Source organism: Paraburkholderia sp. BL21I4N1 (genome assembly GCF_002973525.1).
Taxonomy (GTDB): domain Bacteria; phylum Pseudomonadota; class Gammaproteobacteria; order Burkholderiales; family Burkholderiaceae; genus Paraburkholderia.
This window is the reverse complement of the sequence record NZ_PVEN01000008.1, coordinates 1-112605: the sequence shown is the minus strand read 5'-3', so window position 1 is coordinate 112605 and position 112605 is coordinate 1. Positions and strand designations below refer to the sequence as shown.

Sequence of the window (112605 nt, the reverse complement as noted above, 5' to 3'; positions counted from 1 at the left end):
GCGCTTGGACGAGGCGATGCGGCGGCTCGCGGACCCGCGCCACGCCCGGCAAAGAATTGCCGAGATCGCGTTCGCGGTCGGCTTTTCAAGCGAGCCGACATTCAACCGCGCGTTTCGCGAGCGGTTCGGCTGCTCCCCCGGCGAAGCGCGGGCGGATGTTGATGCTCGCAGCGCAAAGCCGGCTGCGGCGCAGCAACCGGCTGGCCAGCCCACGAACGAAATCGCCGCGAAATACCAAGCTGCGATCAGGGGGGTGAGCGGCTAGGCATTTCGATTCGTTCGGGCGTTGAACCGAGGCCGCGCGTGCAACAAGGCGATTTTCCAGGATTGCGGGCGATGAAGCGTCGCCCGCAATCCTTTGCCATTTTCCGCAGAACTCACGCGTCAAGGGTGCGCTTCGCCGAGCGCGTGCGCTCGCCCTTGACTCAGCAAGCGCGATGGAGCGGCGAGGCGAATCAGAGCGGATTTGGCAATGCGTTGGCGGCCGTGAGCTGCGGCGTGTCGAGCAGCGCGGCCTTGGCGGCGAGCAGCCGGTTTTCGTCCGTTTCGAAGCGGCGGAGCCACGCAGCCGTCGACGCCTTCGTGTTGTAGACCGGCGCGTCGCCGTTGACTGTGCCGCGCTGCAAGATCTCCATCTCGCTCGCGCGGATCGGCCGCAGCGCCGCGTCGAGGACGACATACGCAGGCGGCAAGACTGGGGGCTTGTCTTCGCTCTCGGACAGCCCGCCGTCAGGCAGAACGCCAGCCCGTATGACCACGCCAGCCCCGTAGTCGCCGAAGGAGAACCAAGCGGGCGGCAATTCGGAGCGCAGCTTGCTTACGCCGCCAACGCGATCGAGCATGTCCTTGCTGATGGCCGTGAGCCAGTCGACGCTCTTGATCTTGTCTTGCATGTCGCGCTCGGCGTTCGCCGGGGGCGAGCCGACATCGAGGCCGGGCATGAGCTGGCTGACCCAATACTCGGTCGACTCGTTCTCGGTCTGGTCGGTCGGCGAGAGATTGACGGCGAAGCCGGCGTGGCCTCGCACCGCTTTGAGCCGTTGGGCAAAGCGGAAGAACATGCCGGCGAACGCGTCAGGGTCTTCTTGTATCGCGACCATTGGGAATGAGAATTCGAGAACGTCGACGCCCCGAGTTCCCATCTTCTGCTCCCACCCGCGCATTCCGAAGATGTTGAAGCTCCAAAAGCCCGCGTCGCTGGCTCGCTCGCCGCTCACATAGTCGAAATCGAAGCGGTCGTTTTCTCCCAGCTTGGCGGCGAGCTCGCGCATTGGCTTCGCCTTCTTGAAAGCTTGCGCCGCCTTGGCGTTGTGCCAAAGGAAAGTCAGCTTGTCGCCGGCCGCGGCGCAGTAGTCGTCGAAGCACTGCGCGAGCGCCTCGCGGACCTCCGCGTCATAGGCCTTCTCGAAATACAGGCAGCCGCGAATGACGACCGCAGCGCCGATTCCCTCGTGGGAATGGCGCGGCTCCAACACGGCGTTGGGGATGAGGGCCTTCGACTGGTTCTCCCTGGCCCATTGCAAAAAGTTCTTGTCCATCATGTCTCGGTTGGCGGCAAGCGCTCAAAGGCTATCAGGGAATCGGCAGCGGCGGGAGAGGGGCGGGCGCGCCGCCAAACCCCGGCAGGCTGGGCGGCCGCGACGAAAACAGCGCTCGAAGCGAGCGGCCGAGCTGGGACATGGTGTCGGAGACGGCGGATTTCGCCGGATTCTCGTCGCCGTCGTCTTGGGAGCAATCGCAGTCGCCGGGGCCCATGACCGTCGCCTTGTCGGGCGATCCGGCGATGCGGCCGTCGGCGGCTTGCTGCTCCTTGTCGATCGTCTGCGGTGGAAACTTGACCTCCACCACGGAGCGCAGGTTGTCTTGCGTCGGCGGCAGCGCCGGGTTGTTCACGATCACCGCGTCGGGGCGCCGCACGGCGCCCGAACCGGCCGGGTAATCGGCGAGGCCGCCGGGCCAATACTTCTGAATCCATCCCGGCAAATAGCCGTGCGGCTCCAAAGGGCTGGCCGAGCGCATGATCGGCGCCGGCGGATCTTGCGACATGTCATAGTTGACTTCTGCCTTGTAGGGGCTTTGCCAGTTCATCGACTTGTCCAAGTCGCGCAGGTTGCGCGAGACGCACTGTTGCTTCAAGTCTGCGCCGTCCCTGCCCTCGTCCGGTTGGCGATTGCACACGCAGATGGCTTTGCACAGGACCTTCTTGTCCGCAGGGCTGAGGCCGGTCGCGTTCAGGCGGACGGACGTGGTCTGGCCCGAGCCGCCGGCCGTGCCGCCAGACCCTGAGCCGGTGTTGTAGGCGTCGCCGCTCATTCGTCGCCGGCTCCGCCTTTGACTTGGGTCGAGGGGGACGAGAACCGCAGCGAAGCGGGCTCGTCTGCTTCATGCCATTGAGTGTGGCCGGTCGCGTCGGTTGTGCCTGAAATCACGCTTCCGTCGGACGTGTGCAGCGTGTAGGGGTGGTTGGGGATTGGCTGGCCGGTGGACTCGTCGAGGACTTGGAATCGACCCCGGTATGGCCCTGGCGCGTCGCTCGCTGTCTGATGGCTTGCGATTGGCCCCGCCTGTCCGCCCGACCCACTGGTGGGCTGAGCAGTCGCGACCGACTGCGTGGCGATGAGCGTCGCGCCGCAAGCCGTTTTGTCGCCTTCGAAGGCGGGGCATTTCCCGCCCATGCTCATGCCTCGAGGCAGAATCTGGACGATCGGATAGACGCCGCCGCACTTCGGGCAGGACACCATGTCTCCCAGACGGGCAATCGGAACTCCGTCGACCTTGTGTTCGGGCGAACAGGAAAGGACTTTTCCGTTATGGGAGGTTGTGTCGCCTTCTCGAATAAACGCGCTCATGGAATATTCCGAATTCAGAAACGCCGCAACTTTACCTTAATTGTCTGACGAAAAACTAGAATTACAAGGTGCGTGGAAAAATGCCGCGATTTGTGGCGTTGAAATCGATCAAAGAAAATCACTCGCTTTGCAAAAAGCATTGGGTCGAAATATGCGGATTGGGTTGGCGTCGGGTATTATGTTTATGTCAGAAAACGACATGGCCCGAGCGTTCGGTGGCGGAGGTCTAAACCGCCAAGTTTGGCCGAGATCGATGCGTCTCCGATTTGCTTTCGGCCGCTCAACGCGTCTGGTGGGATCGGCTTCTCACTCGCGAAGACGGGGTGTCTCCCTTGACACATCGTTTCGTTCAACATATTGTGGGACTGCGTAAAAACGACCTGCCAGGTGAGGCGCTTGGCAAAAAATTTCCATCTCGGCATAGCGTTTTGTTCGCGTCGTTCATAAGAAGCATTTTGTTTTATTGCTTGGAAAGCGGACTTGCGACCATAACCAAACGTCAAAACAGTTGACGCGATGACGGAGAGAACAATGCATCGATTGCTGAGCATAGCCATTGCGATTTTCGCCATTGGCATGCCTTATTTGGCTGTCGCTGATCAGCCGAACGCCCTAAATCAGAAAAAGGATTTATTCGACTTTCCAGCGCCAGCCTCACAAGGAGAGATCAAACGACTTTATGCGACAAGATATTACGTTCATGCGGTAAAAATCGATAAAGAGCAATCTGCATCCTCCCTATATTCCAAAAGCGGAAAAACGCTTGGAATTTCGATATCTAATGAGGATTTTTGCTTTGGCGCACTCCAAGGCACTATCAGGGTGCAGGTGGATTCTGCAATCGAAATTTACAATGCAGACGGATTGGCGCCCGTTAAGTCGGCCGTGTGCTCTTACAAAAAACTTGGCTCGACTGTCAATGAGCAACTCGGGAGACAGGCCTGGGTAAAAGTTGCGGGCAACGCTGAATTCGGATTGGGCGTGCAAGGAAAACGCCTGATTCCATTTAGAACCATCGCGGTCGATACGAAATACACACCGATAGGAACAGTCTTTTTCATACCGAAATTGCGCGGTTGGCATTTTAACGATTCAGGTGTCGAGCGGGTTCACGATGGGTATGTAATTGCAGGAGATAAAGGTGGCGGAATCGTGGGGAAAACTCATATAGATTTTTTCACGGGAAACTATACTGGCGTGCCGCCAGATTTCGTCACGTCAGACCCAAGCGGATTGTTTGATGCCGAAATCGTCTCCGACAAAAATGTAAAAGATACCCTTCGAAATGACTCTCGGTATATTCCTGACGCCAAAAGTCAGGATGGGCCATAGGTGTCAAGGTTGCGTTGGCCGAGTCGATGAGCCAGCGTTCTAGGCCGTTGATCGCCGCCCGTTGTGGAGCGGGTTGGGGGCGCGACTTTGCCGCCCCCAGCCTTTTCTCATGTTCGGTCTGTCGCGCGTCAAGGATTCGCTCCGCTGGGCTGCGCCCGCCCTTGACCCGGCATGATCCCTCGATATCCGCGACCCCTTGGCGAAGTCAAAATAGGAGCGCGCCATGCATTGGCGCTCATAGAAAACAGGGAAAGCCATGGCGACGGCAAACACGGTTTATCACTATTGCGGGGCAGAGTCTTTTCTCAGCATTCTAAGGACTGGCTGCCTGTGGGTTTCAGACGCGAGAAAAACCAATTGTCGGCGAGAGCTCGAATGGTTCAAGGATCTCGCCCTCAAACACATTGCAAAATCGATGGCAAAAGGCGAGAAGATGATGAGCGACCTCGCCGAACCTACGAAGAGGCATCCAGATCAGCCAAATTGAAACAGGGGTTATCGGGCCAGCGCCAACATCTACGCCAACAGGCTCAATAGCGACCGTTTCAACGAGGAAAGATGCGCAAAATTGTCTACCGCGAGATGCTTGATCGCCGCGCGCAGCATTGTCTGTGGCGATGGGCAACCGGCTAGTTTCGATAGTGAAGCCAAGGCGCGCTTCCCCTCGAAAAGAGTCAATATTCCATCGACGTCGCGGCTGCTAATGGCTGCAACGCACCGCGTCTCCTCCTCAGAGATGATTGTGTCGAGGCCGCCCGCGTTAAACGCAGTGTGCGCCTTGTCGGCTTCGCTGGCCGCAGCGGCGGCTATGCTCGGTCGCAAATCGTCCACGGTCTGGATCGCCGCAAAATCCGTCTTTGCGAGCGACAGTCGCAGGTTGATATAGCTCCGTGCAAAAACTCGCTGTGCGACTACGTAGGGCAACCGGCCCTCGGCTAATCGAACAAGCTCGTCCAGCACTTGGCCCTCGGTGATGTCCGCCACGATGCCAAGCTTTGCCTGCAGAGTCTGCACTAGGGCAGGATGGCATAGCAGCGATTCCGCTTCGTGCGCGGGGAGCACGAGGACTCTATTGTTGTTTGCTGCATTTGTCGGCTTGTAATCGCGGTCGACGATGCCGCAGACGTTTATACCGGCCGAAAGCTGTTGCCAGATGCCCGAACGGGCCGCCGCGCTCATTACCTCGTTCGAGGCGCCGACCGGGATAACCTCCACGTCGTCTCGACCAAGGAGCCAGCGATATAGTGTCGCGTCAAAGGATTGCTCTTCTCCCTCGACAAAGATGCAATGTTTGGCCCTGACGATTCCCGGGATGGAGCCCAGGAAAGGACGTAGATCGACATCAGCGTGGGCCTTTGTCATGTCGATTTGGCCATGGCCGAGCGCAAATACGGCGTCAACGCCACTTCTCATAGCAAATGGCAGGCTATGTGTTGCATAGACGAAGATGTCGTCCGGGAATGCCTCTTCGAGGGAGACCCAAAGGCGCTCGGCCAGTGTAGGGTGAAGATTCAGCTCAGGTTCGTCGACAAAAAACACGGACCGCTCGTTGGTCAGTAGCGCAATTTCAGCCAGCAGGGTGAAAACCTGCCTCTCTCCCTCTGACATCTGCGACACAAGATACTCTGCGTCGCCTTTCTTGACATAGAGGTGGTTGTCGGGCCGGACGGAGATTTTCATCGCAGGGAAAACCTCTTGAAACAGCTCTGCGAGCCGTGTCATTGGAGGGGTCTCGCGACTTGGCGCGTCTCCTAGCCTGTCGGTCGATTGCCATTCGACCACACGGTCGGAGTGGGCCTGTTTCTGCTCCCGCTCGAGCGCTTCGAGCAGCACAAAAGTCCGGTTGATGCGGCTCGCCAACGTTGCGCGCCGCGTGTGGCGATATTGTTGTTGTGCCTGAGAGACGTTGGAATAAACCTGCATAGTGTTGGTGTCTAATCCCACGCTCCCATTGATCTGAACGGCTCGGCCTCCTTCAATGTGAACGGCCGTGCGCTCCGGCCCGAAAATGGCCTCGACGCTTTGGATTATTCGTTGTAGCAAGCGACTCTTTCCCGAACCATTCGCTCCAAGCAAGACGTTCACTCTCCGAAGAGTGCCTGAAAAAGCGGGTGTTCCGTTATTTGGGCTGGCGGCTATGTTGATTTCGTAGGTCAATGGGGGCGGCATTTTTTGGGTTCGCTTAGGTTTGGTTTGTCTGGCCGCGCGTTAATTTTAAAAGGAGAGCGGCAACTGAATGTCGAACAGGTCAATCGTTGCCTTTAATTCCGCAAGCGTCTTGTCATGTTGGTAATTGGTGAAATGCGGGCTGCTGAAATCGACCTTTGCTTGATCGTAATGGCCGACCAACGCCATGAGCATCGCCGGGTGGACATTCCGGGCGCTCATACGCGCGATGAACGTATGGCGGAAACTGTGAAAGACCTTCCTGTCGTCGGTGATGCTAAGGTCGTCAAGGTAGTCGCCGAAGCGCCTGGTGACATTTTTTCCGTAGCCGTTTTTGCCCGGTTTGAGCTCGGGGAACAGTTGCGTCGCCCCGCTGGCTTTAGTCTTTTCGACATATGCGAGGAAGCCGGATTCAACGATCGTTGCGTGAAGAGGAATGCGACGCAGAGAGTTCGAGTTCTTGGCTTTGACGAGTTCGAAAAACCAAATATCGCCGTCCCTTTGGATTTGCCACAAGGCAAGGCTCGCCAATTCTTCAAGCCGCGCGCCCGAATACAAGGCGAGGAATGGAAGCCAGCGGTATCCCGGTTTGTCCATTCGCGCGGGGTAGGTGTCCGGGGAGAAGATGGTTTTGAGGTCTTCGCCAGTAAACGGCTTATACGAGCGCTTCTGCTGTTCCAGCTTCGACTTCGAAGACACCTTGGCGTTTTCAAACGGATTCGGGCCGGGATGCTGGCCGTTTGTCATGGAGTAAGCAAACAGGTCGCGCAGGTAAGACAGCTTCGAATTGATCCGGCTCGCGCTCCCGCCCGCTTCGATAAGACGGTTTTTGTAGGCAACAGCATCGTCTAGCGAATAAGCGTCCATGGCCCGCGCGCCCGCCTTGGCGACAAAGTCGTCAAATGCCCCTTGCTTGGCCGCGATCGTTCTGGCCGTGTTGTCGAGCGCTTTTTCCCGCACGTAAAGCTTCACGACGTCCGCGAACAGTTTGCCGCGCTTCTTCGGCGCCGAATTTGCCTGTTGCGCGGCAATCGCCGCCATCGTTTGGGGAGTCAGTATCGGGAGATCGAGCGGGGCGGCCATCGCGGAGACGAAGCGGTCTCCGAAAAGCTCTTTCGCCCGCCGCACATCGTCGTCGGTGTTGATGTCCTTGACCTGCGTGCCGTCCGGAAAGATGACGTCCAGACGCTTCAACGCCTCGGCGTCGAGGTTGAAGTCTGCGGCTTTCGGCTTGTCGTCCGGCGTCTTCATGGCGAGTTCTAGATTGAACGCGAGCGCAAGAAGTTTAGCGTGCCGGAAGTCTTTCGTGCGGAGCGACCGTTTGACCTCCTGGCCGTTGTGAGCGAGCCGAAGGTAGTAGACACCGAAGCGGTTTTTGGTCAGATGGGGCAACTTGTGCATTGGGCGGATGGCTCACCAAGTGGCTCACCGCGCCGAAAACGAAAAAGCCCGCAACTCGTGAGAGTGCGGGCCTTCGCGTTGCATTTGGTGGCGAATCAGGGACTCGAACCCCGGACCTGCGGATTATGATTCCGTCGCTCTAACCAACTGAGCTAATTCGCCGAAAGAAGCGAGATTATGCTGACCGCGCCGGAGACTGTCAACCCCCGGCGCGCAACTTTTTCAAGTTGGCAGTCCATCACGCGTGTTAGTCCTGCGCGTAGATGTCCGAGTCCTTGGTCTCCTTCACGAACAGCATGCCGATCACGAAGGTGATCAGCGCGATCACGATCGGATACCACAGCCCCGAGTAAATGTTGCCCTTCGCCGCTACGATCGCGAACGCGGTTGCCGGCAGGAAGCCACCGAACCAGCCATTGCCGATGTGATACGGCAGCGACATCGACGTGTAACGGATTCGCGTCGGGAACATCTCCACCAGCATCGCCGCAATCGGCCCGTAGACCATCGTCACGTAGATCATCAGGATTGTCAGGATCACCACGGTCATCGGCCAGTTGATCTGCGATGGATCGGCCTTCGGCGGATAACCCGCGGTCTTCAGCGTGCCGGCGAGCGTTTTGTCGAACGCCTTGCCTTGCTCCTTGGCGTCGACCGCCTTGCCGTCATACGTGTTAACCACCGTATCGCCGACCTTGATCTCGGCCAGCGTGCCCGCCGGCGCCGCCACGTTCTCGTAGTTCAGACCGGCCTTCGACAAAGCGCTCTTGGCGATGTCGCACGAACTCGTGAACTTGGACGTCCCCACCGGATTGAACTGGAACGAGCACTCGTCCGGATTCGCGACCACGACGATCGGCGCGCGTGCGCTCGCGGCTTCGAGCGCCGGGTTGGTGAAGTGCGTCAGCGCCTTGAACAGCGGGAAGTAGGTGAGCGCCGCGATCAGCAGGCCCGCCATGATGATCGGCTTGCGGCCGATGCGGTCCGACAGTGAGCCGAAGAACAGGAAGAACGGCGAGCCGATCAACAGCGCGATCGCGATCATGATGTTGGCGCTGCTGCCGTCCACCTTGACCGTCTGCGTCAGGAAGAACAGCGAGTAGAACTGCCCCGTGTACCAGACCACGGCCTGGCCGGCGGTCAGCCCGACCAGCGCGAGGATCACGATCTTCAGGTTCTTCCACTGGGCGAACGACTCCGTCAGCGGTGCCTTGGAGGTCTTGCCCTCGGCCTTGATGCGCTCGAACACCGGCGATTCGTGCAGTTGCAGACGAATCCACACCGACACGCCCAGCAGGATGATCGACGCGACGAACGGCACGCGCCAGCCCCAGGCGCCGAACGCCTCTTCGCCGATCGCCGTGCGCACACCCAGAATCACGAGCAGCGACAGGAACAGGCCGAGCGTGGCGGTGGCCTGGATCCACGACGTGTAGAAGCCGCGGCGTCCCGGCGGCGCGTGTTCGGCCACGTAGGTGGCCGCGCCGCCGTACTCGCCGCCGAGCGCGAGGCCTTGCAGCATCCGCATCGCGATGAAGATCACCGGCGACGCGAAGCCGATCGACGCGTATCCCGGCAGGAAGCCCACCAGAAAGGTCGAGAAGCCCATGATCAGGATCGTGATCAGGAACGTGTATTTGCGTCCGACCATGTCGCCCAGCCGCCCGAACACGATCGCGCCGAACGGCCGCACCGCGAAACCCGCGGCGAAGCCGAGCAGCGTGAACACGAAGGCGGCGGTCGGATTGACGCCGGAGAAGAAGCTCTTGCTGATAAAGGCCGCGAGCGAGCCGGCCAGGAAGAAGTCGTACCACTCGAAAACCGTGCCTAGCGACGATGCGAAGATCACCCGCTTCTCATCGCGCGTCATCGGCACGTGCGAGATTTGCCCGCCAACGGTAGCCATATGTCGTCTCCAATCTTCAATATTGATATGTACGTGGCGCGTCCGTTACAGGGCGCCCGTGCTGGGATTATTGGAGTGGAAACTTACGGCGTACTGACGTGGAGGGGGTGGATCGCGATTCTCTGGGTGACGCGAAAATTCAGCCAAATACCTGCTATTTTTCAGATATCGTTCGCTAACATCTGTTAATCGCATCTCAATATTGAATGGGGATTTTTGCCTCCCTAAGCTCGGTTAGGGTAAGTCCCGTCCCGCTCATGCACCTGCAAACTGACACGAACGAGGGTGCCGGCCAGTCGGGGCGAGGTCTGATAGACGTTGTCGTCGATCGTCAGCTCGCCGCCATGCATGGTCGCGATCTCGCGGACGATCGCCAGCCCGAGCCCGCTGCCGTCGGCTTCGCGGCCCAGGATCCGGTAGAAGCGCTCGACGACCCGCGAACGTTCGGCGACCGGAATGCCGAGCCCGGTGTCTTCGACCTCCAGATGCACCCGGCGCGCAGCCGCGTCGTGCCTCACCCGGACCGTGATGCGGCCGCCCGGCGGCGTGTAGCGGATTGCGTTGTCGATCAGATTCGACAGCATTTCGCGCAGCATGACCGGATTGCCGTCGACGTCGACGGGTTCGTCCGGCGCTTCGTAGCCGAGGTCCATCTGCTTGGCGAGGGCGGCTTGCACCCAGTCGCGCACCGCGCTGCGGGCGACTTCGGTCACCTCGACCGGCGTGAAAATCTGTCCCGAAAGGCGGTTTTCAGCGCGCGCCAGCGCCAGTAATTGCGTGACGAGCCGCGCAGCCTGCGCCGAACTGGTCGCGATCTGTTCGAGCGAGCGATGCACTTCCGCCGACGCATCCTGGCGCAACGCCAGTTCGGCCTGAGTGCGCAGGCCGGCGAGCGGCGTTTTCATCTGATGCGCGGCGTCGGCGATAAAGCGCTTCTGCAGCTCCATGTTCTGTTCGAGGCGCGTCAGCAGATCGTTGAACGAGGTCACCAGCGGTTCGATTTCCGGCGGCGCGCGGCGGGCTTCCAGCGGCGACAGATCGTCCGGCCGGCGCGCGCGGATATGCGCCTGCAGCGCGTGCAGCGGCGCGAGGCCGCGCGACAGACCGAACCACACCAGCAGGATTGCGAGCGGCAGAATCACGAACTGCGGCAGGATCACGCCTTTAATGATGTCGTTGGCGAGCTGGCTGCGTTTGTCGAGCGTTTCGGCGACCTGCACCAGCACCGGCTGCGCCCCGGGCGTCTGCGGAAATTCGACGGTCGTATAAGCGACGCGGATGTCGTTGCCGCGCAGCATGTCGTCGCGGAACTCGACCAGGCCCGGCTGCGGCCGGTCCTCTTCATGCGGCAGCGGCATGTCGCGTTCGCCGCCCACCAGTTCGCCGCGCGTGCCCAGCACCTGATAGAACACGCGGTCCACATTGTCGGTACGGAGAAAATCGCGCATGGCGTCGGGCAGCGTCAGCTCCGCCACCCCGTTCGCCGGATGAATCTGACGGGCCAGCACATAGGCGTCGGTTTCGAGCGCGCGGTCGAACGGGCCATTCGCGATCGACTTCGCGACCAGATAGGTGACCGCGAGGCTCATCGGCCACAGCAGCAGCAGCGGCGCCAGCATCCAGTCGAGAATCTCGCCGAACAGCGAGCGCGGGCGCGCTTCAGCGGCGGCTTCGGTTTCGTCGGGCGGCGCGAACGGGTTGGCGTAACGGGCGTCGCGCGCCTCGTCGAGGTCCGCGGCGCGCGCCGTGGCGCGATCTGCGCGGGCCGACATGGGCGCTCTCTATTTGAAGTGGTGACTCGCCGGCATCGCGCCGGACGGCGGCGAAGCGGGCGGCTCGGGGTCGGCGGGGCTGTGCGCTCGCACAGGTGCCTGCATTTGCGCTGGTGAGGCAGGCGGATTCGCGTCGACGGGCGAGGCGGCTTTCTCGAGGCAATAGCCCAGGCCCCGCACGGTAATGATGCGCACGCCGCTCGGCTCGATTTTCTTGCGCAGCCGGTGCACGTAGACCTCGATCGCGTTGTTGCTGACTTCCTCGCCCCATTCGCACAGGTGATCGACGAGTTGTTCCTTCGAGACCAGCCGGCCGATCCGCTGCAGCAGTACTTCGAGCAAGCCGAGTTCGCGCGCCGAGAGGTCGAGCACCTGGTCGTTGACGTGGGCGATCCGGCCCACCTGATCGAACGACAGCGAACCATGCTTCACCACGGTCGGGCCGCCGCCCGCGCCGCGCCGGGTCAGCGCCCGCACGCGCGCTTCGAGTTCGGTCAGCACGAAGGGCTTGGCCATGTAGTCGTCGGCGCCGAGATCGAGGCCTTTGACGCGTTCGTCCACGCTGTCCGCGGCGGTCAGGATCAGCACCGGCAGGTTGGAATTGCGCGCGCGCAGGCGGCGCAGCACCTCGAGTCCGGACATGCGCGGCAGGCCCAGATCGAGAATCAGCAGGTCGAAAGTTTGTACCGAAAGCGCGGTATCGGCGTCGACGCCATTCTTCACTAGATCAACGGCATAGGCCGATTGGCGGAGTGATCGAACCAGACCGTCCGCGAGTATGCTGTCGTCTTCGGCAATCAGAATTCGCATGATGCGCCAGCCCACCTTGCCGGCGCCGTGAGGTGTGCCCCGGCGCGCGGCGGTCTCCGAAAATTATTGTGGGTAGTTGGGCGGTGCGACGGTAAAAATGCGTGTTCGCATGAGAATCGCACTTGCCAAAACTACTGTTTTTTTATACAGTGTCTGAGTTTCGTGTGTCGCCATCGCAAAGTGGACTGCACACCTGCCTCAGACGCCGTTCATCATAGCAAAGGACGATTCATGGAAGAAAGCAAGAAAGGCTCGGCTGGACTGACTGCTGAAAAGAGCAAGGCACTCGCTGCCGCACTCGCGCAGATCGAAAAGCAGTTCGGCAAAGGGTCGGTCATGCGGCTCGGCGCAGGTGAGGTAATCGAAGACATCCAGGTGGTTTCGACCGGATCGCTCGGCCTCGACATCGCCTTGGGCGTCGGCGGTTTGCCGCGCGGTCGTGTGGTCGAGATTTATGGCCCGGAATCGTCCGGTAAAACCACGCTGACGCTGCAAGTCATTGCCGAAATGCAAAAGATCGGCGGCACGGCGGCGTTTATCGACGCGGAGCACGCGCTGGACATCCAGTACGCGAGCAAGCTCGGCGTGAACGTGAACGAGTTGCTGGTTTCGCAGCCGGACACCGGCGAGCAGGCGCTCGAAATCGCCGACGCGCTGGTGCGTTCGGGCTCGATCGACATGATCGTGATCGACTCGGTCGCGGCACTGGTGCCGAAGGCTGAAATCGAAGGCGAAATGGGCGACTCGCTGCCGGGTCTGCAAGCGCGTCTGATGTCGCAAGCGCTGCGCAAGCTCACCGGCACGATCAAGCGCACGAATTGCCTCGTGATCTTCATCAACCAGATCCGCATGAAGATCGGCGTGATGTTCGGCAACCCGGAAACCACCACGGGCGGTAACGCGCTGAAGTTCTACGCGTCGGTGCGTCTGGACATTCGCCGTATCGGTTCGATCAAGAAGAACGACGAAGTGATCGGCAATGAAACGCGCGTAAAGGTCGTCAAGAACAAGGTATCGCCACCCTTCCGCGAAGCGATTTTCGACATTCTGTACGGCGAGGGTATTTCGCGTCAGGGTGAAGTCATCGATCTGGGCGTCGCGGCCAAGATCGTCGACAAGGCTGGCGCCTGGTACAGCTACAACGGCGAACGTATCGGTCAGGGCAAGGACAACGCGCGTGAATTCCTGCGCGAAAATCCGGAAATCGCTCGTGAGATCGAAAATCGTATCCGTGAGTCGCTGGGCGTGAATGCCATGGCCGATTCAGTGGCGGGCGCAGGTGCCGGCGCTGAAGTCGCGGACGAAGAAGAGTAACCGTCACGTGATACGCAAGGGCCGGCCGTTGTCTGATGCTGGACGCAGTGCGGACGGCCCGCGTGATGAAGACGATTCGTCGGAACGGTTCGATCCGTTCGAATCGTTCGACGCGCATGATCGCGCCGAGGGCCGGAGCTCGCGGCGCGCACCGCTCAAGTCTTCCCCGTCGGCGGGCTCGGAGCCTTCCGAAACCGCCGAGGTCGCCGAATTCACCGAGGCGACCTACAGCCGCTCGCGTCGCCAGCCAGGCGAAGCGAAGCCGGAGCAGGACGAAGCCAAAAACTCCAAACGCCCAGCCCGTTCGCTAAAAGGACGCGCGCTCGGCTATCTCTCTCGCCGCGAATACAGCCGTACCGAACTCGCGCGCAAACTTAAACCGTTCGTCGAAGAAACCGATTCGCTCGACACGCTGCTCGATCAGTTGGAAGCCGAAAACTGGCTGTCCAATTCGCGTTTTGCCGAAAGTCTGATTCACCGCCGCTCGTCGCGTCTCGGCGCCAGCCGGATTCTCGGTGAATTGAAGCAGCATGCGGTCGATCCAACGCTCGTCGAAGATGCCAAGGCACAACTGCGTGAGACCGAATTCGCGCGCGCCCAGGCGGTTTGGCAGAAAAAATTCGGTGAGCGTCCCGAAACGCCTGCCGAGCGGGCCAAGCAGCAGCGCTTTCTGGCGTCGCGCGGTTTTTCGGGTGCAACCATCGGCAAAATCCTTAGAGGCGTCGACGAGGAGTAGGGCGGCCACCTGCCACCCGCGTCACCCGCCACCCGCTCGCCGAATCACGCCTCAAGAAAGCCTCTTCGAGATAGCGCTCAACCCGCTCAGCCGCACGCCGGGCGGGCCTGCGCATTCCGGCCTGTACCAAATACCCAGTATGCTAAAATTCATGGGTTTTCCAATCCGGCCTTTCCTTCCCGCATGCCGCTCTCTCCGCCAGTGTCCCGTCAGTTGCGCCATCGTCGCGCAATCAGAGCGGAAGCCTATGAGCGAGCCGATGGCCTGTGGGATGTGGAAGCGTGCTTGACCGACGAAAAACCGCGCGACGTGGTGCTTGCGTCGGGCGTCCGGCCCAATGGTCAGCCGATCCATGAACTCTGGCTTCGCATCACCATCGATCGCAAGCTCAATGTCGTCGACGCCGAGGCGTCGTCCGACTGGGTGCCCTATCCAGGGTTATGCCAGGTCAGCAATCCCGCCTACCGTGCCCTCATCGGGCTCAATCTGCGCCACAACTTCCGCCGTGAGGCTGCCCGTTTGCTCGGCGGCACGGAGGGTTGCACCCATCTCACCGAGTTGTGCGCAATCCTGCCGACCGCCGCGATTCAGGCATTCGCGGGCGAAGTGTGGAGCACCGGTGACAGCGCGAAAGGCGCGAAAGCCAGTTCAGGAAACGAATCGCCTGACGGCTCACACGAGCATTCCAACGACAAACCGCCATTCCAGTTGGGACGCTGCCACGCGCTGCGTTTCGACGGCGAGGCGGTGCAACAGTTTTATCCGCGCTGGTATGGCCACGCACCGCGTTCGGCGGAGCGCGTGGCATCGTCAGGCGACGGGGCAGTCCGCCAGACAGGTAAGGGCGGCAACGCGTCCGGCATGAACGACGGCAGCGGAAACGAAGTTCAATCCAACTCTCAGACTGAAGGGAATCACGCATGAAGATTCACGAGTACCAGGGTAAGGAAATCCTGCGGAAATTCGGCGTCGCGGTACCGCGCGGCAAGCCGGTCTTCTCGGTGGATGATGCGGTCAAGGCCGCGGAAGAGCTCGGCGGCCCGGTATGGGTCGTGAAGGCTCAGATCCACGCGGGTGGCCGTGGCAAGGGCGGTGGCGTGAAGGTTGCCAAGTCGCTGGAACAGGTTCGCGAGTATTCGGAACAGATCCTCGGCATGCAGCTCATCACGCACCAGACCGGTCCGGAAGGCCAGAAGGTCAACCGTCTGTTGATCGAAGAAGGCGCTGACATCAAGAAGGAACTGTATGTCGGCCTGGTGATCGATCGCGTGACGCAGAAGATCGTCGTGATGGCATCGAGCGAAGGCGGCATGGACGTCGAAGAAGTCGCCGAAAAGACGCCCGAGCTGATCCACAAGATCGCTGTCGACCCGGCAACCGGTCTGAAAGACGCCGAAGCCGACGAGCTGGCCACGAAGATCGGCGTGCCCGCCGCTTCGCTGCCGCAAGCCCGTTCGATCCTGCAAGGCCTGTACAAGGCATTCTGGGAAACCGACGCGTCGCTGGCCGAAATCAACCCGCTGATCCTGACCGGCGACGGCAAGGTCATCGCGTTGGACGCCAAGTTCAACTTCGATTCGAACGCGCTGTTCCGTCATCCGGAAATCGTCGCGTATCGCGATCTGGACGAAGAAGATCCGGCTGAAGTCGAAGCGTCGAAGTTCGACCTCGCGTACATCTCGCTCGACGGCAACATCGGTTGCCTCGTGAACGGCGCTGGCCTCGCAATGGCAACGATGGACACCATCAAGCTGTTCGGCGGCGAACCGGCGAACTTCCTGGACGTGGGCGGTGGCGCCACGACCGAGAAGGTCACGGAAGCGTTCAAGATCATGCTGAAGAACCCGAACCTGACCGCGATCCTGGTCAACATTTTTGGCGGCATCATGCGCTGCGACGTGATCGCGGAAGGCGTGATCGCGGCGTCGAAGGCCGTGTCGCTGAAGGTGCCGCTCGTGGTCCGCATGAAGGGCACGAACGAAGACCTGGGCAAGAAGATGCTCGCCGAATCCGGTCTGCCGATCATTGCGGCGGACAGCATGGAAGAAGCGGCTCAGAAGGTCGTCGCGGCTGCATCGGGCAAGGCGTAAGCCTCGTCCCACGGCGGCTTTTGCCACGATTAACCAGGGATTACGAATGGCGGCGCGCGAGCGACGCGGGCGGAGAACATCCCGCCGCGCGGCGCAACAGCGCGACGCCAAACGAACAGAGGTCAATACATGTCGATTCTGATTAACAAAGACACCAAGGTCATCACGCAGGGCATTACCGGCAAGACCGGTCAGTTCCATACGCGTGCTTGCCGTGAATATGCAAACGGCCGCGAAGCGTACGTTGCAGGCGTGAACCCGAAGAAGGCCGGCGAAGATTTCGAAGGCATTCCTATCTACGCGAGCGTCGCTGAAGCCAAGGCTGAAACGGGCGCGACCGTGTCGGTGATCTACGTTCCGCCGGCAGGCGCTGCTGCTGCGATCTGGGAAGCGGTCGAAGCCGACCTGGACCTGGCGATCTGTATCACGGAAGGCATTCCCGTCCGTGACATGATCGAGCTCAAGGCACGTATGCGTGCGAAGAACAGCAAGACGCTGCTGCTCGGACCGAACTGCCCGGGCACGATCACGCCGGACGAACTGAAGATCGGCATCATGCCGGGTCACATCCACCGCAAGGGCCGTATCGGCGTCGTGTCGCGTTCGGGCACGCTGACGTACGAAGCAGTCGGTCAATTGACGGCGATCGGCCTCGGCCAGTCGTCGGCAGTCGGTATCGGCGGCGACCCGATCAACGGTCTGAAGCACATCGACGTGATGAAGATGTTCAACGACGATCCGGAAACGGACGCCGTCATCATGATCGGCGAGATCGGCGGTCCGGACGAAGCGAATGCCGCTGAGTGGATCAAGGACAACATGAAGAAGCCGGTGGTTGGCTTCATCGCCGGCGTTACGGCGCCTCCGGGCAAGCGCATGGGCCACGCCGGCGCGCTGATCTCGGGCGGTGCGGACACGGCCGAAGCGAAGCTGGAAATCATGGAAGCCTGCGGTATCACGGTCACGAAGAACCCGTCGGAAATGGCGCGTCTTCTGAAGGCGATGCTGTAATACCAAAATTCGCGCGCAGTAACGGCGCGTTTTTTGATACGCTTACGGGACCCTTTCGTGAGCGTACGGTTTCAAAAAAGCGGGGGAGTCCAGACTCCCCCGCTTTTTTATTGCCTGTGCGCCAGACTTCCTGGCTTTTCGCCCATGCTCGAGTTTTTCGCCACGCTCCATTGGGGCGCCGTCATTCAGATCATCGTCATCGACATCCTGCTGGGTGGCGATAACGCCGTCGTGATTGCATTGGCTTGCCGTAACCTGCCGCCGTCCCAGCGCACCCGAGGCGTGCTGTGGGGGACGGCCGGCGCGATCGTGCTGCGCGTTGCGCTGATCGCGTTCGCGGTCGTGCTGCTCGACGTGCCGCTGCTGAAGTTCGCGGGCGGCCTGCTGCTGTTGTGGATCGGCGTGCGTCTGATGGCGCCCGCGCACGACGCGCACGAGAACGTCAAACCGGCCGACAAGCTGTTGTCGGCGATCAAGACCATCATCATCGCGGACGCGGTGATGAGCCTCGACAACGTGATCGCGATTGCCGGTGCGGCGGAAGCGGCCGATCCGGAGCACCGGCTAGCGCTGGTGATTTTCGGCCTGATCGTGAGCATTCCGCTGATCGTGTGGGGCAGCCAGCTGGTGCTGAAATTGCTCGACCGTTTTCCGATCGTTATCACGCTCGGCGCGGCCTTGCTGGGGTGGATCGCGGGTGGTTTGATCGTCAACGATCCGGCCGGTGACCGGTGGCCGATTCTCGACACGCCTGCGGCCGAATATGGCATGAGCATCGCGGGGGCGTTGTTCGTCGTGATCCTCGGTTATCTGCTCAAGCGGCGTAACGCCAACCGCGCTAGTGCATAGCGCATGAACGCATGACACGTGGCACGTGGCACGTGGCACGTAACGTTAGCCATTCGGCTGACTGTCAGCCGCGGGTCCCTCTCGCTACGATAGAAACGCCTGTCCCCGATCCGTGGGGCAGGCGTTTTTCGTTTCAGGAGTCTGCCCATGAACGTTACCTTGCCGTGTTCCCCTTATTCCCAGTCCTCGCTGCCGCCGCGTTTTACGCTCGAGCGCGCCCGCTGGTCAGCGCGTCTCGCGCGTGCCTGCCGCCGTCTCGGGCTCGGCTTCACGCTGATCGAACTGATGATCGTGCTGGCGATCGTCGGTGTGATCGCCGCGTATGCGATTCCCGCGTATCAGGACTATCTGGCGCGTAGCCGCGTCGGCGAAGGTTTGTCGCTGGCCACGTCCGCGCGTCTCGCCGTCGCCGAAATGCGGCGAGCGGCAGCACGTTCAGCGGCGGGTATGCCTCGCCGCCCGCCACCCGCAACGTCGAATCGGTTCGCGTCGACGACGACACCGGCCAGATCACCGTCGCCTTTACCACGCGCGTGGCGCCGGCGGGATCGAACACGCTGACGCTGGTGCCGTCCGTACCGGACAACGCGGACGCACCGACCGCGCGCATCGCGTTGAGCAAGGGCTCGATGCAGGCCGGCGCGCTCACGTGGGAGTGTTTTGCCGGCGGCAAAACGGCTTCGTCGCTGCCGGCGCCGGGCGCGGGACCGGCTCCGACAGAAGCGTCCACGCTGTCGGCGAATCTGGCACCGCCGGAGTGCCGTTCGTAAGCGACAGCGCGAGTGGTCGGCTGAGTAGCCGATCGCACGTAAAAGGCTGATTTTCGGGATATTTCAGCCCGGCCGGCGCACAGCAGGAGGATTTTTTTGTATAGTGCGCCGGTTGCTGACGCCCACCGGTTACTCGATGCCCACCCCATTCGCGCGCTACCTTTCACTCGTTCTGTTGGCCCTTGCGTTGATGCTGCCTTATGCAGTCGTCAACCATACTTATCCGATTCCGACCTTCTACGCCGAATTCACGGCGCTGGCGTTGCATTTGCTGACCGGTGCGGGCGTCGTGCTGATGGTGGTGAGCGCAAGGCCGCGCGTCACGTTCGCGTCGCCGGTCGTCGCGCTGGTGCCGTTGCTGTTCGGCCTCGTCGTCGTGGCGCAATCGGTGCTGCTGCCGGTCACGCAACCGTCGATGAACTGGCTGGGCGGCGGTTTCCTGCTCGCAGCCTTCATGGCGGTGCACGCGGGTTACGGCTTCGCGCGCGTCAAGCTCGACGAAACCGCGCTGCGCTGGGCGGCGTGCGCGTTGATTCTCGGCGGGTTGTTTGCGGTGTTCTGTCAGGTGATCCAGTTGTTTCACCTCGAGACGCGCGTGTCGCCGTTCGTGGTGGCGTACAACATTACCGTCGAGCGCCGCCCGTTCGGCAATATGGCGCAGGCGAATCACCTCGCCACTTACATTGCGTTCGCGATGGCGGGCGCACTGTTCCTCGTGCAGACGCGACGAATCGCTGTCAGCATCTGGTTCCTCGTCTCGACGATCTTCGCGGTCGGTCTCGCGCTGACCGTGTCGCGTGGACCGTGGCTGCAAATGGGCGTGATCGTGGTCGCCGGCTTCTGGATGGCATTCGCGCAGACGCGCAGCGAGCCGCTGCTTCGCCGCAGCAACCGTCAATGGCTCGTGCCGATCGTGCTGGCGCTGTTGTTCGTCGTGGTCAACGCGCTGATCCGTTGGGCCAATGTGCGCTATCACCTGGAGCTTGGTCAGTCCGCGGCGGAGCGTTTCAAGGACGCCGGTCAGATCGCGCCGCGCCTCGCCCTGTGGAAGTACGGCTGGACGATGTTCAAGACGCATCCGCTGCTGGGTGTCGGCTGGGGTGAATTTCCGAGTTATCAGTTTGCGCTGGCGAAGAATCTCGGCGGCGTTGAGATCGCTAATAATTCGCACGACATCTTCGTCGACCTGCTGGCGAAAACCGGGCTGATCGGCTTCGCGATCGTGCTGTTCGGCCTGATCACGTGGCTGGTGCGTGTGGTGCGTGCGCCGCACAGCGCGGCGCGCGTGTTCGGTATCTCGCTGATCGGTGTGCTGGTGATGCACGCGCTGGTCGAATATCCGCAGCAGTACATGTTCTTCCTGCTGCCGGCCATGTTCGTATTCGGCTTGCTGGAAACGCGGTCGCTGCGGCTCGTGCCCGCGCGCCTGTCGTTCGGTGCGTTTGCCGTGGTGGTGTTCGGTGGGCTGGCGGCGCTGTATCCGGTGTATCGCGACTATGCGCGCGCCGAGGTGCTGTATTACGGCTCGCGTCCTGCCGAGCAGTATCGTGCGGACCCGTCGTTCCTATTTCAGGCGTGGGGCGAATATGGTCTCGCGACGCTGCTGCCGATGAACTCCATGGACCTGCAGCACAAGCTGGCGATGCATCGTCAGGCGCTGGCGTTGCTGCCGGGAGAAACCGTGCTGCGCCGTTATGCGGTGTTGCAGGCGTTGAGCGGCGATACGGCGGGGGCGTTCGATACGGTTGAACGCCTGAAGATTTTCGCGCTGGAGCTGAACGACTGGCCGTCGCAGTTGGCTTACCTGTACGAACTGTGCGACGAGCAGAAGACGTTGGTGGGCTTTAAGGCGGAACTGATGAAGCGCTATGGCGTGCCGCCGGGCAACGTCAATCAGGACGACGATAGCGACGACGATTGAGTCGCCGCGTCAGCTCATCGAATGTGAATAAGGTGGAGTGGGTGGTGACGTGCGCGTTGCAAACCGTCATCAACCCGCCACCCAATCCCCCGACTTCCCACCGTGCTTTTCGAGCACTTTCACATCAGTAATCGTCATCCCCCGATCTACCGCCTTGCACATGTCGTACACCGTCAGCAGTCCCACCTGCACGGCAGTCAGCGCTTCCATTTCCACCCCCGTCCGTCCAAGCGTTTCCACCTGAACCGTGCAATGCACGCCGGGCAGCGCTTCATCGAGCTCGAAATCCACTTTCACGCGCGTTAGCGCGAGCGGATGACATAGCGGGATCAGATCGGCGGTGCGCTTCGCGCCTTGAATCGCGGCGATGCGCGCGATGCCGATCACGTCGCCCTTTTTCGCGTTGCCGTCGCGGATCAGCGCGAACGTGTCCGGCAGCATGCGGATCGAGCCACGCGCCACCGCAATGCGTTTGGTCTCCTGCTTACCGCCGACGTCCACCATATGCGCCTGGCCGGCAGCGTCGAAATGTGTGAGTTCAGGCATGGTTGGGCTCCTTAAGAGGGGGCCTATCATAGCAGCGACGCAGCGGCCGTTCGGAACACGAACGCGCGATTCCGGGCGTCGAATGATTACAATTACCCTGTACCTGCCCGCTATCTTATTCCGTGCAGCGGGCGTCGACTTTCGACTCCGTCCCATCGACCTTGCGATGCGCCCGAAACGGTTTCTCGCTGCGTTGTTATCTGTTGCGCTGATTGCGCCGCCGGGCGCATTCCCGCAATCGCGCGGCAATTCAAGTCTGTTGTCGCTCAACGCGCAGTCCGCTGAACCGCCGTTGGTCAGCGGCCCAACCGACATCTACGCCGATCCGATCGTGCCGCCCGACATCGCGCAGGGTGTATTCGGCGTGTACGGCGGTGCGCAAAGCCGCTTTTCCGGCCAGTCCGGCGCCAACACCAGCTGGCGCGCGCCGCTCGTCACGCAGCAGTTGCCCGATCTGGGCAACGGCGGCGCCGGTTCTCTAACGCCACAAGCCGAGCGCAAACTCGGCGAGCGCGTGATGCGCGAATTGCGCCGCGACCCCGACTATCTCGACGACTGGCTGGTGCGCGACTACCTGAACTCGGTCGCGGCAAAACTCGCTGCGGCGGCCAACGCACTCTACATCGGCGGCTATCGTCCCGACTTCGATCTGTTCGCGGTGCGTGACGCGCAGATCAACGCGTTCTCGCTGCCGGGCGGTTTCATCGGCGTGAACACCGGGCTGATCGTGACGACGCAAACCGAGTCCGAACTCGCCTCCGTGCTCGGCCACGAAATGGGCCACGTCCTGCAGCGCCACATTTCGCGGATGATCACGACCGGCGAGCGCAGCGGCTATGCGGCGCTCGCCGCCGTGTTGTTCGGCGTGCTGGCGGGCGTGCTCGCGCATAGCGGCGACCTCGGCAGCGCGATTGCGATCGGCGGCCAGGCCTATGCGGTCGACAACCAGTTGCGTTTCTCGCGGTCGGCCGAGCACGAAGCTGACCGCGTCGGTTTTCTGCTGCTGGCCGGCGCCGGCTACGATCCCTACGCGATGACCACGTTCTTCGGCCGCCTCGACCGGGCGTCGATGAGCGACGCGGGCGTCCCGGCATACGCGCGCACGCATCCGCTGACCGGCGAACGGATCGCCGACATGGAAGACCGGGCGCGTCGCGCGCCTTACCGGCAACCGCATCAGGCTTCCGAATACGGCTTCGTGCGGGCGCGTTCGCGTCTGTTGCAGGAGCATTCGAGCGGCGAGTACACGGATGAAATTTCGCGCCTGCGCTCCGAAATCGAGGATCGGACCGCGGTCAACGTGGCGGCGAACTGGTACGGCATTGCGTTCGGGCAAATGCTGCTGGAGCGGTACGACGAAGCGGCGGCGTCGCTCGCGCAGTGTCGCGCGGCGTTTGTCACGGGCGAGCAAACGGAGGGCGAGCCGGCACGGAGTTCACCGAGCCTCGATGTGCTGGCGGCCGACATCGCGCGGCGTGCCGGTCGCGACGACGAAGCCGTCCGTCTCGCCGGGTTCGCGCAGCAGCGTTGGCCGCAGTCGAATGCCGCGATCGACATGCATATCCGCACCTTGCTGACGTTGCGGCGTTTTGCCGAGGCACAGGCACTGGCGCAAAAGGAAACCCTCGCGCATCCCGACCAGCCGGCATGGTGGCTGTATCTCGCGCAAGCGAGCGCCGGCAGCGGCGATGCGTTGACGCAGCATAGGGCGATGGCGGAGAAGTTTGCGCTCGAAGGCGCATGGCCTTCGGCGATCCGGCAATTGAAAGACGCGCGGGATATGAAGACGATCGGCTATTACGATCTGGCGACCGTCGACGCGCGACTGCACGAGCTGGAAAGCCGCTATAAGGAAGAGCGGCTGGATGAGAAGAGCTAGACGCTCCTCGAGGAAGTGGGAAGCCTAGACCGTTGTGGCTGCCGGACTGGCCACGAACCCGAACCGTGTGGCCACCTCGGCGCGCCGTACCGCTTGCAGCGGCAACACCACGCCGCCATTCCAGCGGAATTCGCCGCTCATCGCGTCGTCGGCGAGTTCGGCGTGATCGGAGAACACGTCCAGATCATGATCGTGCAGGACCGCGACTCTGGGCGGCGTCGACTGATCGGCAAACAGAATGCCGCCTTCTTCGTCGATCAACACGGCGGCGGGATCGAAGTTGTCGCCGGCCTGGTCCTTGAGCGACAGCGCAGCACGGTCGGCATCGGCATCGGCCGCGAAGCGCACCACCCACGGCGTGTAACCCAGCTCCACATAAACCCGCTGCGGACCGTTCTGGAAAAACCATTGCCCGTGTTCATCGGCGGCGTAGTTGCGGTTGATGAAACCAAGCAACGCCTCATGCCGGATCGGCGTGCCGGGCAAGCCGCTCGCCTGAGCGGCCTCGTCGCGCATACGCCAGTTGCCGCGCCGGTCGAGCATCAGCCAGCCGGTGCAACTCGGCACGTTTGGCCATTTGGCCAAGGCCTGTTTGACGATGTCATCCATGATCGACGTGCCGCTCCAGGTAGCCGAACACGCGCCGCGACAGCCAGTCGATGCGGCCCGGGAACGGTCCGGTCATGAAGCCGGCGTGGCCGCCGTGCTTCGGTTGTTCGAGCTCCACCGCCGCCGACACGTCGTGCCGCGACGGCAATGCCTCCGCCGGCAGGAACGGGTCGTTGCGTGCGTTCAGCACCAGCGTCGGCACCTGAATATGCGGTAGCAGCGGACGGGTGGTCGCCTGGCTCCAGTAGTCTTCGGTATTGCGAAAGCCGTGCAGCGGCGCGGTGACGACGTTGTCGAACTCGTACATGTTGCGGCTCGCGAGCATCGTGTCGCGATCGAACAGGCCGGGATACTGCACGAGTTTCTGCGTGGCCTTCTGCTTGAGCGTCTTCAGGAAGCTGCGGGCGTAGACGAGGCCGAAGCCTTGCGACAACGCGCGGCCGCCGGCGTGGACATCGATCGGTGTCGAAATCGCGGCGGCCGCGCCGATGATGGACGCAGCCTCTTCGCGCCGCTCGCCGAGCCAGCGCAGCAGCACATTGCCGCCGAGCGACACGCCCGCCACCACGATCGGCCCGTTGTGCGCGGCGTGCAGACGGCGCAACACCCAGTCGACTTCGTCGCTGTCGGCGAGGTGATAGAAGCGCGGCAAGCGGTTCAATTCGCCGCCGCAACTGCGAAAGTGCGGCACCACGCCATGCCAGCCGGCTTCGCGCGCGGCGGCCATTAGCGACATCGCGTAGTGCGAGGCGGAACTGCCTTCGAGGCCGTGGAACAGCACGAGGAGCGGTGCGTGGGCGGCGGGAAATTGCGGGGCGCCTGCTGTGGGCGCGGCCGGCGCGTCATGCACCACCCAGTCGAGATCGATGAAATCGCCGTCCGGCGTATCCCAGCGCTCGCGACGCAACGCCACCGAGGGGCGGCGCGCGAACAACGACGGCACGATGGTTTGCGCATGCCGGTTCGGCAGCCAGAGCGGCGCGCGGTACAAAGATTCGACGGCGGCGGCCACGACGCGCGCCGCGCCGGAGGAAGCGGGCGCTGAATTAGCCAGCGCTTTCGCCGGTTCAGGCTCGGAAGAATACTTGCGGGGCATGCTCATGCCGGCTGCGAAGACGAAAGAACGAAGCGAACCAAGCCGAGCCGCACCTCAGTGCAGCGACCCCTGGTGGCCGTGCCGCATCTTGGTAGCGAACTGGCTAGCGGCCTCATTCGGCATGGGGCTCGCGTGAATGTGCGCGATGCGCCACTCGCCGCGTTCGTGAACCATCACGTAGGTCGTGAACACCATGGCGGGCGTGGCCTTCGGATCGGCCGGGCGATGTGCTTCGGCGATGGCGTAGACGACCGTGCCGAGGCTGTCGTAGACGCGAATGTCGAGCGGTTCGATTGTTACGGGCGCGGTTTCGAGCTGGATCTGCAAGCCGGCGCGAATGCTGTCGAGGCCGTGCAGGTGGGAGCCGTCGGCGCAGATGCAACTCACGAACTCCTCATCGATCCACAGGCCCATCAAGCTGTCGATATTGACCTCGGAAACGGCCTGATAGTAGGCGTTGAGGGTATCGGCGGCGGCTTCGAAAATATGGGCAAAACGTGGCATGGCTCGTCAGTCTCTTGTGCGCGGCGCGCGGTTGCAAGGCAGCGGTCAGCGGGACAGTCCGGGGCACCGGACCATCGCACCCGAGCGCCAGATTGCCCGCGCTGCAAGGCGCGAACACGACGCGACGCGCTCAGGGGCGTGCGGTGTTGCGTGCAAGTGTCAATCGGCCTCCGATGGGTCTTCGATCGGCTCAGCGCTGCGTGAGCAGCATGCCGCGCAAATCGCTGAAGACCTGCTCGGCGCTCAACTGCTTCAGGCAGTTCAGATGACCGAGCGGACACTCGCGCTCAAAACAGGGGCTGCATTCGAGATGAAGCCATTGTACCTTCGCGAGCTCGGACAAGGGCGGCGTATGGCGCGGATCGGTCGAACCGTACACGGCCACCAGTGGCCGGCGCAGCGCGGCGGCCACGTGCATCAGGCCGGAATCGTTCGTGACGACCGCGTTGGCCCGCGAGATCAGCGCGCAAGCCTCGCCCAGCGCGGTCTGGCCGCACAGGTTGCGCACGTTCGGCGCGCGTTCGGCGATGGCCTGAGCGAGCGGCGCGTCTTTCGGCGAACCGAGCGCGACGATCTGCGTGTACGGGAACGACTGGCCGACCATTTGCGCGAGCGCGGCGAAATGCTCGGGCGGCCAGCGTTTGGCGGGACCGTACTCGGCGCCCGGGCAGAACACCAGCAGCGGCACCCGCGTGTCCAGATTGAAGCGCGCCGAGACCCGCGACGCTTCGTTCAGGTCGGCGTCGAGGCGCGGCATGGGCAAGTCGTCGGGCACCTTGGCGCCGGGCGCGTAGGCGAGCGCGGCGTACTGGCCGACCATGGGAGGGCGCTCGTCTTTACGCGGATTCGCGTGACGTACGTTGAGCAGGCCGTAGCGGCTTTCGCCGGTGTAACCGATGCGCAGCGGCACGCCGGCCAGCCACGGAATCAGCGCGGATTTGAGCGAATTCGGCAGCACGTAGGCCGCGTCGTAGCCGACGTCGCGCAAATCGCTGGCCAGTTGCCAGCGGCGCAGCATTTGCAGCTTGCCGTGCGCGAGGTCGGTGGCGTAGACGTCGCGGATTTCCGGCATGCGTTCGAGCACGGGCGCAACCCACGAGGGCGCGACCGCATCGATCACGATGCGCGGATGCAATTTCACGAGGCGCGCAAACAGCGGCTGCGCCATCAATGCGTCACCGATCCAGTTCGGTGCGATAACCAACGCGCGACGCATCAGAGTGGGTGTCCGGTGTCGAAACGAATCGCCGCGCGCGGTGTGCGCGTGGCGTTCGGGTGTGTCAAAAGGGAAGGACCGCTCGCCGCATGGCGCGCTGCCGGCATGGCCGGACGCGCCGCGGTGGCGGCCGTGTTGCGGTGTGTCCGCCAGGTCGCTCGCGTAATGGCGGCCCGCTGCCGCGGCTCGTGCGAAATAAACCCGATCAGACCCGGCTCGCAGCGCCGCAAGCGAATCGTGCTCAGCGGAGCGGGATCAATGACCCCGAACCACTTCGCCGTCGCGCAGCTTGTAACGCGTGCTGCAATACGGGCAACGCGCTTCGCCGTGCGTGACGTCGATAAAGACGCGCGGATGCGCGCTCCAGCGCGGCATGGCCGGGTTCGGACAGTACGCCGGCAGGTCTTTAGCCGACAGTTCGACCAGCGGCATTTCCTTGATTTCGCTCATGGGACGTTCTCGTTGTATGCAGGGTTCGTGCGTTGCGCCTCAAGCTGGCGCAGCGCGCGTTAGATTTTGGTGAGCCAGTGCGCGTACTTGTCGCTCTTGCCGTTCACGATATCGAAGAAGCCCGATTGCAGCTTCTCCGTGATCGGGCCACGCGTGCCCGAGCCGATCGTGCGGTTGTCGAGTTCGCGGATCGGCGTGACTTCGGCGGCGGTGCCGGTGAAGAACGCTTCGTCGCAAGTGTAGACCTCGTCGCGCGTAATGCGCTTTTCGATCACCTGAATGCCCGCGTCGCGCGCCAGCGTGATGACGGTGTCGCGCGTGATGCCGTCGAGGCACGACGACAGGTCCGGCGTGTACAGCTTGCCGTTATTGACCAGGAAGAAGTTCTCGCCCGAGCCTTCCGACACGTAGCCGTCCACGTCGAGCAGCAGCGCTTCGTCGTAGCCGTCGGCGATCGCTTCCTGGTTGGCGAGGATCGAGTTCACGTACCAGCCCGACGCCTTGGCGCGGACCATGGACACGTTCACATGATGGCGCGTGAACGACGACGTCTTCACGCGAATGCCCTTCGCCATGCCGTCTTCACCGAGGTACGCGCCCCACGGCCACGCCGCGATCGCCACGTGGATGGTGTTGCCCTTGGCCGAGACGCCGAGTTTTTCCGAACCGACCCAGATGATGGGGCGCAGATAGCAGGATTCGAGCTTGTTTTCGCGGACCACTTCGCATTGCGCGGCGGCGAGCGTTGCGTGGTCGAACGGCACGTCCATCTGGAAAATCTTGGCCGAGTTCAACAGACGCTTGGTGTGTTCCTGCAGGCGGAAAATCGCCGTGCCGCCGTCCGCCGTCTTGTAGGCGCGGACGCCTTCAAAAACGCCCATGCCGTAATGCAGCGTGTGGGTGAGCACGTGGATCTTGGCGTCGCGCCAATCGATGAGCTTGCCATCCATCCAGATCTTGCCGTCGCGGTCGGCCATTGACATACGATTCTCCAGCGGGTGCGTTGTGAGTCCCCAAACCTGCCGCAAGGCGGCTGGCCCACGAGGGCGCAAGACAACCGGCGGTCGGCCCGGCGGTTTGTCGTGGGGTGGGGCGAAGAGCGTCATTTTAGCGTCTTTTGCACACGAAACGGGCATTCGGGCCGATGTCGGACGCTATAATCCAGCGCACGCATAATTCATATCCGGATGCGCCAGCGGGTGCTTGACGACCTGGCGCCGACTTCCCATCGCAGCGGCGTTCCTTGGCGCCCTCGTATCGCCTCATGCTCGCTCGTCTGTCCGATACCGATCGCCGTGCCTTCCGTGAGGGCGCGCGCGACTATTCCCCGACGCTGATGGCGATTTTCTCGTGGGGGCTCGTCACCGGTATCGCCATGAGCAAATCGGTGCTCACGCTGCCGCAGGCGCTCACCATGTCGCTGCTGTGCTACGCCGGTTCGTCGCAACTGGCGGTGCTGCCGCTGCTCGCCGCCAAATTGCCGATCTGGACCGTGCTGCTCACCGCGGCCATGGTCAATACGCGTTTCGTGATCTTCAGCGTCGGCCTTGCGCCGCACTTCTCCTATCTGCCCATGTGGCGGCGCATCGTGCTCGGCTACTTCAACGGCGACGTGATCTATCTGCTGTTCCAGAAAAAGAGCTTCCCCGCCGGCTACCTGCCGGGCAAGGAGGCGTATTACTGGGGCATGGCGCTGTGCAGCTGGCTGTCGTGGCAGGTCTCGTCGATCGCCGGGATTCTGCTGGCGAGCCTGATTCCGGACAACTGGGGACTCGCGCTGGCGGGCACGCTCGCGTTGCTGCCGATCATGGTGTCGGCGATCGCGAGCCGCTCCACGCTGGTGGCGGTCAGCATTGCCGGCGTGGTGTCGCTGCTCGCGTTCGACCTGCCTTACCGGCTCGCGCTGCCGCTCGCCGTGATTGCCGCCATCGTGGCCGGCAGCGCCGCCGACCTGATGGTCGAGCGCGCCGACTTGCGCCGCATTCGCAGCAGCGCCGGAGATTCCCGATGACATCCACGCAGATCTGGCTCGCCATCTTCGGCATGACCTTCGTCACCGCGGTGACACGCGCCATGTTTCTAATCGGCGGCGAACGCACGGTGTTGCCGCCGCGCGTGCAGAAAATGCTGCGCTATGCGCCCGCCGCGGCGTTGGCGGCGGTGGTGTTGCCCGACGTGCTGGCGACGCCCGACGGCCTGTCGTTCGCGCCCTCCAATCACGAGTTCTACGCGACGCTCGCGGGTCTCGGCTGGTTTTTGTGGCGACGCAGCATGCTCGGCACGATTGTCGTCGGCATGCTGGTGTTCACGTTGTTACGCCTCGTGCTGTAACGGTACGGCAAGAAAATGCTGCATTGCCGCATTCAATAGGCATTCAGCGCGCATTCTCCAAATACGGGACATTCGCCCGCTTGCGGGTCAGAAGGCAGTGTGGATCAGTTAAAATGCTTGTTTCCGGGATAAGCGCGCTGGTGCACGGCGCGCGAGCCGCGGCTTTGCCGCCGGCGCCCGATTCTGTGGAGCCGCTGCCGTGCCTTAGCGCTGGAGTTCGCCGCGCTGGGAAACGATAGCGCGCCGTCCGCCACCGCCTTCTTCTCAACTCGCACACAAACGCCCATGAACAAGGTATTGCGTCTCTCTGATCTGATCGCCGAAGGCAAGCTTTCCGGCAAACGCGTGTTCATCCGCGCCGATCTGAACGTGCCGCAGGACGATCAAGGCAACATCACCGAAGACACCCGTATCCGCGCCTCCGTGCCGGCCATCAAGGCCGCGCTCGACGCCGGCGCCGCCGTGATGGTCACGTCGCACCTGGGCCGCCCGACCGAGGGCGCGTTCAAGCCGGAAGACTCGCTCGCGCCGGTCGCGAAGCGTCTGGCCGATCTGCTCGGCCGTGACGTGCCGCTGGTCGCCAACTGGGTCGAAAACGGCGTGAACGTCGCGCCGGGCGCGGTCGTGCTGTTGGAAAATTGCCGCGTCAACACGGGCGAAAAGAAAGATTCCGACGAGCTCGCGCAAAAAATGGCGAAGCTCTGCGACATCTACGTGAACGACGCGTTCGGCACCGCGCACCGCGCCGAAGCGACCACCCACGGGATCGCCAAATACGCGCCCATCGCGTGTGCCGGCCCGCTGCTGGCGGCTGAACTCGAAGCGCTCGGCAAGGCGCTCGGCGCGCCGAAGCGCCCGCTGGTGGCGATCGTCGCCGGTTCGAAGGTGTCGACCAAGCTGACCATTCTGAAATCGCTGGCCGACAAGGTCGATCAGCTGATCGTCGGCGGCGGTATCGCCAATACGTTCATGCTGGCCGCTGGCCTGAAGATCGGCAAGTCGCTCGCCGAAGCCGATCTGGTGGACGAAGCCAAAGTGATTATCGAGGCCGCCAAGGCCCGCGGCGCCTCGGTGCCGATCCCGATGGACGTGGTCACGGCCAAGGAGTTTTCGCCGACCGCCAAGGCTGAAGTGAAAGCCGTCGCCGACGTACAGGACGACGACCTGATCCTCGACATCGGACCGGAAACCGCCAAGGTGCTCGCCTTGCAACTGGAAAAGGCCGGCACGATCGTATGGAACGGCCCGGTCGGCGTGTTCGAATTCGACCAGTTCGGCAACGGCACGAAGACGCTCGCGGACGCCATCGCCAAGTCGTCGGCGTTCTCGATCGCGGGCGGCGGCGACACGCTCGCGGCGATCGCCAAATACGGCATCCACGACAAGATCAGCTATATCTCGACCGGCGGCGGCGCCTTCCTCGAGTTCCTCGAGGGCAAGAAACTGCCCGCTGTCGAAGTTCTGGAATCGCGGGCTTAACGTGACGGCGCGCTCCCCCATGACAAAGTCTGCAAAAACGCGTGGCGCCAAGTCGCCGCGCAACACCGAAGCAGCACAGGCAGGGGAGCGCGCAGCGCGCTCCGCGGCCACCCAGGCTGCGGCGGACCCGACCGCGGCGAACCTCACGGAAACGCCGCAACCCACAGAATCCGGCTCGCCCCTCGCGCCCGCGGAGTTGACCACTACCGGCGAAGCAGCGTACTTGTCCACCGGACAAGCCGCGCAATCGCAGGCAGAACTCCCGGACGACGAGGTCGCGCTCGCCGAACCGCCAGCACGCCCTGTGCTGGTGTCGAACACCGCTTCACCCCATAAAGCGACGCTGGTTTCAACCGGCGCGCAGCCCCCGGCAGCATCTTTCGGTGCGCAGCCTCCGCATCCGACTCGCAGCGCTTTTCCCAGCGATCCTATCCAGACGAGGAGACTCATGCATCGCGCCACCAAGATTGTCGCCACCATCGGACCGGCTTCCAGCACGCCGGAAATCCTGCTCAAAATGATTCAGGCAGGACTCGACGTGGTGCGGCTCAATTTCTCGCACGGCACCGCCGACGACCACCGCCAGCGCGCCGAATTCGTGCGCGAGGCGGCCCGCCAGGCCGGCCGTGAAGTCGCCATCATGGCTGATTTGCAGGGCCCGAAAATTCGGGTCGGTAAGTTTGAAAACGGCAAGATCATGCTGGTCGCCGGCGAGCCGTTCATCCTCGACGCCGAATGCGAACTCGGCAACGAGCAGCGTGCCGGGCTCGACTATAAAGACCTGCCGCGCGACCTGAAACCGGGCGACGTGCTGTTGCTCAACGACGGCCTGATCGTGCTGGACGTCGCGCGCGTGATCGGCAGCGAAATCCATACGATCGTCAAGATTGGCGGCGAGCTGTCGAACAACAAGGGGATCAACCGCCAGGGCGGCGGTCTGTCGGCGCCCGCGCTGACCGCGAAAGACATGGAAGACATCCGCACGGCGATGTCGCTCGGCGTCGACTATGTCGCGGTCTCGTTCCCGAAAAACGCCACCGACATGGAAATGGCTCGCCAACTGGCGAACATCGCCGGTGCGCCGTTCGGCATCAAGCCGAAGATGATCGCCAAGATCGAGCGCGCGGAAGCGATTCCGGCGCTGCAAGGCATTCTCGACGCGTCGGACGGCATCATGGTCGCGCGGGGCGATCTGGCCGTGGAAGTGGGCAATGCCGCAGTCCCGGCGCTGCAAAAGCGCATGATTCGGATGGCGCGTGAATCGAACAAGTTCGTGATCACCGCGACCCAGATGATGGAGTCGATGATCTACGCACCGGTGCCGACCCGCGCTGAAGTATCGGACGTCGCCAACGCGGTGCTGGACGGCACCGACGCGGTGATGCTGTCGGCGGAATCGGCGGCGGGCAAGTACCCGGTGCAGACCATCGAAACGATGGCGGCGATCTGCGTCGAAGCCGAGAAGTCGGAGCAGTCGGAGCTGGACAAGGATTTCCTCGATCGCACGTTCACCCGCATCGACCAGTCGATCGCGATGGGCGCGCTCTTCACCGCCTATCACCTGGGCGCGAAGGCGATCGTGGCGTTGACCGAATCCGGTTCGACCGCGCTGTGGATGTCGCGCCACTGGACCCACGTGCCGATTTTCGCGCTCACGCCGCGGGTTGGCAGCGAACGCGCCATGGCGCTGTACCGCAACGTGACCTCGCTGCATCTGGACACCAACACCGACCGCGACACCGCGTTGCAACAGGCGCTGGAAACCGTGGTGAGCAAGGGTTACGCGTCGCACGGCGACATGGTGGTGCTGACTGTCGGCGAGCCGATGGGTCAGGCCGGCGGCACGAATACGCTGAAAATCGTGCGAGTCGGCGAGCCGTATTGATTTGATTGGCAGCCACTGTCCGGCATGGGACGAGAGCCGACGCCCAAGGCGCCAACTCTCGTCGACAGGAGACAGACTGCCCGATCGGCACGGAGATGATTTAAGCGAAGCAGCTGCATGCCCCGCGAGAGGCGGCGCACTCGCTCCAATCGCGCATGGCGGCGTCCAGGAACGCCCGGCGCTTTAGGGCAGGTGTGGACAGGTGTACAGCGGGTATGCGGTTTGCTTCGCGATAAAATCGCCCAAAAGATGCCGACGGCACAAGAATTCGTTTCAATCTAAGGAGTTAAGCATGCCTCTCGTATCAATGCGTCAACTGCTGGACCATGCCGCCGAAAACGGCTATGGCCTGCCGGCATTCAACGTGAACAATCTGGAGCAGGTGCAGGCGATCATGATGGCGGCCGACAAGGTCAACGCGCCGGTCATCATGCAGGCTTCGGCCGGTGCGCGTAAGTACGCGGGCGAGCCGTTTCTGCGCCATCTGATCGAAGCCGCGGTCGAGTCGTACCCGCATATTCCGGTCGTGATGCACCAGGACCACGGCCAGTCGCCGGCGGTCTGCATGGCGGCGATCCGCAGCGGTTTCACCAGCGTGATGATGGACGGTTCGCTCGAAGCCGACGGCAAGACCGTCGCGTCGTACGAGTACAACGTCGAAGTGTCGCGCCGTGTGGTGGACGCCGCGCACTCGATCGGTATCACGGTGGAAGCGGAACTGGGCGTGCTCGGTTCGCTGGAAACCATGAAGGGCGACAAGGAAGACGGTCACGGTGCCGAAGGCACGATGACCCGCGAACAACTGCTGACCGATCCGGAGCAGGCCGCCGACTTCGTCAAGCTGACGCAATGCGACGCATTGGCGATCGCGATCGGTACGTCGCACGGCGCGTACAAGTTCAGCAAGAAGCCCACGGGCGATATTCTGTCGATCCAGCGCATCAAGGAAATCCACCAGCGCATTCCGAACACCCATCTGGTGATGCACGGTTCGTCGTCGGTGCCGCAGGAACTGCTCGCGGAAATCCGCGAGTTCGGCGGCGACATGAAGGAAACCTACGGCGTGCCGGTCGAGGAAATTCAGGAAGGCATCAAGAACGGCGTGCGCAAGGTCAACATCGACACCGACCTGCGTCTGGCGATCACCGGCGCGATCCGCCGCTACATGGCGACCAATCCAGGCAAGTTCGATCCACGCGATTACCTGAAGCCGGCGCGCGACGCCGCCATGAAGATCTGTATCGAGCGTTACACGCAATTCGGCTGCGAAGGCCAGGCTGGCAAGATCAAGCCGGTTTCGCTTGATAAAATCGCGGAGAAGTACAAATCGGGCGAGCTCGCGCAACTCGTGCGCTAAGCCCCTTTAGTCCGCTAAGCTGATATCTGGCCCGTTGCCCAGGCTGTATGCCTGGCCATCCGGCCAGGTTGTGGTTAGACCGCCGTTCCCGCATCATCCGGGGAACGGCGTTTCCCTTTTGTTCCGGTCACACTTTTTGCCCCACTTTTAGCGAACCACGACGATGTCTACCCTCTACGAATCCACGCTCCGCTCGCTGCCGTTGCTCGGCCGCGGTAAAGTCCGCGACAACTATGCGGTGGGCAACGACCAGTTGCTGATCGTCACGACCGACCGTCTGTCGGCGTTCGACGTCATCATGGGCGAGCCGATTCCGAATAAAGGGCGCGTGCTCAACGAAATGGCGAACTTCTGGTTCGACAAACTCAAGCACGTGGTGCCGAATCACCTGACGGGCGTGGCGCCTGAATCCGTGGTGGCGGCCGACGAAGTCGAGCAGGTCAAGGGCCGCGCCGTGGTGGTGAAGCGCCTCGAGCCGATTCTCGTCGAAGCCGTGGTGCGCGGCTATCTGGCCGGCAGCGGCTGGAAAGACTACCAGGCCACCGGTTCGGTGTGCGGCGTGGAATTGCCGGCGGGTCTGCAAAACGCGCAGAAGCTGCCCGAGCCGATCTTCACGCCGGCCGCCAAGGCCGAAATGGGTCATCACGACGAAAACATCACGTACAACGAGATGGAGCGTCGAATCGGCACCGAACTGTCGGCCACGATCCGCGACATCTCGATCAAGCTGTACAAGGAAGCGGCGGATTACGCGGCGACCCGCGGCATCATCATCGCCGACACCAAGTTCGAATTTGGCCTGGATAACCACGGCAAGCTGTATCTGATGGACGAAGCGTTGACTGCGGATTCGTCGCGCTTCTGGCCGGCGGATCAGTACCAGGTCGGCACCAACCCGCCGTCGTTCGACAAGCAGTTCGTGCGCGACTGGCTCGAAACGCAAACGTGGAAGAAGGAACCGCCGGCGCCGAAGCTGCCGGACGACGTGGTCACGAAGACGGGCGAAAAGTATCAGGAAGCGCTCGAACGCCTGACCGGCCAAAAGCTCGCCTGATGACGGTTTGCACGGATCGAGACACAAGGAAGCCGTAACATGAGTGAAGCTCAAACCGCCCATACGCATGGCGCGCCGGTTGTTGGCGTGCTGATGGGCTCCAGTTCCGACTGGGAAGTGATGAAAAACGCCGTGGCGATTCTGCAGGAATTCGGCGTGCCGTACGAAGCGAAGGTGGTGTCCGCCCACCGCATGCCCGACGAAATGTTCGCCTATGCTGAAAGCGCGCGCGAGCGCGGCATCCGCGCGATCATCGCGGGCGCGGGCGGCGCGGCGCATCTGCCGGGTATGCTGGCCGCCAAGACCACGGTGCCGGTGCTCGGCGTGCCGGTGGCGAGCAAGTACCTGAAGGGCGTCGACTCGCTGCATTCGATCGTGCAGATGCCCAAAGGCGTGCCGGTCGCCACGTTCGCGATCGGCGAGGCGGGCGCGGCGAATGCCGCGCTTTTCGCGGTGTCGATTCTGAGCGGCACGAGCGCCGAGTATGCGGAGAAACTGGCGGCATTTCGCGTGCGCCAGAACGAAGCGGCTCATGCGATGGTATTGCCGGCGCTGTAAGCGTCGGGATTGACCTTATAAAGTCCCCCGTCGATCAGAGTAAGCGCTTTGGCGGCTGCTCCGGTCCTATGCAAGAAGTTTGCTGTCCGACCCCCGGCCGGGTGCCTGCCTGTTTGTCTCAAGGCGAGTCCACCCGGCCGCGACCGACCACTAAGATGAACCCAGACAACACACCGGTTTCACCGATTCTGCCCGGCGCATGGCTTGGCATGGTCGGTGGCGGCCAGCTCGGCCGTATGTTCTGCTTTGCCGCTCAGGCCATGGGCTATCGTGTCGCCGTGCTCGATCCGGACGAAAACAGTCCGGCGGGCGCCGTGGCCGATCGCCATCTGCGCGCGGCGTACGACGACGAAGCGTCGCTGACCGAACTCGCGCGATTGTGCGCGGCGGTGTCGACCGAATTCGAGAACGTGCCGGCGGCAAGCCTCGATTTCCTCGCCAAGACCACCTTCGTCAGCCCGGCCGGCCGTTGTGTCGCCGTGGCGCAAGACCGCATAGCCGAGAAGCGCTTTATCGCGTCGTCCGGCGTGACGGTGGCGCCGCACGTGGTGATCGAGTCATCGGACGCGCTCGCCGCGCTCGACGACGCGGCGCTCGAAGCCGTGCTGCCCGGCATTCTCAAAACCGCCCGCATGGGTTACGACGGCAAAGGCCAGATTCGCGTGCGCAACGCGGAGGAAGTGCGCGAGGCGCATGCGTCGCTCGCCGGCGTGCCGTGCGTGCTCGAAAAGCGTTTGCCGCTGAAGTTCGAAGTCTCCGCGCTGATCGCGCGCGCGGCGGGCGGCGCGTCGGCGGTTTATCCGCTCGCGCAGAACAGCCATCGCGACGGCGTGCTGTCGCACACCATCGTGCCGGCGCCGGACGCGAGCCCGACGCTCGTCGAACAGGCGCAGCAGGCCGCGCTGCAAATCGCCGAGAAGCTCGGCTATGTGGGCGTGCTGTGCGTCGAGTTTTTCATTCTCGAAGACGGCTCGCTGGTGGCCAACGAAATGGCGCCGCGCCCGCACAATTCCGGCCACTACACGGTGGACGCCTGCGCGACCAGCCAGTTCGAACAGCAGGTGCGCGCCATGACCGGCATGCCGCTCGGCGACACGCGTCAGCACTCGCCGGCGGTGATGCTGAACATTCTCGGCGACGTGTGGTTTCCGGACGGCCCGAAGGGTGCGGCGGTCACGCCGCCGTGGCACGAAGTCGCCGCGATGCCGGCGGCGCGTCTGCACTTGTACGGCAAGGAAGAAGCGCGCTGCGGCCGCAAGATGGGCCACGTGAACTTCACCGCGGCGACGCTCGAAGAAGCCCGCACGGCCGGACGCGATTGCGCGCGGCTTTTGCACATCCTCACGAGCTGACGCGCGCATCATGCCGGATCAACCGAAACCCGCTGAAGCCGAAGGCGCCGCGAGCGCCTTGCCCGTAAGCGCCGCGCAGATCGAGCACGCGGCCGCGTTGCTCGACGCGGGCGGGCTGGTCGCGTTTCCCACGGAGACGGTGTATGGCCTCGGCGGCGACGCCGAGAGTCCGGACGCGGTCGGCCGTATTTACGCGGCGAAGGGCAGGCCGGCGAATCATCCGGTGATCGTGCATCTCGCGCCGAATGGCGATCCGAACTACTGGGTCGAGTATTTGCCCGCCGACGCGCAACGTCTGATCGACGCGTTCTGGCCGGGCCCGCTCACGCTGATTTTGAAGCGCGCCGCGCACATCGACGCAGCGGTCAGCGGCGGCCAGGATTCGGTGGGCTTGCGTTGCCCGTCGCATCCCGTGGCGCAAGCGCTGCTGCAAGCGTTCAGCGCATTGCGCGGCGGACATGGCGGCGTGGCCGCGCCGTCGGCGAACCGTTTCGGGCATGTCAGCCCGACCACCGCCCAGCATGTGCGCGACGAGTTCGGCGGTGCGATTCATGTGCTGGACGGCGGCGCGTCGGACGTGGGCATCGAATCGACGATCGTCGATCTGTCGCGCGGGTTTCCCGCGCTGTTGAGGCCGGGTCGCGTCACCCCGCAAGATATCGCCGACGTGCTAGGCGAAGCACCGCGTCTGCCGGATGGATCGGACGCTACCGCGCCGCGCGCTTCGGGCACGTTGAAGGCGCATTACGCGCCGCGCACGCCGCTGGCGTTATTGCCGTTCGGCGCGCTCGAACCCCTGCTGGCTGCGCGCGAAACGGGTGAGCGGGTTGCGCTGGTGGCACGGGCATCGCGAGCGGGCCATTGGGCTGATGCCGAAGGCGTGCATTTCATCGCCGCGCCTGAAGACCCGCATCTCTATGCGCGCGAGTTGTACGGCTTGCTCAGAGCGCTGGATCGCGCGAACGTCACGCGCATTCTGATCGAGAAGTTGCCTGACACGATCGAATGGATCGCGGTCAATGACCGTTTGGGAAGAGCCGCCGCGGCGTTCGAAGCGCAGGGTTAGCCGGCGCCGCGTGGCCCGCACCAACCACTCGCAGCCATCACTGGCACCAACAAAAACGCCCGGCTTGATCACCAAGCCGGGCGTTTTTACATAGGCATCCGTCGCCGCTGCACGGCGACCTTCAACTTACTCGCTTATTTGCCCAGACCCGTCGCCGCGATCTGTTGCGTGACGTACTGCGCGAACAGCGCGTGCAGGTGCGTGCTCGGGTGAACCAGATCCGCGAACATGTACGTCTGGTCTGCACCCGCCACCGTATAGGTCTGCGGCGAGCAGAACAGCGACGAGCCGAACTGCGCGCCATACTGAGCCGGCGTCAGGCCGTTCGTGGCGCTCGGGTTCGCGGTTGCGTACGCGGTTGCATTCGCCACCATCGAGGTCAGATTACACGCCGTGCCCGTGTTGGACACCGTGAAACCCAGCGCCTGGTAGTTCGGCAATTGCTGATCCAGCCACGTGAACGCATCGGCCACGATGACCTTGCCATTACCCACCAGCCCACGCGCCTGCAGGTTCTGCATCAGGATGCCGTTATACGCCGCGGTAATGCCCGTCAGCAGCGCGGCCGCGCCAGGCGAGGCCGCATTGGCCTGCACACCCTGCGGCGTATTGCCGATGTCCGGCACCGTCGACACCACCACGTGCGTCGCGCCCGAGCTGACGATCGTCTGAATCTGCGCGGCGAGCTGCGCGGCCGCCTGAGCGATCTGCGGATTCGGCAACTGTTGCAGGTAGCCTGCGATAAACGTCACCTGGCCCGCCGGCGTGTTCGGCAGTTGGCCGGCCGCGACGAGTTGCGGATATTGCGTGGCCAGCGCGGTGGCGAGCGCCGTCAGATTCGCCGTGGTGCCGGCGAATTGGAAAATGTCGTTCGCGCCGCCGTTGATCAGCACGAGCTGATTCGCGTTGAAGCTCGTGTTCGCGCTCAGGTAGTTGGCCACCTGGGTCACGACCGGCACCGTCGTGGCGGCCATGTTGTTCGGCGCCCAGCCTTCGCCTTGCGGATTGACGACGTCCGAGCCGCCTTGCGCATAGCCGAAGCCACCGGTTGCGACCAGCGGTTGGCCGAAGCCGCCCAGATACGCCGCGCTCAACGTGCCGCCGTAGTATTCCGCGACCTTCTGCGTCCACACTTCGCCCGGGTTGGTCGTGAAGCGGCCGCCGCCGAAGCTCGACTGAATAACCGGTGCGTACGTACCGACGTCCGACAGGCTGTCGCCGAACGACACGACCTGCAGTTTCACGCCGCCCGCCGGGGTGGCACTGGCGTTGTTGTTGTTATCGCTGCCGCCGCCGCAAGCGACGAGCATGGCAAACGCCGTGCTGGCCATGGCGATCTGCGTGACGCGCAACCAGGCTTGTTTTTTCGATGCTGTTTGTTTCATGTTGACTACATCTCCTCGTATGTGTGGCCCTTGCGCCATGTGTTGCAGGCAGCGCCCACCGCGTCGGCGGCGTGACGACAGCTTACAGAATCTTCTATGGCCTGCGCGGCGTTTCAAACGCAGTCATATGGTTTTCCTCTACGTGCGCCGTGCTGCTCGAAGCGGCCGAGCCCGCGGCGCGACGTGCATGATATTCCGCCGCCCACGCGGGCGGCGCAAACAGCGCGCGCCACTTGTTGCGCCAGCCGCGCACGCTCGCGAAGTCGGCGGCCATCGACGTCCATTCGTGAAACGTCGCCGTCAGCGGGTTGTAGGTAGGCAGCGGTTCGACGATGCCGTACACCGGCGCGTCGTGCGGATCTTCTTCCACGTAGCTGCCGAACAGGCGATCCCAGATCACCAGCACGCCGGCATAGTTGCGGTCGATGTAGCGGTCGTTGCGCGCGTGATGCACGCGATGAATCGACGGTGTGTTGAACACGTATTCGAGCCAGCCGAGCTTGCCGATGGCTTGCGTATGCACGAAGAACTGGAAGCCGAGATTGATCAGCACGATGGCGACGATCTGCTTCGGCGGAAAGCCGAGTACGGCGAGCGGTAGCCAGAACAGCCACATGCCGGCGATCGGATACATCAGGCTCTGGCGGAACGCGGTCGAAAAGTTCATCCGCTCCGACGAGTGATGCACGACATGCGCGGCCCACAACCAGCGCACGCGATGGCTGCAACGATGGAACACGTAGTAGAGCAGATCCTGCGCGACGAACAGCACCACGAACGAGACCCAGTTGGCCCGCCACGTGGTGACGCGATAGTGATCGTAGAAGAACGCGTAGACGGGAATGATGGCGAGCCACGCGAGCTTGTCGGCGGCTTGCTGCATCAGCGCGAGCGCGGCGTTGCAGAACGTGTCGCGCCAGCTATAAAGCTGTGCGCCCGGGCGTGTGCGCCGCAGGTGCCACGCCTCCCAGCCGATGCATGCGAGAAAGACCGGCGCCATGGCGAGCAGCAGCAATTCCGCATCGAATTGCATCGTGTCTTCCTCCGTGGTCCCTGGCCGCTGCGCCGTGCGCAGCGGGTCGTGTCGTTATTGTTTGATTAGGCCACGCGACCGCTACGGATGCATGGCTTGCGCGCCACGCGGAGCGTTTCACGCGCACCTCAAACACTGCCCGACAGCGTACACGCTTGGGAGCATTGCGGCGCGCGGCTTCGCTAGAAGAAAACCTCAGTGGGCCGCGCGCTGGTGCGGGTTTTTCCTGGGCTTGCTGCTGCGGTTGCCGCGCGGTTCCGCAACGGGATCGGACACTTTCGTGAACCCCTGGGACGGACCCTGGTAGACCCATTCGAGCAAGGCATCATGCGCCGCGCGCGCGGCTTCCGAATGCGGATCGTTGATCAGGCTGACGACCACGTAAGTATTGCCGTCCGCCGACGCCACGTAGCCTGCGATGGCCCGCACGTCGCGCAAGGTGCCGGTCTTGATGTGCGCATTGCCGCCCGCGCCCTGGTTGGTGAGGCGGTTGCGCATGGTGCCGTCCACGCCCGCGATGGGCAGCGACTCCACGAACACCTGGGCGACCGGACTCGCATTGGCCCGCTGCAACAGATCGGCGAGCGAGAGCGCCGTGACGTGTTCGTCGCGCGACAGGCCCGAGCCGTTGTCGAGCGTCAGGTACTCCATGTCCACAGCGTCGCGGCGCAGAAACGCCTGGATCGCGCGGGCGGATTTGGCGGGTGTTGCAGGCGGCTTTTCTTCGGTGGCGCCGATGGTCAGGAACAGATTGCGCGCCATCGTGTTGTTGCTGAACTTGTTGATGTCGCGAACGATGTCGGCCAGCATCGGCCCTTCGTGCGTGGCGACCAGTTTGGCGCCGACCGGCACCGCGCCTTCGCGGGTCGCGCCGTTGAAGGTGCCGCCGGTTTGCTGCCACAGCGCGAGAAAGCCGCCCGCGAAAAACGCCGAGTGATCGAGCACCGCGACGTTGATCGTGCGCGGACCGCAGCGCACCGAATAGTCGCCGCTGAACGACGCGACGACCGTGCCGTTCGGCTGTGGCGTAACGCTCGGCGAGACCGTCGACGCATCGCCACGGCACGGACCGTTGACCGCGTGCATCTGATTGTCGATCTGCAATTGCGCGAGCGCGGGCAGCACGTCGATCGCGACGCTGCCATCGGGCGACGGCGTCAGCGTGAACGACAGCGACTTGAATGCGTACAGCAGCGGATCGGGGCCGACGTTGTACGGCGCGGTGGCGTCGTCGTCGAACGGCGGCAGGTCGCGCGTGGACGGATCGAAGTAGCGCTTGTCGAGCACCAGCGCGCCGTCGATTCCGGTGATGCCCGCCTTGTGGATCTTCTGCACGAGGTCGATCAATTCTTCCGGCACGAGCTTCGGATCGCCCGTGCCCTGAATGTAAAGATTGCCGTGCAGTACGCCGTTTGCGTCGACGGTGCCGTCCGAATACGCGCTGGTGCGCCAGCGATAGTCGGGGCCGAGAATCGACAGGCCGGAATAGGTGGTGACGAGTTTCATCGTCGAGGCGGGCATCATCGGTTTGCCGGCGTTCAGCGCGACGATCGGCGTGCGGTCGCCGACCTTTTCGATGACCACGCTGATCGACGACAACGGCACGTGCGCGCGTTGCAAGCCGAGCATGACCGATTGCGGCAATACGGTGGTGACGTTGACGCTCGGGTGCGTTGCCTTGACACGCGCCTGCGCGGTGAGTGGCAACGAGGCTGCGGCGCCGCTAGCGAACAGGGCGCAGGCGAGCATCCACCCAGCCGCGGGCCGCTGCGCGACACGGCGCTGCAGGTAGGCTGAAGCGGGAGCGGGAGCGGGAGCGGAAAACCATTGCGAACGCAGCGCGCCACGATGCAGGCGGCGTGCGAGAGAAGACAGAAAAGCGTGCGTCATGGACGGGCGAAAAAGCAAAATGTCAGGGCGTGGGGTACGCGGCAATCCAGGCAGGGAGGCATCGAAGCGCGTCGCATACTCGCGCCGCGCGACGCAAAGCGCCCATTGTAGAGACATGCCGTGAGGCTGCGGTGAAAAAAGCGTCAAGCGGCGTGCATGGCGATGGCGAGCGCTAGAATGCGGCATCGCTTAACGTTTCGGAACGGATAACCATGCGCATCTTGCTAGTCGAAGACGACCGGATGATCGCCGAAGGTGTGCGCAAGGCGCTGCGCGGCGAAGGCTTCGCGGTGGACTGGGTGGAAGACGGCGATGCGGCGCTCAGCGCGGCCGGCTCGCAACCTTACGATCTGGTGCTGCTCGATCTCGGCCTGCCCAAGCGCGACGGTCTCGACGTGCTGCGCACGTTGCGCGCGCGCGGTCACGCGCTGCCGGTGCTGATCGTGACCGCGCGCGACGCGGTGGCCGATCGCGTCAAAGGGCTCGACGCCGGCGCCGACGATTACCTTGTCAAACCTTTCGATCTCGACGAACTCGGCGCCCGCATGCGTGCGTTGATCCGTCGTCAATCGGGCCGCAGCGATTCGACGATTCGCCACGGCAATCTGACGCTCGATCCCGCTTCGCATCAGGTCACGCTCGACGGCTCGCCGGTGGCCTTGTCGGCGCGTGAATTCGCGCTGCTGGAAGCGTTGCTCGCGCGCCCCGGCGCCGTGCTGTCGAAGAGTCAGCTCGAAGAAAAAATGTACGGCTGGGGCGAGGAGATCGGCAGCAATACTGTCGAGGTCTACATTCACGCGCTGCGCAAGAAGCTCGGCGCGGAACTGATTCGCAACGTACGCGGCCTCGGCTACATGATCGCGAAGGACGCCTGAGCCGATGCGTTCGATTCGTCGTCAATTGCTGATCTGGTTGCTGGCGCTGGTATTGCTCGGCGTCGGCATTGCGGGGTGGCTGATTTACCGCCAGGCGCTGGCGGAAGCCAACGAACTGTTCGATTACCAACTGGAGCAGATTGCCGCGGCACTGCCGTCGGAACCGTTCTCGCAGGTGCTCGCTTCGCGCGATACCGGCGACGAAGGCATCGTCCTGCAGATCTGGAATCGCAATGGCGTGCTGATGTACTACTCGCGTCCACGGGCGCCGCTCGCGCCGCGCGCCGAACTGGGTTTTTCGACCGAGCACACCGAGCGCGGCGACTGGCGAGTGTATGGCGCGATCGTCGGCGATAACGTCGTGCAACTGGCGCAGCCGGTGTCGGTGCGCAACCGTCTTGCCGCGAGCGTCGCGCTGCGCACGCTGTGGCCGCTGATCGTGCTGCTGCCGTTGATGGGCGTGGCGGTGTGGGTGATCGTCGGGCGCGGTCTGAAGCCGCTGCGGCGTGTTACCAGCGCGCTCGACACGCGCCATCCCGAAGCGCTCGATCCGTTGCCCGATCAGCGTCTGCCGCTCGAAGTGCAACCGCTCGTGCGGGCGTTGAACGGCCTGCTCGAACGGCTCGCCACCGCGCTCGACATTCAGAAAGCATTCGTTGCCGATGCCGCGCACGAATTGCGCACGCCGCTCGCCGCCGTGCAGATTCAATCGCAACTGGTGGCACGCGCCAAGGACGACGCTTCCCGCAGCGAAGCGCTGGCCGATCTGCAGGCGGGCGTGACGCGCGCCACGCGTCTCGCCGAACAACTGCTGGCGCTCGCGCGTTCCGAGCCGGACGGCCTCGCCGCCACCGACGCGATCGATCTGCGTGCGTTGCTGCAGGACTGCGTGGTGAAGTACTTGCCGCTGGCGCAGAATCGCGGCGTCGATCTTGGCATCGACGCGAGCGAAGCCGCCACGGTGATCGGCGACGCCGACGCCTTGCGCGTGATGTTCAACAACCTCGTGGACAACGCAACCAAATACACACCGCGCGGCGGCCGGGTGGATGTCAGTCTGCACGTCGAGGAAGGGCACCCCACCGTGCGGATCGCCGACAGCGGACCCGGCATCGAGCCGGCCGAACGGGATCGCGTGTTCGACCGTTTTTATCGCGCGGGCGCCAGTGCGAACCGCGTGCGCACCGATGTGGCGGGCAGCGGCCTGGGACTGGCGATCGTGCGCCGGATCGCCACGCAGCACCACGCGGCCGTGTCGCTCGACGAGTCACCGGCGGGCGGCTTGCAGGTCGACGTGCGCTTCTGAGGAAGCGGAGGCTTTCTGTTCGTAAAGTGGCTTAAACCGGGCTTAAACCGGGCTTAAGCGCGGCTTAAAGCGGCCCTAACGATCGGCCGGAAGCGATCTGGCGCTGCTTAAGACTCCTTTAAGCGATGCCCCGTACGCTTCGAGTCATCCAGTAGCCTCTTTCTCCCAGTCAGGAGTACACGATGAACGCGAAAACCTTGTCCCGCAGCGCTGTTGCAGTAGCTGTCGCCGTGGCGCTGTCCGCCGGCTATGTGGCGGGGCATCGCGACGTGCCCGCGCCGCAGGTGATCGCGCCGGCGCAAGCCGCGATGATGCCCGCCGAAGCCGCGGCCAAAACCGGCATTCCCGATTTCTCGGGCCTGGTCGAAACCTACGGCCCGGCCGTCGTCAACATCAGCGCGAAGCACGTGGTCAAGCAGACCGCGCTGCGCAGCCAGGGCAACGGCGGCAATGCCGGCGGCAATCAGTTGCCGATCGATCCGAGCGATCCGTTCTACCAGTTCTACAAGCACTTCTTCGGCGGAATGCCGGGCATGCAAGGCGGCGACGGCGGCGATGCGGCCGATCAGCCGAGCGCGAGCCTGGGCTCGGGCTTTATCGTCAGCAGCGACGGTTATATTCTGACCAACGCGCACGTGGTGGACGGGGCCAACGTCGTCACCGTGAAGCTCACCGACAAGCGCGAATTCAAGGCCAAGGTGATCGGCGCGGACAAGCAGTCCGACGTCGCCGTGCTGAAGATCGACGCGAGCAATCTGCCGACCGTGAAGATCGGCGATCCGCGTCAGAGCAAGGTCGGACAGTGGGTGGTCGCGATTGGCTCGCCTTACGGTTTCGACAACACGGTGACCTCGGGCATCATCAGCGCGAAGTCGCGTTCGCTGCCCAACGAGAACTACACGCCGTTCATCCAGACCGACGTGCCGGTGAATCCGGGTAATTCGGGCGGCCCGCTGTTCAATCTGCAAGGCGAAGTGATCGGCATCAACTCGATGATCTACTCGCAGACCGGCGGCTTCCAGGGGCTGTCGTTCGCGATCCCGATCAATGAAGCGATCAAGGTCAAGGACGACATCGTCAAGACCGGCCACGTCAGCCGCGGTCGCCTCGGCGTCGCGGTGCAGGGCATGAACCAGACGCTGGCCAATTCGTTCGGGCTGCAGAAGCCGCAAGGCGCGCTGGTCAGCTCGGTCGATCCTGGCGGACCGGCGGCGAAGGGCGGCTTGCAGCCGGGTGACGTGATTCTATCGGTGAACGGCGAAACGGTCGGCGATTCGACGGATCTGCCGGCCCAGGTCGCGGGTCTGGCGCCGGGTACCTCGGCCACCGTGCAAGTGTGGCGCGATAAGGCCACCAAGGATCTGAAGGTGACGATCGGCTCGCTGTCGGATGCGAAGGTCGCCTCCGACAAGGTGGATCAGCCGACCCAGTTGCAAGGCCGTCTCGGCGTGGCGGTGCGACCGCTGACGCCGGAAGAGAAGAGCGGCGCCTCGATCTCGCACGGTTTGCTGGTGCAGCAGTCGGGCGGCGCGGCGGAAAGCGCCGGCATTCAGCCGGGCGACGTGATTCTCGCGGTCAATGGCCGGCCGATCACCACCGTCGATCAATTGAAGCAGATGATCGCCAGCGCCGGCAACAGCATCGCGCTGCTGATCCAGCGGGACAACGCGCAGATCTTCGTGCCGGTGGATCTGGGCTGATCGGTCGGCGGGCAGGGCGCGGCCGCGTGGCGTCCTGCCCCCGGCAGCGTGCGGGACCGACCGACTGGCGGGCCGATTGGCCGATCTACCCGGGACTTGATGTAACGCTTGCCGGTCCTTGCACTTACTGCCCGCGGACCGGCATTTTTTTATCCGTTTTTATCGCTGTATACGGCAATCACGCAGTACCGAAATAAGGCGCTGTGCGCCATGCAGTGCGGCGCAACAGCGGTTTCCCAACGACGCGATCTGACCTGTGGCACGCAGGTTGCGTCTGCCTTGATCCGGGCCGTCGCGGGACGGCGCCGGAAGGGATACGACCTCAACAAGGAGCGAACCGATGAAAACCCAACGCAATCAGCGAAGGATCGTAGCCGCCGCGCTGTGCGCAGCGCTCACGCTCGGTCTGGCGGGCGGCGCGTATGCACAGCAGTCGAATGGCACCACCGGCGGCACGACCACCGACGACAGCAGCGCGGGCAATGTCAACGGCGACGGCATGCCGCAAATCCAGCACAAGGGCGACGTCGCGTTCGTGTCGGGCGGCGTGGGCCAGGACGAATCGAAGGCGCTGCAGCATGCGCAAAGCCAGTGGCCGTTGTCGTTACGCTTCACGGGCCCCGGCTCCGACTTTCTCGCGGACGTTCACGTGCGAGTCGTCGATGCGCATGACGGCGAAGTGTTGACGGCCACGTCGCGTGGACCGTACATGCTGGTCAAGCTGCGCCCAGGCCGCTACACGGTGCATGCGCAGTACAAGGACCGCGACCAGAGCAAGGCGGTGACGATCCCGGCCAAGGGCTCCGCGAAGGCGGACTTCTATTGGGCAACGCAGTAACGCGTCTGATCCGGCCGGGCGGCCTTTGTCGCGCGATTCAGGAAGCTCGCGCACTGGCGGGAAGTTTGGCCGATAATGAAGCCACGGGCGCGCCCCGTGGCTTTTCCGTTTGTACGACCCGTTCGCACAACGCACCTCATCACGGAGCCGGGACATGAGCGATGCCTTGACACCTCACGGAAGCCCCGGCGCGGGCGCGGGCGGCCATACCATCTCGATCACCGGCAACAGTCACCGGGTGCGGATGATTCACGGCGGCGTCACCATGGCCGACACCCAGGCCGGGCTCACGCTCTCGGAAACCGGTCTGCCGGACGTGTTCTATTTCCCGCGCGCGGACGTGAACATGGCCCGCCTCGAACGCTCCACGCACACGTCGCACTGCCCGTTCAAGGGCGACGCGTCATACTTCCATCTACGCACCGAAGACGGCCTGATCGAGAACGCCGTCTGGAGCTACGAAACGCCGCTCGATCCGGCGCAACAGATCAAAGGGTATCTGGCGTTTTACGCATCGCGCGTCGATCGCATCGATCAGACTTCCTGATCGGGCCACGCGCGTTTATCGGGGGAGGCTGCAATGGAATTGAACGACGCGTTAAGAATTCCGCTTGGCGCCTCCGACGTCTGGGAAGCGCTGCAAGACCTCGCGCTGTTGCGCGCCAGCCTCGATAACTGTGAGTCGTTCACGCGCCTCGCCCACGGCGAATACGAACTGGTATTGACGGTGCCGCTCGGGCCGTTGCGCGCGCGATATGAAGCGCGCGCCCACGTGGCGGGCCAGGATTCCGGACCGGCCGACGCGCAGCGCCGCACCATCAACTTCAAGGCGCGCGCCGAAGGCATCGGCGCGCTGCGAGGGCAGATCGAAGTGCGTTTGCGCGCGGACGAAAGCACGCTCGGCGCGGGCAAGCAGCGCGGCACACGGATCGATTACACGATCTGGGCGACCTCGTCCGGACCGCTCGCCGAACTGCCCACACGCCAGCTCGAAAACGCGCTGCATCAGCTGGCGGACGATTTCTTCGCCGAATTCGACGCGGTGGTGCGAGCGAAATACGGAGCAGGTCCGAATCGCGCGCGGGGTTCGGCGGCGCGTCGCCAGCATGTGTTTTTGCGGCCGATCAACCTCGGCGGCATCGCGCGGCGCACACGCGCGGATCACAACGCGCTGACCGGGCGGGCGGCGAGCGCATCGCACGGCGCGTCGCATGGCGCGTCGCATGGCGTCTCGCGGCACGAGTCGAGTCCGCATGCGCTGCCTTATTGGGCCTGGGCGGCGATGATTTTTCTGGTCGCGTTGCTGTTGTATGTGGCGCGCTGGATTAGCGAGCGTTGAGGGTTGGTTTGGCGCTTGCGCGATCGTTTGAATGTCGCGTCGATGCGACTACGAAATCCAGGCGACGGACTACGAAACGCCGTTGGTGGCGTGGTCTCCTGAACGCCACGTCACGCAGTCGCTCCCTTCATGCGCGCCTGCTTCGCGACAATCTTCCGGCTTACTAAAACGACGCGAGCCCGTTTTGCGGTCCGCGTGAGCCGCATTCCACCTTCCCCATCCTCACGCGCCGCGAAACTCCCGCCGCCAGGCGGACGGCGACGTCCGAAACGCTTCCGCGAAATGCTGCCGTAATGAAGCGGTCGAACCGAACCCCGCGATCGCCGCGATCGCTTCCACCGATTCGTCGCTGCTCTCCAGCAGCTGCTGCGCGCGTGCGAGCCGTTGCGCCAGCAGCCACGCGCTGACGGTCGCGCCGGTGGCGAGCCGGAAGCGTCGCGTGAAGGTGCGGCGGCTCATCAAGGCGCGCGCGGCCAGCGTGTCCAGCGTGTGAGGGGCGTCCAGATTGCCGCTCACCCAGTCGAGCAGGCCGGACAGCCGGTCGCCGCGCACGTTCGGCGGAATCGGCTGCTGGACGTATTGCGCCTGACCGCCTTGCCGATGCGGCGACACCACCAGCCGGCGCGCTACATAGTTGGCGACTTCCGCGCCGCACATCTTGCGCAGCACGTGCAGACAACAGTCGAGGCCGGCGGCGGTTCCGGCCGAGGTCAACACGTTGCCGTCGTCGACGTAGAGCACGTCGGGGTCGAGCCGCACGCGCGGGAAGCGGCGCGCGAAGTCGTCGGCGCAGGCCCAGTGAGTGGAGGCCGGACGGCCGTCGAGAATGCCGGCGGCGGCCAGCACGAATGCGCCCAGACAGAGTCCGACCAGTTGCACGCCGCGTGCATGCGCCGCGCGCAAGGCGGCGAGTAGCTCGGCGGGCGGCGTCTCGTCCGGATCGCGCCAGCTTGGGACGATGATGGTGTCGGCGTCGGCGAGCGCTTCGAGTCCGTGGGTGACGGCGATCGAGAAACCGGCGGTGGTGGTCAGCGGGCCGGCTTCGGCGGCGCAGACGCGAAAGTCGAAATCGGGCAGGCCGCCGCCGCTGCGGTCTTCGCCGAATACCACGCAGGGTACGGAGAGATGGAACGGGCTGATGCGGTCGAACGCGACGACGGCGACGACGTGGCGGGACGGGGAGGCCGAAGCCGAAGCGGACGCGGGAACAGAAGCCGCCATCGATTACCTCGAAAGAATCAACAATGGCCTGATTCTATCGATTCATGTCATCCGGGTCACTGTCATGAAATTCGCCGCCGGCCAACAATGCAGTCATCGCCGCCGCTCATCAGGCACCGCCCAGCCGGGCAGACGCCGGTGGCGCGAACCCTCGAACCCTCGAATCATTTGCGACAGGAGTCTTGCCATGACCACACCGCGCCGTGCGCTGATCGTTATCGACGTGCAGAACGAATACGTGACCGGCAATCTGCCGATCGAATATCCGGACGTGCAGCACTCGCTCGCCAACATCGGCCGTGCGATCGATGCGGCGCACGCCGCCCAGATCCCGGTCGTGGTGGTCCAGCACCTCTCGGCGGCGACCTCGCCGCTGTTCGCGCGCGGCAGCGCCGGGGCGGAACTGCATCCAGTCGTGACCTCGCGCGCTTACGATCACCTCGTGGAAAAAGCCATGGCGAGCGCGTTCGCCGGGACCGACCTCGCCGACTGGCTGGCCGCGCGGCAGATCGATACGCTGACGATCGTCGGTTACATGACGCACAACTGCGATGCGTCGACGATCAACCATGCGGTCCACGCCGGGCTGGCAGTCGAATTCCTGGCGGACGCAACCGGCTCGGTGCCGTACGAAAACAGCGCGGGTTTCGCCAGCGCGAAGGACATTCACCACGCGTTCAGCGTGGTGTTGCAGTCGACCTTTGCGGCGGTGGCCAGTACGGACGCGTGGCTCGCGGCCGTGAAAAACGGCACGCAGTTGCAGAAAGGCGATATCTATTCGTCGAACCAGAAGGCGCGGGCGCGCCGGAACGCCGCGTAAGCGGGAGGGCGTAAAAAAAGCGGCCGGGGTTGCTCACCCGGCCGCTTTTTTGCGTCACCCATCAGGTCCTTCCTGGTTAGCGAGCCGACTCACCCGCCAACCTTTCGGCTGGGCTCTTCAACAACGCTGGACTCAACCGCAACGCGTCGAACATTCCCTCCACCATGCGCTGCGCGTAAGCGCCGAAATCCGTCGCGTCGGGCAGGAACAGCATGTCGCGCAACGAGCCGCTGACGAATGCATGCACCATCGCCGCCGCCAGCCGCGTATCGAGGTCCGCCGGCATTTGCCCCTTGGAGATCGCGTTACGCAGACCGCCTTCGATTTTCATCAGCCCCTCGCGCATGTTGGTCTGGTAGCGGATCCGCACCGGACCCATTTCCTCGACCAGCTCGCATTTCAGGAACAGGATGTCGAACACGCGGCGACGATGCGGGTCGTTGGCGGTGTCGCGCAGGCAGACCACGCAGATTTCCATCAGACGCCCGAGCGGATCGGGCTCGTTGGGGTCCAACGACGCGGCTTTGAGTTCGTCCAGCGGCAGCAGCACGCGGTCGAACATTTCGGTAAACAGATCGCTCTTATGCGCGAAGTGCCAGTAGATCGCGCCGCGTGTGACGCCCGCCGCCTGCGCGATGTCGGCCAGCGACGTGCGCGATACGCCCTTCTCGAAGAAGACCCGCTCGGCTGCGTCGAGAATGCTGGTGCGCGTCTCAAGCGCTTCTTCTTTGGTTCTTCGGACCATATTCGTGTGACTCGCCGTGATTGTGGGGTTTTCCCGGGCGCTATTCAGTCCACGGGATGACAATCTGTCTGCCGTTAGGCGAATTGCGAAGCGTTCCTGCAGGCCCCCCGCCCACAAGAGAAGTAAACGCACTTATACATGCATTCGTGAATGTATATATAATAGCATCCCACGATCGGATAGCCCAAGCCGTGACGACCGGTTAATATCCGTCACTGTTGCCTTTCAAAACGCTCTTGCGCCGTGCCTGGGCGGGCGGCGCCGTGCGGCATTTCCCAGGTATGGCGCATTTTGCTCAGGGTGCCCAGCAGTTTCGGTTTGCATTCACGGGCTTTCGGTCAAGCGTCGCAAGACGCATGTGTGCGCTGTCGTCCCCGGGGTAGGGATGCGCGCACTTTTTCATTCTCAGTCTTTGACAGAGGTCGCTCCATGCGCGTCGAACGGGTTCCATTCCGCTTAATCAGTGCCGCGACGGCTGCCGTATTGCTGGCAGCGTGCGGACCAAAACAATCTGCCCCGCCGCAACAAACGCCCGAAGTGGGCGTCGTCACCGTTCAACCGACTTCGGTGCCCGTCGTCACCGAATTGCCCGGCCGCACCAGCGCCTTCCTCGTCGCGCAAGTGCGCGCACGGGTCGACGGCATCGTGCTGCGCCGCGAGTTCACGGAAGGCGGCGAGGTCAAGGCGGGTCAGCGTCTGTACAAGATCGATCCGGCGCCGTACATCGCTACGTTGAACAACGCGAAGGCCACGCTGGCCAAGGCGCAAGCCAACCTCGTGTCGACCACCGCGCAAGCTAATCGCTACAAGGTGCTGGTGGCCGCGAACGCAGTCAGCAAGCAGGACTACGACAACGCGGTCGCTTCGGAAGGCCAGGCAGCGGCGGACGTCGCTGCGGGCAAGGCAGCCGTCGACACGGCGCAGATCAATCTCGGCTATACGGACGTGACCTCGCCAGTGACCGGCCAGATCGGTGTGTCGCAAGTCACGCCGGGCGCGTATGTGCAGGCGAGCGCCGCCACGCTGCTGGCGACCGTCCAGCAACTCGATCCGGTCTACGTGGACCTGACGCAATCGAGCCTCGACGGTCTGAAGCTGCGTCGCGAGGTGCAAGAGGGCAGGCTGAAGACGAGCGGTCCGGACGCGGCCAAGGTCTCGCTGATTCTCGAAGACGGCCGTACGTATTCTGAAAAGGGCAAGCTGCAGTTCACCGACGTCACGGTCGACCAGAGCACCGGCTCGGTCACGGTGCGCGCGCTCTTCAAGAACGCGGACAAGGTGTTGCTGCCGGGCATGTTCGTGCGCGCGCGGATCGAAGAGGGCGTCAACGACAACGCGCTGGTGGTGCCGCAAGTCGGCGTCACGCATGACCAGAAGGGTCAGCCGACCGCGCTGGTCGTCGGCGACGACAACAAGGTCGCGTTGCGTCAGCTCGTCACGTCGGGCACGTACGGTTCGAACTGGGTGGTCGAGAGTGGCCTGAAGGCCGGGGACCGCGTGATCGTCGCGGGCACCGAGAAGGCGCGTCCGGGTCAGCAGGTCAAGCCGGTTGCCGCGCAACTTCCCGCCACACCCGCTTCCGACGCATCCGCTCAGGGTGCGCCGGCCGCCAGCGGTGCTGCACAGACGGCTCAACCCGCCTCTGCGGCATCGGGCGCGTAATAACAGGGAGCCCGCCTCATGGCAAAGTTCTTTATTGATCGCCCAATTTTTGCGTGGGTGATCGCCATTATTCTGATGCTCGCGGGTATCGCGTCGGTCTTTACGTTGCCGATCGCTCAATACCCGACGATCGCGCCGCCGGCCGTGCAGATCAGCGCAACGTACCCGGGCGCCTCGGCGAAGACGGTGGAAAACACCGTCACGCAGGTGATCGAGCAGCAGATGAGTGGTCTCGACCACTTGCTGTATCTGTCGTCCACGTCGGACGACTCGGGTACGGCAACCATCACGCTGACGTTCGCGGCCGGCACCAATCCTGACATTGCACAGGTGCAGGTGCAGAACAAGCTGCAATTGGCCACGCCGTTGCTGCCGCAAGCCGTGCAGCAGTTGGGCACCAAGGTCACGAAGTCGAGCAGCAGCTTCCTGATGGTCCTCGCGTTCAACTCCGAAGACGGCAGTATGAACAAGTACGACCTGGCGAACTACGTCGCGTCGAACATCGAAGATCCGCTCAGCCGGATCGACGGCGTGGGTACCGTGACGCTGTTCGGTTCGCAGTACGCCATGCGGATCTGGCTGGACGCGAACAAGCTCACCAACTTCGGCTTGACGCCGGTGGACGTGGAAACCGCGTTGACGGCCCAGAACGTGCAGGTCGCGGGCGGTTCGCTCGGCGGCACGCCGTCGGTGCCGGGTCAGGTGTTGCAGGCCACCATCACGGAAGCCACGCTGCTGAATACGCCTGAACAGTTCGGCAACGTGCTGCTGAAGGTGAACCCGGACGGTTCGCGCGTCCGTATCAAAGACGTGGCCCGCATCGAGCTGGGTGGCGAAAACTACAACTTCGACACCAAGTACAACGGCCAGCCGACGGCAGGCTTCGGTATTCAGCTCGCGACCGGCGCTAACGCACTGGCCACGGCCAAGGCTGTCCGCGCGAAGATCGACGATCTGTCGAAGTACTTCCCGCACGGTCTGGTCGTGAAGTATCCGTACGACACCACGCCGTTCGTGCGCCTGTCGATCGAAGAAGTGGTCAAGACGCTGCTCGAAGGTATCGTGCTGGTGTTCCTGGTCATGTATCTGTTCCTGCAGAACCTGCGCGCCACGCTGATCCCGACGATCGCCGTGCCGGTGGTGCTGCTGGGTACGTTCGCGATCATGGGTCTGGTGGGCTTCTCGATCAACACGCTGTCCATGTTCGGGCTCGTGCTGGCCATCGGCTTGCTGGTGGACGATGCGATCGTGGTGGTGGAAAACGTCGAGCGGGTCATGCAGGAGGAGGGCTTATCGCCTCGAGATGCGACCCGCAAGGCGATGGACCAGATCACTGGCGCGCTGGTCGGCGTGGCGCTCGTGCTGTCGGCGGTGTTCGTGCCGGTGGCGTTCTCGGGCGGCTCGGTCGGCGCGATTTACCGGCAGTTCTCGCTGACCATCGTGGCGGCCATGGTGCTGTCCGTGCTGGTCGCGTTGATTCTGACGCCGGCGCTGTGCGCGACGATTCTCAAGCCGATCGAAAAGGGTCACCAGGAGCGCACCACTGGCTTCTTCGGCTGGTTCAACCGCACCTTCAACAAGAGCCGCGACAAGTATCACTCGGGCGTGCACCACGTGATCAAGCGCTCGGGCCGTTGGCTCATCATCTACATGGTGGTGATCTTCGCGGTCGGCCTGCTGTTCGTGAAACTGCCGAAGTCGTTCCTGCCTGACGAAGACCAGGGCACGATGTTCGTGCTGGTGCAAACCCCGTCGGGCTCGACGCAGGAAACCACGGCGCGCGCGCTGAAGGACGTCTCGGACTACCTGCTGAACGACGAGAAGAGCATCGTCGAATCGACCTTCACGGTGAACGGCTTCAGCTTCGCCGGTCGCGGTCAGAACGCGGGTCTCGTGTTCGTGCGGATGAAGGACTACTCGGTGCGTCAGCATGCGGACCAGAAGGTGCAGTCGCTGGTCGGTCGTCTGTTCATGCATTTCGGCGGCTACAAGAACGCGCTGGTGTATCCGGTGAATCCACCGTCGATTCCTGAACTCGGCACGGCCGCGGGCTTCGACTTCGAACTGCAGGATCGCGCGGGTATCGGCCATGAAAAGCTGATGCAAGCCCGCAACATGCTGTTGGGCATGGCGGCGAAAGATCCGACGCTGGCCCAGGTGCGTCCGAACGGCCTGAACGATACGCCGCAGTTCAAGGTGGATATCGATCACGAGAAGGCTTCGGCGCTCGGCGTGTCGCTGGCCACGATCGATCAGACGTTCTCGATCGCGTGGGCATCGCAGTACGTGAACAACTTCCTCGATACCGATGGCCGGATCAAGAAGGTGTATCTGCAAGGCGACGCTCCGTTCCGGATGAACCCGGAAGACCTGAACGCCTGGTACGTGCGCAATTCGGCGGGCACCATGGTGCCGTTCTCGTCGTTCGCCAGCGGCTCGTGGACCTACGGTTCGCCGAAGCTCGAACGCTACAACGGTATTTCGGCGGTGGAAATCCAGGGCGCGGCGGCACCGGGCAAGTCGACCGGTCAGGCCATGACGGCGATGGAAGCGCTGATCACCAAGCTGCCGGCGGGTATCGGCTACGAATGGACCGGCTTGTCGCTGCAGGAACGCCAGTCCGGTTCGCAGGCGCCGATTCTTTACGGCATCTCGATCCTCGTCGTGTTCCTGTGTCTCGCGGCGCTGTATGAAAGCTGGTCGATCCCGTTCTCGGTGATCATGGTGGTGCCGCTCGGCGTGATCGGCGCACTGCTGGCCGCTACGCTGCGCGGGCTCGAGAACGACGTGTTCTTCCAGGTCGGTCTGTTGACCACGGTGGGGCTGTCGGCGAAGAACGCGATTCTGATCGTGGAATTCGCCCGCGAGTTGCAACAGGGTGAGGGCATGGGGCCGGTCGAAGCGGCGCTGGAAGCAGCGCGTCTGCGGCTGCGTCCGATTCTGATGACATCGCTCGCGTTCATTCTCGGCGTGATGCCGCTCGCGATCAGCAACGGCGCGGGTTCGGCCAGCCAGCACGCAATCGGTACCGGCGTGATCGGCGGGATGTTGACGGCGACCTTCCTCGCGATTTTCATGATCCCGATGTTCTTCGTCGTGATCCGCGCGAAGTTCGGCGGTGAAACGGAAGACCCGGATGCAGCGTTCGAACATTCCAACCAGCTCCATCCGCACGATCCGCAAGGTGGTGCGTCGGGCGGTAACGGCTCGGGCAAGGACGGACATTGAGATGCAAAAACACTCTTTGATTGCAGTGGCGGTCGCGTTGTTCGCCGCGGGTTGCACGATGGCGCCGCATTACCAGCGCCCGGCGGAACCCGTGACGTCGACGTTCCCGACCGGCGGCGTGTACGACACGCAGCCGGGCGCGACCCAGCCGGGGGCCGAAGCGGGCCAGCAAAAGCCCGGCGCGAAAGCTGCCGCGCGTAGCGCGAACGGCGTGGCCGCGGCCGACATCGGCTGGCGCGAATTCTTCGTCGATCCGCGCATGCAGCAGCTGATCGAGATCGCGCTGAAGAACAACCGCGATCTGCGTGTGTCGGTGCTGAACATGCAGGTGTCGCAGGCGCAATACCGGATCGTTCGCGCCGGTCTGTTCCCGACGCTCAACGCCGCGGCTTCGCAGACCAAATCGCGTACGCCGACGGACCTGGCGTTCGGCGGTCAGAACATTTCGAACTCGTACTCGATCGGTCTGAACGCGTCGTGGGAAATCGATTTCTTCGGGCGGATTCAAAGCTTGAAGGATCAGGCGTTGGCGACCTATTTGGGCACGGCGCAGGCACGCAAGGCGGCGGAAATCGCGCTGGTCTCGCAGGTGGCGAATCAGTACCTGACGGTTCTCGAACTGGACGATCTGCTAAAGGTCACCCAGGACACCCTGAAGACCGCGCAGGAATCGTATCGGATCACCAAGCTGCAGTTCGACAACGGCACGGGTTCCGAACTGGACCTGCGCCAGGCGCAAACGGTGGTCGAGACGGCCAACGCCAACCTGCAGGCGCAGGCGCGTTTGCGGGCCCAGGGCGAAAATGCGCTGGTGCTGCTGCTGGGTGAGCCGCTGCCGGCCGATCTGCCGCCGGGCCTGACGCTGGACGACCAGAATCTCCTCACGGATATTCCGGCCGGTCTGCCGTCCGATCTGCTCACGCGTCGTCCTGACATCATGGAGGCCGAGGAGAACCTGCTCGCGGCCAACGCGAATATCGGCGCGGCGCGCGCGGCATTCTTCCCGAAGGTCTCGCTGACCGGCAATTTCGGCACGCTGAGCCCGTCGCTCGGCGGTCTGTTCAAGCCGGGTTCGGCTGCGTGGGGCTTCGGTCCGTCGATCACGGTGCCGATCTTCGAGGGCGGTCAGAACATCGCCAACCTCGACGTCGCCAACCTGCAGAAGAACGTCCAGATCGCGACGTATGAAAAGGCGATCCAGACGGCCTTCCGCGAAGTGGCGGACGGTCTGGCGGCGCGCGGTACATACGACCAGCAGATCCAGGCGCTGGAGCGCAATACGTTTGCGGAACAGCGTCGTCTGGATCTGTCGAACCTGCGTTATACGAACGGTGTCGACAGCTATCTGTCGGTGCTGACCGCGCAGACCGATCTGTACACGTCGCAAACGTCGCTGATTACCGCGCGCATGGAGCGTCTGCAGAATCTGGTGACGTTGTACCAGGCGCTCGGCGGTGGCTGGATCGAGCACAACGGCGATCAGCCGCGTCCGGCCGACGCACCGGTCAACTATGGTGCGGCGAGCGCGCCGGTGGCGGCTTCGGCGGCGACGGCGGGTTAAAAGTCGGCATCGTGTAGCAGCCAACGCGCAGGGCGGCTTTCAGTTTCACGGAAGCCGTTCCACGCAGCGGCAAAACAGCAGCACACAGCTGGAAACAAAAACGCCACGGCATGCCGTGGCGTTTTTGTTTGTCCGCAGAGGACGGTGCAACAACTGCACCACTACGTTTGCTGCCCTTCAATCAGTCAATGCAGATCCAGTCAATGCAGATCCGCGGCACGCAGCATTTCATCGTGCGGCGGCTCATTGCCACCGCGTCCGTCGAAATCGTGGCCGGCCTTGCGAATTTCGCACTGCGCTTTCTTCTCGCTCTTCACACCGTTGAAGATCAGATTCAGCACGACCGCCGACACGGACGCCAGCAGAATCCCGCTATGCAGCAGCGGCGTCAGCGCGGCCGGCAGCTTCGAGAAGAAGTGCGGCGACACGACCGGCACCAGACCCAGACCGACGCTCACCGCGACGATGAACAGGTTGTGCTGGTTCTTCACGAAGTCGACGCGCGACAGCACCTTCATGCCGTTCGCCGCGACCATGCCGAACATCACGATGCCCGCGCCGCCGAGCACGAAGGCCGGCACCGACGCCACCACTTGCGCCATCTTCGGGAACAGGCCCAGCAGCACCAGAATCACGCCGCCCATCGCGCAGACGAAGCGGCTCTTCACACCGGTCACGCCGATCAGGCCGACGTTCTGCGAGAACGACGTATGCGGGAACGAGTTGAAGATACCGCCGATCAGCGTGCCCAAACCGTCCACGCGCAGGCCACGCACCAGCGCTTTCTGATCGACCGGGCGATCCACCATGTCGCCGACCGCGAGGAACATGCCGGTCGATTCGATGAAGGTGACGAACATCACGGTGACCATCGTCGCGATCGACAGCGGATCGAAATGCGGCATGCCGAAGTGGAACGGCATCACGAAGCCGACCCACGGTGCGTGCGTGACGCCGTCCATGTTGACGCGGCCGAGCACCAGCGCGATCACGAAGCCGGCGACGATACCGAGCAGCACCGAAATATTGGCGAGGAAGCCCTTGGCGAACTTGTTGATGAGCAGAATCAGCGTCAGCACGATGAACGACAGGCCGAGATAGACCGGATTGCCGTAGTCCGGATTGCCCACGCCACCGGCCGCCCAGTTGATGCCCACTTCCATCAGCGACAGACCGATCACCGAAATCACCACGCCGATCACCACCGGCGGGAAGAAGCGCAGCAACTTGCCGACCGCCGGCGCGAGCAGAATGCCGACCACACCGGCCGCGATCGTCGAGCCGAAAATGTCGAGAATGCCGAGCGACGGATTGGTGCCGATCGCCAGCATCGGACCGACCGCCGCGAACGTGCAACCCATGATGACGGGCAGGCGGATCCCGAAGATCCACAGACCGAGCGTTTGAATCAGCGTGGCGATGCCGCAGGAGAACAGATCGGCGCTAATCAGGAAGGCGATCTGATCCTTCGGCAATTTGAGCGCTGCGCCGATGATCAGAGGCACTGCGACGGCGCCGGCATACATCACCAGAACGTGCTGGATGCCGAGGGTCAGCAACTGGCCCGCGGGCAGTCGCTCGTCGCACGGGTGAACCGTGTTCGATTGCATATCTTCTGTCTCCACCATCTAGTTTTTGAGATGACTCCAAGGTATCGGGGACGATAAAGTGCAACAAGACCACTGGGGCCTATTCCGGCATTCCCGGTGACGATATGCGTTGAGCCGGTTTGAAAGGCAATTTAAAGCTGCGCGTCTGTCCCATCGGCGGACAGCCCCTTGCAGCAGCGCTGCGGGTCGTTGAGCCGCGCGCGCCATCGCCGGACTGATATGTGTGAGAATCAATGAGGTGTATCTCATTGAACGCATAGTGCTGTTTTCATGCGGCTCGCGGCGCGGCGGGGTTAACCCGCGAATCGGCAAAATCGGCGTGTTTTTGGATGCGCTGTTCGAAGCGCGTCGCGGTGACGAAAAAACCCGCCTTCGGCGCACCTTTCGCGTGCGCCTCGCGACCTTCATTTTTACCCCTCTTTTGACGTGCAATCGCCCATGAGTTTTCTTGGCATCGACCTCGGTACCGGTTCCCTCAAAGTCGCCATCGTTGATGAGAATGGCCGCGAACAAGCGGTCGCGAGCGTCGCCTATACGTTGGAGACACCGCACGCGGGTTGGGCGGAGATGTCGGTGCAGACATGGTGGCGCGCGCTGTGCGAAGCGGCGTCGCGTTTGCCGCAAGCGTTGCGCAGCGACGTACGCGCCATCGGCTTCTCCGGGCAGATGCACGGCGTCGTGCTGATCGACGCCGCGGGCGGCGCCGTGCGGCCCGCGATGCTGTGGCCCGACACACGTGCGCTGGGTCTGCTCGACGCGTGGCCGGAGCCGCAAGCGAATCCGGTGGCGCCGGGCATGGCCGGGCCGCTGCTGCGCTGGATCGTATTGAACGAACCGCAGTCCGTGCGTAAAACGCGTTGGGCGTTGCAGCCGAAAGACTGGCTGCGCGTGGCGTTGGGCGGCGAGGTACTCACCGATCCGTCCGATGCCTGCGCGACTGCGCTGGCCGATCCGGCCGGCGTGTGGGATACGGCGCTGCTGGCGCGACTGGAGATTCCGCGTGACTGGTTCGCGCCATTGGCGCCTTCGTATGCGGCGGGCGGCGTGCTGTCGCAGACGGCGGCGCAGGCGCTGGGCTTGCGCGCCGGCATCGTGCTCGCGACCGGCGCCGCCGACACGCCGTGCGCGGCGCTCGGCAGCGGACTCGCGCGCGACGGCGATGCGTTGCTGACCACCGGCACGGGCGGACAGATCGTCGTGCTGGCGGGGCAGGAGCCGGCGGCGGCGAAGGGTTTGCATCGCTATCGGGCGGCGAGCGATCACTGGTATCGGATGGCGGCGATGCAGAACGTCGGCATTGCGCTGGAGCGCGTGCGCGGCTGGCTGTCGTATGAGTGGCCGGATGCTTATCGCGAGGCGTTCGGCGAAGCCGGCGCGATTGCGCCGAACGGCGTGTCGGGCGACGTGACGGCCAGCGCATTCGGCAACGCGAGCAGCGCGACCTCCGGCAGCGCCTCAGCGCGTGCCGACGCCGACATGGCGCACGCAACCGGTCTGACCTTTCTGCCTTACCTCACCGGCGAACGCACACCGTGGCTGAACCCATCGGCGCGTGGCGGCTGGCTCGGCCTCGCGCTTGACCACACGCGCGGCACGATGATGCGCGCCGCGTTCGAAGGCGTCGCATTTTCGCTGCGCGCTGGACTCGACGCGATTCGCGCGAGCGGCGCGCCGGTCACCACATTGAAGCTCGCGGGCGGTGGCTCGGTCGACGCGCGCTGGCGGCAGTTGCTGGCCGATGCGCTGGACGTCGAACTGTACGCGGTCGATTGCCCCAACGCCGCGCCGCGCGGCGCAGCGATGCTCGGTGGTCTGGCAAGCGGCCATTGGCACGCGAACGATCTCGCCGCGCTCGCGCCAGGCGCGACGCGAGTCGCCGTTCCGCAAGGCGACACGGCGCTGTCCGAACGCTACGCGCGCTTTCTCGATCTGTACGGCCGGGTCGAAAGCTGGTTCGGCGGCACGGCGCAACGGTGACGCTAGCGGCGCTCGTCGAAGTCCGTCGACGAGCGCCGCGCCGATGTCCGGTATGGACAATGCCGTGACGCACTTTGCAATACCATTACGCTTTTCGCGCGCTAAGTTAGAGCGCGGCACTTCATGCCGGACGCGCGTCGCACTCACCGACCTCAAGGAGCATTCACGATGAAAACCAAAGCCGCCATTGCATGGAAAGCCGGCGCCCCATTGACGATTGAGGAAGTGGATCTGGAAGGCCCGCGCGCCGGCGAAGTCCTGATCGAAGTGAAGGCGACGGGCATCTGCCACACCGATTACTACACGCTGTCGGGCGCCGACCCGGAAGGCATCTTCCCGGCGATTCTCGGCCATGAAGGCGCGGGCGTGATCGTCGATACCGGACCGGGCGTCGGCACGCTGAAGAAGGGCGATCACGTGATTCCGCTGTACACGCCGGAATGCCGTCAGTGCAAGTTCTGTCTGTCGCGCAAGACCAACCTGTGTCAGGCGATCCGCTCGACGCAAGGCCGCGGCCTGATGCCCGACGCCACCTCGCGCTTCTCGCTGGACGGCAAGCCGCTGTTCCACTACATGGGCACGTCCACATTCTCGAATTACATTGTCGTGCCGGAAATCGCGGTCGCGAAGGTGCGTGAAGACGCGCCGTTCGACAAGATCTGCTACATCGGCTGCGGCGTGACGACCGGCGTCGGCGCGGTGGTGTATTCGGCGAAGGTCGAAGCGGGCGCGAATGTGGTCGTGTTCGGTCTCGGCGGTATCGGCTTGAACGTGATCCAGGGCGCGAAGATGGTCGGCGCGGACAAGATTATCGGTGTCGACATTAACCCGGGCCGCGTCGAGCTGGCGAAGAAGTTCGGCATGACGCACTTCATCAACCCGAACGAAGTCGAGAACGTGGTCGATCACATCGTGCAACTCACCGATGGCGGCGCGGACTATTCGTTCGAATGCATCGGCAATACGAAGGTGATGCGTCAGGCGCTCGAATGCACGCATAAGGGCTGGGGGCAGTCGTTCATCATCGGCGTCGCGGCGGCGGGTGAGGAGATCAGCACGCGTCCGTTCCAACTGGTGACGGGCCGCGAGTGGAAGGGCTCAGCGTTTGGCGGCGCGCGCGGCCGTACGGATGTGCCGAAGATCGTCGACTGGTACATGGAAGGCAAGATCAATATCGACGATCTGATCACGCACCGTCTGCCGCTCGAACGCATCAACGAAGGCTTCGATCTGATGAAGAAGGGCGAGTCGATCCGCTCGGTCGTGCTGTACTAACGCAGCACGCAAAGGAGCCTGGCGATGCTTGAACTTCTGTCGTCGCATGCCTGCCATGGCGGCGAGCAGCGTATCTACCGGCACGACTCGCAGACCATCGGTCTGTCGATGCGTTTCTCGGTCTATCTGCCGCCGCAGGCGTTGCAAGCCAACGCGAACGTGCCCGCGCTGTTCTATCTCGCGGGTCTCACGTGCACGGAAGAAACCTTTCCGATCAAGGCCGGCGCGCAGCGTTTCGCGGCACAGCACGGCATCGCGCTGATTTCGCCGGATACGAGTCCGCGCGGCGCGGGCGTGCCCGGCGAAAGCGCGGCGTGGGATTTCGGCGTGGGCGCGGGTTTCTACGTCGATGCGACCCAGCAGCCGTGGGCGCAGCATTATCGGATGTACTCGTACGTGCGTGACGAGCTGCGCGAAACGGTGCTGGCGAATCTGCCGGTGGACGGCGCGCGCCTCGGTATTTTCGGGCACTCGATGGGCGGTCACGGCGCGTTGATGCTGGCGCTGCGCAATCCGGAGATTTATCGGTCGGTGTCGGCGTTCGCGCCGATTGCCGCGCCGACGCGTTGCCCGTGGGGCGAGAAAGCGTTCAGCGGGTATCTCGGCGACGCTCGCGAAGCGTGGGCGCAGTACGACGCGAGCGAACTGGTCGCGCATGCGTCGCGCAAGTTCGCGGCGGGGATTCTGGTGGATCAGGGGCTGGCGGATCAGTTCCTCGCGGAACAGTTGAACCCGGATGTGTTCGAAGCCGCATGCCAGGCGGCGGGTCAGCCGCTGACGTTACGCCGTCACGCGGGCTACGACCATGGGTATTACTTCATCTCGACGTTCATCGAGGACCATCTCGCGCATCACGCGAAGGTGTTGCTCGGCTGAGCGTGGTGCCTGCCGTACAGGCGACGGCGGTGGCGCATAACAGTGCCCGCCGTCGTCACGCCTCGTTCAACGCTTCTTCAACAAACTCCCGCCATACACCACCGCCGACAGCACGGTGATCCAGAAGCTCGTCGGCCAGTCGGTATAGAAGGCCAGCGTCAAGCCAAGCCACGCTTGCAGCAACGCGAACACCGCGGCCAGCACGAGTCCGGTCGACAGGCGCGTCGTCATGTTCTGCGCGGCCGCAGCCGGCCCGACCATCAGCGTGAACACCAGCAGCACGCCGACGATCTGCGTGCACGCGGCCACCGCCAACGCGGCAATCGCCAGAAACAGCACCGACACGAGCCGCAGCGACACGCCCTTCGCTTCGGCCAGTTCAGGTTGCAACGAAGCAAACAGCAACGGCCGCATGATGGCGGCCAACGCCAGCAGACTGACTACGCCCAGCGCCGCCAGCACGCCCAGCGTCGACGTATTCACGCCGAGCACATTGCCGAACAGCAGCGCGGTGACTTGCGTCGCGTACGCGGTGAAGAAGTGCAGGAACAGCAAACCGAAACCGAGCGACAGCGACAGGATCACGCCGATCGCCACGTCGCGTCCGGCGAGGCGTTCGCCGAGCGCACCCATGCCGACGCCTGCCGCGAGCGTGAAACCTATCATGCCCCAGATCGGCGAGATGCCGATCAGCACCGCGCCGGTCGCGCCGGTAAAGCCGACGTGCGACAGCGCGTGGCCCGCGAAGGTCTGTCCGCGCATCACCAGAAAATAGCCCACGATACCCGCCAGCACCGCGACGATCCCCGACGCCGCGAACGCGTTGACCATGAAATCGTATTCAAACATCGTGCGTGTGTCCGTCGCGTGAGTCGTGCTGGTGTGAGTGGCTATGGCCGTGCGAGTGGCCGTGCGCGCCGTGCGAATGGCCGTGACCATGGCCACCGTCTTCGTCGTGTTCGTGCTCGTGATCGTGTTTTTCGACTTCGACGTCGCCCGACATCACGAAGATGCGGCCGTTCACTCGCATCACGTCGATCGGTGAACCGTACAGGCGGGAGAGAACCGGGCGCGTGATCACTTCGTCGACAGTGCCGAGCGCGGCCACGCCGCTGCCGAGGTACAGCACGCGATCGATCGAGTTCAGCAGCGGATTCAATTCGTGCGCGGAAAACAGCACGGCAATGCCGAGTTCCTGCTGCACGCGCCGCACCAGCTCGACCACGCTCTTCTGATGATGCGGGTCGAGGCTGATCAGCGGTTCGTCGAGCAACAGCAGTTTTGGATTACCGAGCAGGCATTGCGCGAGCAGCAGGCGCTGCCGCTCGCCGCCCGACAGTTCCGATAACGGCCGCTCGGCCAGCTTACGGCCACCCACCAGATCCAGCACGCGTTCGACATCGGCGCGGGTGCGAGCGTCCGCATGCGGCAAGCCCCAACGATGGCCATCCGCGGCCATCGCGACGAAATCACGGCCACGCACGCGCCGTCCGGCGAGCGCGCTGCGCGTCTGCGGCATGTAGCCGATCGACGCATTGCCGCGCTCCACCGGCTGCCCCAACACGCGGATCGTACCGCTCGCGGCCGGTACGAGGCCGAGCACCGCCCGCATCAACGTGGTCTTGCCGGCGCCGTTCGGCCCGAGCACGCCGATGAATTCACCCTGGTTCACCACGAAGCCGGTGTCGCGCAGAATCGTGCGGTCGCCGAGTTCGAGGGTGACCTGTTCGAGTTCGAGCACAGGCGCGTTGGACGCTGCGCCTGCGGTCGCACTTGCATGTGCTGCGTGGGCTGGCGCGTTGCGGCCAGTCAGAGTCATGGTGTCGTTCCTTTGCTGCCGGAAGCCGCCACCGTGCCCGCGCCGTTCGCTTCGCCCGCGATCAGCGCGGCATTCAGCGCGTCGAGCTGCGTCAGCATCCACGTCTGATAGATCTTGCCGGCCGGTTCGGTCTCGGTGACGCTCATGGACGGCACCTTCGATTGCTGCGCGAGCTTCAACATGCGTTTGGTCAGGGCCTCGGTTGCCTGGCTGTTATAGATCAGAACGCGCACGCGCTTTTCGCGCAGGTCGCGTTCGAACGCGGCGATATCGGCCGCGCTCGCTTCGGTATCGTTCATCGTGGCGAGCTGGAAGCGCAGATTACGCATACTCAGCCCGATCGCGTCCGACATATAACCGAACACCGGTTCGGTCGCCGTGACCGGCACGCCCGCGTAGCGGCCATGCAACTCGGCGACCTTGGCGTCGATCGGCTTCAGCGAATCGAGAAACTTCGCGAGGTTCGCATCGTACGCCGACTTGTGCGCCGGGTCAGCCGCAACGAGCGCTTCGCTCACCGCGCGCGCGACCTTCGGCATGGTGGCCGGGTCGTACCAGAGGTGCGGATTATCGCCGCCTTTCTTGCCGGTGAGGTCGGCGGCGACGATCGTCACGCGTTTCGTGCCTTTCGACGCGGCCAGCAATTTTGCCATCCACGGATCGTAGTCGGCGCCGTTGTACACCACAAGGCTCGCATGCTGCAACGCGCGCGCGGTCTTCGGGCTGGCTTCGAACAGATGCGGATCCTGGTCCGGGTTGCTGAGAATGCTGGTCACGTCGACGCGATCGCCGCCCAGTTGCTGCACCACGTCGCCATAAAAATTCTCCGCCGCGACCACCGGGATTTTCGCGTCGGCGGCGAAGGCGCCATGGCCGATCGCCAGCGCGGCCGTGGCCGCCGCGACGTATTTCGACAGCTTCAGCGCGCGCTGCGCTCCGTTCAACATCGAGCCGAGTTTGTTCATCGTTGTTTCCTGCTGCGTGAGAGTTGAGTGAACCACTAACGTTAGGAGTGAGCGTTGCGGCCAATCGCGCGAACCCGCGCACGGCCAGTGAAGTGCGGTCGAAATGATATAACGTATCTCAAATAATTGTCAGCGCCTTATGCGGAAAGCGCCTTGGCCTTCCCTGATTTCTCGTATTAGTGTTGTTCAGAGCTGGGACGGACACGCACGCGTCCTGCCGCGCTGCACCATCGAAATCTGCGCGGGTGCCTTGACATGACCCGGTCCGTATCCGATCATTCGATCACTAACAGAGCAATTGTTCGCGCAATGAGCGTTCGCTCACTGCGAGGCAAAACGCAATGAACCGGAGACAGGCAGTGGCGGCACGATTGCAAGACAAGGTGGCCATTCTGACGGGCGCGGCAAGCGGAATCGGCGAGGCCGTGGCGCGCCGCTATCTGGACGAAGGCGCGCGCTGCGTGCTGGTGGACATGAAGCCGGCCGACAGTTTCGGCGACACGTTGCGCGCCGACTATGGCGACCGTGTGCTGAGCGTCAGCGCCGACGTCACGCGCCGTGAAGACATCGACCGTATCGTGGCGAGCACGCTCGAGCGTTTCGGCCAGATCGACATTCTGTTCAACAACGCGGCGCTGTTCGATATGCGCCCGCTCCTCGACGAATCCTGGGACGTCTTCGACCGCCTCTTCGCGGTCAACGTGAAGGGCTTGTTCTTCCTGATGCAAGCCGTCGCGCAAAAAATGGTCGAGCAGGGCCACGGCGGCAAGATTATCAATATGTCGTCGCAAGCGGGGCGGCGGGGCGAGGCGCTCGTGTCGCATTACTGCGCGACCAAGGCGGCGGTGCTCAGCTACACGCAATCGGCGGCGCTCGCGCTCGCGCCGCACAAGATCAACGTGAACGGCATCGCGCCGGGCGTCGTCGATACGCCGATGTGGAAGGAAGTCGACGCGCTCTTCGCCCGTTATGAAAACCGTCCGCTCGGCGAGAAGAAGCGCCTGGTCGGCGAAGCGGTGCCGCTCGGCCGCATGGGGGTGCCGGACGACCTGACCGGCGCCGCCCTGTTTCTCGCGTCGGCGGATGCCGACTACATCACCGCGCAAACGCTGAACGTCGACGGCGGCAACTGGATGAGTTGACGCAGCCTGCACGTCACGCGGCACGCGACGTGCGCATCATCCCGGTCATTTTCGTAGAACAAACGCAGCATCACATAACGTACGAGAAAGGAGACAACATGAAGCCAGTCCTCAAATCCGCGCTCAAAGCGGCTAGCGTCGGCGCCATGGCGTGCTTTGCGCTGAGCGCGTCGGCGGCGACGGTGACGATCGCCACGTTGAACAATCCGGACATGATCGAGTTGAAGAAGCTCTCGCCCGCTTTCGAGCAGGCGAATCCGGACATCAAGTTGAACTGGGTGATTCTCGAAGAAAACGTGCTGCGTCAGCGCGCCACCACCGACATCACGACCGGCAGCGGCCAGTTCGACGTGATGACGATCGGCGCCTATGAAACGCCGCAATGGGGCAAGCGCGGCTGGCTCACGCCGCTCACCAACCTGCCCGCCGACTACGATCTGAACGACGTCGTGAAGACAGCCCGCGACGGCCTCTCCAGCGGCGGCCAGTTGTACGCGCTGCCGTTTTACGTCGAAAGCTCCATGACGTATTACCGCAAGGATCTGTTCGCGGCCAAGGGGCTGAAGATGCCCGATCAGCCGACCTACGACCAGATCGCGCAATTCGCCGACAAACTGACCGACAAGGCCAACGGCATGTACGGCATCTGCCTGCGCGGCAAGGCGGGCTGGGGCGAAAACATGGCGTACGCGACGACGGTGGTGAACACCTTCGGCGGCCGCTGGTTCGACGAGAAGTGGAACGCGCAGCTCACCTCGCCGGAATGGAAGAAGGCGATCACCTTCTACGTCGATCTGCTGAAGAAAGACGGCCCTCCGGGAGCTAGCTCGAACGGCTTCAACGAAAACCTCACGCTGATGTCGTCGGGCAAATGCGCGATGTGGATCGACGCGACGGTCGCGGCCGGCATGCTCTACAACAAGCAGCAATCGCAGATCGCGGATAAGGTCGGGTTCGCCGCGGCGCCGGTCGCCGTCACGCCGAAGGGTTCGCACTGGTTGTGGGCGTGGGCGCTGGCGATTCCGAAGTCGTCGAAGCAGACCGATGCGGCGAAGAAGTTCATCGCGTGGGCGACCTCGAAGCAATATATCGAGCTGGTCGCGAAGGACGAAGGCTGGGCCTCGGTGCCGCCGGGAACGCGTCAATCCACCTACGCACGCCCCGAGTACAAGCAGGCTGCTCCGTTCGGCGAATTCGTGCTGAAGGCGATCGAAACGGCAGACCCGGATCACCCGACGCTGAAGCCGGTGCCGTACACCGGTGTGCAGTTCGTGGGTATTCCTGAGTTCCAGTCGTTCGGCACGGTGGTCGGTCAAAGCATCTCCGGCGCAGTGGCTGGTCAGATGACGGTCGACCAGGCGCTGGCCGCCGGCAATGCGACCGCGAATCGCGCGGTGCAACAGGCCGGATATCAGAAGTAACGATCGGAAGCAACGCCGTAACCCGCCACCTGAAGCACGTGGCACGCGCCGGCTGACGCCCGTCAGCCGGCCCACGCAGCACAGCGGGCTGTCCTGGATCGCGCGGCACGCCGCGATACCTGCAAGGTGTCGCGCCGGCCGGCGCGGTTCACGCTTCGAGCAGTTTGCGGCGGACAGTCCGCGCATTACCGAACAGGTGGTCCACCATGCGTCCTCTGCGCCTACCTCTCATGCATGCCCATCCCCAGACAGAAAAAGAACGCGAAGTCCGCAAAGCCAATTCCGCCCGCTGGCTAGTCACGCCCTCGGTGGCCGTGCTGGTGTTGTGGATGGCGATTCCGCTCGCGATGACGATCTGGTTTTCGTTCTCGCGCTACAACCTGTTGAACCCGGATCTCAAAGGTTTCGCCGGCTTCGACAATTACAAATACCTCGCGACGGATCCGTCGTTCGGTCCGTCGATCGGCCATACGCTCGAACTGATTGTCTCGGTGCTGGTGATCACCGTGGTGGGCGGCGTGCTGATGGCGATTCTGTTCGACCGCAAGTTTTACGGTCAGGGCGTGGCGCGCCTGCTCGCCATCGCGCCGTTCTTCGTGATGCCGACCGTTAGCGCGCTGATCTGGAAGAACATGATCCTGCACCCGGTGTACGGCCTGATCGCGCAGGGCATGCGCGCCATGGGCATGCAGCCGATCGACTGGTTCGCCGACTATCCGCTCACGGCCGTGATCATGATCGTCGCGTGGCAGTGGTTGCCGTTCGCGTTCCTGATTCTGTTTACCGCAATCCAGTCGCTCGATCAGGAGCAGAAGGAAGCGGCGAAGATAGACGGTGCGGGTCCGTTCTCGATGTTCTTCTACATCACGCTGCCTCACCTGAAACGGGCGATCGCGGTGGTGGTGATGATGGAGACGATTTTCCTGCTGTCGATCTTCGCCGAAATCTATACGACCACGGGCGGCGGTCCGGGCACCGCGACCACCAATCTGTCGTACCTGATCTACTCGCTCGGCCTGCAACAGTTCGACGTCGGCCTCGCGTCCGCCGGCGGCATTCTCGCGGTCGTGCTGGCTAACATCGTGTCGTTCTTCCTCGTGCGCATGCTCGCGAAGAACCTGAAAGGGGAGTACGAAAAATGAGCCAGGTTGCCTCCACTCCGGTGTCGAGCTCGACACCCATGACCGTGCCGGCGAAGTCGCCGTTCGCCGCGATTCGCCGCGGCATTCCCGGCGTGATCGCCTGGCTGGTCGCGTTGCTGCTGTTCTTCCCGATCTTCTGGATGACGATTACCGCGTTCAAGACGGAACAGCAGGCTTATTCGTCGTCGCTGTTTTTCGTGCCGACGCTCGATAGCTTCCGCGAGGTGTTCGCGCGCAGCAATTACTTTGCGTTCGCGTGGAATTCGGTGCTGATCTCGGCGGGCGTCACGGTGCTGTGCCTGATTCTCGCCGTGCCGGCCGCGTATGCGATGGCGTTCTTCCCGACTCGCCGCACGCAGAAGGTGCTGCTGTGGATGCTCTCCACCAAGATGATGCCGTCGGTCGGCGTGCTGGTGCCGATCTATCTGCTGTGGAAGAACACCGGCCTGCTCGATTCGGTGTCGGGTCTGGTGATCGTCTACACGCTGATCAACCTGCCGATCGCGGTGTGGATGTCGTTCACGTATTTCGCGGAAATTCCGCGCGACATTCTCGAAGCCGGGCGGATCGACGGCGCGAGGACGTGGCAGGAAATCGTCTATCTGCTGATGCCGATGTCGCTGCCGGGGCTCGCCTCGACCGCGTTGCTGCTCGTGATTCTGTCGTGGAACGAGGCGTTCTGGAGCATCAACCTGTCGAGCTCGAACGCCGCGCCGCTGACGGTGTTCATCGCGTCGTATTCGAGTCCTGAAGGCTTGTTCTGGGCCAAGCTGTCGGCCGCTTCGTTGTTGGCGGTCGCGCCGATCCTGATCGTCGGCTGGCTGTCGCAGAAGCAACTGGTGCGCGGCCTTACGTTCGGGGCGGTCAAATGACAGCAGGTTCGAATGTGGGTTCGGGTGTCGGGCAATTCGCGCTGATCTGCGATTGCGACGGCGTGCTGATCGACAGCGAAGCCGTGGCCGCGCGCATGCTGGTGCACGAACTCGAAGCGCGCTGGCCCGATACGGATGTCGAGCCGGTGGTGCTGCCGCTGCTAGGTTTGCGCATCGAAGCCGTGCTGCAGGGCACGGCGACGCAGCTCGGCAAGAGTCTGTCCGTCGCCGATATCGACGCGATTCGTCGCGCGGTGGAAGCGGCGGCGATGCAGGCGCCGTCGGTGGAAGGCATCGAAGCGGCACTCGTTCAGGTGCCGCTCGCCAAAGGGTGCGCGAGCAACAGTTTCCGGCCGTATGTGGAATCGGTGCTGGCGCGCACGGGGCTGGTGAGGTTCTTCGGCGACCGGTTGTTCTGCGCCGATGCCGTGCCGAATCCGAAGCCCGCGCCCGACGTCTATCTGGCGGCGGCGCGTGGTTTGGGACTCGCGCCGTCGGCGTGTCTGGTGGTGGAAGACAGCGTGACCGGCGTGACGGCGGCGACCGCGGCGGGCATGACGGTGCTGGGTTTTATCGGCGGCGGTCACGCGAGCGACGCGCAGATCGACAAGCTGCATGCGGCCGGGGCGCGTCACGTGTTCGACGACATGCAGCAACTGCCGGAACTCGTCGCGCAATGGACGCTGAGCGCGACGGCGGCAACGCCGCCATGAAGGGCGCGGCGGCGTAGTGGTGTATCAGCGCCAGCCCGGGAATAGAGAAGCGAGCTGCTGAAGCAAACGAAGCACACAAGGCAGCGCAAGCAACGAACAAGCAGCATCTAGAGCATTACACGGAGACACATCATGGCAAGCGTAACTCTGCGCAACATCAGAAAGGCCTACGACGACAACGAGGTGATGCGCGACATCAATCTCGACATCGCGGACGGCGAGTTCGTCGTGTTCGTGGGCCCGAGCGGTTGCGGTAAATCGACGCTGATGCGCATGATCGCCGGCCTCGAAGATATCAGCGGCGGCGACCTGACCATCGACGGCGTGCGCGTGAACGACGTGGCGCCCGCCAAGCGCGGTATCGCGATGGTGTTCCAGTCGTACGCGCTGTATCCGCACATGACGCTGTACGACAACATGGCGTTCGGCCTGAAACTCGCCGGCACCAAGAAGCCGGAAATCGACGCGGCCGTGCGCAACGCCGCGAAGATTCTGCACATCGACCACCTGCTCGATCGCAAGCCGAAGCAGTTGTCCGGCGGCCAGCGTCAGCGCGTGGCGATCGGCCGCGCGATCACGCGCAAGCCGAAAGTGTTCCTGTTCGACGAACCGCTGTCGAATCTCGACGCCGCGCTGCGCGTGAAAATGCGCCTCGAATTCGCGCGTCTGCACGACGAGTTGAAGACCACGATGATCTACGTCACGCACGACCAGGTCGAAGCGATGACGCTGGCCGACAAGATCGTCGTGCTGTCGGCGGGCAATCTGGAGCAGGTCGGCAGTCCGACCATGCTGTATCACGCGCCCGCCAACCGGTTCGTCGCCGGATTTATCGGTTCGCCGAAAATGAATTTCATGGAAGGCGTGGTGCAGTCGGTCACGCACGACGGCGTCACGGTGCGCTACGAAACCGGTGAGACGCAGCGCGTCGCGGTGGAACCGGGTGCGGTCAAACAGGGCGACAAGGTGACGGTCGGCATTCGCCCCGAGCATCTGCACGTGGGCAATAGCGACGACGGCATTTCCGCCCGCACGATGGCGATCGAATCGCTCGGCGACGCAGCGTATCTGTACGCGGAATCGAGCGTCGCGCCGGACGGCCTGATCGCGCGGATTCCGCCGCTCGAACGGCATACCAAGGGCGAGATGCAGAAGCTGGGCGCGACGCCGGAGCATTGCCATCTGTTCGACAGCGCGGGGAAAGCATTCCAGCGTAAGATCGTCGAAGTGCTGGCCGCCTGACCGCGAGACGTTGGCGAAAGCGGCGGGTGCGCCGCTTTCCTTTCAACCACGCCGGGAAACGCTCATGGCCGCCTACGTTGTCATCACGCGCGAGAAAACGCTCGACCAGGCCAAGCTCGACGAATACAAGCAGGTTGCGCCCGCAACCTTCGAGCAGCATCCGGTCACCATGCTGGCGAGTCACGGGCGCAAGGAAGTGGTGGAAGGGCCGGCGATCGAAGAAATTCTGATTCTCGAATTCGCCGGCTATGACGAGGCGCTCGCGTGGTATCGCAGCCCGGCGTATCAGGCGGTCAGCGAGACGCGTCTGCAGGGCGGTGATTACCGGATCATCATTACGGAAGGGTTGCCGCTGGTGTAGCAAGCGGCGCGATCAATTCGCGGCGGCCGGGCGGCGCGCCCGGCTCCAGGTTGCCTCAAGCCTCAAGCGCCGCTCGCGCGCACAACTCGTCGGTCACCAACCCCGACAACCAGCCCCCTTTCAGCACCGCGATCAACGCTTCCCGCTTGCGCTCGCCGCCCGCGAAGCCGATCGTCGGGCGCCGCGGCGGCGAATCGAGCGCGAGGCTGGTCACGCGCCGGCCGGTCGGCGACTCGACGTGGGCGCCCGTGGCATCGATCGGCAGACCGAGCATTTCGGCCACGGCGCCGCCTTGCATCATCTCCTTCACTTCCGCCGACGTAATGAAACCGTCCTCATGCAACGGGCAGGTCGGCCCGATATTGCCGACGCCGACGAACGTGACATCCGCCTCCGCCGCCAGCGTTTCGACGATCCGGTACAGCCGGTGATTGCACCACTGCGAGCGCTCCGCCTCAGAATCGGCGAGCAACGGCGCGGGCAGCAGAAAATGCTTGCCACCGGTCTTCTCGGAGATGTGCAGCGCGACGTCGTAGCGGTTCGAGGAGCCGTCCTGAGCGATCGCCCCGACCAACGATACCAACCGGTGCTGCGGACGGTCCAGCTGCGCGATCTGATCGACCGACGCCTTCAGCGTCCGGCCGCTGCCGACCGCGACCACCATCGGCTTTTCTTCGTTCAGATGACGCTCCATCACCTGCGCGCCGGCCACCGCGAGTTTGCGGTCGACTTCCTCGGACGTATCGCTGTCCACCGGCACGACTTCGCACATGGTGAGGCCGTAGCGCTTGGACAATTGATCGGCGAGCGACAGACAGTCGGCCAGTTGGTGATCGACACGCACGCGAATCAGGTTCTTCTCGACCGCGAAGGCGACCAGCCGCTGCGCGACCGGACGCGACACCTGCAGCTTCTCGGCGATCTCGTTCTGGGTGTTGCCGGCGACGTAGTAAAGCCACGCAGCACGGGTAGCAAGATCTAATTTTTCTGTGGACTTGGGCACGGTGACGGCTCGCTTATAGTGCGCCGATGATAGCAGCCGGCACCCCGGTCTCCTCGGAGCACCGCTGCGGCTGTCCGTCGCTCAGGCGAGCGGCGTGCGCGCCGGATCGAACAGCGGCCGCACGTGGCGATACAGCGCGCGATACGCTTCGAGCCGCGCGCGCAGTTCGGCGTGGCGGCGCGGATTCGGCGTGAACTCCTTTTCGATGGGTGGCTTGGTCAGCACCGTGGCTGGATTGCCGCCCGCGGCCAGCCAGCCGAGCCGGGCCGCGCCGAGCGCCGCGCCGGTTTCGCCGCCGCCGTGCTTGCGGGTGGCGGTGTCGAGCGCGTCGGCCAGCAATTGCGCCCAGTAATCGCTGCGCGCGCCGCCGCCGAGCAGCGACAACGCCTTCGCTTCGGTGCCGGCCGCGCGCAATGCGTCGAGGCCGTCGGTGAGCGCGAGCGTCACGCCTTCGAGCACCGCGTAGCCGAGCAGCGCGCGATCGGTCGCGTGATTCATGCCGAAGAACACGCCCTGCGCGTACGGGTCGTTGTGCGGCGTGCGTTCACCGGACAGATAGGGCAGGAAAAGCGGCGCGGTGTTCAATGCGTCGGCCGGCAACGCCTCGATTTCAGCGAGCAAGGTCGGTTCGTCGGTCGAGGTCAGTTTGCAGACCCAGCGCAGACAACTTGCCGCCGAAAGCACCACGCTCATCTGATGCCAGCGATCCGGAATCGCGTGACAGAACGCATGCACGGCGGAAGCCGGATTCGGCCGGAAACTATCGCCGACCACGCACAGCACGCCCGAGGTGCCGAGCGACACGAAACCGTCGCCCGGTTGCGTCGCGCCGATGCCGATCGCACTGGTGGCGTTGTCGCCGCCGCCGGCCGCGACGATCACGCCGTCGCTCAAACCGAATTCGCGCGCCACTTCGGGCAGCAAGGTGCCGGACGGCGCGCTGCCTTCGCAGAGGCTCGGCATTTGCGCGCGCGTCATGTTGCAGGCCGCCAGCAATGAATCGGACCAGTCGCGTTGGGCGACGTCGAGCCAGAGCGTGCCGGCCGCGTCCGACGGATCGGAGACCTTGCCGCCGGTCAGTTGCAGACGCAAGTAATCCTTCGGCAGCAGCACGCAGGCGGTCCGCGCGAAAATTTCCGGCTCGTGACGCGCAACCCACAACAGCTTCGGCGCGGTGAAACCCGGCATGGCCAGATTGCCGGCCACGCTGTGCAGGTCGGGCGCGCGCTCGGTCAGTTCCGCGCATTCCTTGTCGCTGCGCATGTCGTTCCACAGAATCGCCGGACGCAGCACGCGGTTTTCCGCATCCAGCAGCACGGCGCCGTGCATCTGTCCCGACAGGCCGATGCCGCGAATCTGCGCGAACTCGTCCGGGTGTCTGGCGCGCAACGCGGCGAGCGCCGTGCGCGTGCCGGCCCACCAGTCTTCGGGATTCTGTTCGGCCCAGCGCTGATGCGGACGCGAAACGGTAAAGGGGGAGCCTGCGGTGCCGATCACGCGCCCGTTGGAGGCGAGCAGCAGGACTTTTACTTCGGACGTGCCGAGGTCGATGCCGAGATACATGGGCGCGGAACCTTCGTCGTTGGAGATGCGCTACTTTAGCCGCACACCGCGCGCGCTGCCATGCGCATTAAGCCTGGCAGCGGCGCGCCGCGTGGCGGCGTTGCTGGGGGTTGCCGCGGGTGCCGCGTTCGGAGCGCGCTGTTTCAGACCGCGCCGCGTTTGGCGAGCCACACGTCGACGCGCGCGAGTGCGCCTTCCAGCGCCGACTCCAGTTCCGGCGTTTGGGCCATGCTGCCCCACAGCAGCCGGTCGGCGGCGAACGCCTTCAGCGGATCGGGCGCGCTGAAGAAGCCGCGCGCGACCTTGTCGTCCATCACGCCGTCCTGGTACGCGTAGGGCAATTCGCCCGTCTGCCAGCGCTGCAGAAAGCGGAAAAACAGCGCGGGCAGCATCGCCGTGGCCGCCGGGGTCACGCCACGCTCGAAACACTCGGCGAGTGTCGGCGCGATAAAGCCGGGCAGCTTCGAAAAACCGTCGGCCGCGACGCGCTGATTGGTGTCCTGGATATACGGATTGCTGAAGCGCTCGAGCACCACGTCGCGATACCGCTCGAGATCGAGTGGACTCGGCGTGAGACACGGAATCACGTCTTCGGTCACGTAGTCGAAGGCGAACTTGTTGATGTCGGCGTCGAGCGTGCCTTCGTGAATGTAGTTCAGCCCGACCAGCGTGCCCGCCCACGCAATGCAGCTATGCGGCGCGTTCAGAATGCGGATCTTCGCTTCCTCGTACGGCATGACCGAATCGACCAGTTCCGCACCGACCTTTTCCCACGCGGGGCGGCCGGCAATGAAGCGGTCTTCGATCACCCATTGAATGAACGCTTCACCCATCACCGGGCAGGCGTCGTCGACGCCGGTTGCGGCCTTCACGCGTTCGCGCACGTCCGGCGTGGGACGCGGCGTGATGCGGTCGACCATCGAACTCGGGCACGCGGTGTTGTCGTCGAACCATTGCGCAAGTTCGTTCGCGCCGCGTCTTTCGAGAAACTCGCTCATGCCTGCGTGAAAGCGCTCGCCGTTGCTGCGCAGGTTATCGCAGGTTTGCAGCGTGACCGGGCCCGCGCCGCGTTTCATGCGGGCGTCGAGAATCGCCGCGAGCGCGCCGTAGATCGTGGTGTGGCCACCGTCGAGGTCGGCTGCGAGATCGGCATTCGCCGTATCGAGTTCGTCGTCTTCGTCGAGGTAATAGCCGCCTTCGGTCACCGTGAAGGCGATGATCTTGCAGTCCGGATCGGCGCCCGCTTCGATCAAGCCGTCGAGGTTCTCGGTCCAGGGCAATACGCGTTCGATCGAGCGGATCGTCTCGTAGGCGCGTTCGCCTTGCGGCGTGACGGTTTCGAGCGTGTACACGCCGTTCTGCGCGGCGAGCGCGTCGAGCACCGCGTTCATGTCGCTGCGAATATTGCCGACGGTCAGCGACCAGTGCGGCTCGCCGGGCACCTTCGCCTCGTTCAACCGGTGCAGATACCACGCCTGATGCGCGCGATGAAACGATCCCGCGCCGATGTGCAGGATCACGTGTGCGGCCGCGCCGCTGCCTTGCCCGCTGTTCATGTACGTCTCCTGAATGTCCTGGCTCGCACGGCTCGAAGCCGGCGTTTCTTGTATGGTGGAGCATTTGCTCTGTACGTGAGCGAATGATCGTACCCGGCGAAACGAATGTCAAGGCGAGGCCGCCGGGTTTTCGTGGCGCAGCGCGGCGTGGCGGGACTTGCGGGCGACTTCCACGCGCTACGGTTGCAATGGGGACGTGCTTTGCCGTGCGTATGTGCGTGTATTGCATTGCATCAAATTTGACCTTTTCCGGTCCAGGATTAACCCGAATGCAAAAAAGTATCGGTTCGCGGTTTCATTTTTAGTGGTGGCGGGCGCGTTTGAGGGCTACTTTTCGCTATAGAAGACAACAAGACGAAGTGTGGCGACGCCCCCGGCGAGCCGCTTCATGGAGGCAGACAGTGCAACCCGATCTCGAACTCGTGGCCGTGCGCCGCGACGAATCGTTCAAAGTGTGGTCGCATGGCTATCCGTATCGCACGGTGCGCTGGCATTTCCACCCGGAGTACGAGATTCACCTGATCGTCGCGACGACCGGCAAGATGTTCGTCGGCGATCACATCAGCAGCTATACGCCCGGCAATCTCGTGCTGATGGGGCCGAACCTGCCGCACAACTGGGTGAGCGACGTGCCGGAAGGCGAGACCATCGCGCAGCGCAATCTGGTCGTGCAATTCGGTCAGGAGTTCGTGTCGAGCTGTGTCGACAGTTTTCCGGAGTGGCGTCAGGTCGAGGCGTTGCTCGCCGACTCGCGCCGTGGCGTGTTGTTTGGTGCCGCGACCAGCGCCGCGATCAAGCCGCTGTTTCTCGAACTGCTGAACGCGCGGGGATTACGCCGTCTTGTCCTGTTCATGTCGATGCTCGAAATCCTGATGAACGCCGAAGACCGCGAAGCGCTCGCGAGCCCTGCGTATCAGGCCGACCCAACCAGTTTCGCGTCGACCCGCATCAATCACGTGCTGTCGTATATCGGCAAGAATCTCGCGAACGATCTGCGCGAATCGGATCTGGCGCAGCTCGCGGGCCAAAGCGTCAGTGCGTTCTCGCGCTATTTCCGCCGTCATACCGGACTGCCGTTCGTGCAATACGTGAACCGGATGCGGATTAACCTCGCGTGCCAGTTGCTGACCGACGGCGAACTCAGCGTGACCGATATCTGTTTCAAGGCGGGTTTCAACAACCTGTCGAATTTCAACCGGCAGTTCCTCGCGGTGAAGGGCATGGCGCCTTCGAAATTCCGCCGCTATCAGCAACTCAACGACGCGAGCCGCGACGCCTCCGAACAGGCCGCCGCGCGCGGCGTGGGCATCGACGACGCACCCGCCATCGTGCTCGCGCCGGGGCTGCCGCGCCCGGCCGCCGCCGCTTATCCACCGACGTAGTTTCCCGCTGACGCCGAGTCGATTCCTTAGCCGAAGCGTTTCACTTCACCCGCGTTGCAACACGTATCGCGCTGCCCTACGACAGCGTGAGGGACGTGCTTACTTTTAATAACGGAGACAACCATGACGCAATCCTTTTCGAAGCCGGCCTCGTTGAAGCACTTCAGTCGCCACGCAGCAGCCATGGCGGCGCTCGCCTTCGGCCTGTCGTTTATCGCCGCGCCGGCCGCGCAAGCCGCGCCGCTGAAAATCGGCATGACGTTTCAGGAATTGAACAACCCGTACTTCGTGACCATGCAGAAGGCGCTCAACGACGCGGCCGCGTCGATCGGTGCGACCGTGGTCGTGACCGACGCGCATCACGACGTCAGCAAGCAGGTCAGCGACGTCGAAGACATGCTGCAGAAGAAGATCGACATTCTGCTGGTCAATCCGACCGACTCGACCGGCATCCAGTCGGCGGTGACGTCGGCGAAGAAGGCGGGCGTGGTTGTGGTCGCGGTGGATGCGAACGCCAATGGTCCGGTCGATTCGTTCGTCGGCTCGAAGAACTACGACGCCGGTGAAATGGCTTGCGAGTACCTCGCAAAATCGATTGGCGGCAGCGGCGAGGTGGCGATTCTCGACGGCATTCCGGTCGTGCCGATTCTCGAACGCGTGCGGGGTTGCAAGGCGGCGCTCGCCAAGGTGCCGGGCATCAAAGTTGTCGATACGCAGAACGGCAAGCAGGAACGTGCAACCGCGCTGTCGGTTACCGAGAACATGATTCAGGCGCATCCGAATCTGAAGGGTGTGTTCAGCGTGAACGACGGTGGTTCGATGGGCGCGCTGTCGGCGATCGAATCGTCGGGTAAGGACATCAAGCTGACCAGCGTCGACGGGGCGCCGGAAGCGATCGCCGCGATCCAGAAGCCGAACTCGAAGTTCATTGAAACGTCCGCGCAATTCCCGGCCGACCAGGTGCGTATCGCGCTCGGCATTGCACTCGCGAAGAAGTGGGGCGCCAATGTGCCGAAAGCAATTCCGGTCGACGTGAAGATGATCGACAAGAGCAATGCCAAGGGTTTCAGCTGGTAACACGACAGGCGCGCCACGCCGTGCGTGGTTTGACACGCGACACGGCGGCGCGCCGCAGAGGAGTACCCGATGGACACCATTCTCAAACTCGACAACATCACCAAAAGCTTTCCCGGCGTGAAAGCGCTGCAAGGCATTCATCTCGAGATCGCGCGCGGCGAGATCCACGCGTTGCTCGGCGAAAACGGCGCCGGCAAATCGACGCTGATGAAAATTCTCTGCGGCATCTATCAGCCGGATGAAGGCGCGATCACGATTGCGGGCGAGACGCGCCATTTCACGAACTATCACGACGCGGTGGCGGCGGGCGTCGGCATCGTGTTTCAGGAATTCAGTCTGATTCCCTATCTGAACGCGGTGGAGAACATGTTTCTCGGCCGCGAATTGAAGAACGGTTTGGGCCTGCTCGAACGCGGCAAGATGCGGCGCGCGGCGGCGGCGATTTTCCAGCGGCTCGGTGTGGCGATCGATCTGTCGGTGCCGATTCGGGAGCTTTCGGTCGCGCAGCAGCAGTTCGTCGAAATCGGCAAGGCGTTGTCGCTGGAAGCGCGCATTCTGATCCTGGACGAGCCGACCGCGACGCTCACGCCTGCGGAGGCCGAGCATCTGTTCGCGATCATGCGCGATCTGAAACAGCAGGGCGTGGCGATGATTTTCATCTCGCACCACCTCGAAGAGATCTTCGAGGTGTGCGACCGCATCACGGTGCTGCGCGATGGGCAATATGTCGGCATGACGGAAGTGGCCGAGTCAGACGTGGGCCGCCTCGTTGAAATGATGGTGGGCCGCCGTATTGAAAGCAGCTTTCCGCCGAAGCCGCCCCTGCATGCCGACGCGAAAATCGTGCTGGAGGTTCAGAAGCTGCAACTGCTGAAGGACAGCCCCGTGCTGAGTTTCACGCTGCGTGAAGGCGAGATTCTCGGTTTCGCGGGACTAGTCGGTTCAGGTCGCACGGAAACCGCGCTTGCCGTGATCGGCGCGGATCCGGCGTACGTGAAGGAGATTCGCATCAACGGCGCGGCCGCGAAGTTGTCCGATCCCGCCGATGCGTTGCGCGCCGGCGTCGGCATTTTGCCGGAGAGCCGCAAAACCGAAGGTCTGATCACCGACTTTTCGATCAAGCAGAACATCTCGATCAACAACCTCGGCAAGTATCGTTCGCTGCGTTTCTTCATCGACCAGCGCGGCGAAGCGCGCGCCACGGCCGACATCATGAAACGCGTGGGCGTCAAGGCGCCGACCATGCACACGGAAGTCGCGACGCTGTCGGGCGGCAACCAGCAGAAAGTGGTGATTGCGCGCTGGCTGAACCATCACACCAACATCCTGATCTTCGACGAACCGACCCGCGGTATCGACGTCGGCGCGAAAGCCGAAATCTATCTGCTGATGCGCGAACTCACCGCGCGCGGCTACTCGATCATCATGATCTCGTCCGAACTGCCGGAGATCGTCGGCATGTGCGACCGCGTCGCGGTGTTCCGTCAGGGTCGCATCGAAGCGATGCTCGAAGGCGACGCGATCGACTCCAATGCCGTGATGACATTTGCCACCGCCGGCTCGCTGGGAGCAAACCATGAACACGCCTAATCCTTCTTCTTCACCGAAAACTTCAACGGTCAGCAGCGACACGCCGGGTGCGCCGGTGCGCTTCACGTGGGCCGCGTTGAAACGCTCCACCTTGTTCTATCCGTTCATCGGCCTGCTGGTGGTCTGCATCGTGATGGTGTTCGCGAGCGACAGTTTTCTCTCCGCCGCCAACATCGAAAACGTGCTGCGCCAGGTGTCGATCAACGCCATCATCGCCGTGGGGATGACGTGCGTGATTCTGACCGGTGGCATCGATCTCTCGGTGGGTTCGGTGATGGCGCTGGCGGGCACGCTCGCGGCAGGCTTGATGGTTGCCGGCATGAACGCCGTGGCCGCGTTGGCGATTGGCATTGCCGTCGGTCTCGGCTTCGGCGCGGCGAACGGCTTCTTCGTCGCGTTTGCCGGCATGCCGCCCATCATCGTCACGCTCGCGACGATGGGCATTGCCCGCGGTCTCGCGCTGATCTACACCGGCGGCTATCCGATCGACGGGTTGCCCGACTGGGTCGCGTTCTTCGGCAGCGGCAAGATTCTCGGCGTGCAGGCGCCGGTCGTGATCATGGTGGTGATCTACGCGATCGCGTGGGTGCTGCTCGAACGCATGCCGTTCGGCCGCTACGTGTACGCGATCGGTGGCAACGAACAGGCGACGCGTTTGTCCGGCGTGCGGGTGGCGCGCGTCAAACTGATCGTCTACACGATCGCCGGCCTGACCTCGGCGTTTGCCGCGATCGTGCTGACCGCACGTTTGATGAGCGGCCAGCCGAACGCGGGCGTCGGCTTCGAACTCGACGCGATTGCCGCCGTGGTGATGGGCGGCACCTCGATCTCCGGTGGCCGCGGCTCGATCATCGGCACCTTGATCGGTGCGTTGCTGCTCGGTGTGCTGAACAACGGCCTGAACATGGTCGGCGTGAATCCGTATGTGCAGAACGTGATCAAGGGCGGAATCATTTTGCTGGCGATTTATATCAGCCGCGACCGTAGAAAGTAACTCTCCACTGACTTCCCATTTCTGGCAGGACCACGGCAATGACGACTCAAACCGACAAGCAGAACATGACAGCGATTGTCTGTCATGCACCGAAAGACTATCGCATCGAACAGGTATCGAAACCCACGGCGCGTGCGCACGAACTGGTGATTCGCATCGCCGCCTGCGGCATCTGCGCGAGCGATTGCAAATGCCATTCCGGCGCGAAAATGTTCTGGGGCGGTCCGAGCCCCTGGGTGAAAGCGCCGGTGATTCCGGGGCACGAGTTCTTCGGCTTTGTCGAAGAGATCGGCGAGGGCGCGGCGGAGCACTTCGGCGTGAAGCTGGGCGATCGTGTGATTGCCGAACAGATCGTGCCGTGCGGCAAATGCCGATATTGCAAATCCGGTCAGTACTGGATGTGCGAGGTGCACAACATCTTCGGCTTCCAGCGCGAAGTCGCGGACGGCGGTATGGCCGAGTACATGCGGATCCCGCCGACGGCGATCGTGCACAAGATTCCCGACGGCATTTCGCTCGAAGATGCCGCGATCATCGAACCGTTGGCGTGTGCGATTCACACCGTCAATCGCGGCGAACTGCAACTCGACGATGTCGTCGTGATCGCGGGCGCCGGGCCGTTGGGTCTGATGATGACGCAAGTCGCGCATCTGAAAACGCCGAAGAAACTGGTGGTGATCGATCTGGTGGAAGAACGGCTCGCGCTTGCGCGCGACTACGGCGCCGACGTGACCATCAATCCGAAACAGCAGGACGCATTGGCCATCGTTCATTCGCTCACTGACGGCTACGGTTGCGATGTGTATATTGAAACCACCGGCGCGCCGATCGGCGTCAATCAGGGCATGGACCTGATTCGCAAGCTCGGGCGTTTCGTCGAGTTCTCCGTGTTCGGCGCGGATACCACGCTCGACTGGTCGGTGATCGGCGACCGCAAGGAACTCGACGTGCGTGGCGCGCATCTCGGACCGTACTGCTATCCGATCGCGATCGATCTGCTGGCGCGCGGGCTGGTGACGTCGAAAGGCATCGTGACGCACGGTTTTTCGCTGGAAGAGTGGGACGAGGCGATCAAGGTCGCGAATTCGCTCGATTCGATCAAGGTGTTGATGAAGCCGCGCGCCTGAGCCTCGTCGGGACGAGCGGCCTATAAAACGGAGACTGTATGGATTACGTCATCGGCGTCGATATCGGCACGCAGAGCACCAAGGCGTTGCTGGTCGATCGGCACGGCGCGATCGTCGCGCAGCACGCGTCGAGCTATCAGCCGGATACGCCTAAGCCGCTGTGGGCCGAACAGTGGCCCGCGGTGTGGTTCAAGGCGGTGGTGGAATGCATTGCTGCGTGCGTCGCGAAGGCGAAAGAGGCGGGCGTGGCGGCGAAGTCGATCAAGGCGGTCTGCGTGAGCAGTCTGTACGGCGGCTCCGGCATTCCGGTGGATAGCGAAATGCGGCCGCTTTATCCGTGTCTGATCTGGATGGATCGCCGCGCGACCGCGCAGGTGGAATGGGTGCGCGGGAATGTCGATCTCGACCGGCTGCGTACGATTACCGGCAATGGCGTGGACAGCTATTACGGTTATACGAAGATGCTGTGGCTACGCGATAACGAGCCGGAAGTGTGGGCGCATACGCGTTACTTCCTGCCGCCGAATGCGTACGTGATCTACATGCTGACCGGCGAGGTGGCGGTCGATCATAGCTCGGCGGGCAATATCGGCGGTATCTACGATATAGCGAAGCGCGACTGGTCGGACGAGGCGCTGGACATGCTCGGCATTCCCGCGACCATGATGCCGGAGCGACTGGTCGAGTCGTCCGATGTGGTGGGCGGCCTGCTTTCGCAATGGACCGACACGCTCGGACTCGACGCGGGCACGGCGATCGTCGCGGGCGGTGTCGATGCGGCGATGGCGACGTTCGCCGCCGGCGTCACGCGAGCGGGGCAGCATGTCGCGATGATAGGCACCAGCATGTGCTGGGGTTATATCAATCAGAGCGTCGACGCGCGGCATGGGTTGATCGGCATGCCGCATGTGTTCAATGGGCAGCGCGATATTTACGTGTTCGGCGGCGCGATTACGGCGGGGGCGTCGGTGACGTGGTATCGCGAGCAGTTCTGCCACGCGGAGATCGAAGCGGCGCGCGCAACGCCGCATGGCGATCCGCATCGGTTGCTCGAGGAGTCGGCGGCGAACGTGCCGGCCGGCTCGGATGGCGTGATGTTCCTGCCGTATCTGATGGGCGAGCGGAGTCCGGTGTGGGATGCGAAGGCGAGCGGCGCGTTCGTCGGACTCAGCCTGTTCCATACGCGTGGGCATTTGTATCGCGCGGTGTTGGAGGGCGTGTCTTTTGCGCTGAAGCACAACATCGAAGCGGGACGTCAAGGCGCGTTATCGCTGGATGACAAGTTGATCGTGGTCGGCGGCGCCGCGCATTCGGATTTGTGGATGCAGATTATTGCGGATGTGACCGGTTATCCGGTCTATACGATCGAGCAGGATGTCGAGGCGGCAATGGGCGCGGCGTTGCTGGCAGGTGTGGGCATCGGGTTGGTGTCGCGGGAAGAGGCGCAGGGCGGGTGGGTGACGCTGATCGAACGGGCGCAGCCGGACGCGGCGCGGATGGCGCTTTATGAAAAACGGTTCGGCATTTATACGGACTTGTATCCGGCGTTGAAGCCGGTCATGCATCGGTTGCAGACATCATGAATGCTACTTTTGATTTTTCGGGGCGGTCGGTTCTGGTTACGGGCGCTTCTAGTGGGATCGGGCGGGCTATCGTCGAGGCTTTGTGCGCTTCTGGGGCGCACGTCGTTGCCGCTGCGCGGAATGTGAGTGAGTTGGCGCGCCTGGCTGAAGAGACGGGTTGTGAGCCGTTGATGCTCGATGTGAGCGATGAGACGGCTATCGATGAGGCATTCGAATCGCTTGGGGTGTTCGACGGGCTGGTGAATTGTGCCGGGATCGCGCTGCTCGAGCGGGCTGTCGATACCACCGCGGCTAGCTTCGATCGGGTCATGGCGGTGAATGCCCGGGGGGCGGTGCTCGTTGCCAAGCATGTGGCGATAGGGATGATAGGCGCCAAGCGCGCGGGCAGTATCGTCAATGTCTCCAGTCAAGCTGCGCTGGTGGCTTTGGACGAGCATTTGAGTTATTCGGCTTCCAAGGCGGCGCTTGATGCTGTTACTCGTTCTTTGTGTGTCGAGTTGGGGGCTTTTGGGATTCGGGTTAATAGTGTGAATCCTACGGTTACTTTGACGCCTATGGCTGTGCAGGCTTGGAGTGATCCCGCTAAGCGGGGGCCTGCTTTGAAGGCTATTCCTTTAGGACGCTTTGCTGAGTCCAGTGAAGTCGCTGCTCCTGTGCTGTTTTTGCTTAGTGAGGCGGCTTCTATGGTTAGTGGGGTTTGTCTGGCTGTTGATGGGGGGTATACGGCCAGGTAGTTTTGGGGGGGGTGGTCTGTTCGGCGATTGGGTGGTTCGTGTTGGGGTGTTGGCCTTTCCTTGTGTTGTTGGTGGTCTATTGGGGTTGCCCCTGTGCGGGGCGGCACCTACTTTTCTTTGCCGGCCGCAAAGAAAAGTAGGCAAAAGAAAGCGGCTCACACCGCTAGCTCATAAGCGGGGCCGCCGCACAGTTACGGTAGTGGCTCATCTGGAATCCGTGCTCTCGCACACTCCGCGCTCGTGACACAGCAGTCATTCTTCCGGCGGCGTTTCGCGCGCCGCAAGGTCGTTCAGGCTCTGCGCCTGCTGAACGGGTTTATCGCGTCGCAGTGGTAGCGGCTCATCTGGAGTCCGCGCTCCCACGCACTCCTTGCTCGTGATTCTGATGCTCTTGTTCTCTCCATCTTCTTCTTGCTATTGCTTGACCCGCGCTTATTGTCGACGTCATTTTTTCTAATCGTCATGTCCGCGGCATAGCGGCGCGGGAGACTCCAGCCGCGAATTTCGCGTGTATGTTGATGACCTGTGTGAGTGAGTTGGAGTGCCCTGTACATCGTTCAAGCGCTCGGACTCATACGTTAATCACTACGCTGCGTCGAGGTTGAAGTGTGTTGAAAGGCAAATATGTTGTCCTTCTCCGTTGGCGCGCACAAGTCGCACTTCGCCTCGGCGTCGGATCGTCATAAAGATCACGGATTCGTGCTCAGTTGTCGATGCCGCCAGGTAATCAACCGCTCTCCCCATCGCACGTCGAAAATGACACGGTGCGATACGGGAGAGGTGCTATGGAGAATAGATAATGGACGAGAACATGCATCGCTCATTCACGCGGTGCCATTGGGTCGTTGCGTTGACTGCGCTATTCGGCACCACGCTTGTTCATGCTCATGGGCGAGTGACTCAGCCGCCTTCTCGCATTGTGCTCTGTGTGGAGCGAAAGAACGTTGATTGCAACGTCGACGCATGGCAGGCGAACGCAATGGAGAACGGTAAATTTTTTCCCGCCACGCGCGCAGGTTTAGCGGATGTTTTTGCACCGGACGATGTACGTAACGCCCAGCCGCCGAAAGATGGCGAGATTGCCGGATCGAGTGTAAATGGGCACATTGCAGTATTGAACGAACAATCCGCGAACCGATGGACGAAGGTTGCGTTGCGTGCCAATTCGACTCAGATTTTCAAGTGGGAATATGCTGCGCTCCACGGGACGCGGCGGTGGAACTACTTCATCACGCGTTCCGGCTGGGATCCTGCAAAACCGCTAACGCGAGCGCAGTTTGACGAGAAACCGTTCTGCACGATCCAGAACGACGGCCAACCCTATTGGAAGGCTGATCTCAAACCAACGAAACCGACGATTCACCAATGCCGACTACCCAATCGCGTCGGCTATCAGGTCATTCTCGCGGTCTGGGAAGTCGCCGACACGCAAATGGGCTTTTACCAGGTGATCGATACGCACTTCACGGACGCAAACGGCAGTTCAGTAGTGAGCCCATTCCAGGCATTGAGCGCGGAAGCACCAATTAGGGATTAGCGGTGCCGCCTCGCGTGGCAACGCCAATAGACCACTAACAACCCAAGGAAAGGCCCACACCAACGCGCCGAGCGGGCCCTAGAGCATGGTCCGGACATGCCAAAGCTCAGGAAACAAAACCACATCGAGCATCTTCCGCAGATAGGTCGCCCCACTGGTCCCGCCGGTGCCTTGCTTAAACCCAATAATCCGTTCAACGGTAGTCACATGTCGAAACCGCCACTGCCTGAACGCATCTTCGAGATCGACAAGTTCCTCAGCCATTTCATAAAGCTCCCAATGCTGTGAAGGATTTCGATAAACCTCAAGCCAGGCGGCTTCGACCGACGCATCGTGAACAGTAGGCTGAGTCCAGTCCCGCTCCAACCGGGAGGCCGCGATAGGAAACCCGCGCCGCGCCAGTAACCGAACAACCTCATCGTAGAAAGAAGGCGCCTCGAGCGAAGCTTTAACCTCGGCAAAGACCTCTGCCCGATGCGCATGCGGCTTCAGCATCTGCTGATTCTTATTGCCGAGCAGAAACTCAATCTGCCGATACTGATAAGACTGAAACCCGGAAGAACTCCCGAGAAACGGCCGCATGGCGGTGTATTCGGACGGCGTCATGGTGGCAAGAACACTCCACGCCTGGACGAGCTGCTCCATGATTCGCGACACGCGAGCGAGCATCTTGAACGCCGGCGGCAATTCATCGCGATGCACGGCCTGCAGCGCCGCACGCAGCTCATACAGGGCGAGCTTCATCCACAGCTCACTCGTCTGATGCTGGATGATGAACAGCATCTCATTGTGATCCGGCGACAGCGGATGCTGCGCATCGAGCACCGACCCGAGCGACAGATAGTCGCCGTAACTCATCGATTCCGAAAAATCGAGTTGCGCGTCGTGCCAGCCATCGCCTGAAGAAGCCGCAGGAGCCGCGGAAACCGCCCCATGCCCAAACGGACACCCCTGCACAGGCTTATCTTCCGGCAACCCCGGTGTTTCCATATGATCGTTCATCGCCCGCTCCTCAGGTCACCGCGCCGCGAGCGGCAAATTCAGGCGCCCGCCAGGTCTCATGCACGAGCACGTCGCGCAGCGTCTCCACGGCGTCCCACACATCCACGAAGCGCGTGTACAAAGGCGTAAAACCAAACCGCAACACACGCGGCTCGCGATAATCGCCAATCACCCCGCGCGCGATCAACGCCTGCATGACTTCATAACCATGCGGATGCTCGAAGCTCGCATGCGAACCGCGCTGCGCATGCTCGCGCGGCGTGACGAGCGTCAACGGAAACTCGCCGCAGCGCGCTTCAACCAGTTCGATGAACAGATCGGTCAACGCCAGCGACTTGCGACGAATCGCCTGCATATCGGTCTGCAAAAAAACATCGAGCCCGCACTCGACCAGCGACATCGACACCATCGGCTGCGTGCCGCACAAAAAGCGGCCGATGCCGTCATCCGGCTGATACGCCGGATCCATCTCGAACGGCGCGCGATGCCCCCACCAGCCGGACAGCGGCTGCGTGAATTCGTTTTGATGACGCTTGGGCACCCAGGCGAATGCCGGGGAACCGGGGCCGCCATTCAGATACTTGTACGTGCAACCCACCGCATAATCGGCGCCGACGCCATTCAGATCGACCGGCACGGCGCCCGCCGAATGCGCGAGATCCCACAACGCGAGCGCGCCCTTGTCGTGAATCAGCCTGGTCAGCGCGGCCATGTCGTGCATATAGCCGGTGCGGTAGTTCACGTGCGTGATCATCGCGATGGCGGTGTCGTCGCCGATCGCGGCCGGCAGTTCGGACGGATCGTCGACGAGGCGCAGTTCATAACCACGGTCGAGCTGTTCGATCAAACCTTGCGCAATGTACAGATCGGTCGGGAAATTCGAGCGCTCGGACACGATCACACGACGCTTCGGGTCGCGTGCATTCGCCACGCGCACCGCCGCGGAGAGCAGCTTGAACAGGTTGATCGAAATCGTATCGGTGACGACCACTTCGTCGTCCGCCGCGCCGATCAGCGGCGCGAGCTTGTTGCCGAGGCGGCGCGGCAGCGCGAACCAGCCCGCGCTGTTCCAGCTGCGGATCAGGCCTTCGCCCCATTCGGCGGCAATCACGGTCTGTGCGCGTTGCGCGGCGGCGGCCGGCGGCACGCCGAGCGAATTGCCGTCGAGATAGATAGTGGTCGGCGACAGCGCGAACTGATCGCGCAGTAAGGCGAGCGGGTCGGCGCTGTCGAGCGCCAGGGCTTCTTCACGGTGGTTCATGGTGGTTCCGTCAGTCGGATCGGGAGCGGGATTGGGAGGGTGGGCGATTCGGCGGCGTTCAGCGTTCAGCGGGCGTCGGCGTCAGAGTCGGCCGGTGTCGGCAGCGCACGCAAGATCGCGCGCACCGGACTCGCGTCCAGCGTGGTCAGCTTGAGCGGCAGTGCGATCAACTCATAGTCGCCGGGCGCGACAGCGTCCAGCACGATGCCTTCGAGAATCGCCATGCGGTGCGCGCGGATTCGGTGGTGCGCATCCATCGTCTTCGATTCTTGCGGATCGAGCGACGGCGTATCGATGCCGATAAGTTGCACCCCGCGCGCGGCGAGCAGATCGATCGTCTCCGGCGCGACCGCGCAAAACGCGCTGTCCCACGCGGCGGTCGGCGCGTTTTCGTAAGTACGTAGTAAGACTCGCGGCGGCAGGTCGTCGAGCGAGCCGGTCAGGTGTTGTGGCGTCACAACAGGCGCGGCACCGATGCAATGAATCACGCGGCATCGGCCGAGATAGGCGTCGAGCGCCACTTCGCCGATGGCCGCGCCTTGCGCGTCATAGTGCAACGGTGCGTCGGTGTGCGCGCCGGTGTGCGGCGACAGCGTCAGACGCGCGACGTTGACGGGCGAGCCCGCCTCCATGCGCCACACGCGCTCTATGCCGACGGGCGTATCGCCAGGCCAGACGGGCGTCGCGGTATCGACGGCGGGGGTGATGTCCCAGATTGTTTGCATGTCTCCATCGGCGGATTGTGTCTATCTCGAAATGATAGGTGGCCTGCCGCGAAATGTGATTGCGAAAAAATCTCCTTCTGCGTCGTGTCTTGGAACATAATTTGGCATAAATGGGAAAGGGAGACCGAATATGAACGCGATCTCGCTCGACGCCACCGATTGCCGTATCTTGACGGTGCTTCAGCAAGAAGGACGGATCAGCAATCTCGACCTGGCGGAGCGCATCTCGCTCTCGCCATCGGCCTGTCTACGACGTCTGCGCCTCCTGGAGGAGCAGGGCGTCATCGAGCATTACCGTGCGTGTCTGAACCGCGAAGTACTGGGTTTCGAACTGGAAGCGTTCGTGCAGGTGTCCATGCGCAACGACCAGGAGAACTGGCACGAGCGCTTTGCCGAAGCGGTGCGGGACTGGCCGGAAGTGGTCGGCGCGTTCGTGGTGACTGGCGAGACCCATTACCTGTTGCGGGTTCTCGCGCACAACCTCAAACACTATTCGGATTTCGTGCTGCAGCGTCTCTACAAGGCGCCTGGCGTGATGGATATTCGTTCGAATATCGTGCTGCAGACGTTGAAGGAAGATTCCGGCGTACCGGTGGCGCTGGTGACCAAAACCAGCAGTCACGGCACCGCGCATAACGACCGCTGATCGATTGAATGCGCCGCCGGCAAGTGGGTGGCGCGGTTCAGATCGACTTAAGCCCGTGAAACTGGCCGCTCTGAAACACCAGCGGCGAGATTTCCGCGGCATTTTCATGCAGGCCGCAGCGCTCCACTTCGCCGACGAAGATCACGTGGTCGCCTTCCTCGTAGCGGCTACGGTTGTGGCATTCGAACCATGCCAGCGCACCGTCGAGCACCGGCATGCCGGAGTCGCCCGCCGCGTGCGACACACCTTCGAAGCGGTCGCCCTTCACGGTCGCGAAGCGTTTGCACAGATCGAGCTGCGACGCGGCCAGCACGTTCACCACATAGTGGCTATTGGTCCGGAACACCGGCATCGAGGCCGAGCGCGTGGCCAGACTCCACAGCACTAGCGGCGGGTCGAGCGAAACCGAATTAAACGAACTGGCCGTGATGCCGATCAATTGGCCGGACGCCGCACGCGTTGTAATGACGGTGACGCCGGTAGCGAATTGGCCGAGCGCCTGTTTGAAGGCGCTCTGGTCGAAGTTGGGCGGACTGGCGTGCTTCATCGGCAGGATGCCCCTCGTGCGGACGGGATCCGCTCCAGACTGAACCCGTCGCATGCGTGGCCGAAAACAAATGATTCGAAAGTCATAGTGAAAATCGTCGATTTGTCCCAATTTTAACTGCAATCGCGGCGAATTGGCCGCGACCCCAGCCGGCATGTGGGTAAGCCCACCAAGCTGGAAGGTCCCGGTGGTGGCATGAGCGTTGCGGTAAAGCGGAACCGGCATCGGCCGTTTATGCGTTTCCAGGAGCGTGCAGCATGAATCAGACGAGCGAAGTCGCCACTCTCGGTGGCGGGTGTTTCTGGTGTCTCGAAGCGGTGTATCTGGGCGTCGACGGTGTGAATTCGGTGGAGTCGGGCTATGCGGGCGGCCAGACCCCGCAGCCGACTTATGAACAGGTCTGCGACGGCGTGACCGGCCACGCTGAAGTCGTGAACGTCGACTTCGATCCCACGAAGATCGGCTATCGCGAAATTCTGGATATTTTCTTCGCGATCCACGATCCGACGCAGTTGAACCGGCAGGGTAACGATGTCGGCACGCAATACCGGTCGGTGATTTTCACGCACTCGGAAGCGCAGCGTGAGACAGCGTTGCAGGCGCTTCGCGAGATCGGCGAGCAGCGGATTTTCGACGACCAGATCGTCACGCAGGTGCTGCCGCTGGACGGCAATTACTGGCCGGCCGAGGCCTATCATCAGAACTATTTCGCGCAGCATCCGAATCAGGGCTACTGCTCGTTCGTGGTGGCGCCGAAGGTCGCGAAGTTTCGGCAGAAATTCGCGCATCGAATCAAGGCAGGGTGAGGGAGAGCGGCCAGCGATGGCCGCTTTTTTTATCGGCCTCGGCTTATCGCGTGACCGCCTGTCGCGTTGCGGCGCACCGCGTTACGGTTCACCTTGCTGCGGCGTCGGGTCGTCGCGCTCAGCTTCGTGTTCCTGCCCGGCGTCGCGCTCGTGCTCAAGGTCGTGCTCGTGCTCGTGAGCTTGCCGCGCGTACGCTTCGATAATCTCCCGCGCCAGCTCCACGCAACTTAGCGGCGCGGACCCCTCCGCCTTATTGTTGATCGCGATCACCACCGGCTGGCCGGCCAGCGCGTAACGCGCGGCCAATTCAGCGAGCGACGCACGTGTCGCCGGATCCTGATCGACCAACTGGTTGAACGGCTCGTACTTGGCTTTCGCCTGTTCGTATTTGAAGCCGCCATGCAGACTCCAGCGCACGATCAGCGGCCCGGCCGGTTCGCCGTCCAGCAGCGCGAGCGCTGCCGCCTGCCGCAACGGATCCGGCATGCGCGCATGAATCCCCACGCAATAGCGCACGCCCGCCGTCTTTAGCGTGCGAATGAAGCGCGGCGTCAGCAGGCTCGCGTCGCGGATTTCGATCGCGTAGCAGGTGCCGTCGGGCAGCCGGGGCAACGCTGTCAAAAACTCAGCCAGACGTTCGATGAACACCGCCGGCTGCGCCAGCATCTGATCCGGCAACGGCGAAAGCTGGAACACCAGCGCACCGGCCTTCGCGCCGAGTCCTTCGATGCACGGCGTGACGAAGTCGTCGATCGCCATTTGCGCGTTCAGAAAACACGGGTTCAGCGAGACCGGCTCGCCGCGCTCGGCGCGCACGGTGGCGTCGGTGATCGTCATCGGCGCTTTGACGATGAAGCGGAAGTGCTCAGGGACTTGCTGCGCGTAGCGCAAATACTCGGTGACCGTGAGCGCCTGATAGAACGAACGGTCGATGCTGACCGTCTTCAGCAGCGGATGCGCGCCGTAGGCGGTGAGGCCTTCGCGCGAGAGTTTGCTGTTGCTGTATTCGTCGCCATAGACGATGCCGTTCCAGCCTGGGAACGACCAGGTGGAGGTGCCGAGGTGGATCTCAGGCGGAAGATCGGCGGCGAGCGCGATAAGTTCGGGCGAGGGCGGGGCGGCGACGACGTCGCGGGCGCGGCGTTTTCTGGGCGTTGCGGCTGGGGCAGTGGCGGCAGCGGAGTCACCCTCTGGCGAGGTGGACTGCGCGGCTTCTTCGGCAGACGTCTGGTCTTCTTGCCAAAGTGAAGTCGCGCTGGCGGCTTTGGCGCGTGGCTGACGTTTCGCACGCCCGTCGACCTCGACGGTCGCCGCCGGCGCCTGTTCCACGGTCGTCGGCACCGCCGCCCGCTCCACCGGCATCCCGAACAGATCGAACTGCACCGCTTCGCCGTCGGCGTCTGCCGCGCCAGTCACCGGCTGCTCAACTGCACTCGTCCCGCTTTGACCCATTGATCGTCGACCTGCTGTTCAAAGGTTGCGCCGCGTCGGGCCGCTACTGCACGACGCCGCGGCGCAACCGCATCACAGCGCTTTGTCGTACATATAGCGGCGCGACCACGGCAAGGTTTTCGCGCTGCGGCCGGCTTTGCGGCACACCACCTGGTAGATCGAGACGTCGTCGGTTTCGAATGCGTATGCGCAACCGGCGAGGTACACGCGCCAGATGCGGAATTTTTCGTCGTCGACGAGCTTGCGGGCTTCGTCCGCATGCGCTTCGAAAGCTTCCGCCCACAAATCCAGCGTGTGCGCATAGTGACGGCGCAGGCTTTCGACGTCAACCGCTTCGAGCCCGCCGCGCTGCATCGCCTCGAGCGCGAGGCTGATGTGCGGCAGCTCGCCGTCCGGGAACACATAACGATCGATAAACTCGCCGCCGCCCAGCGCGGTCTCGCCGCTGTCGGAATCGCTCGACGTAATGCCGTGGTTCATCGCGACGCCGTCGTCGACCAGCAGATCGTGAATTTTCTCGAAGTAGCCCGGCAGATTCTTGCGACCCACGTGCTCGAACATGCCGACGCTGGTAATCCGGTCGAACTGTCCTTCGATGTCGCGATAATCCTGCAGACGAATTTCGATCTGGCTTTCCAGACCCGCGGCTTTCACGCGCGCGGTGGCGAGATCGAACTGATTCTGCGAGAGCGTCACGCCCACGCACTTCGCGCCGAACTTCTGCGCCGCGCGCAGCACGAGCGCGCCCCAGCCGCAGCCGATATCGAGCAGACGCTGTCCGGGCTGCAACTGGATCTTGGTGAGGATGTGGTCGATCTTCTTGATCTGCGCGGTGGCGAGATCTTCGTCGCCATTCTCGAAGTACGCACACGAGTACACCATGTTCTCGTCGAGCCACAGCTTGTAGAACTCGTTCGAGACGTCGTAGTGGTACTGGATCGCCTTCTTGTCCGACGCTTTCGAGTGATGAAAATAGCGCCGCACGCGCGCCAGCTTGCTCGCACTATTCACGGTATTGCGCGCCAGCTGGTAGCTGATATTGATGATGTCCGACAGCTTGCCTTCAATGTCGATCTTGCCCTTCACGTACGCCTCGCCGAGATTGTCGAGGCTCGGTTCGAGCAGATAGGGCAGCGCCGTGGCGCTTTTGACATGAAGGGTGACCTGGGGCGCCGCGAACTGCCCGAAATCATGCTGCTGACCGTCCCACAGCACGAGGCGTGCGGGCACGTTAGCTTTGGTTTTTACGTCTTCCACCCACTGCGCCAGCTTCTTCTCCCAGAACATGTGATCTCTCCGTGTCCGTTGAATTAAAGCAAAGCTTGTGTGGATCGCAGCCCAGTGCGGCGCAACTCCCGTGCCGCGAGATGCCATCCGGCCGGCGTACGCTGCTACGTTGGCAGCGCTCGCAACGGCGTTATATTCGATTCAAGGCGACAGACGGGAGATATGCCAGTCGCTGTGTTCGCTTGAGCGCGTGTAGAGCAGACGGTCGTGCAGACGCGACGGTCGACCCTGCCAGAATTCGATTGCTTCGGGTACCAAACGATAGCCGCCCCAATGCGGTGGACGCGGCGGCTGGTCGCCGTAGAGCAGGGAGATTTCGCGCTCGCGTGTTTCGAGTTGCGAGCGGCTTTCAATTACCTGACTCTGATTGGATGCCCATGCACCGATGCGTGAACCGAGTGGGCGCGACGCGAAGTACTGGTCGCTTTCTTCCGCACTGGTTTTGATAATGCTGCCCTCGATACGCACCTGGCGTTCGAGTTCGATCCAGTAAAACAGCAGGCTCGCATAAGGATTCGCGGCCAGTTCGCAGCCCTTGCGGCTTTCGTAATTGGTGAAGAACACGAAGCCGCGCTCGTCGACGCCTTTGATCAGCACAATGCGCGCTGACGGCCGGCCGCGCGAGTCCACCGTGGCGAGCGTCATGGTATTCGGCTCGGGGAGTTGGGCCTTGACCGCCTGTTCAAACCACGTATCGAATTGACGAAACGGGTTGCGGTCGACATCAGCAACGTCCAAAGAACCGAGCGAATAGTTGTTTCGAAGATCGGCGAGTGAGGTCATGTTCTTATGCGAACGCTACAGTCAGTCCAGTATAGCTAAGGAGAGAAATCTTTGCGCGCGACCAGGCCAAGGCTTCACGCGGTACACCAGTGTATTGCGCCATATTCGCGGCGGTTTGCGCTGAGTCACCCTTGTGCCGATAGGGATTGATGCGATCAGGCAAAATACCGGCTGCGAACGCATCAGCTTCGCGCATTGCCGTTTTATCTGTTTTGCCTGATTTCGCCTGATTCCAACGAGCCCCGCCACCATGTCCAGCCCCACCGCGCAATCCGATCTTACTACCAGCCTCGACGGGAGTGAAACCGCCGACCGCGCGCGGCGCTTCGGCGGTATCGCCCGTCTGTATGGGGCGCCGGCGCTCGTCGCATTCGAAGCCGCGCATGTCGCGGTGATCGGTATCGGCGGCGTGGGGTCGTGGGTGGCCGAGGCGCTTGCGCGCAGCGCGGTCGGCACGCTGACGCTGATCGATCTCGACAACGTGGCCGAGAGCAACACTAACCGGCAGATCCATGCGCTCGACGGCAACTACGGAAAACCGAAGGTCGAAGCCATGGCCGAACGCATCGCGGCGATCAATCCGTATTGCGACGTGCGGCTGATCGAAGACTTCGTCGAGCCGGATAATTTCGCCGCGACGCTTGGCGGCGGTTTCGATTACGTGATCGATGCGATCGACAGCGTGCGTACCAAGACCGCGTTGATCGCGTGGTGCGTCGAGCGGAATCAGCCGTTGATTACGGTGGGCGGCGCGGGTGGGCAACTCGATCCGACGCGCATTCGCATCGACGACCTTGCGTTGACGATCCAGGACCCGTTGTTGTCGAAGGTGCGCGGGCAATTGCGAAAACAGCATGGTTTTCCGCGCGGGCCGAAAGCGAAGTTCAAGGTGAGCGCGGTGTATTCGGACGAGCCGCTGATCTATCCGGAAGTGGCCGTCGTCGATGTCGACGTGGATACGGAGCCCGTGAGCACGTCGCCGGTGGGTCCGGTCGGTTTGAATTGTGCGGGGTTCGGCTCGAGCGTGTGTGTGACCGCGAGCTTTGGATTTGCCGCCGCCGCGCATGTGTTGCGGGCGTTGGGGAAACAGGCGCCGGCTTGAAGAACCCGGTGGTTTGAAGACGAATGCGGTGGCCGCCAAGGCCGCCACCGCATGCGCGCATTGCGCGGTTCGTTTAAAACAACGACGCGCTCAACTTACGCCGCCATTGCGACACCAGCTCCGGCTGATGTGCGGCCAGATCGAACACCGACAGCATCGTCTTGCGGCCGATATCGTCGCGGAACGTGCGATCGCGTTGCACGATTGCCAGCAGGTGTTCCAACGCCCCTTCGTACTTACGATGCGCAATCAGCGCGCTTGCCAGATCGAAGCGTGCTTCGAGATCCGCAGGATCGGCGGCGACCCTGGCTTCGAGCGCGTCGGTGGGCGGCAGGTCCGCCGCGGCGTCCACGGCGTCGAGCCGCGTCTTGATCGCGTTGAAACGCGCGTCGATGCCTTGCGTGGTTTTCGGCGACAGCAGATCGACTTCGTTGCGGGCTTCGTCGATCAGGTTGTCTTCGAGCAGCATTTCGATGCGGTCCATGCGCGCTTCGTCGAAACCCGGGTCGTAGGCGAGGGCGGCTTGCAGCGCGTCGTACGCGTCGTCGCGGCGGCCTTCGTCCAGCGCGGTTTGCGCTTCGAGACGCGCCGCGTCCGCGCCTTGCGGCACCAGCCGCTCGATAAACTCGCGCAGCTGACCTTCAGGCAGCACGCCGACGAACTGATCGACCGGCCGGCCGTCGGCAAACGCCATGACGTGCGGAATGCTGCGTACCTGGAAGTGCCCGGCCAGTTCCTGGTTTTCGTCCACGTTCACCTTCACCAGCTTCCATTTGCCGGCGGCTTCGGCTTCGAGCTTTTCGAGCATCGGGCCGAGCGTCTTGCACGGGCCGCACCAGGGCGCCCAGAAATCGACCAGCACGGGGGCCAGCGTCGACGCCGTGATGACGTCCTGTTCGAAAGTGGCCAGAGTGGTGTCCATTGCGTCCTCGTCGATAAAACGGTTTGTCATTAAGTGGGGCCGGTCGCTGCGGATTCAATACGCCACATGCTGGCGAGTCTTCCTTGCCGATCAGGCGCCCTTGCGTTCCGGCAGCGGAATCCATTCCGTCTCACCCGGCACCTTGCCCATTTCCTGATAAGTCCAGGCCAACTTCGCGGCCTCGATTTTCTCGCGCGAACTGGCGACGAAATTCCACTCGATAAAGCGCTCGCCGTCCAGCTTCTCGCCGCCGAGCAGCATCACGCGTGCACCGTGCGTGCTGGCGAGCGTGACGGTTTCGTCGAGCGCGAGCACGGCCATCTGGCCGACTTCGAGCGGCGTGCCGTCGATTTCCAGATCGCCTTCCACCAGATAGACGCCACGCTCCTCGTGTTCCGGTTCCAGTGCGAAGGCGCCGCCCGGCGCGAATTCACCGGCGACATATAGCGTGCCGGAGAACGTGACGACCGGCGAGGTCTCGCCGAACGCGTTGCCCGCGATCACCCGCAGCGTCACGCCGTTGCGCTCGACGACCGGCAGCGTCTCGGCGGCATGATGCGAGAACGACGGCTCGATGTCTTCGTCTTCCAGCGGCAGCGCGACCCAGGTCTGGATGCCGTGCATGGTCAGGCCGGTTGCGCGATCTTCTTCCGGCGTGCGTTCGGAATGGACGATGCCGCGGCCCGCCGTCATCCAGTTGACGTCGCCGGGGACGATCTTCTGCTGCGAGCCGAGGCTGTCGCGATGCATGACCGAGCCTTCGAACAGATACGTGACGGTGGCGAGGCCGATATGCGGATGCGGACGCACGTCGAGGCCGACGCCGGGTTCGAGCGTGGCCGGACCCATGTGATCGAAGAAGATGAACGGGCCGATCAGACGCGCGGCCACGGCGGGCAGCACGCGCCGCACGGTCAGACTGCCGACGTCGCGCAGATGCGGTTTGAGAACTGCTTTGATCGAGGAAGACATGGGCAGGCTCGGCTGGAATAGTGAGTGGGGATTTTGCTTAATGGATGATTCTACTGCGGTGGGCGTGACGACGACGGTTCGGCGCACCTTGCCGCAGGCTGGCGCGGCTTGGCGCAGCTTGGTGCTGCGGGAATCCGAAGCGCGGGGCGGTTGTCTCGTGCAAAAGAAAACGGCCGCCTTCTTGTGAGGGCGGCCGTTTTGCTTGCGCGTTTAGCGCAGTGTCATTCGACAGGCAGTCGATAGGGGCGAGAACTTGCGAACGTCATGCGGCGCGACACTCACCCCACCCGTCATCATGTCATGCGGTTCTTCGCCAGCGGCGGATTCGCCGCGAAATACCGCTTGATCCCGTTCATGATCGCATCGGCCATCTTGTCGCGATACGCGTCGTCGTTCAGACGGCGCTCTTCATCCGGGTTGCTGATGAAGGCCGTCTCCACGAGGATCGACGGAATGTCCGGCGCCTTCAGCACGGCGAACCCCGCCTGTTCCACCGAGCCTTTGTGCAGCTTGTTGATGCCGCCGATTTCCTTCAGCACGAAGTTGCCGTAGCGCATCGAGTCGCGAATCTGCGCGGTGGTCGACATATCGAACAGCGCGCGGTTGACGCTGGCGTCGGCGCTCTTGATGTTGATGCCGCCGATCTGATCCGACGAGTTCTCCTTGTTCGCCATCCAGCGCGCCGCAGCGCTCGACGCGCCGTGGTCGGACAGCGCGAACACCGACGAACCCTTCGCCTCGGGCGTGGTGAACGCGTCCGCGTGAATCGACACGAACAGGTCCGCACCGACGCGTCGCGCCTTCTGCACGCGCACGTTCAGCGGCACGAAGAAGTCGGCGTCGCGCGTCATCATGGAGCGCATGTTCGGCTGCGCGTCGATCTTCGCGCGCAGCTTCTTCGCGATGTCGAGCGCGACGTGTTTCTCGTACGTGCCCGAACTGCCGATCGCGCCCGGATCTTCGCCGCCATGGCCCGGATCGATCGCCACGGTCAACAGACGCACCGTGTTGCTCTTGCCGGATTTCGGCGCGGTGAACGCGTAGTTGTCGTCGCCGCCGTTGTCGTCGCCCAGGTTGCCGGCGCTGTTGCCGCCTTTATTGCGAGCGATCGCGGCAGGCGGTGCGACCGGCGCGGTAGGCGTGGCCTGTTTGGCAATGATCGGCGGCATCGGCGTGGGCGCGGCATGCACCGGCGGCCGCGGCACGCCGTTCGACGAACCGGCGCCACCCGCCCCGCCGTTCTGCGCGTAGCGTTCGAAGAACGCCTCGCTGTTGTCGGCGGTGGGCGGCGTGGTGCCGGGGCCGCTCAGCGTGGCGGGCGGCGCGCTGTTTTCGTTCAGCGTCTGCTGCTTGTGTTCGGTCTGCGCGAGCAGATCCATTAACGGATCGGGCGCGACCGCCGGATACAGGTCGAATACCAGCCGGTACTTGTACGCGCCGACCGGCGGCAGCGTGAACACCTGCGGCTTAACCGAACCCTTCAGGTCGAACACCATGCGCACCACGTGCGGCTGATATTGGCCAACCCGCACCGACGAGATCTGCGGATCGTTCGGCGTGATCTTCGACACCAGATCCTTCAGCGCCTGGTCGAGATCGAGGCCGCTCAGATCGACCACCAGCCTGTCCGGTCCCTGTAGCAACTGCTGGGCGTTCTGCAACGGCTGATCGGATTCGATGGTCACGCGCGTGTAGTCGCGCGCCGGCCAGACCCGCACGCCGAGCACCGAGCTGGCCCACGCAAGACGCGGTGCGACGAGGCCGAGCATCAGCGTGGACGCGCCCGCGCACAGAATCTGCCGACGCCGCCAGTTATGCGAGGCGGTAGCCGCCGATTCGATCGAGCGGAACGGTTTGATCAACATCTTTCGAGACATGCCTTTCCTGATTCGCTATATGCGCGTGCGACGAGTACGCGGCCTTCGCCCGTGTGATCCAGTTCGAGCGTGAAGACGAGATCCGGCACGCCCAGCAGACGCCCCGCGCGTTGCGGCCATTCGACGAGGCAGACCGCGCCGCTGTCGAAGTATTCCCGAAAGCCCGCATCGGCCCATTCGGCCGGATCGGTGAATCTATACAGATCGAAGTGATAGAGCGTGAGTTCCCCAGCGGGCCGTTCGAGCTCGTAGGGTTCGACGAGGGTGTAGGTGGGACTGCGCACGCGGCCGGTGTGACCGAGGCCGCGCAAGGTCGAGCGTACGAGGGTGGTTTTGCCGGCACCGAGATCGCCGACGAGTTGCACCTGCAGCCCGTGAAAAGCCGTGTCGCCGACAGCGCCCGGCGCGGCTTGCCGCGTTTCGCCAGGCATGCCGCGCAGGCTTTCGATCGCTTGCGCGAAGCGCGCGCCGAAGGCGAGCGTGGCGGCTTCGTCCGCGAGCGCGAAGGTGCGTTCGAGCAGGACAGCGGCGGGCGATGGGATCGCGTGATCGGGATTGACAGGCATTCTCGTAAAATGGCGTGATGAACCGAAGTCCGGAGTCCCCTGTTTCCAGCACGCCAGCGTCTAGCGACGACGCGGGTGCCGAGCGTCCCTTCGATGAAGCGGCGCTGAATGCGCTTGCGCTCGACATCAAAAGTTGGGGCCGTGAACTGGGTTTCGGGGCGATCGGGATTAGCGACACCGACCTCTCCGCTGCCGAAGCGCCGCTCGCAGCCTGGCTGGAAGCGGGTTGTCACGGCGAGATGGATTATATGGCGAAACACGGTATGAAACGCGCGCGTCCGGCCGAGCTTGTGGCCGGTACGCGACGTGTGATTACCGCGCGCATCGCCTATTTGCCCGCGCGGACATTGAGCGGAAAGGCGCACGAAAGCGCTTTGCAGGACGCGCCGCTTACTGCGCCACTCATGCAGGACTGGCGTGCGGCCGAAGCGGCGCGGCTCGCGGACCCGTCGGCGGCGGTGGTGTCGATCTATGCGCGCGGCCGCGACTATCACAAGGTCATGCGTAACCGTCTGCAACATCTGGCCGAGAAAATCGAAGCCAAGATCGGCGCGTTCGGTTACCGCGTATTTACCGATTCGGCGCCCGTGCTTGAAGTAGAACTTGCGCAGAAGGCGGGCATCGGCTGGCGCGGCAAGCACACGTTGTTGCTGCAACGCGATGCGGGTTCGCTGTTTTTCCTCGGCGAAATCTATGTCGACGTGCCGTTGCCGACCGACGCCGAGATCGCGCCCGACGTTGCGCCGGAAACGCCCGGCGCGCATTGCGGCAGTTGCACGCGCTGCATCGACGCGTGTCCGACCGGTGCGATCGTGGCGCCCTATAAGGTCGACGCGCGGCTGTGCATCTCTTACCTCACGATCGAATTGAAAGGCAGTATTCCCGTGGACATGCGGCCGTTGATCGGCAATCGCGTGTATGGCTGCGACGATTGCCAGCTCGCGTGTCCGTGGAACAAGTTCGCGCAGGCGGCGCCGGTTGCCGATTTCGATGTGCGGCATGGGCTGGACCGGGCGTCGCTCGTCGAGCTGTTTGCGTGGAGCGCCGACGACTTCGATACGCGCATGCAGGGCAGCGCGATTCGCCGCATCGGTTACGAAAGCTGGTTGCGCAATCTCGCGGTCGGGATGGGCAATGCGTTGCGTGCGGCGTCGCCGGAAAGCTTGAGTGCCGAGGCTCGCGAGCGCATTGTCAAATCGTTGAGGCTGCGTGCCGACGACCCGTCCGAGGTGGTGCGCGAGCATGTGGAATGGGCTCTGGAAGCGGCGTAAAGTAGCGGCATTCCGCGTTCTCAACCCGCAACGCCGCGTCAGTCAGGGAGCAGGCAATCATGTTCAACGCAGTGATCGATGCGCCGTTCGGCAAAGTCGGCATTCGCCTCGAAGGCGACGCCGTGCGCGAGATCGTCTATCTGCCGGAGTCGATCGAGAACGTCGCGCCGGATTCGCTGTTGGCTCGCCAGGCGGTCGAGCAGATCGAACGGTATTTCGAGCAGGCATCCGCCACTTTCGAATTACCGCTCGCGCCGGTCGGCACTGCGTTCCAGCAGCGTGTCTGGCAGGCCATCAGCGCGATTCCGCCGGGCGTCGTGCTGACGTACGGACAACTGGCGAAGCAGGTTGGCAGCGTGCCGCGCGCGGTCGGGCAGGCGTGCGGCTCGAACTATTTCCCGATCGTGATTCCGTGCCATCGGGTGGTCGGCTCGGGCGACATCGGCGGCTTCGCGCATCATGCCGGCGACGGCTTTTTTCGCAACGTCAAACGCTGGCTTCTCAAGCATGAAGGCATTCCCTACGCATGAGCGATACCCTGGCTGACGACGCGAGCCTCGCGTCGCCTCTCTTCACGGCGAGCGCCGCCTCGATCGACGCATTCTGCGACGCGCTGTGGCTCGAACACGGCCTGTCGCGCAACACGCTCGACGCGTACCGGCGCGATCTGCGGCTGTTCTGCGAATGGTTGGCGCAGACCCGCAACACGTCGCTCGATATCGCCGGCGAAGCCGATCTGAACGCGTATAGCGCCGCGCGTCAGAAGGACAAATCGACGTCGGCGAACCGGCGGCTTTCGGTGTTTCGGCGTTATTACGCGTGGGCGGTGCGCGAACATCGCGCGAAGGTCGATCCGACGCTGCGCATCCGCTCGGCGAAGCAGCCGCCGCGTTTTCCGTCGACGTTGAGCGAAGCACAAGTCGAAGCGCTGCTCGGCGCGCCCGATGTCGCCACGCCATTAGGTCTGCGCGACCGCACGATGCTGGAACTGATGTACGCGAGCGGCTTGCGGGTCACCGAACTCGTCACGCTGAAGACGGTGGAAGTGGGCCTGAACGAAGGCGTGGTTCGCGTGATGGGCAAGGGTTCGAAGGAGCGCTTGATTCCGTTCGGTGAAGAGGCGCATAACTGGATCGAACGTTATCTGCGCGAGGCGCGGCCGGCGCTGCTCGGCGCGCGTGCCACGGACGCGCTGTTCGTGACGAGCCGCGCGGAAGGTATGACGCGTCAGCAGTTCTGGAACATCATCAAGCGGCATGCGGTGGCGGCGAACGTGCATGCGCCGCTGTCGCCGCACACGTTGCGGCATGCGTTCGCGACGCACCTGCTTAACCATGGCGCCGATCTGCGCGTCGTGCAATTGCTGCTCGGGCATACCGACATCTCGACCACGCAGATTTACACGCACGTGGCGCGTGAGCGGTTGAAGTCGCTCCATGCGGAGCATCATCCGCGTGGGTGAGGCGGTGTGCGCTTGCCGCGACGCATCGTGTCTCGCTTCAGAGATACTCGCGCAAACGATGCTTGAGAATCTTGCCGGTCGACGCGGCCGGTAAGGCGGTCAACATTTTTACTTCGGCAGGCCGCTTGTACGGCGCGAGCCGCTCGCCGCACCACGCGATCAACTCGGTCGCCGTCACTGTCGAGCCCGCGATCAATTCGACGAACGCGATCACTTCCTCGTTACCCTCGACCGCGCGTCCGATCACCGCCGACTGCACGACCTGCGGATGCGCGTTCAGCACATGCTCGACCTCGGCCGGATACACGTTGAAGCCCGAGCGGATGATGAGCTCCTTGCTGCGCCCGACGATATGCAGCGCGCCGTCCGCGTCCTGGCGCGCGAGATCGCCCGTTTTGAGCCAGCCGTCCTCGGTCACGGCGACGCGCGTTTGCTCGGGGTTACGGTAATAGCCGAGCATCACGTTCGGACCGCGCACCCACAATTCGCCGATCTCGCCGGGCGCGGTATCGACGCCGTCGAGTCCGACGAAGCGCACCTCGACGCCCGGAATGACCTCGCCGACCGCGCAGTCGCCACGCGGCCGGTCGAGCATGGTGTGCGAGACGGTCGGACTGCTTTCGGTCATGCCGTAGCCGTTGTGCAGCGGCAGGCCGTAGACGGCTTCGACCTGCGACTTCAGCGCGGCGTCGAGCGGCGAGCCGCCCGAGTACGCGAAGCGCAGACGCGGCGCCGACCACCCATGGCCGTGCGTCTGCAGATGTTCGAGCAGCTTGGCGTGCATGGCCGGCACGCCCTGGAAGATCGACACGCGTTCGTCGGCGAGCGCGCGCCGCACCGCTTCCGGCGCGAAGCGCGGCACGAGCCGCAAGGTCGCACCGGCGTGCAGGCTACCGAGACACACCGACGCGAAACCGTACACGTGCGAGATGGGCAGCACGGCGTAGACGACGTCGTCAGGGCCGACTTTGCGCAGTCGGCTGGACACCGCCGCGATGAACAGCAAATTGCGGTGCGACAGCATCACCCCCTTCGGTGCGCCAGTGGTGCCGGTGGTGTAGATCAGCGCGGCGCATTGGCGGTGGCTGGCGGCTTCGACGGGCTCGGCCTGCACGCTGGCGTCGACCGTGTATGACCACGCGCCGATGTCCGGCGTGACCGCCGGCGCGGCGATGGCCTGGTGACGCACGGCATGCTGCTGGGCATCCGTCGAACTTTCCACCGCATACGCGACCACGCGGGGCTGGGCGTGCGCGCGGATTGAGTCGAGTTCCGCGGCGGACAGGCGCGCGTTCGACACCAGCGCCCACGCGTCCAGTTTCGCCGTGGCGAACAGCAGCACGATCTGCGCGATGCTGTTTTCCGCGACTATCATCAAGCGGTCGCCGCCTCGCACGCCCCATTCGCGCAGCAGCGCGGCGGCGGCTTCGACGGCGGCCAGCAGTTGCGCGCTCGTGAGGCGGCGCGCATCTTCGATCAGCGCGACATGCTGCGGATCGCGGGCGGCGGCGAGCGACGGAATCTCGGCGATGCGCGCGGGCAGGGTGGCGAGCAAGGCGGGGATATCGATCGTGGAACGGGGAGAGGAATCGAGGCTCAACGCTGTCTCCGTGCAACATGGTTGCGGTTAGCGATTCGGTGCCCAGCGTGCGGTGCGCCGGACGATTTGCGAACGATCGTGCCACAATCGCCGGACCCGCACAATTGGCCGTTCGGCAAATAGCCGTTGTGCAAACTCGCCATTACAATGCGCCGATGAGCAAATCCAGACACGTCTCCGAAACGCCGGCCACGCAGTTTCTGCGCCGCCATGGCGTCACGTTCGGCGAACATCCTTACGATTATGTCGAACACGGCGGCACCGGCGAATCGGCGCGCCAGCTCGGCGTGGACGAACATCATGTCGTGAAGACGCTGGTCATGGAAGACGAACACGCCAAGCCGCTGATCGTGCTGATGCACGGCGACCGTACCGTCAGCACCAAGAACCTCGCGCGGCAGATCGGCGCGAAGCGCGTCGAGCCGTGCAAGCCCGACGTGGCGAACCGGCATTCCGGCTATCTGATCGGCGGCACCTCGCCGTTCGGGACGCGCAAGGCGATGCCCGTGTACGTGGAATCGAGCATTCTCGAGATGGACACGATCTGGTTGAACGGCGGCCGGCGCGGCTTTCTGGTCAGTATCGAGCCGAAGGTGCTGACCGATCTGCTGGCCGCGAAGGCGGTTCAGTGCGCGAGCGTCGATTGACGTTTGCCTGAATGTTTTCCGCGCGGGCGGGTTGGGTAGAATGTGCGCCGCTTTGTCGTCCGTTGCTTTTGCTCTTGCATTTGCGGCTGCGTGCGATGTTGTGTGCCCTGTTGCGGTTGGGGTATCGAGTTTCAGACCGCCGATCCTTATAAGAGTCCCTTGATGCAAAACCTGATCGTTGCTGTCGTTGCCTACCTGATCGGTTCGCTGTCGTTTGCCGTGATCGTGAGTAAAGCGATGGGCCTCGACGACCCCCGCTCTTACGGCTCGGGCAATCCGGGCGCCACCAACGTGCTGCGCAGTGGCAGCAAGAAGGCCGCGATTCTCACGTTAATCGGCGACGCCTTCAAGGGCTGGCTGCCGGTGTGGGTCGTCGTGCACTTCGGCGCGCGTTTGGGGCTCGACGATACGTCGGTGGCGATCGCGTCGATCGCGGTGTTTCTCGGCCACCTGTATCCGGTGTTCTTCCGCTTCCAAGGCGGTAAGGGCGTGGCCACCGCGGCGGGCGTGCTGCTCGCGATCAATCCGGTTCTCGGCATCGCCACGTTGCTCACCTGGCTGATCGTGGCGTTCTTCACGCGCTATTCGTCGCTGGCCGCGTTGGCCGCGGCGGTGTTCGCGCCGCTGTTCGACGGTTTTCTGTTCGGGCCGCACATTATCGCGCTGGCCATCGTGGTGATGAGCACGCTGCTGGTGTGGCGTCATCGCGGCAATATCGCCAAACTGATGCGCGGTCAGGAAAGCCGGATCGGCGATAAGAAGAAAGCTGATGCTGCCGCGAGCCCGGCGGCGGGGAATGAATGATTCTTGAGGGTGAGGCCGAGAGGTATGCGGGGTTGTGACTGGATGACGTCGCACGCTCTCCGCCGGCGCCTCCAGCCGCGCCGTCAGCGTCAGACAGGCGCCTGGTCACCAGGCACCTATCCATACCACTGACGCTCAGTCGCGGAAGTTGTTGAAGTCGAGCGGCGTGTCGGTCACGTCCTTGCGCAACAACGCGATCACGCTTTGCAGATCGTCGCGCTTGCCGCCGGTAATGCGCACCGCGTCGCCCTGAATGCTCGCCTGGACCTTGATCTTGCTGTCCTTGACGAGGCGCACGATCTTCTTCGACAGGTCGCCGGACACGCCCTTCTTGATCTTGATGACCTGCTTGACCTTGTCGCCGCCAATCTTCTCGGTCTTGCCGTAGTCGAGGAAGCGCACGTCCACGTTGCGTTTGGCCATTTTGGACAGCAGCACGTCGGTCACCTGGCCGAGCTTGAAGTCATCGTCCGCGTAGGCGGTGATTTCGCTTTCCTTGTGTTCGACGCGCGCGTCCGACCCTTTGAAGTCGAAGCGGGTTGAGATTTCCTTGTTGGACTGCTCGATCGCGTTCTTCACTTCAATCATGTCTGCTTCACAGACAACGTCAAACGATGGCATTACATTCTCCCAATAGTGCTGCGGTGCGTGACGCGGCCGGTCGGCTGGTCACGGGGCACTCGCTATAATCACGGACCGGTCGTCATTTTACCGACGCCGTTCCCTTTTGCCCAAGGCTGCCGTGCATTGTCGCGCGGACTGCGGCCAATGTCGTTTCATTCGACGTTCACTCTTCTCATTTCGATGTCCCAATCCGAATCCCCCGAGTTCATGGCCGGCTACTCGCTGAAGGCACACAACACCTTCGGCTTCGACGTTCGCGCGCAGTTTGCGTGCCGGATCGAGCGCGAGGAGCAACTGATGGCGGTGGTGCGCGACCCGCGCGCGGCCGGCTTGCCGCGTCTGGTGCTGGGCGGCGGCAGCAACGTGGTGCTGAGCGGCGATTTCGGCGGTGTTGTGCTGCTGGTGGCGCTGCGCGGCCGCCGTGTCGTGCGCGAGGACGACGCGGCATGGTACGTCGAAGCGGCCGGCGGTGAGCCGTGGCACGAGTTCGTAGCGTGGACCTTGGCGCAAGGGCTGCCCGGGCTTGAAAACCTTGCGTTGATTCCGGGCACGGTGGGCGCGGCGCCGATTCAGAACATCGGTGCGTATGGGTTGGAGATGGGCGAGCGTTTCGCGTCGCTGCGCGCGGTGGAACTGGCCACGGGGGAGACAGTCGAGCTCGATGCACAGGCTTGCCGGTTCGGCTACCGCGACAGTTTTTTCAAGCGGGAAGGGCGTGACCGTTTCGTGATTACGTCGGTGACGTTCCGGCTGCCGAAGGCCTGGCAACCCCGCGCCGCTTACGCCGATCTGGCACGAGCGTTGGCGGCGAACGGCCATGCCGACGCCAACGTGCCGCCCACCGCGCAGGCCATTTTCGATGCGGTGGTGGCGGTGCGGCGCGCGAAGCTGCCGGATCCGCTGGAGCTTGGCAACGCCGGCAGCTTCTTCAAGAATCCGGTGGTGGAAGCGCGGCAGTTCGAGGCGTTGAAGCTCAAGGCGCCGGAGGTTGTGTCCTATCCCCAGGCCGATGGGCGAGTGAAACTCGCGGCAGGCTGGCTGATCGATCAATGCGGCTGGAAAGGGCGCGCAATGGGTGCGGCGGCGGTGCACGAAAGGCAGGCGCTGGTGCTGGTGAATCGCGGCGGCGCGAGCGGCGCGGAGGTGCTGGCGCTAGCTAAAGCGGTGCAGCGCGACGTGTTCGCGAGATTTGGTGTGGAGCTGGAAGCAGAGCCGGTTTGTTTGTGATTGGGTGAGCGGTTGTCGGGTTGCCGCTGGTTCAGCGCGGCAGCTGGAAAAGAAAAAGGCGCCGGGAGATTTCTCCTGGCGCCTTTTTTGCATCTACCTTTCGGCGCTTAACCCCGCTGACGCGAAATTAGCCCGCGCCGACATGCCGACTCTCAGTCACGCTGACGGCGGGCATTTTCCGCGATCCGCATACGCAGTGCATTCAGCTTGATGAAGCCGCCGGCGTCGGCCTGGTTGTACGCGCCGCCGTCGTCGTCGAACGTGGCGATGGTCTTGTCGAACAGCGTTTCCTTCGAATCGCGCGCGACAACCGACACGCTGCCCTTGTACAGCTTGACCCGCACCCAGCCGTTGACCTTTTCTTGCGTATGGTCGATCAGCACCTGGATCGCGCGGCGCTCCGGGCTCCACCAGTAGCCGTTATAAATCAGCGATGCGTAACGGGCCATCAGATCGTCTTTCAGGTGAGCGACTTCACGGTCGAGCGTGATCGACTCGATGCCGCGGTGCGCCTTCAACATGATCGTGCCGCCCGGCGTTTCATAGCAGCCGCGCGACTTCATGCCGACGTAACGGTTTTCCACCAGATCCAGACGGCCGATGCCATGCTTGCCGCCCAGACGGTTCAGCTCGGTCAGCATTTCCGCCGCCGACAGACGCTTGCCGTTGATCGCCACCGGATCGCCGTGCTCGTATTCGATATCGAGGAATTCAGCCTGGTCCGGCGCCTGTTCCGGCGACACGGTCCAACGCCACATATCGGCTTCGGCTTCCGCTTTCGGGTCTTCCAGGTGACGGCCTTCGAACGAAATGTGCAGCAGGTTCGCGTCCATCGAATACGGTGCGCCGCCTTGCTTGTGCTTCATTTCGATCGGAATGCCGGCTTTTTCCGCATAAGCGAGCAGCTTTTCGCGCGACAGCAGATCCCATTCACGCCACGGCGCGATCACCTTGATGCCCGGTTCCAGCGCGTAGTAGCCGAGTTCGAAGCGAACCTGGTCGTTACCCTTGCCGGTTGCACCGTGCGACACCGCTTGCGCGCCGGTGGCACGGGCGATCTCGATCTGACGCTTGGCGATCAGCGGGCGCGCGATCGACGTGCCCAGCAGGTACTCGCCTTCATAGATCGTGTTGGCGCGGAACATCGGGAACACGTAGTCGCGCACGAATTCTTCGCGCAGGTCTTCGATGAAGATGTTGTCCTGCTTGATGCCGAGTTGCAGGGCTTTCTTGCGCGCCGGTTCCAGCTCTTCGCCCTGGCCGATGTCGGCCGTGAACGTGACGACTTCGGCGTCGTAATTGTCCTGCAACCACTTCAGGATGACGGAGGTGTCGAGGCCGCCCGAATAGGCGAGCACGACTTTCTTGATATCGCTCATGGTGAACTCGTAGCTGGAAAAAGCGGGAAAACAAGGCGCGCCGGCGGTTCCGGCGCGCGGAAAAGGCACTATTTTGACACTAAACCGCCAGGCGCCCGCGGTTTCGGGGCTGCGCGGCGGGTCGGCCGGGCTCTTATGAAGCCCTGAAATTCGGCCGGATGCGCGGCGTTGACGTGGATGCCTTGCCTCGTATTCAAGGCCCCGTCGCGCTTCACGCAAGTGCTGCTAAACGTGCTGGGCAGCGGCTCGCTCAATGATTCAGCTTGCCGAGCAGCAGGTATTCCATCAAGGCCTTTTGCACGTGCAGACGATTTTCCGCTTCGTCCCACACGACGCTTTGCGGGCCGTCGATGACTTCGGCGCTGACTTCCTCGCCGCGGTGCGCGGGTAGGCAGTGCATGAATAGCGCGTCGGCGTTGGCGCGCGCCATCATGTCGGCGTCGACGCACCAGTCGGCGAAGGCTTTCTTGCGCGCCTCGTTTTCGGCTTCGAAGCCCATGCTGGTCCACACGTCGGTCGTGACGAGATCGGCCCCTGCGCAGGCCTCGTTCGGGTCATCGAATTCTTCGTAGAACGGCGCGCTTTCCGCGGCGACCATGGTGTGGTCGAGCTTGTAGCCGGGCGGCGTTGACAGGCGCAGTTTGAAACCGAGAATCTGCGCGGCTTCAATCCACGTGTACAGCATGTTGTTGGCGTCGCCGACCCATGCGACGGTCTTGCCGCGAATCGGGCCGCGATGCTCGAAGAAGGTAAAAATGTCCGCCAGCACCTGGCACGGGTGATATTCGTTGGTCAGCCCGTTGATCACCGGCACGCGCGAATTCTCGGCGAAGCGCTTGAGAATGTCCTGGCCGAACGTGCGGATCATGATGATGTCGACCATGCGCGAGATGACTTGCGCCGCGTCTTCGATCGGTTCGCCGCGGCCGAGTTGGGTGTCGCGCGTGCTCATGAACACCGCGTGGCCGCCCAGCTGGAAAATGCCGGCTTCGAACGACAGGCGCGTGCGTGTCGAATTCTTTTCGAAGATCATGGCCAGCGTGCGATCGTGCAGCGGGTGATAAGTCTCGTAGCTCTTGAATTTGCGCTTCAGAATGCGCGCGCGTTCGAGCACGTACTCGTAGTCGTCCAGCGAGAAATCCTTGAACTGCAGATAGTGGCGAATTTTCTTGGCGGTCATGAAACAAATACGGCGGTCTCACCCGGCAGGATTGCCGGACGGCGCCGCCGTCGTTTGTGGTAACTCAATGCAGCATAAAGGATTTCGCCCCGTTTGACGAGTCGGCTAAAAGGCCGGGCAAGCTGTCTGAAAGCCGCTCGCAAGTGTCAGGCAAGTCTTGTGTGCGCTGCGGAAAAAGGTCCGCTGCGCTATAATCTTGCGGTTATCCCAAAGCCCAGCAAGTCGGTATTTCGCTTGCGGGACACGGCTCGCGCGGCTCAGAAAGCCCTCACGCGGTGTGCCGTCATGACCAGCGCCGAGGCAGTTCAGTCGGCCTCTGGCGGTTTCTGGTGGCGCGACTCGCCGGCATGGCGAGCTCACGCGGTTCATGTCGCCGTGCCGTCCGCTTTGCTGTCATCCCGCTGGGCAGTTACACAGGTATTCCTACATGGCCGAAGAAGCTCCAACCGAATTTTTCATTCAGGGCATCACGTCGAAGGGAAAGCGGTTCCGACCGAGCGACTGGTCGGAGCGGCTTGCGGGCGTGATGGCATGCTTCGGCCCAGGGGCGAAAAAGGGGCCGAACGCCTACATGCAGTATTCGTCTTACGTCCGGCCTACCATGATCGGCGACCTCAAGTGTGTGATTCTCGATTCGCGCTTGCGGGACATCGAACCCATGGCCTTCGACTTCGTGCTCAACTTCGCGAAAGACAATGACCTGCTCGTGACCGAGGCGTGCGAATTGCAACTCGAGCACGCCACGCCGCAAGAAAAAAGGCACGTCATATAACGCGAGTGCGCCGGATCGGCAAAAACAAAAACCCGCCATTGGCGGGTTTTTTGTATCTGAAGCGGTGGTGGCTTCAGTGAGCGGGGCAGGGTAGTCCAAGCGTAATTTGCTAAGCGCCAAGCCCTGACCCGTCCTGCTATAGGTTGACAGGTTTTGCCAGGGTATCCGGCTGGTAAAGATACCCCCTTAACGACGCCCGATGAACTTCATCGGGCGTT

101 protein-coding genes, 1 tRNA gene and 1 pseudogene (1 of these 103 only partly in view) are annotated in these 112605 nt (G+C 63.2%); 60 read left to right on the top strand and 43 right to left on the bottom strand.

From position 1 onward, the window contains the following. A protein-coding gene (locus B0G83_RS21110; protein ID WP_105509354.1) for a helix-turn-helix domain-containing protein crosses the window boundary here: on the top strand, window positions 1–265 show its 3' end. Its footprint begins 779 nt before the window's first position; only the last 265 of its 1044 coding nucleotides appear in the window; its start codon lies off the left edge, out of view; its stop codon occupies window positions 263–265. Between the two features lie 190 nt (window positions 266–455). On the opposite strand, the gene B0G83_RS21105 is transcribed toward B0G83_RS21110, so the two are convergent. The 3 genes from B0G83_RS21105 to B0G83_RS21095 are packed head-to-tail and all read right to left on the bottom strand — an operon-like array spanning window position 456 to window position 2849. After that, on the bottom strand, window positions 456–1538 hold the full coding sequence (locus tag B0G83_RS21105) for a type VI immunity family protein (protein WP_105509549.1): 1083 nt from the start codon (window positions 1536–1538) through the stop codon (window positions 456–458). Between the two features lie 34 nt (window positions 1539–1572). Next, window positions 1573–2313: a VRR-NUC domain-containing protein gene (locus B0G83_RS21100; protein ID WP_105509353.1), complete on the bottom strand. Its 741-nt coding sequence runs from the start codon at window positions 2311–2313 to the stop codon at window positions 1573–1575. Then, window positions 2310–2849, bottom strand: a complete 540-nt coding sequence (locus B0G83_RS21095) for a PAAR domain-containing protein (protein WP_105509352.1) — start codon at window positions 2847–2849, stop codon at window positions 2310–2312. Before B0G83_RS21095 ends, B0G83_RS21100 begins: the two co-directional genes overlap by 4 nt. Window positions 2850–3380: 531 nt before the next feature. Here B0G83_RS21095 and B0G83_RS21090 point away from each other — a divergent pair. Next, entirely contained in the window at window positions 3381–4181 is an 801-nt protein-coding gene (locus tag B0G83_RS21090) for a 3D domain-containing protein (RefSeq protein WP_181156996.1), read from the top strand. Between the two features lie 516 nt (window positions 4182–4697). Here B0G83_RS21090 and B0G83_RS21080 read toward each other — a convergent pair. The 6 genes from B0G83_RS21080 to B0G83_RS21050 form a co-directional block, all read right to left on the bottom strand. Next, window positions 4698–6338 (bottom strand): AAA family ATPase, encoded by a 1641-nt coding sequence (locus B0G83_RS21080; RefSeq protein WP_181156994.1) that lies wholly within the window; start codon window positions 6336–6338, stop codon window positions 4698–4700. Window positions 6339–6395: 57 nt separating this feature from the next. Next, window positions 6396–7748, bottom strand: coding sequence for a site-specific integrase (locus tag B0G83_RS21075; protein WP_105509349.1), 1353 nt, complete (start codon window positions 7746–7748; stop codon window positions 6396–6398). Between the two features lie 85 nt (window positions 7749–7833). Further along, window positions 7834–7910: transfer RNA gene (locus tag B0G83_RS21070), tRNA-Met, on the bottom strand. An 85-nt stretch (window positions 7911–7995) separates the two neighbouring features. Continuing rightward, window positions 7996–9654, bottom strand: a complete 1659-nt coding sequence (locus B0G83_RS21065) for an MFS transporter (RefSeq protein WP_105509348.1) — start codon at window positions 9652–9654, stop codon at window positions 7996–7998. 224 nt (window positions 9655–9878) lie between these two features. Then, window positions 9879–11426 (bottom strand): sensor histidine kinase, encoded by a 1548-nt coding sequence (locus B0G83_RS21055; protein WP_105509346.1) that lies wholly within the window; start codon window positions 11424–11426, stop codon window positions 9879–9881. Between the two features lie 9 nt (window positions 11427–11435). Next, complete coding sequence (locus B0G83_RS21050) at window positions 11436–12236, bottom strand: response regulator (RefSeq protein WP_105509548.1); 801 nt, start codon at window positions 12234–12236, stop codon at window positions 11436–11438. A 231-nt stretch (window positions 12237–12467) separates the two neighbouring features. On the opposite strand from B0G83_RS21050, the gene recA reads away from it, so the two are divergent. From recA to B0G83_RS21010, 8 genes and pseudogenes are all read left to right on the top strand, one after another. Beyond that, window positions 12468–13550 (top strand): recombinase RecA, encoded by a 1083-nt coding sequence (recA, locus tag B0G83_RS21045; RefSeq protein ID WP_105509345.1) that lies wholly within the window; start codon window positions 12468–12470, stop codon window positions 13548–13550. A gap of 7 nt (window positions 13551–13557) precedes the next feature. Then, the gene (recX, locus tag B0G83_RS21040) at window positions 13558–14286 is read left to right on the top strand and encodes a recombination regulator RecX (RefSeq protein ID WP_105509547.1); all 729 of its coding nucleotides are present in this window, start codon (window positions 13558–13560) and stop codon (window positions 14284–14286) included. Window positions 14287–14469: 183 nt separating this feature from the next. Next, the gene (locus B0G83_RS21035) at window positions 14470–15210 is read left to right on the top strand and encodes a DUF2889 domain-containing protein (protein ID WP_105509344.1); all 741 of its coding nucleotides are present in this window, start codon (window positions 14470–14472) and stop codon (window positions 15208–15210) included. Beyond that, complete coding sequence (gene sucC / locus B0G83_RS21030; RefSeq protein WP_105509343.1) at window positions 15207–16376, top strand: ADP-forming succinate--CoA ligase subunit beta; 1170 nt, start codon at window positions 15207–15209, stop codon at window positions 16374–16376. The genes B0G83_RS21035 and sucC overlap by 4 nt, the downstream gene beginning before the upstream one ends. A gap of 129 nt (window positions 16377–16505) precedes the next feature. After that, on the top strand, window positions 16506–17387 hold the full coding sequence (gene sucD, locus B0G83_RS21025; protein ID WP_035548412.1) for a succinate--CoA ligase subunit alpha: 882 nt from the start codon (window positions 16506–16508) through the stop codon (window positions 17385–17387). A 144-nt stretch (window positions 17388–17531) separates the two neighbouring features. Further along, window positions 17532–18236, top strand: a complete 705-nt coding sequence (locus tag B0G83_RS21020; protein ID WP_105509342.1) for a TerC family protein — start codon at window positions 17532–17534, stop codon at window positions 18234–18236. A 147-nt stretch (window positions 18237–18383) separates the two neighbouring features. Then, window positions 18384–19006, top strand: a pseudogene (locus tag B0G83_RS21015) (pilin). 136 nt (window positions 19007–19142) lie between these two features. Next, complete coding sequence (locus tag B0G83_RS21010; protein ID WP_105509546.1) at window positions 19143–20927, top strand: Wzy polymerase domain-containing protein; 1785 nt, start codon at window positions 19143–19145, stop codon at window positions 20925–20927. Window positions 20928–20996: 69 nt separating this feature from the next. Here B0G83_RS21010 and moaC read toward each other — a convergent pair whose 3' ends face one another. Next, complete coding sequence (gene moaC, locus B0G83_RS21005; protein ID WP_105509341.1) at window positions 20997–21473, bottom strand: cyclic pyranopterin monophosphate synthase MoaC; 477 nt, start codon at window positions 21471–21473, stop codon at window positions 20997–20999. Between the two features lie 166 nt (window positions 21474–21639). Between moaC and B0G83_RS21000 the strand changes: the two genes are divergently transcribed. Further along, window positions 21640–23352: a M48 family metalloprotease gene (locus tag B0G83_RS21000; protein ID WP_105509340.1), complete on the top strand. Its 1713-nt coding sequence runs from the start codon at window positions 21640–21642 to the stop codon at window positions 23350–23352. Window positions 23353–23376: 24 nt separating this feature from the next. On the opposite strand, the gene B0G83_RS20995 is transcribed toward B0G83_RS21000, so the two are convergent. From B0G83_RS20995 to B0G83_RS20965, 6 genes are all read right to left on the bottom strand, one after another. Continuing rightward, a complete protein-coding gene (locus B0G83_RS20995; protein ID WP_105509339.1) occupies window positions 23377–23961 on the bottom strand; it encodes a DUF2946 family protein in 585 nt (194 codons plus the stop codon). Next, window positions 23954–25063, bottom strand: a complete 1110-nt coding sequence (locus B0G83_RS20990) for a hydrolase (protein WP_105509338.1) — start codon at window positions 25061–25063, stop codon at window positions 23954–23956. The genes B0G83_RS20995 and B0G83_RS20990 overlap by 8 nt, the downstream gene beginning before the upstream one ends. Window positions 25064–25111: 48 nt before the next feature. Next, window positions 25112–25561: a nuclear transport factor 2 family protein gene (locus B0G83_RS20985; protein WP_105509337.1), complete on the bottom strand. Its 450-nt coding sequence runs from the start codon at window positions 25559–25561 to the stop codon at window positions 25112–25114. A 190-nt stretch (window positions 25562–25751) separates the two neighbouring features. Further along, on the bottom strand, window positions 25752–26777 hold the full coding sequence (gene waaF, locus B0G83_RS20980) for a lipopolysaccharide heptosyltransferase II (RefSeq protein ID WP_105509336.1): 1026 nt from the start codon (window positions 26775–26777) through the stop codon (window positions 25752–25754). A gap of 255 nt (window positions 26778–27032) precedes the next feature. Beyond that, the gene (locus tag B0G83_RS20970; protein ID WP_035548391.1) at window positions 27033–27227 is read right to left on the bottom strand and encodes a zinc-finger domain-containing protein; all 195 of its coding nucleotides are present in this window, start codon (window positions 27225–27227) and stop codon (window positions 27033–27035) included. 59 nt (window positions 27228–27286) lie between these two features. Continuing rightward, on the bottom strand, window positions 27287–28210 hold the full coding sequence (locus tag B0G83_RS20965; RefSeq protein ID WP_105509334.1) for a branched-chain amino acid transaminase: 924 nt from the start codon (window positions 28208–28210) through the stop codon (window positions 27287–27289). Window positions 28211–28491: 281 nt separating this feature from the next. On the opposite strand from B0G83_RS20965, the gene B0G83_RS20960 reads away from it, so the two are divergent. The 9 genes from B0G83_RS20960 (at window position 28492) to B0G83_RS20920 (ending at window position 38309) form a co-directional block, all read left to right on the top strand. Beyond that, window positions 28492–29238 (top strand): AzlC family ABC transporter permease, encoded by a 747-nt coding sequence (locus B0G83_RS20960; RefSeq protein ID WP_105509333.1) that lies wholly within the window; start codon window positions 28492–28494, stop codon window positions 29236–29238. Next, on the top strand, window positions 29235–29558 hold the full coding sequence (locus B0G83_RS20955; RefSeq protein ID WP_105509332.1) for an AzlD domain-containing protein: 324 nt from the start codon (window positions 29235–29237) through the stop codon (window positions 29556–29558). The genes B0G83_RS20960 and B0G83_RS20955 overlap by 4 nt, the downstream gene beginning before the upstream one ends. Window positions 29559–29843: 285 nt before the next feature. Then, window positions 29844–31037, top strand: coding sequence for a phosphoglycerate kinase (locus B0G83_RS20950; RefSeq protein ID WP_105509331.1), 1194 nt, complete (start codon window positions 29844–29846; stop codon window positions 31035–31037). 448 nt (window positions 31038–31485) lie between these two features. Next, window positions 31486–32922 carry a pyruvate kinase gene (gene pyk / locus B0G83_RS20945; protein WP_105509545.1) on the top strand — a complete coding sequence of 479 codons (1437 nt, stop codon included), beginning with the start codon at window positions 31486–31488 and terminating at the stop codon, window positions 32920–32922. Between the two features lie 292 nt (window positions 32923–33214). Continuing rightward, entirely contained in the window at window positions 33215–34279 is a 1065-nt protein-coding gene (gene fba, locus B0G83_RS20940; protein WP_105509330.1) for a class II fructose-bisphosphate aldolase, read from the top strand. A 163-nt stretch (window positions 34280–34442) separates the two neighbouring features. Next, window positions 34443–35333 (top strand): phosphoribosylaminoimidazolesuccinocarboxamide synthase, encoded by an 891-nt coding sequence (locus B0G83_RS20935; protein ID WP_035548374.1) that lies wholly within the window; start codon window positions 34443–34445, stop codon window positions 35331–35333. 39 nt (window positions 35334–35372) lie between these two features. Beyond that, the gene (gene purE / locus B0G83_RS20930) at window positions 35373–35891 is read left to right on the top strand and encodes a 5-(carboxyamino)imidazole ribonucleotide mutase (protein WP_029968172.1); all 519 of its coding nucleotides are present in this window, start codon (window positions 35373–35375) and stop codon (window positions 35889–35891) included. A 155-nt stretch (window positions 35892–36046) separates the two neighbouring features. Continuing rightward, a complete protein-coding gene (locus B0G83_RS20925) occupies window positions 36047–37243 on the top strand; it encodes a 5-(carboxyamino)imidazole ribonucleotide synthase (protein WP_105509329.1) in 1197 nt (398 codons plus the stop codon). Between the two features lie 10 nt (window positions 37244–37253). Continuing rightward, window positions 37254–38309: an L-threonylcarbamoyladenylate synthase gene (locus B0G83_RS20920; protein ID WP_105509328.1), complete on the top strand. Its 1056-nt coding sequence runs from the start codon at window positions 37254–37256 to the stop codon at window positions 38307–38309. Window positions 38310–38443: 134 nt separating this feature from the next. Here B0G83_RS20920 and B0G83_RS20915 read toward each other — a convergent pair whose 3' ends face one another. The 3 genes from B0G83_RS20915 to dacB form a co-directional block, all read right to left on the bottom strand. Then, complete coding sequence (locus B0G83_RS20915) at window positions 38444–39694, bottom strand: SGNH/GDSL hydrolase family protein (protein WP_105509327.1); 1251 nt, start codon at window positions 39692–39694, stop codon at window positions 38444–38446. Window positions 39695–39788: 94 nt separating this feature from the next. Next, entirely contained in the window at window positions 39789–40727 is a 939-nt protein-coding gene (locus B0G83_RS20910; RefSeq protein WP_105509326.1) for a sterol desaturase family protein, read from the bottom strand. A gap of 195 nt (window positions 40728–40922) precedes the next feature. Continuing rightward, window positions 40923–42617 (bottom strand): D-alanyl-D-alanine carboxypeptidase/D-alanyl-D-alanine-endopeptidase, encoded by a 1695-nt coding sequence (gene dacB / locus B0G83_RS20905; RefSeq protein WP_105509325.1) that lies wholly within the window; start codon window positions 42615–42617, stop codon window positions 40923–40925. Window positions 42618–42829: 212 nt separating this feature from the next. Here dacB and B0G83_RS20900 point away from each other — a divergent pair, with 212 nt between their 5' ends. From B0G83_RS20900 to B0G83_RS20875, 6 genes are all read left to right on the top strand, one after another. Next, complete coding sequence (locus B0G83_RS20900; protein ID WP_105509324.1) at window positions 42830–43492, top strand: response regulator; 663 nt, start codon at window positions 42830–42832, stop codon at window positions 43490–43492. A gap of 4 nt (window positions 43493–43496) precedes the next feature. Continuing rightward, window positions 43497–44798 (top strand): ATP-binding protein, encoded by a 1302-nt coding sequence (locus tag B0G83_RS20895; RefSeq protein WP_105509323.1) that lies wholly within the window; start codon window positions 43497–43499, stop codon window positions 44796–44798. A 182-nt stretch (window positions 44799–44980) separates the two neighbouring features. After that, complete coding sequence (locus B0G83_RS20890; RefSeq protein WP_105509322.1) at window positions 44981–46498, top strand: DegQ family serine endoprotease; 1518 nt, start codon at window positions 44981–44983, stop codon at window positions 46496–46498. A 340-nt stretch (window positions 46499–46838) separates the two neighbouring features. After that, a complete protein-coding gene (locus B0G83_RS20885) occupies window positions 46839–47336 on the top strand; it encodes a carboxypeptidase-like regulatory domain-containing protein (RefSeq protein WP_105509321.1) in 498 nt (165 codons plus the stop codon). Between the two features lie 154 nt (window positions 47337–47490). Next, window positions 47491–47883 (top strand): DUF427 domain-containing protein, encoded by a 393-nt coding sequence (locus B0G83_RS20880; protein WP_105509320.1) that lies wholly within the window; start codon window positions 47491–47493, stop codon window positions 47881–47883. A 33-nt stretch (window positions 47884–47916) separates the two neighbouring features. After that, window positions 47917–48675, top strand: a complete 759-nt coding sequence (locus tag B0G83_RS20875; RefSeq protein ID WP_105509319.1) for a CoxG family protein — start codon at window positions 47917–47919, stop codon at window positions 48673–48675. Window positions 48676–48897: 222 nt separating this feature from the next. Here B0G83_RS20875 and B0G83_RS20870 read toward each other — a convergent pair whose 3' ends face one another. Next, entirely contained in the window at window positions 48898–49896 is a 999-nt protein-coding gene (locus tag B0G83_RS20870) for a helix-turn-helix domain-containing protein (protein ID WP_105509318.1), read from the bottom strand. A 187-nt stretch (window positions 49897–50083) separates the two neighbouring features. Here B0G83_RS20870 and B0G83_RS20865 point away from each other — a divergent pair, with 187 nt between their 5' ends. After that, the gene (locus B0G83_RS20865; RefSeq protein ID WP_105509317.1) at window positions 50084–50716 is read left to right on the top strand and encodes a cysteine hydrolase family protein; all 633 of its coding nucleotides are present in this window, start codon (window positions 50084–50086) and stop codon (window positions 50714–50716) included. A 76-nt stretch (window positions 50717–50792) separates the two neighbouring features. On the opposite strand, the gene B0G83_RS20860 is transcribed toward B0G83_RS20865, so the two are convergent. Then, window positions 50793–51461, bottom strand: coding sequence for a TetR family transcriptional regulator (locus B0G83_RS20860; protein WP_105509316.1), 669 nt, complete (start codon window positions 51459–51461; stop codon window positions 50793–50795). 429 nt (window positions 51462–51890) lie between these two features. On the opposite strand from B0G83_RS20860, the gene B0G83_RS20855 reads away from it, so the two are divergent. From B0G83_RS20855 to B0G83_RS20845, 3 genes are read left to right on the top strand one after another with little or no spacing between them, the layout of a single operon-like run. After that, window positions 51891–53123 carry an efflux RND transporter periplasmic adaptor subunit gene (locus tag B0G83_RS20855; protein WP_105509315.1) on the top strand — a complete coding sequence of 411 codons (1233 nt, stop codon included), beginning with the start codon at window positions 51891–51893 and terminating at the stop codon, window positions 53121–53123. Between the two features lie 18 nt (window positions 53124–53141). Further along, window positions 53142–56351, top strand: coding sequence for an efflux RND transporter permease subunit (locus B0G83_RS20850; RefSeq protein WP_105509314.1), 3210 nt, complete (start codon window positions 53142–53144; stop codon window positions 56349–56351). A gap of 1 nt (window position 56352) precedes the next feature. After that, window positions 56353–57912 (top strand): efflux transporter outer membrane subunit, encoded by a 1560-nt coding sequence (locus B0G83_RS20845; RefSeq protein ID WP_105509313.1) that lies wholly within the window; start codon window positions 56353–56355, stop codon window positions 57910–57912. 200 nt (window positions 57913–58112) lie between these two features. Here B0G83_RS20845 and B0G83_RS20840 read toward each other — a convergent pair whose 3' ends face one another. Then, on the bottom strand, window positions 58113–59522 hold the full coding sequence (locus B0G83_RS20840) for a nucleobase:cation symporter-2 family protein (protein WP_105509312.1): 1410 nt from the start codon (window positions 59520–59522) through the stop codon (window positions 58113–58115). Window positions 59523–59745: 223 nt separating this feature from the next. On the opposite strand from B0G83_RS20840, the gene B0G83_RS20835 reads away from it, so the two are divergent. The 4 genes from B0G83_RS20835 (at window position 59746) to fghA (ending at window position 63650) form a co-directional block, all read left to right on the top strand. Then, window positions 59746–59964 (top strand): hypothetical protein, encoded by a 219-nt coding sequence (locus B0G83_RS20835; protein ID WP_146120269.1) that lies wholly within the window; start codon window positions 59746–59748, stop codon window positions 59962–59964. Then, a complete protein-coding gene (locus tag B0G83_RS20830; protein ID WP_105509310.1) occupies window positions 59961–61499 on the top strand; it encodes a xylulokinase in 1539 nt (512 codons plus the stop codon). The genes B0G83_RS20835 and B0G83_RS20830 overlap by 4 nt, the downstream gene beginning before the upstream one ends. Window positions 61500–61667: 168 nt before the next feature. Then, on the top strand, window positions 61668–62774 hold the full coding sequence (locus tag B0G83_RS20825) for an S-(hydroxymethyl)glutathione dehydrogenase/class III alcohol dehydrogenase (RefSeq protein ID WP_035548321.1): 1107 nt from the start codon (window positions 61668–61670) through the stop codon (window positions 62772–62774). Window positions 62775–62798: 24 nt separating this feature from the next. Beyond that, on the top strand, window positions 62799–63650 hold the full coding sequence (gene fghA, locus B0G83_RS20820; protein WP_105509309.1) for an S-formylglutathione hydrolase: 852 nt from the start codon (window positions 62799–62801) through the stop codon (window positions 63648–63650). A 66-nt stretch (window positions 63651–63716) separates the two neighbouring features. On the opposite strand, the gene B0G83_RS20815 is transcribed toward fghA, so the two are convergent. Genes B0G83_RS20815 through B0G83_RS20805 form a run of 3 tightly spaced genes read right to left on the bottom strand, consistent with a single transcriptional unit; the run spans window position 63717 to window position 66434 of the window. Continuing rightward, the gene (locus B0G83_RS20815) at window positions 63717–64499 is read right to left on the bottom strand and encodes a metal ABC transporter permease (protein WP_105509308.1); all 783 of its coding nucleotides are present in this window, start codon (window positions 64497–64499) and stop codon (window positions 63717–63719) included. After that, entirely contained in the window at window positions 64492–65469 is a 978-nt protein-coding gene (locus B0G83_RS20810; RefSeq protein ID WP_105509307.1) for an ABC transporter ATP-binding protein, read from the bottom strand. The genes B0G83_RS20815 and B0G83_RS20810 overlap by 8 nt, the downstream gene beginning before the upstream one ends. Next, the gene (locus B0G83_RS20805; protein WP_105509306.1) at window positions 65466–66434 is read right to left on the bottom strand and encodes a metal ABC transporter solute-binding protein; all 969 of its coding nucleotides are present in this window, start codon (window positions 66432–66434) and stop codon (window positions 65466–65468) included. Before B0G83_RS20805 ends, B0G83_RS20810 begins: the two co-directional genes overlap by 4 nt. A 341-nt stretch (window positions 66435–66775) precedes the next feature. Between B0G83_RS20805 and B0G83_RS20800 the strand changes: the two genes are divergently transcribed. The 7 genes from B0G83_RS20800 (at window position 66776) to B0G83_RS20770 (ending at window position 73327) form a co-directional block, all read left to right on the top strand. Further along, entirely contained in the window at window positions 66776–67576 is an 801-nt protein-coding gene (locus B0G83_RS20800) for an L-iditol 2-dehydrogenase (protein WP_105509305.1), read from the top strand. A gap of 98 nt (window positions 67577–67674) precedes the next feature. Beyond that, window positions 67675–68997: a sugar ABC transporter substrate-binding protein gene (locus tag B0G83_RS20795; protein ID WP_105509544.1), complete on the top strand. Its 1323-nt coding sequence runs from the start codon at window positions 67675–67677 to the stop codon at window positions 68995–68997. 206 nt (window positions 68998–69203) lie between these two features. Further along, the gene (locus B0G83_RS20790; RefSeq protein ID WP_105509304.1) at window positions 69204–70139 is read left to right on the top strand and encodes a carbohydrate ABC transporter permease; all 936 of its coding nucleotides are present in this window, start codon (window positions 69204–69206) and stop codon (window positions 70137–70139) included. Between the two features lie 38 nt (window positions 70140–70177). Beyond that, the gene (locus B0G83_RS20785) at window positions 70178–71011 is read left to right on the top strand and encodes a carbohydrate ABC transporter permease (RefSeq protein WP_258168102.1); all 834 of its coding nucleotides are present in this window, start codon (window positions 70178–70180) and stop codon (window positions 71009–71011) included. Next, window positions 71008–71724 carry an HAD family phosphatase gene (locus tag B0G83_RS20780; RefSeq protein ID WP_105509302.1) on the top strand — a complete coding sequence of 239 codons (717 nt, stop codon included), beginning with the start codon at window positions 71008–71010 and terminating at the stop codon, window positions 71722–71724. The genes B0G83_RS20785 and B0G83_RS20780 overlap by 4 nt, the downstream gene beginning before the upstream one ends. Window positions 71725–71856: 132 nt before the next feature. Next, complete coding sequence (locus B0G83_RS20775) at window positions 71857–72966, top strand: ABC transporter ATP-binding protein (RefSeq protein ID WP_105509301.1); 1110 nt, start codon at window positions 71857–71859, stop codon at window positions 72964–72966. A gap of 64 nt (window positions 72967–73030) precedes the next feature. Continuing rightward, entirely contained in the window at window positions 73031–73327 is a 297-nt protein-coding gene (locus B0G83_RS20770; RefSeq protein WP_105509300.1) for a DUF1330 domain-containing protein, read from the top strand. 55 nt (window positions 73328–73382) lie between these two features. Here the strand turns inward: B0G83_RS20770 and B0G83_RS20765 are convergent, their stop codons facing one another. From B0G83_RS20765 to dalD, 3 genes are all read right to left on the bottom strand, one after another. Next, window positions 73383–74330 (bottom strand): sugar-binding transcriptional regulator, encoded by a 948-nt coding sequence (locus B0G83_RS20765; RefSeq protein WP_105509299.1) that lies wholly within the window; start codon window positions 74328–74330, stop codon window positions 73383–73385. An 81-nt stretch (window positions 74331–74411) separates the two neighbouring features. Beyond that, window positions 74412–75893: a xylulokinase gene (xylB, locus tag B0G83_RS20760; RefSeq protein ID WP_105509298.1), complete on the bottom strand. Its 1482-nt coding sequence runs from the start codon at window positions 75891–75893 to the stop codon at window positions 74412–74414. A 143-nt stretch (window positions 75894–76036) separates the two neighbouring features. Next, the gene (gene dalD / locus B0G83_RS20755; RefSeq protein WP_105509297.1) at window positions 76037–77449 is read right to left on the bottom strand and encodes a D-arabinitol 4-dehydrogenase; all 1413 of its coding nucleotides are present in this window, start codon (window positions 77447–77449) and stop codon (window positions 76037–76039) included. 401 nt (window positions 77450–77850) lie between these two features. Between dalD and B0G83_RS20750 the strand changes: the two genes are divergently transcribed. The 8 genes from B0G83_RS20750 (at window position 77851) to B0G83_RS20715 (ending at window position 87473) form a co-directional block, all read left to right on the top strand. Then, entirely contained in the window at window positions 77851–78831 is a 981-nt protein-coding gene (locus B0G83_RS20750; protein ID WP_105509296.1) for an AraC family transcriptional regulator, read from the top strand. Window positions 78832–78954: 123 nt separating this feature from the next. Further along, entirely contained in the window at window positions 78955–79908 is a 954-nt protein-coding gene (locus B0G83_RS20745) for an ABC transporter substrate-binding protein (protein ID WP_105509295.1), read from the top strand. 69 nt (window positions 79909–79977) lie between these two features. Further along, window positions 79978–81498 (top strand): sugar ABC transporter ATP-binding protein, encoded by a 1521-nt coding sequence (locus B0G83_RS20740; protein WP_105509294.1) that lies wholly within the window; start codon window positions 79978–79980, stop codon window positions 81496–81498. Next, entirely contained in the window at window positions 81485–82492 is a 1008-nt protein-coding gene (locus B0G83_RS20735) for an ABC transporter permease (RefSeq protein ID WP_105509293.1), read from the top strand. The genes B0G83_RS20740 and B0G83_RS20735 overlap by 14 nt, the downstream gene beginning before the upstream one ends. 38 nt (window positions 82493–82530) lie before the next feature. Next, the gene (locus tag B0G83_RS20730; protein WP_105509292.1) at window positions 82531–83619 is read left to right on the top strand and encodes an alcohol dehydrogenase catalytic domain-containing protein; all 1089 of its coding nucleotides are present in this window, start codon (window positions 82531–82533) and stop codon (window positions 83617–83619) included. A 38-nt stretch (window positions 83620–83657) separates the two neighbouring features. Continuing rightward, window positions 83658–85202 (top strand): FGGY-family carbohydrate kinase, encoded by a 1545-nt coding sequence (locus tag B0G83_RS20725; RefSeq protein WP_105509291.1) that lies wholly within the window; start codon window positions 83658–83660, stop codon window positions 85200–85202. Then, window positions 85199–85936, top strand: coding sequence for an SDR family oxidoreductase (locus B0G83_RS20720; RefSeq protein ID WP_105509290.1), 738 nt, complete (start codon window positions 85199–85201; stop codon window positions 85934–85936). Before B0G83_RS20725 ends, B0G83_RS20720 begins: the two co-directional genes overlap by 4 nt. 799 nt (window positions 85937–86735) lie before the next feature. Beyond that, complete coding sequence (locus B0G83_RS20715) at window positions 86736–87473, top strand: lytic polysaccharide monooxygenase (protein WP_258168030.1); 738 nt, start codon at window positions 86736–86738, stop codon at window positions 87471–87473. Window positions 87474–87551: 78 nt separating this feature from the next. Here the strand turns inward: B0G83_RS20715 and kynA are convergent, their stop codons facing one another. From kynA to kynB, 3 genes are all read right to left on the bottom strand, one after another. After that, window positions 87552–88475, bottom strand: a complete 924-nt coding sequence (gene kynA / locus B0G83_RS20710; RefSeq protein WP_105509289.1) for a tryptophan 2,3-dioxygenase — start codon at window positions 88473–88475, stop codon at window positions 87552–87554. A gap of 10 nt (window positions 88476–88485) precedes the next feature. Beyond that, entirely contained in the window at window positions 88486–89736 is a 1251-nt protein-coding gene (gene kynU / locus B0G83_RS20705) for a kynureninase (protein ID WP_105509288.1), read from the bottom strand. Between the two features lie 65 nt (window positions 89737–89801). Beyond that, window positions 89802–90461 carry an arylformamidase gene (gene kynB, locus B0G83_RS20700; RefSeq protein ID WP_105509287.1) on the bottom strand — a complete coding sequence of 220 codons (660 nt, stop codon included), beginning with the start codon at window positions 90459–90461 and terminating at the stop codon, window positions 89802–89804. A 130-nt stretch (window positions 90462–90591) separates the two neighbouring features. Here kynB and B0G83_RS20695 point away from each other — a divergent pair, with 130 nt between their 5' ends. Next, entirely contained in the window at window positions 90592–91107 is a 516-nt protein-coding gene (locus B0G83_RS20695) for an Lrp/AsnC family transcriptional regulator (protein ID WP_105509286.1), read from the top strand. A gap of 37 nt (window positions 91108–91144) precedes the next feature. Here B0G83_RS20695 and B0G83_RS20690 read toward each other — a convergent pair whose 3' ends face one another. Continuing rightward, on the bottom strand, window positions 91145–91654 hold the full coding sequence (locus B0G83_RS20690) for a flavin reductase family protein (RefSeq protein ID WP_105509285.1): 510 nt from the start codon (window positions 91652–91654) through the stop codon (window positions 91145–91147). Window positions 91655–91911: 257 nt separating this feature from the next. Here B0G83_RS20690 and msrA point away from each other — a divergent pair, with 257 nt between their 5' ends. After that, on the top strand, window positions 91912–92460 hold the full coding sequence (gene msrA, locus B0G83_RS20685) for a peptide-methionine (S)-S-oxide reductase MsrA (protein WP_105509284.1): 549 nt from the start codon (window positions 91912–91914) through the stop codon (window positions 92458–92460). A gap of 81 nt (window positions 92461–92541) precedes the next feature. On the opposite strand, the gene B0G83_RS20680 is transcribed toward msrA, so the two are convergent. The 3 genes from B0G83_RS20680 to pdxH all read right to left on the bottom strand — a co-directional run bounded on the left by B0G83_RS20680 (window position 92542) and on the right by pdxH (window position 95982). Continuing rightward, a complete protein-coding gene (locus B0G83_RS20680; protein WP_105509283.1) occupies window positions 92542–93912 on the bottom strand; it encodes a DUF72 domain-containing protein in 1371 nt (456 codons plus the stop codon). Between the two features lie 72 nt (window positions 93913–93984). Next, window positions 93985–95199 carry a cyclopropane-fatty-acyl-phospholipid synthase family protein gene (locus tag B0G83_RS20675; protein WP_105509282.1) on the bottom strand — a complete coding sequence of 405 codons (1215 nt, stop codon included), beginning with the start codon at window positions 95197–95199 and terminating at the stop codon, window positions 93985–93987. A 141-nt stretch (window positions 95200–95340) separates the two neighbouring features. Next, a complete protein-coding gene (gene pdxH / locus B0G83_RS20670; RefSeq protein WP_105509281.1) occupies window positions 95341–95982 on the bottom strand; it encodes a pyridoxamine 5'-phosphate oxidase in 642 nt (213 codons plus the stop codon). A 250-nt stretch (window positions 95983–96232) separates the two neighbouring features. Here pdxH and tcdA point away from each other — a divergent pair, with 250 nt between their 5' ends. Continuing rightward, entirely contained in the window at window positions 96233–97084 is an 852-nt protein-coding gene (gene tcdA, locus B0G83_RS20665) for a tRNA cyclic N6-threonylcarbamoyladenosine(37) synthase TcdA (RefSeq protein WP_105509280.1), read from the top strand. A 73-nt stretch (window positions 97085–97157) separates the two neighbouring features. Here tcdA and trxA read toward each other — a convergent pair whose 3' ends face one another. Together trxA and B0G83_RS20655 are read right to left on the bottom strand one after the other, a co-directional pair. After that, entirely contained in the window at window positions 97158–98006 is an 849-nt protein-coding gene (gene trxA, locus B0G83_RS20660; protein WP_105509542.1) for a thioredoxin, read from the bottom strand. A gap of 90 nt (window positions 98007–98096) precedes the next feature. Next, the gene (locus tag B0G83_RS20655; protein WP_105509279.1) at window positions 98097–98978 is read right to left on the bottom strand and encodes a pirin family protein; all 882 of its coding nucleotides are present in this window, start codon (window positions 98976–98978) and stop codon (window positions 98097–98099) included. Here B0G83_RS20655 and B0G83_RS38225 point away from each other — a divergent pair. After that, complete coding sequence (locus B0G83_RS38225; RefSeq protein WP_146120268.1) at window positions 98962–99165, top strand: hypothetical protein; 204 nt, start codon at window positions 98962–98964, stop codon at window positions 99163–99165. The genes B0G83_RS20655 and B0G83_RS38225 overlap by 17 nt on opposite strands. A gap of 106 nt (window positions 99166–99271) precedes the next feature. Here the strand turns inward: B0G83_RS38225 and B0G83_RS20650 are convergent, their stop codons facing one another. Continuing rightward, window positions 99272–100855, bottom strand: coding sequence for an N-acetylmuramoyl-L-alanine amidase (locus B0G83_RS20650; RefSeq protein ID WP_105509278.1), 1584 nt, complete (start codon window positions 100853–100855; stop codon window positions 99272–99274). After that, entirely contained in the window at window positions 100837–101421 is a 585-nt protein-coding gene (gene tsaE / locus B0G83_RS20645) for a tRNA (adenosine(37)-N6)-threonylcarbamoyltransferase complex ATPase subunit type 1 TsaE (RefSeq protein ID WP_105509277.1), read from the bottom strand. The genes B0G83_RS20650 and tsaE overlap by 19 nt, the downstream gene beginning before the upstream one ends. Before the next feature lie 17 nt (window positions 101422–101438). On the opposite strand from tsaE, the gene queG reads away from it, so the two are divergent. From queG to xerD, 3 genes are read left to right on the top strand one after another with little or no spacing between them, the layout of a single operon-like run. Next, window positions 101439–102692 (top strand): tRNA epoxyqueuosine(34) reductase QueG, encoded by a 1254-nt coding sequence (queG, locus tag B0G83_RS20640; RefSeq protein ID WP_105509276.1) that lies wholly within the window; start codon window positions 101439–101441, stop codon window positions 102690–102692. Window positions 102693–102751: 59 nt separating this feature from the next. After that, window positions 102752–103222: a methylated-DNA--[protein]-cysteine S-methyltransferase gene (locus B0G83_RS20635; RefSeq protein ID WP_105509275.1), complete on the top strand. Its 471-nt coding sequence runs from the start codon at window positions 102752–102754 to the stop codon at window positions 103220–103222. Further along, on the top strand, window positions 103219–104154 hold the full coding sequence (gene xerD / locus B0G83_RS20630; protein WP_105509274.1) for a site-specific tyrosine recombinase XerD: 936 nt from the start codon (window positions 103219–103221) through the stop codon (window positions 104152–104154). Before B0G83_RS20635 ends, xerD begins: the two co-directional genes overlap by 4 nt. A gap of 37 nt (window positions 104155–104191) precedes the next feature. On the opposite strand, the gene B0G83_RS20625 is transcribed toward xerD, so the two are convergent. Next, window positions 104192–105754: a class I adenylate-forming enzyme family protein gene (locus B0G83_RS20625; protein ID WP_105509273.1), complete on the bottom strand. Its 1563-nt coding sequence runs from the start codon at window positions 105752–105754 to the stop codon at window positions 104192–104194. 155 nt (window positions 105755–105909) lie between these two features. Between B0G83_RS20625 and ybaK the strand changes: the two genes are divergently transcribed. Further along, entirely contained in the window at window positions 105910–106401 is a 492-nt protein-coding gene (gene ybaK / locus B0G83_RS20620) for a Cys-tRNA(Pro) deacylase (RefSeq protein ID WP_105509272.1), read from the top strand. Between the two features lie 162 nt (window positions 106402–106563). Beyond that, window positions 106564–107205: a glycerol-3-phosphate 1-O-acyltransferase PlsY gene (gene plsY / locus B0G83_RS20615; RefSeq protein WP_105509271.1), complete on the top strand. Its 642-nt coding sequence runs from the start codon at window positions 106564–106566 to the stop codon at window positions 107203–107205. A gap of 135 nt (window positions 107206–107340) precedes the next feature. On the opposite strand, the gene B0G83_RS20610 is transcribed toward plsY, so the two are convergent. Further along, window positions 107341–107826: a YajQ family cyclic di-GMP-binding protein gene (locus tag B0G83_RS20610; RefSeq protein WP_105509270.1), complete on the bottom strand. Its 486-nt coding sequence runs from the start codon at window positions 107824–107826 to the stop codon at window positions 107341–107343. A 183-nt stretch (window positions 107827–108009) separates the two neighbouring features. On the opposite strand from B0G83_RS20610, the gene murB reads away from it, so the two are divergent. Next, window positions 108010–109056 carry a UDP-N-acetylmuramate dehydrogenase gene (gene murB / locus B0G83_RS20605; protein WP_105509541.1) on the top strand — a complete coding sequence of 349 codons (1047 nt, stop codon included), beginning with the start codon at window positions 108010–108012 and terminating at the stop codon, window positions 109054–109056. Window positions 109057–109208: 152 nt separating this feature from the next. Here murB and B0G83_RS20600 read toward each other — a convergent pair whose 3' ends face one another. Next, complete coding sequence (locus B0G83_RS20600) at window positions 109209–110435, bottom strand: argininosuccinate synthase (protein WP_105509269.1); 1227 nt, start codon at window positions 110433–110435, stop codon at window positions 109209–109211. Between the two features lie 250 nt (window positions 110436–110685). Then, window positions 110686–111615, bottom strand: coding sequence for an ornithine carbamoyltransferase (gene argF, locus B0G83_RS20595; protein ID WP_105509268.1), 930 nt, complete (start codon window positions 111613–111615; stop codon window positions 110686–110688). Window positions 111616–112042: 427 nt separating this feature from the next. Here argF and B0G83_RS20590 point away from each other — a divergent pair, with 427 nt between their 5' ends. Beyond that, complete coding sequence (locus B0G83_RS20590) at window positions 112043–112387, top strand: DUF3579 domain-containing protein (RefSeq protein ID WP_105509267.1); 345 nt, start codon at window positions 112043–112045, stop codon at window positions 112385–112387. Window positions 112388–112605: the final 218 nt, after the last annotated feature.

What these genes read in the sequence shown, in the direction of transcription:
- B0G83_RS20610 (WP_105509270.1), bottom strand. Translation starts at nt 107,826, where the DNA reads ATGCCATCGTTTGACGTTGTCTGTGAAGCAGACATGATTGAAGTGAAG.
- B0G83_RS21055 (WP_105509346.1), bottom strand. Translation starts at nt 11,426, where the DNA reads ATGTCGGCCCGCGCAGATCGCGCCACGGCGCGCGCCGCGGACCTCGAC.
- plsY (WP_105509271.1), top strand. Translation starts at nt 106,564, where the DNA reads ATGCAAAACCTGATCGTTGCTGTCGTTGCCTACCTGATCGGTTCGCTG.
- B0G83_RS20650 (WP_105509278.1), bottom strand. Translation starts at nt 100,855, where the DNA reads ATGTCTCGAAAGATGTTGATCAAACCGTTCCGCTCGATCGAATCGGCG.
- B0G83_RS20880 (WP_105509320.1), top strand. Translation starts at nt 47,491, where the DNA reads ATGAGCGATGCCTTGACACCTCACGGAAGCCCCGGCGCGGGCGCGGGC.
- B0G83_RS20985 (WP_105509337.1), bottom strand. Translation starts at nt 25,561, where the DNA reads ATGCCACGTTTTGCCCATATTTTCGAAGCCGCCGCCGATACCCTCAAC.
- B0G83_RS20890 (WP_105509322.1), top strand. Translation starts at nt 44,981, where the DNA reads ATGAACGCGAAAACCTTGTCCCGCAGCGCTGTTGCAGTAGCTGTCGCC.
- sucC (WP_105509343.1), top strand. Translation starts at nt 15,207, where the DNA reads ATGAAGATTCACGAGTACCAGGGTAAGGAAATCCTGCGGAAATTCGGC.
- B0G83_RS20860 (WP_105509316.1), bottom strand. Translation starts at nt 51,461, where the DNA reads ATGGTCCGAAGAACCAAAGAAGAAGCGCTTGAGACGCGCACCAGCATT.
- B0G83_RS20825 (WP_035548321.1), top strand. Translation starts at nt 61,668, where the DNA reads ATGAAAACCAAAGCCGCCATTGCATGGAAAGCCGGCGCCCCATTGACG.
- B0G83_RS20925 (WP_105509329.1), top strand. Translation starts at nt 36,047, where the DNA reads ATGAACCCAGACAACACACCGGTTTCACCGATTCTGCCCGGCGCATGG.
- sucD (WP_035548412.1), top strand. Translation starts at nt 16,506, where the DNA reads ATGTCGATTCTGATTAACAAAGACACCAAGGTCATCACGCAGGGCATT.
- pyk (WP_105509545.1), top strand. Translation starts at nt 31,486, where the DNA reads ATGCATCGCGCCACCAAGATTGTCGCCACCATCGGACCGGCTTCCAGC.
- B0G83_RS20675 (WP_105509282.1), bottom strand. Translation starts at nt 95,199, where the DNA reads ATGTTCTGGGAGAAGAAGCTGGCGCAGTGGGTGGAAGACGTAAAAACC.
- B0G83_RS21020 (WP_105509342.1), top strand. Translation starts at nt 17,532, where the DNA reads ATGCTCGAGTTTTTCGCCACGCTCCATTGGGGCGCCGTCATTCAGATC.
- B0G83_RS20910 (WP_105509326.1), bottom strand. Translation starts at nt 40,727, where the DNA reads ATGCAATTCGATGCGGAATTGCTGCTGCTCGCCATGGCGCCGGTCTTT.
- B0G83_RS20875 (WP_105509319.1), top strand. Translation starts at nt 47,917, where the DNA reads ATGGAATTGAACGACGCGTTAAGAATTCCGCTTGGCGCCTCCGACGTC.
- B0G83_RS20865 (WP_105509317.1), top strand. Translation starts at nt 50,084, where the DNA reads ATGACCACACCGCGCCGTGCGCTGATCGTTATCGACGTGCAGAACGAA.
- B0G83_RS20900 (WP_105509324.1), top strand. Translation starts at nt 42,830, where the DNA reads ATGCGCATCTTGCTAGTCGAAGACGACCGGATGATCGCCGAAGGTGTG.
- B0G83_RS20990 (WP_105509338.1), bottom strand. Translation starts at nt 25,063, where the DNA reads ATGAGCATGCCCCGCAAGTATTCTTCCGAGCCTGAACCGGCGAAAGCG.
- B0G83_RS21075 (WP_105509349.1), bottom strand. Translation starts at nt 7,748, where the DNA reads ATGCACAAGTTGCCCCATCTGACCAAAAACCGCTTCGGTGTCTACTAC.
- msrA (WP_105509284.1), top strand. Translation starts at nt 91,912, where the DNA reads ATGAATCAGACGAGCGAAGTCGCCACTCTCGGTGGCGGGTGTTTCTGG.
- B0G83_RS20795 (WP_105509544.1), top strand. Translation starts at nt 67,675, where the DNA reads ATGAAGCCAGTCCTCAAATCCGCGCTCAAAGCGGCTAGCGTCGGCGCC.
- B0G83_RS20720 (WP_105509290.1), top strand. Translation starts at nt 85,199, where the DNA reads ATGAATGCTACTTTTGATTTTTCGGGGCGGTCGGTTCTGGTTACGGGC.
- B0G83_RS20970 (WP_035548391.1), bottom strand. Translation starts at nt 27,227, where the DNA reads ATGAGCGAAATCAAGGAAATGCCGCTGGTCGAACTGTCGGCTAAAGAC.
- recA (WP_105509345.1), top strand. Translation starts at nt 12,468, where the DNA reads ATGGAAGAAAGCAAGAAAGGCTCGGCTGGACTGACTGCTGAAAAGAGC.
- tcdA (WP_105509280.1), top strand. Translation starts at nt 96,233, where the DNA reads ATGTCCAGCCCCACCGCGCAATCCGATCTTACTACCAGCCTCGACGGG.
- dalD (WP_105509297.1), bottom strand. Translation starts at nt 77,449, where the DNA reads ATGAACAGCGGGCAAGGCAGCGGCGCGGCCGCACACGTGATCCTGCAC.
- murB (WP_105509541.1), top strand. Translation starts at nt 108,010, where the DNA reads ATGTCCCAATCCGAATCCCCCGAGTTCATGGCCGGCTACTCGCTGAAG.
- pdxH (WP_105509281.1), bottom strand. Translation starts at nt 95,982, where the DNA reads ATGACCTCACTCGCCGATCTTCGAAACAACTATTCGCTCGGTTCTTTG.
- B0G83_RS20780 (WP_105509302.1), top strand. Translation starts at nt 71,008, where the DNA reads ATGACAGCAGGTTCGAATGTGGGTTCGGGTGTCGGGCAATTCGCGCTG.
- kynA (WP_105509289.1), bottom strand. Translation starts at nt 88,475, where the DNA reads ATGAACGATCATATGGAAACACCGGGGTTGCCGGAAGATAAGCCTGTG.
- argF (WP_105509268.1), bottom strand. Translation starts at nt 111,615, where the DNA reads ATGACCGCCAAGAAAATTCGCCACTATCTGCAGTTCAAGGATTTCTCG.
- fghA (WP_105509309.1), top strand. Translation starts at nt 62,799, where the DNA reads ATGCTTGAACTTCTGTCGTCGCATGCCTGCCATGGCGGCGAGCAGCGT.
- B0G83_RS21065 (WP_105509348.1), bottom strand. Translation starts at nt 9,654, where the DNA reads ATGGCTACCGTTGGCGGGCAAATCTCGCACGTGCCGATGACGCGCGAT.
- B0G83_RS20800 (WP_105509305.1), top strand. Translation starts at nt 66,776, where the DNA reads ATGAACCGGAGACAGGCAGTGGCGGCACGATTGCAAGACAAGGTGGCC.
- B0G83_RS20745 (WP_105509295.1), top strand. Translation starts at nt 78,955, where the DNA reads ATGACGCAATCCTTTTCGAAGCCGGCCTCGTTGAAGCACTTCAGTCGC.
- trxA (WP_105509542.1), bottom strand. Translation starts at nt 98,006, where the DNA reads ATGGACACCACTCTGGCCACTTTCGAACAGGACGTCATCACGGCGTCG.
- B0G83_RS20920 (WP_105509328.1), top strand. Translation starts at nt 37,254, where the DNA reads ATGCCGGATCAACCGAAACCCGCTGAAGCCGAAGGCGCCGCGAGCGCC.
- B0G83_RS20995 (WP_105509339.1), bottom strand. Translation starts at nt 23,961, where the DNA reads ATGGATGACATCGTCAAACAGGCCTTGGCCAAATGGCCAAACGTGCCG.
- B0G83_RS21100 (WP_105509353.1), bottom strand. Translation starts at nt 2,313, where the DNA reads ATGAGCGGCGACGCCTACAACACCGGCTCAGGGTCTGGCGGCACGGCC.
- B0G83_RS20935 (WP_035548374.1), top strand. Translation starts at nt 34,443, where the DNA reads ATGTCTACCCTCTACGAATCCACGCTCCGCTCGCTGCCGTTGCTCGGC.
- xerD (WP_105509274.1), top strand. Translation starts at nt 103,219, where the DNA reads ATGAGCGATACCCTGGCTGACGACGCGAGCCTCGCGTCGCCTCTCTTC.
- B0G83_RS20775 (WP_105509301.1), top strand. Translation starts at nt 71,857, where the DNA reads ATGGCAAGCGTAACTCTGCGCAACATCAGAAAGGCCTACGACGACAAC.
- B0G83_RS20855 (WP_105509315.1), top strand. Translation starts at nt 51,891, where the DNA reads ATGCGCGTCGAACGGGTTCCATTCCGCTTAATCAGTGCCGCGACGGCT.
- B0G83_RS20840 (WP_105509312.1), bottom strand. Translation starts at nt 59,522, where the DNA reads ATGCAATCGAACACGGTTCACCCGTGCGACGAGCGACTGCCCGCGGGC.
- B0G83_RS20915 (WP_105509327.1), bottom strand. Translation starts at nt 39,694, where the DNA reads ATGAAACAAACAGCATCGAAAAAACAAGCCTGGTTGCGCGTCACGCAG.
- B0G83_RS20715 (WP_258168030.1), top strand. Translation starts at nt 86,736, where the DNA reads ATGGACGAGAACATGCATCGCTCATTCACGCGGTGCCATTGGGTCGTT.
- moaC (WP_105509341.1), bottom strand. Translation starts at nt 21,473, where the DNA reads ATGCCTGAACTCACACATTTCGACGCTGCCGGCCAGGCGCATATGGTG.
- B0G83_RS21010 (WP_105509546.1), top strand. Translation starts at nt 19,143, where the DNA reads ATGCCCACCCCATTCGCGCGCTACCTTTCACTCGTTCTGTTGGCCCTT.
- B0G83_RS20590 (WP_105509267.1), top strand. Translation starts at nt 112,043, where the DNA reads ATGGCCGAAGAAGCTCCAACCGAATTTTTCATTCAGGGCATCACGTCG.
- B0G83_RS20950 (WP_105509331.1), top strand. Translation starts at nt 29,844, where the DNA reads ATGAACAAGGTATTGCGTCTCTCTGATCTGATCGCCGAAGGCAAGCTT.
- B0G83_RS20895 (WP_105509323.1), top strand. Translation starts at nt 43,497, where the DNA reads ATGCGTTCGATTCGTCGTCAATTGCTGATCTGGTTGCTGGCGCTGGTA.
- fba (WP_105509330.1), top strand. Translation starts at nt 33,215, where the DNA reads ATGCCTCTCGTATCAATGCGTCAACTGCTGGACCATGCCGCCGAAAAC.
- B0G83_RS21050 (WP_105509548.1), bottom strand. Translation starts at nt 12,236, where the DNA reads ATGCGAATTCTGATTGCCGAAGACGACAGCATACTCGCGGACGGTCTG.
- kynB (WP_105509287.1), bottom strand. Translation starts at nt 90,461, where the DNA reads ATGCAAACAATCTGGGACATCACCCCCGCCGTCGATACCGCGACGCCC.
- B0G83_RS20735 (WP_105509293.1), top strand. Translation starts at nt 81,485, where the DNA reads ATGAACACGCCTAATCCTTCTTCTTCACCGAAAACTTCAACGGTCAGC.
- B0G83_RS20635 (WP_105509275.1), top strand. Translation starts at nt 102,752, where the DNA reads ATGTTCAACGCAGTGATCGATGCGCCGTTCGGCAAAGTCGGCATTCGC.
- B0G83_RS21105 (WP_105509549.1), bottom strand. Translation starts at nt 1,538, where the DNA reads ATGGACAAGAACTTTTTGCAATGGGCCAGGGAGAACCAGTCGAAGGCC.
- waaF (WP_105509336.1), bottom strand. Translation starts at nt 26,777, where the DNA reads ATGCGTCGCGCGTTGGTTATCGCACCGAACTGGATCGGTGACGCATTG.
- B0G83_RS20730 (WP_105509292.1), top strand. Translation starts at nt 82,531, where the DNA reads ATGACGACTCAAACCGACAAGCAGAACATGACAGCGATTGTCTGTCAT.
- xylB (WP_105509298.1), bottom strand. Translation starts at nt 75,893, where the DNA reads ATGTATCTCGGCATCGACCTCGGCACGTCCGAAGTAAAAGTCCTGCTG.
- B0G83_RS20960 (WP_105509333.1), top strand. Translation starts at nt 28,492, where the DNA reads ATGCTCGCTCGTCTGTCCGATACCGATCGCCGTGCCTTCCGTGAGGGC.
- B0G83_RS20725 (WP_105509291.1), top strand. Translation starts at nt 83,658, where the DNA reads ATGGATTACGTCATCGGCGTCGATATCGGCACGCAGAGCACCAAGGCG.
- purE (WP_029968172.1), top strand. Translation starts at nt 35,373, where the DNA reads ATGAGTGAAGCTCAAACCGCCCATACGCATGGCGCGCCGGTTGTTGGC.
- dacB (WP_105509325.1), bottom strand. Translation starts at nt 42,617, where the DNA reads ATGACGCACGCTTTTCTGTCTTCTCTCGCACGCCGCCTGCATCGTGGC.
- B0G83_RS20770 (WP_105509300.1), top strand. Translation starts at nt 73,031, where the DNA reads ATGGCCGCCTACGTTGTCATCACGCGCGAGAAAACGCTCGACCAGGCC.
- B0G83_RS20740 (WP_105509294.1), top strand. Translation starts at nt 79,978, where the DNA reads ATGGACACCATTCTCAAACTCGACAACATCACCAAAAGCTTTCCCGGC.
- B0G83_RS20845 (WP_105509313.1), top strand. Translation starts at nt 56,353, where the DNA reads ATGCAAAAACACTCTTTGATTGCAGTGGCGGTCGCGTTGTTCGCCGCG.
- B0G83_RS20830 (WP_105509310.1), top strand. Translation starts at nt 59,961, where the DNA reads ATGAGTTTTCTTGGCATCGACCTCGGTACCGGTTCCCTCAAAGTCGCC.
- B0G83_RS20815 (WP_105509308.1), bottom strand. Translation starts at nt 64,499, where the DNA reads ATGTTTGAATACGATTTCATGGTCAACGCGTTCGCGGCGTCGGGGATC.
- B0G83_RS20680 (WP_105509283.1), bottom strand. Translation starts at nt 93,912, where the DNA reads ATGGGTCAAAGCGGGACGAGTGCAGTTGAGCAGCCGGTGACTGGCGCG.
- B0G83_RS20695 (WP_105509286.1), top strand. Translation starts at nt 90,592, where the DNA reads ATGAACGCGATCTCGCTCGACGCCACCGATTGCCGTATCTTGACGGTG.
- B0G83_RS21090 (WP_181156996.1), top strand. Translation starts at nt 3,381, where the DNA reads ATGCATCGATTGCTGAGCATAGCCATTGCGATTTTCGCCATTGGCATG.
- tsaE (WP_105509277.1), bottom strand. Translation starts at nt 101,421, where the DNA reads ATGCCTGTCAATCCCGATCACGCGATCCCATCGCCCGCCGCTGTCCTG.
- B0G83_RS20885 (WP_105509321.1), top strand. Translation starts at nt 46,839, where the DNA reads ATGAAAACCCAACGCAATCAGCGAAGGATCGTAGCCGCCGCGCTGTGC.
- B0G83_RS20810 (WP_105509307.1), bottom strand. Translation starts at nt 65,469, where the DNA reads ATGACTCTGACTGGCCGCAACGCGCCAGCCCACGCAGCACATGCAAGT.
- B0G83_RS20955 (WP_105509332.1), top strand. Translation starts at nt 29,235, where the DNA reads ATGACATCCACGCAGATCTGGCTCGCCATCTTCGGCATGACCTTCGTC.
- queG (WP_105509276.1), top strand. Translation starts at nt 101,439, where the DNA reads ATGAACCGAAGTCCGGAGTCCCCTGTTTCCAGCACGCCAGCGTCTAGC.
- B0G83_RS20850 (WP_105509314.1), top strand. Translation starts at nt 53,142, where the DNA reads ATGGCAAAGTTCTTTATTGATCGCCCAATTTTTGCGTGGGTGATCGCC.
- B0G83_RS20655 (WP_105509279.1), bottom strand. Translation starts at nt 98,978, where the DNA reads ATGTCTTCCTCGATCAAAGCAGTTCTCAAACCGCATCTGCGCGACGTC.
- B0G83_RS21035 (WP_105509344.1), top strand. Translation starts at nt 14,470, where the DNA reads ATGCCGCTCTCTCCGCCAGTGTCCCGTCAGTTGCGCCATCGTCGCGCA.
- B0G83_RS21000 (WP_105509340.1), top strand. Translation starts at nt 21,640, where the DNA reads ATGCGCCCGAAACGGTTTCTCGCTGCGTTGTTATCTGTTGCGCTGATT.
- B0G83_RS20600 (WP_105509269.1), bottom strand. Translation starts at nt 110,435, where the DNA reads ATGAGCGATATCAAGAAAGTCGTGCTCGCCTATTCGGGCGGCCTCGAC.
- kynU (WP_105509288.1), bottom strand. Translation starts at nt 89,736, where the DNA reads ATGAACCACCGTGAAGAAGCCCTGGCGCTCGACAGCGCCGACCCGCTC.
- ybaK (WP_105509272.1), top strand. Translation starts at nt 105,910, where the DNA reads ATGAGCAAATCCAGACACGTCTCCGAAACGCCGGCCACGCAGTTTCTG.
- B0G83_RS20965 (WP_105509334.1), bottom strand. Translation starts at nt 28,210, where the DNA reads ATGTCAATGGCCGACCGCGACGGCAAGATCTGGATGGATGGCAAGCTC.
- B0G83_RS20805 (WP_105509306.1), bottom strand. Translation starts at nt 66,434, where the DNA reads ATGAACAAACTCGGCTCGATGTTGAACGGAGCGCAGCGCGCGCTGAAG.
- B0G83_RS20785 (WP_258168102.1), top strand. Translation starts at nt 70,178, where the DNA reads ATGACCGTGCCGGCGAAGTCGCCGTTCGCCGCGATTCGCCGCGGCATT.
- B0G83_RS21095 (WP_105509352.1), bottom strand. Translation starts at nt 2,849, where the DNA reads ATGAGCGCGTTTATTCGAGAAGGCGACACAACCTCCCATAACGGAAAA.
- B0G83_RS20790 (WP_105509304.1), top strand. Translation starts at nt 69,204, where the DNA reads ATGCGTCCTCTGCGCCTACCTCTCATGCATGCCCATCCCCAGACAGAA.
- B0G83_RS20690 (WP_105509285.1), bottom strand. Translation starts at nt 91,654, where the DNA reads ATGAAGCACGCCAGTCCGCCCAACTTCGACCAGAGCGCCTTCAAACAG.
- B0G83_RS20870 (WP_105509318.1), bottom strand. Translation starts at nt 49,896, where the DNA reads ATGGCGGCTTCTGTTCCCGCGTCCGCTTCGGCTTCGGCCTCCCCGTCC.